The sequence below is a fragment of the Collinsella sp. TF09-1AT genome (assembly GCF_003436895.1).
Taxonomy (GTDB): domain Bacteria; phylum Actinomycetota; class Coriobacteriia; order Coriobacteriales; family Coriobacteriaceae; genus Collinsella.
This window is the reverse complement of sequence record NZ_QSRC01000007.1, coordinates 1-103,216: the sequence shown is the minus strand read 5'-3', so window position 1 is coordinate 103,216 and position 103,216 is coordinate 1. Positions and strand designations below refer to the sequence as shown.

Annotated in this window: 82 protein-coding genes, 2 tRNA genes and 1 pseudogene; 23 read left to right on the top strand and 62 right to left on the bottom strand. The window is 60.7% G+C overall.

Annotation, left to right across the window (positions count from 1 at the left end):
• The 19 genes and pseudogenes from DXC90_RS09610 to DXC90_RS07420 form a co-directional block, all read right to left on the bottom strand.
• Positions 1-1,399, bottom strand: a pseudogene (locus DXC90_RS09610) (transcription-repair coupling factor); the annotation flags it as partial.
• Positions 1,400-1,556: 157 nt separating this feature from the next.
• Positions 1,557-2,222 carry an endonuclease III gene (gene nth, locus DXC90_RS07505; RefSeq protein WP_117735431.1) on the bottom strand — a complete coding sequence of 222 codons (666 nt, stop codon included), beginning with the start codon at positions 2,220-2,222 and terminating at the stop codon, positions 1,557-1,559.
• 63 nt (positions 2,223-2,285) lie between these two features.
• Positions 2,286-4,088: an ABC transporter ATP-binding protein gene (locus DXC90_RS07500; RefSeq protein ID WP_117735430.1), complete on the bottom strand. Its 1,803-nt coding sequence runs from the start codon at positions 4,086-4,088 to the stop codon at positions 2,286-2,288.
• A gap of 124 nt (positions 4,089-4,212) precedes the next feature.
• A complete protein-coding gene (locus DXC90_RS07495; RefSeq protein WP_117735429.1) occupies positions 4,213-5,568 on the bottom strand; it encodes a DNA recombination protein RmuC in 1,356 nt (451 codons plus the stop codon).
• A gap of 124 nt (positions 5,569-5,692) precedes the next feature.
• Complete coding sequence (locus DXC90_RS07490) at positions 5,693-6,127, bottom strand: hypothetical protein (RefSeq protein ID WP_117735428.1); 435 nt, start codon at positions 6,125-6,127, stop codon at positions 5,693-5,695.
• A gap of 686 nt (positions 6,128-6,813) precedes the next feature.
• The gene (gene rbr / locus DXC90_RS07485) at positions 6,814-7,353 is read right to left on the bottom strand and encodes a rubrerythrin (protein WP_117735427.1); all 540 of its coding nucleotides are present in this window, start codon (positions 7,351-7,353) and stop codon (positions 6,814-6,816) included.
• 99 nt (positions 7,354-7,452) lie between these two features.
• A complete protein-coding gene (locus DXC90_RS07480) occupies positions 7,453-8,358 on the bottom strand; it encodes an adenine glycosylase (RefSeq protein ID WP_117735426.1) in 906 nt (301 codons plus the stop codon).
• 21 nt (positions 8,359-8,379) lie between these two features.
• Positions 8,380-8,865 (bottom strand): Rrf2 family transcriptional regulator, encoded by a 486-nt coding sequence (locus DXC90_RS07475; protein ID WP_117735425.1) that lies wholly within the window; start codon positions 8,863-8,865, stop codon positions 8,380-8,382.
• A 359-nt stretch (positions 8,866-9,224) separates the two neighbouring features.
• Positions 9,225-9,302, bottom strand: a tRNA-Asp gene (locus DXC90_RS07470).
• A 408-nt stretch (positions 9,303-9,710) separates the two neighbouring features.
• Positions 9,711-10,178, bottom strand: coding sequence for a YfcE family phosphodiesterase (locus DXC90_RS07465; RefSeq protein WP_117735424.1), 468 nt, complete (start codon positions 10,176-10,178; stop codon positions 9,711-9,713).
• A gap of 95 nt (positions 10,179-10,273) precedes the next feature.
• Entirely contained in the window at positions 10,274-10,990 is a 717-nt protein-coding gene (locus DXC90_RS07460; protein WP_006235156.1) for a LytTR family DNA-binding domain-containing protein, read from the bottom strand.
• Between the two features lie 72 nt (positions 10,991-11,062).
• Positions 11,063-12,406 (bottom strand): histidine kinase, encoded by a 1,344-nt coding sequence (locus DXC90_RS07455; RefSeq protein ID WP_117735423.1) that lies wholly within the window; start codon positions 12,404-12,406, stop codon positions 11,063-11,065.
• The gene (locus DXC90_RS07450) at positions 12,403-13,590 is read right to left on the bottom strand and encodes a glycosyltransferase (RefSeq protein WP_117735422.1); all 1,188 of its coding nucleotides are present in this window, start codon (positions 13,588-13,590) and stop codon (positions 12,403-12,405) included. The genes DXC90_RS07455 and DXC90_RS07450 overlap by 4 nt, the downstream gene beginning before the upstream one ends.
• Positions 13,591-13,782: 192 nt before the next feature.
• Positions 13,783-15,021 (bottom strand): MFS transporter, encoded by a 1,239-nt coding sequence (locus DXC90_RS07445; protein WP_117735421.1) that lies wholly within the window; start codon positions 15,019-15,021, stop codon positions 13,783-13,785.
• A 101-nt stretch (positions 15,022-15,122) separates the two neighbouring features.
• Complete coding sequence (locus DXC90_RS07440; RefSeq protein WP_117735420.1) at positions 15,123-16,067, bottom strand: zinc dependent phospholipase C family protein; 945 nt, start codon at positions 16,065-16,067, stop codon at positions 15,123-15,125.
• A 92-nt stretch (positions 16,068-16,159) separates the two neighbouring features.
• Positions 16,160-16,894, bottom strand: a complete 735-nt coding sequence (locus DXC90_RS07435; protein WP_117716143.1) for a LytTR family DNA-binding domain-containing protein — start codon at positions 16,892-16,894, stop codon at positions 16,160-16,162.
• 39 nt (positions 16,895-16,933) lie between these two features.
• On the bottom strand, positions 16,934-18,325 hold the full coding sequence (locus tag DXC90_RS07430) for a sensor histidine kinase (protein WP_233502246.1): 1,392 nt from the start codon (positions 18,323-18,325) through the stop codon (positions 16,934-16,936).
• Positions 18,326-18,437: 112 nt separating this feature from the next.
• The gene (locus tag DXC90_RS07425) at positions 18,438-19,715 is read right to left on the bottom strand and encodes an amidohydrolase family protein (RefSeq protein WP_117634436.1); all 1,278 of its coding nucleotides are present in this window, start codon (positions 19,713-19,715) and stop codon (positions 18,438-18,440) included.
• Positions 19,716-19,846: 131 nt separating this feature from the next.
• Positions 19,847-21,298 carry an APC family permease gene (locus DXC90_RS07420; protein WP_117735418.1) on the bottom strand — a complete coding sequence of 484 codons (1,452 nt, stop codon included), beginning with the start codon at positions 21,296-21,298 and terminating at the stop codon, positions 19,847-19,849.
• Positions 21,299-21,653: 355 nt separating this feature from the next.
• Between DXC90_RS07420 and DXC90_RS09765 the strand changes: the two genes are divergently transcribed.
• Positions 21,654-22,655: a C39 family peptidase gene (locus tag DXC90_RS09765; RefSeq protein ID WP_233502245.1), complete on the top strand. Its 1,002-nt coding sequence runs from the start codon at positions 21,654-21,656 to the stop codon at positions 22,653-22,655.
• Positions 22,656-23,107: 452 nt separating this feature from the next.
• On the opposite strand, the gene DXC90_RS07410 is transcribed toward DXC90_RS09765, so the two are convergent.
• The 6 genes from DXC90_RS07410 to arcC all read right to left on the bottom strand — a co-directional run bounded on the left by DXC90_RS07410 (position 23,108) and on the right by arcC (position 29,995).
• The gene (locus DXC90_RS07410) at positions 23,108-24,562 is read right to left on the bottom strand and encodes a family 1 glycosylhydrolase (RefSeq protein WP_255413371.1); all 1,455 of its coding nucleotides are present in this window, start codon (positions 24,560-24,562) and stop codon (positions 23,108-23,110) included.
• A gap of 1 nt (position 24,563) precedes the next feature.
• Positions 24,564-25,913, bottom strand: a complete 1,350-nt coding sequence (locus DXC90_RS07405; protein ID WP_117735417.1) for a PTS sugar transporter subunit IIC — start codon at positions 25,911-25,913, stop codon at positions 24,564-24,566.
• Between the two features lie 9 nt (positions 25,914-25,922).
• Positions 25,923-26,216, bottom strand: coding sequence for a PTS sugar transporter subunit IIB (locus DXC90_RS07400; RefSeq protein ID WP_117565033.1), 294 nt, complete (start codon positions 26,214-26,216; stop codon positions 25,923-25,925).
• A 46-nt stretch (positions 26,217-26,262) separates the two neighbouring features.
• On the bottom strand, positions 26,263-26,589 hold the full coding sequence (locus tag DXC90_RS07395) for a PTS lactose/cellobiose transporter subunit IIA (RefSeq protein WP_117565034.1): 327 nt from the start codon (positions 26,587-26,589) through the stop codon (positions 26,263-26,265).
• A gap of 115 nt (positions 26,590-26,704) precedes the next feature.
• Positions 26,705-28,600: a BglG family transcription antiterminator gene (locus tag DXC90_RS07390; protein ID WP_117735416.1), complete on the bottom strand. Its 1,896-nt coding sequence runs from the start codon at positions 28,598-28,600 to the stop codon at positions 26,705-26,707.
• Between the two features lie 432 nt (positions 28,601-29,032).
• Positions 29,033-29,995 carry a carbamate kinase gene (arcC, locus tag DXC90_RS07385; protein ID WP_117735415.1) on the bottom strand — a complete coding sequence of 321 codons (963 nt, stop codon included), beginning with the start codon at positions 29,993-29,995 and terminating at the stop codon, positions 29,033-29,035.
• 604 nt (positions 29,996-30,599) lie between these two features.
• On the opposite strand from arcC, the gene DXC90_RS07380 reads away from it, so the two are divergent.
• Positions 30,600-31,016, top strand: coding sequence for a DUF3830 family protein (locus DXC90_RS07380; RefSeq protein WP_117735414.1), 417 nt, complete (start codon positions 30,600-30,602; stop codon positions 31,014-31,016).
• Between the two features lie 2 nt (positions 31,017-31,018).
• Positions 31,019-31,543, top strand: a complete 525-nt coding sequence (locus DXC90_RS07375; RefSeq protein ID WP_117735413.1) for a hypothetical protein — start codon at positions 31,019-31,021, stop codon at positions 31,541-31,543.
• Positions 31,544-32,117: 574 nt separating this feature from the next.
• Here DXC90_RS07375 and nifJ read toward each other — a convergent pair.
• From nifJ to DXC90_RS07345, 6 genes are all read right to left on the bottom strand, one after another.
• Positions 32,118-35,657: a pyruvate:ferredoxin (flavodoxin) oxidoreductase gene (gene nifJ / locus DXC90_RS07370; protein ID WP_117655974.1), complete on the bottom strand. Its 3,540-nt coding sequence runs from the start codon at positions 35,655-35,657 to the stop codon at positions 32,118-32,120.
• Between the two features lie 450 nt (positions 35,658-36,107).
• Positions 36,108-37,046 carry an FHA domain-containing protein gene (locus DXC90_RS07365; protein ID WP_117735412.1) on the bottom strand — a complete coding sequence of 313 codons (939 nt, stop codon included), beginning with the start codon at positions 37,044-37,046 and terminating at the stop codon, positions 36,108-36,110.
• A gap of 3 nt (positions 37,047-37,049) precedes the next feature.
• Positions 37,050-38,894 carry a hypothetical protein gene (locus DXC90_RS07360; protein ID WP_117735411.1) on the bottom strand — a complete coding sequence of 615 codons (1,845 nt, stop codon included), beginning with the start codon at positions 38,892-38,894 and terminating at the stop codon, positions 37,050-37,052.
• Positions 38,891-39,796, bottom strand: coding sequence for a hypothetical protein (locus DXC90_RS07355; RefSeq protein WP_117735410.1), 906 nt, complete (start codon positions 39,794-39,796; stop codon positions 38,891-38,893). Before DXC90_RS07355 ends, DXC90_RS07360 begins: the two co-directional genes overlap by 4 nt.
• A gap of 245 nt (positions 39,797-40,041) precedes the next feature.
• A complete protein-coding gene (gene recR, locus DXC90_RS07350; protein WP_089573257.1) occupies positions 40,042-40,638 on the bottom strand; it encodes a recombination mediator RecR in 597 nt (198 codons plus the stop codon).
• Between the two features lie 13 nt (positions 40,639-40,651).
• The gene (locus DXC90_RS07345; protein ID WP_006235174.1) at positions 40,652-40,972 is read right to left on the bottom strand and encodes a YbaB/EbfC family nucleoid-associated protein; all 321 of its coding nucleotides are present in this window, start codon (positions 40,970-40,972) and stop codon (positions 40,652-40,654) included.
• A gap of 341 nt (positions 40,973-41,313) precedes the next feature.
• Here DXC90_RS07345 and DXC90_RS07340 point away from each other — a divergent pair, with 341 nt between their 5' ends.
• Entirely contained in the window at positions 41,314-41,787 is a 474-nt protein-coding gene (locus DXC90_RS07340) for a hypothetical protein (RefSeq protein ID WP_117735409.1), read from the top strand.
• Positions 41,788-41,808: 21 nt separating this feature from the next.
• Here DXC90_RS07340 and dnaX read toward each other — a convergent pair whose 3' ends face one another.
• Entirely contained in the window at positions 41,809-44,265 is a 2,457-nt protein-coding gene (gene dnaX / locus DXC90_RS07335; RefSeq protein ID WP_158550243.1) for a DNA polymerase III subunit gamma/tau, read from the bottom strand.
• A gap of 115 nt (positions 44,266-44,380) precedes the next feature.
• Here dnaX and DXC90_RS09545 point away from each other — a divergent pair, with 115 nt between their 5' ends.
• Positions 44,381-45,106, top strand: a complete 726-nt coding sequence (locus tag DXC90_RS09545) for a hypothetical protein (protein ID WP_158550242.1) — start codon at positions 44,381-44,383, stop codon at positions 45,104-45,106.
• A gap of 105 nt (positions 45,107-45,211) precedes the next feature.
• Here DXC90_RS09545 and DXC90_RS07325 read toward each other — a convergent pair whose 3' ends face one another.
• The 5 genes from DXC90_RS07325 to DXC90_RS07305 all read right to left on the bottom strand — a co-directional run bounded on the left by DXC90_RS07325 (position 45,212) and on the right by DXC90_RS07305 (position 50,523).
• Entirely contained in the window at positions 45,212-45,871 is a 660-nt protein-coding gene (locus DXC90_RS07325; protein WP_117735406.1) for a DUF5028 domain-containing protein, read from the bottom strand.
• 5 nt (positions 45,872-45,876) lie between these two features.
• Positions 45,877-46,521 carry an ATP-binding cassette domain-containing protein gene (locus tag DXC90_RS07320; RefSeq protein WP_117735405.1) on the bottom strand — a complete coding sequence of 215 codons (645 nt, stop codon included), beginning with the start codon at positions 46,519-46,521 and terminating at the stop codon, positions 45,877-45,879.
• A complete protein-coding gene (locus tag DXC90_RS07315; RefSeq protein WP_147326619.1) occupies positions 46,518-47,315 on the bottom strand; it encodes a hypothetical protein in 798 nt (265 codons plus the stop codon). The genes DXC90_RS07320 and DXC90_RS07315 overlap by 4 nt, the downstream gene beginning before the upstream one ends.
• Before the next feature lie 38 nt (positions 47,316-47,353).
• Positions 47,354-48,235 (bottom strand): hypothetical protein, encoded by an 882-nt coding sequence (locus DXC90_RS07310; RefSeq protein ID WP_117735403.1) that lies wholly within the window; start codon positions 48,233-48,235, stop codon positions 47,354-47,356.
• A 152-nt stretch (positions 48,236-48,387) separates the two neighbouring features.
• Positions 48,388-50,523, bottom strand: a complete 2,136-nt coding sequence (locus tag DXC90_RS07305) for a LuxR C-terminal-related transcriptional regulator (RefSeq protein WP_158550241.1) — start codon at positions 50,521-50,523, stop codon at positions 48,388-48,390.
• A 438-nt stretch (positions 50,524-50,961) separates the two neighbouring features.
• On the opposite strand from DXC90_RS07305, the gene DXC90_RS07300 reads away from it, so the two are divergent.
• The 6 genes from DXC90_RS07300 to pknB all read left to right on the top strand — a co-directional run bounded on the left by DXC90_RS07300 (position 50,962) and on the right by pknB (position 61,157).
• Positions 50,962-52,815: a serine/threonine-protein kinase gene (locus DXC90_RS07300; protein WP_117735401.1), complete on the top strand. Its 1,854-nt coding sequence runs from the start codon at positions 50,962-50,964 to the stop codon at positions 52,813-52,815.
• Positions 52,812-53,822 carry an FhaA domain-containing protein gene (locus DXC90_RS07295; RefSeq protein ID WP_117735400.1) on the top strand — a complete coding sequence of 337 codons (1,011 nt, stop codon included), beginning with the start codon at positions 52,812-52,814 and terminating at the stop codon, positions 53,820-53,822. Before DXC90_RS07300 ends, DXC90_RS07295 begins: the two co-directional genes overlap by 4 nt.
• 6 nt (positions 53,823-53,828) lie before the next feature.
• Positions 53,829-54,245: an FHA domain-containing protein gene (locus DXC90_RS07290; RefSeq protein WP_006235180.1), complete on the top strand. Its 417-nt coding sequence runs from the start codon at positions 53,829-53,831 to the stop codon at positions 54,243-54,245.
• Positions 54,242-56,176 carry a Stp1/IreP family PP2C-type Ser/Thr phosphatase gene (locus DXC90_RS07285; protein WP_117735399.1) on the top strand — a complete coding sequence of 645 codons (1,935 nt, stop codon included), beginning with the start codon at positions 54,242-54,244 and terminating at the stop codon, positions 56,174-56,176. Before DXC90_RS07290 ends, DXC90_RS07285 begins: the two co-directional genes overlap by 4 nt.
• 16 nt (positions 56,177-56,192) lie before the next feature.
• Positions 56,193-59,063, top strand: coding sequence for an FtsW/RodA/SpoVE family cell cycle protein (locus tag DXC90_RS07280; RefSeq protein ID WP_117735398.1), 2,871 nt, complete (start codon positions 56,193-56,195; stop codon positions 59,061-59,063).
• Positions 59,064-59,195: 132 nt separating this feature from the next.
• Complete coding sequence (gene pknB, locus DXC90_RS07275; RefSeq protein WP_117735397.1) at positions 59,196-61,157, top strand: Stk1 family PASTA domain-containing Ser/Thr kinase; 1,962 nt, start codon at positions 59,196-59,198, stop codon at positions 61,155-61,157.
• A gap of 279 nt (positions 61,158-61,436) precedes the next feature.
• On the opposite strand, the gene DXC90_RS07270 is transcribed toward pknB, so the two are convergent.
• From DXC90_RS07270 to DXC90_RS07240, 7 genes are all read right to left on the bottom strand, one after another.
• Positions 61,437-61,512 (bottom strand) — tRNA-Arg (locus tag DXC90_RS07270).
• Between the two features lie 114 nt (positions 61,513-61,626).
• Positions 61,627-62,025 carry a DUF956 family protein gene (locus DXC90_RS07265; RefSeq protein WP_117735463.1) on the bottom strand — a complete coding sequence of 133 codons (399 nt, stop codon included), beginning with the start codon at positions 62,023-62,025 and terminating at the stop codon, positions 61,627-61,629.
• A gap of 120 nt (positions 62,026-62,145) precedes the next feature.
• Positions 62,146-63,066: a PTS system mannose/fructose/sorbose family transporter subunit IID gene (locus DXC90_RS07260; protein ID WP_117735396.1), complete on the bottom strand. Its 921-nt coding sequence runs from the start codon at positions 63,064-63,066 to the stop codon at positions 62,146-62,148.
• A 16-nt stretch (positions 63,067-63,082) separates the two neighbouring features.
• A complete protein-coding gene (locus DXC90_RS07255) occupies positions 63,083-63,901 on the bottom strand; it encodes a PTS mannose/fructose/sorbose transporter subunit IIC (RefSeq protein ID WP_117735395.1) in 819 nt (272 codons plus the stop codon).
• 18 nt (positions 63,902-63,919) lie between these two features.
• Positions 63,920-64,909 carry a PTS sugar transporter subunit IIB gene (locus DXC90_RS07250; RefSeq protein WP_117735394.1) on the bottom strand — a complete coding sequence of 330 codons (990 nt, stop codon included), beginning with the start codon at positions 64,907-64,909 and terminating at the stop codon, positions 63,920-63,922.
• A gap of 373 nt (positions 64,910-65,282) precedes the next feature.
• Entirely contained in the window at positions 65,283-65,711 is a 429-nt protein-coding gene (locus DXC90_RS07245; RefSeq protein WP_117735393.1) for a hydrogenase maturation nickel metallochaperone HypA, read from the bottom strand.
• 89 nt (positions 65,712-65,800) lie between these two features.
• Positions 65,801-68,578: an FAD-dependent oxidoreductase gene (locus DXC90_RS07240; RefSeq protein WP_199406649.1), complete on the bottom strand. Its 2,778-nt coding sequence runs from the start codon at positions 68,576-68,578 to the stop codon at positions 65,801-65,803.
• Between the two features lie 188 nt (positions 68,579-68,766).
• Between DXC90_RS07240 and DXC90_RS07235 the strand changes: the two genes are divergently transcribed.
• From DXC90_RS07235 to DXC90_RS07225, 3 genes are all read left to right on the top strand, one after another.
• Positions 68,767-69,429: a TetR/AcrR family transcriptional regulator gene (locus DXC90_RS07235; RefSeq protein ID WP_117735392.1), complete on the top strand. Its 663-nt coding sequence runs from the start codon at positions 68,767-68,769 to the stop codon at positions 69,427-69,429.
• Positions 69,430-69,492: 63 nt separating this feature from the next.
• Positions 69,493-70,500 (top strand): DUF5692 family protein, encoded by a 1,008-nt coding sequence (locus DXC90_RS07230; RefSeq protein ID WP_117735391.1) that lies wholly within the window; start codon positions 69,493-69,495, stop codon positions 70,498-70,500.
• Positions 70,501-70,743: 243 nt separating this feature from the next.
• Entirely contained in the window at positions 70,744-72,240 is a 1,497-nt protein-coding gene (locus DXC90_RS07225) for a hypothetical protein (RefSeq protein ID WP_117735390.1), read from the top strand.
• A 73-nt stretch (positions 72,241-72,313) separates the two neighbouring features.
• Here the strand turns inward: DXC90_RS07225 and DXC90_RS07220 are convergent, their stop codons facing one another.
• The 11 genes from DXC90_RS07220 to dnaK form a co-directional block, all read right to left on the bottom strand.
• On the bottom strand, positions 72,314-73,666 hold the full coding sequence (locus DXC90_RS07220) for an ATP-binding protein (RefSeq protein ID WP_117735389.1): 1,353 nt from the start codon (positions 73,664-73,666) through the stop codon (positions 72,314-72,316).
• Positions 73,667-73,824: 158 nt separating this feature from the next.
• On the bottom strand, positions 73,825-74,019 hold the full coding sequence (locus DXC90_RS07215; RefSeq protein ID WP_233502244.1) for a hypothetical protein: 195 nt from the start codon (positions 74,017-74,019) through the stop codon (positions 73,825-73,827).
• 133 nt (positions 74,020-74,152) lie between these two features.
• Complete coding sequence (clpB, locus tag DXC90_RS07210) at positions 74,153-76,780, bottom strand: ATP-dependent chaperone ClpB (RefSeq protein WP_117735388.1); 2,628 nt, start codon at positions 76,778-76,780, stop codon at positions 74,153-74,155.
• A 442-nt stretch (positions 76,781-77,222) separates the two neighbouring features.
• Positions 77,223-79,094 carry an oleate hydratase gene (locus DXC90_RS07205; protein ID WP_117735387.1) on the bottom strand — a complete coding sequence of 624 codons (1,872 nt, stop codon included), beginning with the start codon at positions 79,092-79,094 and terminating at the stop codon, positions 77,223-77,225.
• A gap of 249 nt (positions 79,095-79,343) precedes the next feature.
• Complete coding sequence (locus DXC90_RS07200; protein ID WP_117735386.1) at positions 79,344-79,895, bottom strand: TetR/AcrR family transcriptional regulator; 552 nt, start codon at positions 79,893-79,895, stop codon at positions 79,344-79,346.
• A 103-nt stretch (positions 79,896-79,998) separates the two neighbouring features.
• Positions 79,999-80,670, bottom strand: coding sequence for a hypothetical protein (locus tag DXC90_RS07195; protein ID WP_147326618.1), 672 nt, complete (start codon positions 80,668-80,670; stop codon positions 79,999-80,001).
• 497 nt (positions 80,671-81,167) lie between these two features.
• Positions 81,168-83,468 (bottom strand): hydratase, encoded by a 2,301-nt coding sequence (locus DXC90_RS07190; RefSeq protein ID WP_117735384.1) that lies wholly within the window; start codon positions 83,466-83,468, stop codon positions 81,168-81,170.
• Between the two features lie 333 nt (positions 83,469-83,801).
• Positions 83,802-84,218: a heat shock protein transcriptional repressor HspR gene (locus DXC90_RS07185; RefSeq protein ID WP_055250809.1), complete on the bottom strand. Its 417-nt coding sequence runs from the start codon at positions 84,216-84,218 to the stop codon at positions 83,802-83,804.
• 71 nt (positions 84,219-84,289) lie between these two features.
• Positions 84,290-85,255, bottom strand: a complete 966-nt coding sequence (locus DXC90_RS07180; protein ID WP_117735383.1) for a DnaJ C-terminal domain-containing protein — start codon at positions 85,253-85,255, stop codon at positions 84,290-84,292.
• Between the two features lie 107 nt (positions 85,256-85,362).
• Entirely contained in the window at positions 85,363-86,205 is an 843-nt protein-coding gene (locus DXC90_RS07175) for a nucleotide exchange factor GrpE (protein ID WP_117735382.1), read from the bottom strand.
• Between the two features lie 2 nt (positions 86,206-86,207).
• Positions 86,208-88,097 (bottom strand): molecular chaperone DnaK, encoded by a 1,890-nt coding sequence (gene dnaK / locus DXC90_RS07170; RefSeq protein WP_117735381.1) that lies wholly within the window; start codon positions 88,095-88,097, stop codon positions 86,208-86,210.
• A gap of 657 nt (positions 88,098-88,754) precedes the next feature.
• Between dnaK and DXC90_RS07165 the strand changes: the two genes are divergently transcribed.
• Positions 88,755-88,940, top strand: coding sequence for a DUF362 domain-containing protein (locus DXC90_RS07165; RefSeq protein WP_006235216.1), 186 nt, complete (start codon positions 88,755-88,757; stop codon positions 88,938-88,940).
• A 242-nt stretch (positions 88,941-89,182) separates the two neighbouring features.
• On the opposite strand, the gene DXC90_RS07160 is transcribed toward DXC90_RS07165, so the two are convergent.
• The 5 genes from DXC90_RS07160 to DXC90_RS07140 form a co-directional block, all read right to left on the bottom strand.
• Positions 89,183-89,728, bottom strand: coding sequence for a transcription repressor NadR (locus DXC90_RS07160; RefSeq protein WP_117735380.1), 546 nt, complete (start codon positions 89,726-89,728; stop codon positions 89,183-89,185).
• Positions 89,728-90,588: a carboxylating nicotinate-nucleotide diphosphorylase gene (nadC, locus tag DXC90_RS07155; RefSeq protein WP_117735379.1), complete on the bottom strand. Its 861-nt coding sequence runs from the start codon at positions 90,586-90,588 to the stop codon at positions 89,728-89,730. The genes DXC90_RS07160 and nadC overlap by 1 nt, the downstream gene beginning before the upstream one ends.
• 3 nt (positions 90,589-90,591) lie before the next feature.
• Complete coding sequence (locus DXC90_RS07150) at positions 90,592-91,995, bottom strand: FAD-binding protein (RefSeq protein WP_199406648.1); 1,404 nt, start codon at positions 91,993-91,995, stop codon at positions 90,592-90,594.
• A 28-nt stretch (positions 91,996-92,023) separates the two neighbouring features.
• Positions 92,024-93,049 carry a quinolinate synthase NadA gene (gene nadA, locus DXC90_RS07145; protein WP_117735377.1) on the bottom strand — a complete coding sequence of 342 codons (1,026 nt, stop codon included), beginning with the start codon at positions 93,047-93,049 and terminating at the stop codon, positions 92,024-92,026.
• Positions 93,050-93,207: 158 nt separating this feature from the next.
• Positions 93,208-93,783 (bottom strand): hypothetical protein, encoded by a 576-nt coding sequence (locus DXC90_RS07140; protein ID WP_117735376.1) that lies wholly within the window; start codon positions 93,781-93,783, stop codon positions 93,208-93,210.
• Between the two features lie 136 nt (positions 93,784-93,919).
• On the opposite strand from DXC90_RS07140, the gene trxA reads away from it, so the two are divergent.
• The 8 genes from trxA (at position 93,920) to DXC90_RS07100 (ending at position 101,384) form a co-directional block, all read left to right on the top strand.
• Positions 93,920-94,240, top strand: coding sequence for a thioredoxin (trxA, locus tag DXC90_RS07135; protein ID WP_117735375.1), 321 nt, complete (start codon positions 93,920-93,922; stop codon positions 94,238-94,240).
• Between the two features lie 231 nt (positions 94,241-94,471).
• On the top strand, positions 94,472-94,720 hold the full coding sequence (locus DXC90_RS07130; RefSeq protein ID WP_117735374.1) for a hypothetical protein: 249 nt from the start codon (positions 94,472-94,474) through the stop codon (positions 94,718-94,720).
• A 1-nt stretch (position 94,721) separates the two neighbouring features.
• Positions 94,722-95,234 (top strand): nickel-responsive transcriptional regulator NikR, encoded by a 513-nt coding sequence (gene nikR, locus DXC90_RS07125; RefSeq protein ID WP_199406647.1) that lies wholly within the window; start codon positions 94,722-94,724, stop codon positions 95,232-95,234.
• Positions 95,235-95,337: 103 nt separating this feature from the next.
• Complete coding sequence (gene hypF / locus DXC90_RS07120) at positions 95,338-98,022, top strand: carbamoyltransferase HypF (RefSeq protein WP_117735373.1); 2,685 nt, start codon at positions 95,338-95,340, stop codon at positions 98,020-98,022.
• A 130-nt stretch (positions 98,023-98,152) separates the two neighbouring features.
• The gene (locus tag DXC90_RS07115) at positions 98,153-98,413 is read left to right on the top strand and encodes a HypC/HybG/HupF family hydrogenase formation chaperone (RefSeq protein ID WP_117637955.1); all 261 of its coding nucleotides are present in this window, start codon (positions 98,153-98,155) and stop codon (positions 98,411-98,413) included.
• The gene (gene hypD, locus DXC90_RS07110) at positions 98,413-99,525 is read left to right on the top strand and encodes a hydrogenase formation protein HypD (protein WP_117735372.1); all 1,113 of its coding nucleotides are present in this window, start codon (positions 98,413-98,415) and stop codon (positions 99,523-99,525) included. The genes DXC90_RS07115 and hypD overlap by 1 nt, the downstream gene beginning before the upstream one ends.
• 50 nt (positions 99,526-99,575) lie before the next feature.
• A complete protein-coding gene (gene hypE / locus DXC90_RS07105; protein WP_117735371.1) occupies positions 99,576-100,610 on the top strand; it encodes a hydrogenase expression/formation protein HypE in 1,035 nt (344 codons plus the stop codon).
• Between the two features lie 105 nt (positions 100,611-100,715).
• The gene (locus DXC90_RS07100; protein WP_117735370.1) at positions 100,716-101,384 is read left to right on the top strand and encodes an HAD family hydrolase; all 669 of its coding nucleotides are present in this window, start codon (positions 100,716-100,718) and stop codon (positions 101,382-101,384) included.
• Between the two features lie 348 nt (positions 101,385-101,732).
• Here the strand turns inward: DXC90_RS07100 and DXC90_RS07095 are convergent, their stop codons facing one another.
• Together DXC90_RS07095 and DXC90_RS07090 are read right to left on the bottom strand one after the other, a co-directional pair.
• Positions 101,733-102,290, bottom strand: a complete 558-nt coding sequence (locus tag DXC90_RS07095) for a hypothetical protein (RefSeq protein ID WP_117735369.1) — start codon at positions 102,288-102,290, stop codon at positions 101,733-101,735.
• 235 nt (positions 102,291-102,525) lie between these two features.
• A complete protein-coding gene (locus DXC90_RS07090; protein WP_117735368.1) occupies positions 102,526-103,062 on the bottom strand; it encodes a PTS glucose transporter subunit IIA in 537 nt (178 codons plus the stop codon).
• Between the last annotated feature and the right edge of the window lie 154 nt (positions 103,063-103,216).

Below are 103,216 nucleotides of genomic sequence, written 5' to 3'. Positions count from 1 at the left end.
GGGCCGCGCCCGCCTCGAGCGGGCGGGCGTTGAGCGCGTCGGCATGGCGCTCGCGAATCGAGGCATGGGCCCCCTGGCGGGCGGCGCGGTCGGCAGAATCCGCCGCCGCCACACGTACACGGTCGCCGATAACGCCGGCGTTTTCGGGGGCGGCAGTCAGCGACTCCTCAAAGGTAATGCCCGCATCGCCAAAGGTGAGCTCCATCGACTCGCGCGCACCGCGGTCGGGAATGGCAAACACGCAAGCGTAGCGCTTGCCCACAACCTCCTGAATGCGCGTCATAAATCGATTGTCCGAGCCCGCAATGGCCGGCTGCTCAATCTTGAGCTCGGCCGTAACCGCGCCGCCGGCACGAATCAGGCTCACGTAGTTCAGACGCTGCTGAGCACCAAAGTCGAGCTGCTGGGCACGCACGTACAGGCCGTCCAGACGGTCAATCCCCGCCTCGTCGGCACGGGCTTCGATATCCTCGTAGGCACGTAGGCAGTCGTCGAACAGCGAGCGCGGCTCGGACAGGACCACAAGTGCCTTGCCGCTCACGTGCGCCAACGGGCTCACGGTCTGGCCGTACATCACCGGCAAAAAGCGGTCGAGCTCGGGCGTGACGATGCGCGCGTCCACCATCTCGAGCAGCGCCGCCAGCTTGCTGTCGTCCTGGCTGGCGCGGTAGAGCGCCACATGCATGTTGTGGACGGCCTCGTCGGTGAGCGCCAGCTCGCGGCAGGGGAAGATCTCAATGCTGTCCTCGTTGCCGATGGTTTGGCCCGTGGAACTCACCATGCGACGGATGCGGTCGATCTCGTCGCCAAAGAACTCAATGCGCACGGGTGCCTTCTCCTGCGCGGGAAACACCTCGACGGTGTCGCCGTGCACGCGAAACAGACCGGGCGCATCGGCGGCACCGGCATTGGTGTAGCCCATGCCAACCAGGCGCTGCGGCACCTCGTCGAAGGGAATCTCCTCGCCCACCGTAAAAGTAGTGGACTCCCAATAGCGGCTCTCGACCGGCGGCACGCAACGCAGCAGTGCGCGGGCCGAGGCGACCATGATGCAGTTGTCCCCGCGCACGATGCGCCCGAGCGCCTCGCAGCGCTGGGCCACCACGGCGTCGTCGGGCGCCTGCTCGCGCCAAGGGTAGTCCTTGCGCTCGGGAAAGCGGCACACGTGCGCCAGGCCCACATAGGCGGCCAGACTGCGTGCAGCGCGATCGGCCGCATCCTCGCCACTCACAATGTAGACCGTGGGGCGCGGGCGACGCGCAAACTGGGCTGCCGCCATAAGCGTGCGACCCGACTGCGACACGGCCAGCGTCACGTCCTCGCCGGCATCGAGCCCGGCCTCGACGGTCTGCAGTGCCTCGGCAGTGTAGAGCTGCGCGGCTATACGGTGAATGAGCATGCTGTTCCTCCGGCATTGCAACGCCAAAAGCCCGCCGGGGCAAGCTCGGCAGGTCGTACGTCAAATACATTGTCTGTCATGGTAGCGCATGGAGAGGACTCCAGCTCAAGGGCAAACCTAGCCCCGCAAAAAACGCCAGACGAAGATGCGTTCCGCCCTACCCCGCTACGCGCACGCTGGGGCACAAATCTGCCAGCGGGCACTCGTCACACTTGGGTTTGCGGGCGTCGCAGATCTCGCGACCAAAGGTGATCCACTGATGGTTGACCGACTCCCAATACTCGTGCGGCAGAATCTTGAGCAGATCCTGCTCGGTCTTGAGCGGCTCCTTGGCATGCGTCTTGGGACTCAGCATTAGGCGATGCGCGATGCGGTTGACGTGCGTATCGACCGCAATGCCCTCGACAATGCCAAACCCCACGTTGAGCACGATGTTCGCCGTCTTGCGCCCCACGCCCGGCAGCTTAACGAGCTCTTTCATGTCGGCCGGCACCTCGCCGCCATAGTCGGCGACGATCATCTGCGCGGCCTCGACGGCATGCTTGGCTTTGCTCTTGTAGAAGCCGAGTGACTTGATGGTGTCCGCCACGTCAGCCACGCTCGCCCCGGCCATGGCCTCGGGCGTGGGCCACTGGGCAAACAGCCGCGGCGTCACCTTGTTGACCTGCATATCGGTCGTTTGCGCCGAAAGCAGCACCGCGATCAGCAGGCGGAAGGGATTCTCGTGGTCCAAAAAGCACTCGACCGGGCCATAGCGACGGTTGAGGCGCTCACACACCTCGATGGCGCGCTCGCGCTTGGCGGCATTGGTCTCGCGTGGCATAACGACTCCTCGGCTCAACGGCACAATAAACTTATGAGCACAATTGTCCCACGTATAGGATCGTTACGCTTCCAAAAATGCGCCGGTCTGGCGGCTCCACAGGCTTGCATACTCGCCGCCCGCCTCGACAAGCTGCGCATGCGTGCCGTCCTCGACGATCTCGCCGTCGGCCAGCACCACGATGCGGTCGAGCGCCGCCACGGTGGACAGGCGGTGCGCCACCACAATGGAGGTACGTCCACGCATCAGATTTTCGAGCGCCTCCTGCACCAGAGCCTCGGACTCGCTGTCGAGGGCAGAGGTCGCCTCATCGAGCACCAGAATCGGCGCGTCGGTTAGGATGGCGCGGGCGATAGCCACGCGCTGACGCTGGCCGCCCGAGAGCTTGACGCCGCGCTCGCCCACCATGGTGTCAAAGCCACGGGGCAGGCGGTCGATAAACTCCAGGGCATTGGCCAGGCGCGCCGCCTCACGAATTTGCTCGTCGGTGGCGTCGGGGCGGCCGTAGGCGATATTCTCGCGAATGGAGCGGTGGAACAGCAGCGCCTCCTGCGGAACGTAGGCAACCTGGCGGCGCAGGCTCTGCTGCGTGCAGCGCGAGACATCCTGACCGTCCACGAGTACGCGGCCGCCCTGAACATCGTCCAGGCGCAGCAGCAGCTTGGTGAGCGTCGTCTTACCCGAGCCCGATTTGCCCACCAGGCCCACGCGCTGGCCCGCCGCCACATGAAGCGTCAGGTCATCGAACACGCTCTCACCCGCCGCAGCGTCACGGTACGCAAAGCTCAGGTGCTCAAAATCAATCGCGCCCTCGGTCACTTTGAGCTCAGGGGCGTCCGGGTCGTCTGCCACCAAACGTGGCTCGTCCAGCACGCGCGTCATCTCGGCAGCGTCACCCAGCGCGCGGTTGATACGCTGCATCATGGAGCTCACGTAGTTCAGACGCATGGTGAGGTTGTACGTATAGGTAAAGATCATGACGAGCGCGCCGGCCGAGATGCCAAACCACGCGTTGCCGCCCGCCACAAACACGCTCACCACGGCCATGGTGATGACGATAAGGCCCGAGGTCGTAAAGTTGCGCTGCATCATGGCGTGCATCGATACCGTCTCAGCATCGCGCGCGGCGCGGTCGGCGGCATCGAACAGATCGTGCTCAAAGTCCTCGCGCCCGCAGGTCTTGACGGCCAGGATGTTCGTGACCGCGTCGGACAGCACGCCCGAGAGCTTGTTTTGCGCGGCGGACGTCGCGGCCGAAAGCGGCATGATGCGCTTGTACATAAGCCAGACAAACGCAATGTAGACGACCATGATGCCCACCAGGATCACAGTAAATGTGGGCACCACCGGGGCGAGTGCCGCCACCGTGCAGACGACCGAGGTGATGGTGGGAATGAGCGAATACACCGTCACGTCCACCAGTCCCGTATAGCCGCTCATAAAACGGCTCGTCTGGCTAACGAGCGATCCGCCAAAACGGCTGGTGTGAAATGTCATGGATTGGTTGGAGAGCGTGTCGAAGCACAGACGCGCCAGGTGATAGTTGCCTGCGATTTCGAGCTTGTAGACGGTGTAGTCCTGTAGCTTGGAGAGGATCTGACCCACCAGGTTAACGAGTACGAGCGCCAGGATATAGGGGCCGAAGACCTCAAACACCTGGTCACCCGCCACGGGACCGGCTTGAACGCGGTCGACAATGAGGGCCATCACATAGGTATTGGCAAACGTCAGCAAAAAGATGTAGCCCGCCGACGAGAACACCGAGAGAAAGACGATCAGCGGCTGTGTGCGCGTGACGTCCCAAAAACGCTGCAGCGTGCGACGCACGGTTGAGCGTTTGAGCGGACTGGTGCTTCTCTGAGACATGGGCTTCCTTTCGCATCTGATAGGGCGAAACACCATTGTTGCACATTAAAGTGCGCTTTAGGCAAGTGCGATGCGAGAAGCGCTGCGCCCCGCGCCTGCGCAGACGCCCCGCCGTCAGGTGCGGCTAGTCCTCGTCTTCTTGCCCTGCAAGCAGGCCCGCAGACGTGAGCCCCAAGACCTCGTCGGCCTCCTCGGCATCTTCCAGCGCGTCGATATCCTTGAGCTTGCGCTCCATAACGTTGGTGCGCGTGGTGATGATGCCCTCGACCGTCTTGCCCGCGGTCTCGATCTGCTGCTGGGCGCGGCGCAGCGCCGCCTGATAGCGCGGCAGCTCGGCCTTGACGGCGGAAAGCACACGCAGCACGTCGTCGGTGCGTTTTTGCAACTTAAACGTCTGGTAGCTCATCTGCAGGCTGTTGAGGATGGCGGCCATGGTGCTGGGACCGGCTACGTTGACGTGATAGTCGCGGCCCAGGGTCTCGATAAGCCCGGGGCGGCTGACGATCTCGGCGTACAGTCCCTCAAACGGCACGAACATGATGCCAAAGTTGGTCGTTGCCGGCACACTCAGGTACTTTTCGCAAATGTCTTTAGCCTCGCGCTTGACCATGGTGTCGAGCGTCTTGCGCGCGGCGGCGACGGCCTCCGCGTCGCCCGACTCCTGGGCATCGAGCAGATGCTCATACGCATCGCCCGGGAATTTGGAGTCGATTGGCAGCAGCACGGGGTCTCCCTCGTCCACCGGCAGCTTGACGGCAAACTCAACGCGCTCCGAGGCGCCGGGCTTGGTGGCGACGTTTTCCAGATACTGGTCGGGCGTAAGGATGTCCGACAGGATCGCGCCCAGCTGCACCTCGCCCAAAATACCGCGCGCCTTCACATTGCCCAGCACGCGTTTAAGGTCGCCCACGCCGGTGGCGATAGATTGCATATCGCCCAGGCCCTTATACACGGCCTCGAGCTGGTCGCTCACCTGCTTAAACGATGCCGACAGACGGTCGTTGAGCGTGCGGGAGAGCTTCTCGTCCACCGTCGCGCGCATCTGATCGAGCTGCACGTTGTTGTCCTTGCGGATGGCGCCCAGCTGGGCATCGACCGTCTCGCGCACCTTGTCCAGGCGCTGCTCGATGCCCTCGCGGTTGGCGCCGAGCTGTTGGGTCGTCTCGCGGCGCAGGTCATCCATACGGTCACCAGCTTGCGAGAACTCGCGTGCGATGGCCAGGTAACGTTGCTGCTCCACGGCCGCATCGGTCGTCTGCTGCTGCGCGATGGCATTGGCCGTGCGGCGGGTTTCAGCCAGCGCGACGTTCAGGGCATCGAACGCGTTGTTGGCCTGCTCGAGTGCTGCCAGCGTTTCCGCGCTACTGTCGCCACGCTCCCGCAACTCGGCACGCAGGCTCTTGAGCTGGATGGCGCAAGCCACAGCAACCCCCACCGCCACCAAGGCGATCACAACAAGCACAATATCAATAGCAGACATAAACTCCGCCCAACAAACCCAATCGAGCACCAATCAAAACCGCGATCAATCTTACCCCGCCATACACACGGATCACTCACTGCCTTGCAGACAAATTTCTCTTAGAGCCGCGGGCGCTAAAACGCTAGCTCTCCCAGCCGGCGCGGATGGTTGTTATGACGTCACCTAGGCGCTGGCCCAGTGCCGCTAGATGTTGAAGCACCTCGTTGGGCGATGCGCCGTTGAGGATGCACGTGAGGGCATACGACGCCAGAAAGATGGCCGCAAGCCCCAACGGGATGAGCACGATCATCGCCAATGTGCGCAGGCGCTGGCCCAAACGGCGGCGGCGCGCGCGGCGTTTGTCGAACGCGAGCTCCTGCGCATATGAATCTTGCTGTACGGAATAGGCCTCTGGCGCCGATTCACACCCGGGCACAGCTGCAGGTACAGCAGCGGGCACGACGTTTTGCACAGGCGCCTGGTTGGCAACCCCTTGCATTTGCATCTCCATGAGTCGTTGCTGCTGACGCAGCATGCGCTCAGCTTGTTGCTGCGGAGTCTCAAGAAACAGATCCATGTTGGCCTCCAAAATCGGGGCATTCGACGCTTACGGCCAGCATCCCGCACCGCCATGACCACGGCAACGCAATCGCCGGCAATAGCCACAAAGTTTCTTTTGCTCAAAAGCTGTCGAAAAGCTCAACAACTCCCCTACCAGCACTTTCTCTGAGCTTTTTTCGCCAGCAATCTTTTGGCCTTCCACCCTTACGCCAGCTGACCAAAATCTAACCAAAAGCTTGACGAAAATTGTGGAGACCGGGACCTCAAGTAAAACGTGACAGCCCCAAGCGAAACAGCCTGGACAGTTAGTTCAGATATGTATAAATCAGACCCCCCCCACAGAAGGGCCGACACGCTCCGTTTGCCGCATTTTAGTCCCCCATAACGGACATCAAAGACCCAAAGTCAGGCGTAACAGGCATCCAAATGACGCCCAACAGACCTCCAAGGACCCAAAAGACAGCCATCGAGCGATTGGAAAATACGAATCTGAACTAACTGTCCACCCCCACACAAAACGTGCCGCCCCATAGGGGGCGGCACACAAACTTTAATATCAGCTTTTCTGTAGCGAGCACGCGACGACCCAACGCCGGGGCGCGGGGCGGGGAGATACCTTTCCCTCGCGCGACTCTGCGAAGCCGTGAGCGAGAGGGAAAGGTATCTCCCCGCCCCGCGCCCCGCAGCAGCCAGCGCCACGCGCTAGTAGTTCACCACCTGCTCCTCAAAGTACGCCTTCGGGTGGTTGCACACCGGGCACACCTCGGGCGCCTCGGCACCAACATGCAGGTGTCCGCAGTTCAGGCACTTCCACACCTTTACGCCCTCGCGCTCAAACACCTCGCCCGACTCAATGCGCTCGACGAGCTTGTTGTAGCGCTCCTCGTGAGCCTTCTCGACAGCAGCGACGCCACGGAACTTCGCGGCAATCTCGGCAAAGCCCTCCTCCTCGGCGGTCTTGGCAAACTCGTCGTACATCTCGGTCCACTCGTAGTTCTCTCCCGCGGCGGCATCGCGCAGGTTATCCAGAGTGCTGGGAACGGCGCCATCGTGCAGGTACTTAAACCACAGCTTGGCGTGCTCGGACTCGTTGCCCGCCGTCTCGGCAAAGATATTCGAGATCTGAACGTAGCCGTCCTTTTTTGCCTTGGATGCATAGTAGCGATACTTGGTGTGCGCCTGAGACTCACCGGCAAAAGCGGTCTCGAGGTTCTTCTTGGTTTGAGAGCTCTCAAAATCCATAGGTGTACTTCCCTTCAATACATGCCGCCCATAGGCTTTGAGCGGCCTTATTTTATGGTACCCCCTGCCGAAAATCTAAACCTTAAAAATTCGAGCGGGCTACACACTCAGCCAACGATCGTCCTCGGAGCGGCAAAAGCCCTCGCGCTCCAGATCGGCCAGAATACTCGCGACCAGCTCACACTCGACCGGCGCTCGACCGGCCGCCGCCTCCATCTCGTCAACGCCTGCGACGGCCTCATCGAGCGTAATCCCCGCCGGCTGGCCATCGCGCGCTGCCAGCAACATGCGCACGATATGCGCGCGCTTTTGGCGACGCGAGCCCTCAAACTTTGATTGACGGCTATAGCCCGCCGAGCGCCTGGACGGATTGGGCAACGTCTTTTTTAGATATACGCCGTAATCTAGCAACGCGTAATACCACGCGCGCGGCGTGTCGGCATCATCGAGCGGCACGGCAAAGGGAGCGATCTCGTCGGGCGCCGCACCGGGGGCCGCCGGACAGGCCGCCTGAATCAGCGGCACCAGTTCGCGATCGGGAACGGCGGGCACATCGGGAAAGAAATGATGCAGAAAGACCGTGCGCACGTTGGTCTCCAGATACACACCCGGAAGATCAAACGCAAACGACCGGATACCCTGCGCCGTTGCCGGGCCAATACCAGGCAGAGCGACCAAGTCGCGCGTCTCACGCGGAAACTCCCCATCCCAGTCCTCTGCAACGCGCTGAGCGGCCTTGTGGAGCGCCAGAGCGCGTCGGTTGTAGCCCATGCCCTGCCAAGCATCTAAAACATCGGAAGGCGCGGCCTGAGCGAGCGCCTGGACGGTCGGAAAACGATCGAGCCACGCCGGCATGCGCGTCTCCACGCGCGGAACCTGTGTCTGCTGCAGCATGACCTCGGAGAGCCAGATGATATATGGGTCGCGCGTGCGGCGCCACGGAAGGTCGCGATAACGCAGGACCCCTTCCGAACGAATCATCGAACGAAAGGGGTCCTGAATCATGGCAATGCTCCTTATGCGGCGCTATTCCTCCCGGCAGGCGCACGCACAGGTGGCGTACTCGGGAAACGCATCGCGATCGGCGAACTTGGGATCGACAGCCGGGAACTGGCGATGGGCGACGATGTCGCCGAGCGAAACGGAATCGAGGTAGTCGCGCATCAACGCCTGGGCTCCGGCCCACAGGGGATGATAGCAGCACGTGCCCATGCGCGCACAGTCACCATCGGGCGCGGTGCAATCGTTCATAACCATAGGGCCCTGAACAGCCTCGACGACCTGGCGGATGGTGACATCGTCCGGACTGACCTTGAGACGCATTCCACCGTGGACGCCACGCAGGCTCTCCACAATACCGGCCTGGACCAAACCGTGTTGGATCGAACGGGCAAACGAATACGGGACATTGACCTCTTCGGCAGCGGTGCGAACAGAAAGCAAACGCTCCGGGTCCTCGGCAAGCATCGCCAGCATACGAAGGGCGTAATCAGTCTTCCTCGATATGTCCATTTTTCCCCTTTCAAGGAATACGAACAGCTCGAACGAGCTCCGGGGCCGAGCTTGTGTCGAGACGCTAAATGACCGCTAGGACATCCAAATGATAAATAGGATATCCACTGAGTGCCGCGCTTGGAGCGAAATGCATCAGATGCGGCCTACAGTGCAATTTAGTATAACCTAACCCCCTGTCTCGTTGAACAGGTGTTGCGCAACAAAGCTGCTGTTTAGACAGATATACTTATTGGATTTTACTTGCGTTCCCGAAGGCGCGGGGATTCTGGGCGAAGATGCGCTAGGGCGATCGTTCTATCGAAACAAAGTGCATTAAACGCAAAAAGCCACGTCCGAAGACGTGGCTTTAATTGCGTTGGCGGGAAGTACGGGGCTCGAACCCGCGACCTCCGACGTGACAGGCCGGCGCTCTAACCAAACTGAGCTAACTCCCCAGGCAGGCGTTCGCGTTTGTTTCCGCTCGCGTGCGCTGCGGGGATTAGTATACACAGAAGTCTGTCCGGCACGCAATAACTTTTTTGAAAAAATTTTTCGGTCCCTCCGGGAGGGTCTCCGGGGCTGAGGGCGGGGGTTAAGTTTGCTGCTCTACAGTCCTGCGCAAGACGGAAAGCACATTAAGTGCTTTCCTTTGCGTGCGGAACTCGCGACAAACTTAACCCCCGCCCTCAGCCCCGGAGACCCTCCCTGCCGTCACATTATTCAACCAGTTTTGCGGGCGTGCGCCGCTGCGCGGCTAGCCCGCGTGCTCCTCGGCGGGGTTGGTCTGATGGATCTTGTTGAACTTTGACCTTTGGCTCATAAAAAACGGGAGATGCGATCTGCATCCCCCGTTTTTGTTGCGGTTACTCTAGGTCAATAAACTTGGTGCTTATGATTTGGCCGTCGTTGACGAGCATTCTGGCCATGGTGGGGCCTCGGGTGCCTCTGGGGTAGCTGGCGCTGCCCGGGTTGAGGACCAAGCAACGGCCCACTTGGGCTTCTTTGGTTACGTGGGTGTGGCCGTTGATGGCTACGTCTACGGATCCCACCGGGAGGTCTTCGCGGTAGTGGGCTACAGCGAATTTGAGGCCTTCGTAGGTAAAGAGCGCCAGGCGATCCACATCGGGGCCGTAGTCGCGGTAATAATCGTTGTTGCCCAGTACGGCCCGCACAGGGGCGATGGTGCATAGATGCTCGTAGTCCATCTCCGACGTAAGGTCGCCGGCATGGATAATCAAATCCGCACCTTTAAGCTCGTCTAAGAGCGCGGGCGAAAGATAGCCGTGGGTGTCCGAGATGATGTCGATACGCTTGGCGCTTGCACTGTTCATGGGATCCCTTCCGCAAAAAACGATTTGGCAGATACATACAAAAAGGCCCCACGGCTCCGCAGACGATAGGTCCACAGGGCCGCGGGGCCAGTGCGCTAGAGACTCAGAGCCTTCTTGAGCGGCACGACGCGGCGGCGCGAAACCGGCACGCGTTCGTCGACGCCCGTAATGCCCAGCTGGATGGCGCCCGAGGGCACCGTCTCAACGTCGGTAACGCACGCCAAGTTGACGATATAGCGGCGGTGAACACGGAAGAAGCCAAAGTCGCAGAGCTTGGCCTCAAACTGCGCCAGCGAGGTCGTCGACAAAAAGCGATCATCGACGGTATAGATGCAGGAGTAATCGTCCTTGGCCATGATAAAGCGAATGTCGTCCACGGGAATGAGCACCTTGCGGCCGCCCTTTTCCACCGGGATACGCTCGATGGTCACCTTGCTGTCCGTAACCGGCTTAGCGCGTTGCATGACCTTCTCGATCGCGCGATCCAAGCGAGCTTCCTCGACCGGCTTCATCAGATAATCGACAGCATCCACGTCGAATGCCTCGACCGCATGGTCGCTATACGCAGTCACAAACACGATCGCCGGCGGATTTTTGAGCTTATGCAGCGCCTCGGCAAGCTGCAGGCCCGAGGCACCGGGCATCGAGATATCGAGAAACACGACATCCACGCGACTTTCCATAAGCATCTCGATGGCGGAGCGGACGCTCGACGCCTCCGTGATCGTGCCGATCTTGCCCGTTTGCTCGAGCAAGAAGCGAAGCTCCGAGCGAGCCGGCGCCTCATCATCCACAATCATCGCACGCAGCATAGGGATAAAACCTTTCGTCAACTAACTACGCCGGGCATCCGTCGCATGACGTTGAGCCCGTAGCCTTTTATTTTACTCTTGAATGTCAAAGATGCTCTCTGACAAATCAAGATGAAGAAGCACTTTGGTGCCCTTGCCCGGCGCCGATTCGACACGCGTATAGGAGTGTGGCCCATAAAAGCGATGGATGCGCTCCGAAATATTGTGCATGGCCACACCGGCGCCGCCGCCCTGGGGAGAGCTGGCGTCGGGACGGGCAGAGCGCTCGTCAAACAGTCTGGCGGCGGTACCCTCATCCATGCCCACGCCGTTATCAGCAACGGCAATCAAGATTGCATCCTCGCCGTCTTGGTGAACGGTCACGTCGATCCTCAGGGCGCCGTCATCGCCCATACCATGACGCACGGCGTTCTCGACAATCGGCTGAATCACGAACGCCGGCACCAGCGTATCTTCCACGTCCTCGGACACATCGAACGTTGCAAGCACGCGGTCCTCGCCAAAGCGGGCCTTCTCAAAGGTAAGGTAGCGCTTGGTCTGTGCGACCTCGCGCGAGACCGGAATAAGCGATCCCGAGTTGTCGAGCGTGGCGCGATAGAACGATGAGAACTCACGAAGCAGTTCGCGGGCCCGCAACGGGTCGGTGCGCGTAAACGATGCAATGGTGTTCAGCGTGTTGAACAGGAAGTGCGGGTTAATCTGTGCCTGCAGCGCACGCACCTCGGCGCGCGCCGTGAGTTCCTTTTGCACCTCGAGCTCGTGGATGGCGAGCTGCGTGGACAAGATCTCGGCAAAGCCCGAGGCAAGCGCGTACTGAGTACGGTCGACGGCGCGCGGGGTCTTGTAGTAGAACTTGAGCGTGCCGACGGTACGATCGCCCACCTTGATGGGAGCGATAATGCCGGCGGGGACTTGGTTGTGCGAGCCGTCCGAACCCACGACATCCACCATACGGTTGAACGACTGCACGATGCCATGTTCGATAACGTAGCGCGTTGCAAGCGTGTGGATGGGAGAATCTGGCAATAGTTTTTCTTCAAACTCGCCCGCGCAGGCAAGCACGTTTTCCTCGTCGGTGATGGCCACCGTCATGGCGCGCGTCTCGGGCAAAATGCGCTGGCACACCAAACGCGCCGACTCCTGCGTCAGACCGCCCTTAATGTCCTCGAGCATGGCCGAGGCCACCGAGAGCGTCTCTTCGGTGTACTGCGAGCGCACCGAATCGGGATTGAGCGTCAAAAAGATAAAGATGCACAGAAAGATGCACAGCAGCGCGCAGGCAATCACCGTGGCGATCGGCTCGATGCCGGTCACCAGGGCAAAAATAAAGTACATCAGCACGCAAATGGCGCAGGCAACGGCAATGATGCGAAAGATTGATAATGAACTATCGCGCTGGGCGCGGCGGTCGATCATTCGGCCCCCTCCAGGATACTGATCAGTTGTGCGTCACGCCAAAGCCCGTCCATGATCTTGGGCCAAAAGCTCTGGAAACGCAGGTAGCTTGCGGCGTTTTGGCGCGCGTAGGTCTTTGCCTCGTCAATACCGTGACGCCAAATGCGAAGGTAGCCCTCGTGCTCGCGGGTAAACATGCTGCGGACCATGGCGGTCTTGCGCACGCGGTCGTCGAGCTCGCGCGAAATCCACGGGCCCGGGTAGGGCATGAGCGATGCCGCCGTAACGGGAATGAGCTCCTTTTGATGCGCGGCAAATGTCAACTTGGCCCGTTCGTAGTACCAACGGTATACATCCTGCATAAAGCGCGGCGAGCGCTTTTCGGACTCTGGAGGCAGATGACGCACGGTCCACTCGTTATCGAACCACACGTCGTAGCCAAACATGCGCATGTTAAAGAGGTAATCCAAGTCCTCGCCGCGGGTGATAAACGGGTCAAAGGCCACACGCGTAAAGGCGCGGGCGTGCAGGGCCATCAGGCCGCCGCACACGTAGTTGGAGCGCGAGATGCGGGTGCCCGAGAGCGCCTTTTTCATCCAACGGTTGAACTCGATGCGCTTGGTCCACCAACGATGGCAGATGCCCGCCTTGTCCGTGGGAGCCAGCGGCGATCCGTCGCGATCGTAGAAATAGCCGCTCTTGACCAAGATCGGCAGGCCCTGACGCGTCTGCTGACCCAGCGCGTAGGTCGCGCGCTTCATAAAGTCAGCATCGATGACAGTCTCATCGTCATCCAAAAAGATAACCGCGTCATGCCCCAGCACAGCGGCACAGGCCAGCCCCATGTTGCGGATGGCGCCGTAGCCTCGCAGACTCACGCACTCGCCCGAACCCTTGGGCGCGATCTGAGCAACCCGGTCTGCGATGCGCGAGGCCTGGGTGTTGGTGACAACGGTGACCTTGAGCGTGGGATGCGCGTCGACAATCTCGTGCACGCGCAGCGACACATCGGCTGTGGCAGAAACGGGACAGACCACCAAAAGGATGATGCGCGGGATGTCGCGCACCTGTTCAAGCGAGGCCAGGCAGCGGTCGAGTTCGGGATTGTCGGCGTTGAGTCGTGTCGAATGGTCATAGGTGCCAGGGGCGTTTGCGCGAGCGTCATCGCCCGCCCAATACGTTGGAATCACGACCGTGGCGTTCATGCCTTACCCTCCCTGCAACACAAAAACGGGACGCCGCCAAACACAGGCGACGCCCCGCGACCTAGCTGACTCCATCATACCCACTTGGGCTAATCATTGTTCGAAAGTCAGAATGTTTATTGCGGATAGCCCCAAAAGAGTATCGCGGCGGACGCAATTACCGGCAAGTTCCTATGCGGCCTGCTCTGCCGTTTAAGACATGCGGGACAGACGGACCAGCAGCGCAAAGCCCACCACCAGCAGCACGCCGATAGACAGGACGCCCAGCGAGGGGTTGCCGGTCAGCGAGGTGACGACCGACACCAAGAAGGTGCCCATAACACTTGCATAGCGGCCAAAGATATCAAAGAAGCCGTAGTACTCGTTGGACTTTTCCTTGGGAATAATGCGGCCAAAGTAGCTGCGGCTGAGCGCCTGCACGCCGCCCTGGAACAGGCCGACCAAAATGGCAAGCACCCAAAACTCAAAGGCGGTCTTGAGGAAGAACGCGGCAAAAAGCACGATGCCCATATAGGCGGCGACTGCCACCAAGATCATGTTGAGCGTGCCCACGCGGCCGGCGAGCTTGCCGTAGATGATGGCGGACGGGAAAGCCACAAACTGCGTGACGAGCAGCGCCAGGACCAACTGGGTCGAATCGATGCCCAAGGCCGATCCGTAGCTGGTTGCCATGGAGATGACCGTGTGCACGCCATCGATATAGAAGAAGAACGCGATCATGTAGACCAGCACGGTCTTGTTGTGGGCGATCTCGCGCATGGTGTGTCCGACCTCGGAGAACACGCCGCCCACAATGTGGCCGATGGTGTCTTCGGGCTTGCGCTCGCGACCGTATTTTTGCTTATAGGTGCGGATGAGCGGCAAGGTAAAGATGAGCCACCAGGCGCCGGTGATAATAAACGACAGGCGCGTGGCCAACATGGTGGGGACGCCAAGGGCCGGACCGCCCATAATGAGCGCCAGGCAGATGATGAACGGCACGGTGGAACCGATGTAACCCCAAGCGAAGCCCGAACTCGACACGGCGTCCATGCGCTCATCGGTGGTGACATCGGGCAACATGGCGTCGTAGAACGTCATAGACGAGTTGAGGCCGATGGTGCACAGCACATAGACGGTCAAAAACGCCATGGCGGACATCGGGATAGCCTGTGCAAAGCAAAGCACGAGACCCGTCAGGAAGAAGCCCAAGAAGAACTTGATCTTGTTGCCGGCGTAATCGGCAAGCGCGCCCAGAATGGGCATGAGCATGGCAATGACCAGCGAGGCAATCGTCTGAGCGTTGCCCCAAGCGACCACCAGGTCTGCCGAGGAAGCACCGGTATTGATGGCGTTAAAGTAGATGGGCACCACCGAGGTATTGAGCAGTACGAGGGCCGAGTTTCCCACATCGTACATGACCCAGTTACGCTCGAGCTTGGTGTATTTCATGGACAGGGACCCTTCGTATTCGCCCGATATGCAGTTAGTTCATCGTACCCCAATTGTCCAGAAGCGCCGGTAAGGATTCGGCAAAGGGGCACGCACGAGCCCTACTCCTCGCGGTCGAACTCCTCGTCGGCGCCGAGCACGCGACCGCTGTAATTGACATGGTTGGTCACGGCTTCCATATCGCCGGTCTCGATAAAGCGGGCAACCGTGCACTCGTAATCGAACAGCGCGCGGTCAAAGACCTCGGGGAAGCTCTCGGTCGAGACTTCATCGGTAAAGGGGTTCTTCCATGCCAAGTGGCCCAGGTTGCCGGTACGCTCGGGCAGCCCGGTCGTCACGCGGTGCGCAAGGCCGTCGAGCAGCGAATAATCGTGCACCAAGCCCTCAACCAGCGAGATCGCGCGCGTCTTTACGGAGCCGGCCGGCTCAATCGCGCGGTAAAGTCGCTGCATATTGGCTACGGCAGCACCGTACTCCCCCACCGGGATATCGATGCCGTACACGCATCCGGCAACATAGCTCATCAGCACACCGGCAACGCGATTGATGCGATCGGTGGTAACGATCTCGCCCGCCGGCGGATAATCCTCGACCGTTGCCCCATCGCGCTTGAGCTGCAGCATCAGTACATCCAGGTCGCTCTCGATCACGGCATGGACCTGACTGCTCGAATCCTCAAGCTCTGAATCGGACTCCACGATGCCAAACTGTTGCTCATAGACAAAGGGATGGGCGTTGCGGTCGAGCACGTAATGAGACAGCAGGCCCAGCGCAAACGCACGGCCCAGGTTGGCATCGCGCGGCAGCAGGTGCGACACGCCATCGCGCAGACACGAGAACTGACGCGACATGCGCGACCGATGCATGACCTGCGCCAGCAGCGTGCAGTCGGAAACACGCGGTGTCAGAATGTGAAAGAAAAACGGGTCGGGGCCTTGGTTGCCCAAGATAAAGGCAATGCGCTCTTCATCGGACGTGATGACGCCCTGCGGAAGACGGTCGATGCTTTCCTCGCCAAACAGATGATGGGTGATAAGCGCGGGCATAATGATCCTTTCGATTTCATTCGATGCCACCCATTATGCCCACCGCGCGCCCATACCAAACCTGCGATGGTAAACGACGGCACGCAAGCCTCTTACGCAAGCCCCAGGTGCGACTTGACCTCGGCGGCACGACGACGGGACACCGGCACCGTCGAGCTCACGCGGTCGAGCCTGAGCTCCATCAACCCCGTGGAACCAATCTCAACATTGTGCACGTCTTCCAAATTGACCAGATAGCTGCGATGAACGCGAATAAAGCCCTCGGAGCCCAAGCGACGTTCGAGCGAAGAGATCGACTCATTGATCAGATATGTTCCCTCGGCGCAGACGGCGTTGCAAAAATCGGCACGCGCCTCAAAGTAGCAGACATCCGCCACGGGGATGAACACCTTTTTGCCCCCGCGATCCACCGTCAGGCGCAAGGGCTGGCGCGGAGCATGGACGACACGACGAACGCCCAGGGCGGCCTCGATCTTATCGAGCGCCTTTGACAGGCGGGCATCCTCGACCGGCTTGACGACGTAATCAATGGCATCGAGGTTATAGGCATCGGCCGCATACTCGGCAAATGCCGTCACAAACACCACGACCGGCGGCGTTTTTAGGTTCTGCAGCGTCTCGGCAAGCTCGATTCCCGAGCGGCCGGGCATCGTGATATCCAAAAACAGCACGTCGGGCTTGTTCGACAGAATCGACTCCACGGCCTCGGTGACATTGCCCGCCTCGGCAATCTGTCCCACACGTGCATCCTTTTCCAGCAGATAACGTAGCTCAGCCCTAATAGGAGGCTCGTCATCAACCACCAAGATGTTCCATCCCTCGGACATATGCGCTTCCCCTCTTTTTTCTCTCAATCCAACCGCGCGCTACACCTTCATCGGCGCCGGCTCATGCGGCTCGCCGTTCAGCTCGACGATGACCTGCGTTCCCACACCCTCCTGGGACTTCACGCGCATGCCGGAATCTTCTCCGTAAAAGAAATGGATGCGCTGAAGCACGTTGAAGAGCGCCAAGCCGCAACCTCGCTTGACGGAGCCGTCGGCGGTAATGCTCTCGGGCTCCTCTCGGCGATGCTGCTCAAACAGGTGCGCGCAGACTTCTTTGCTCATGCCGATGCCATCGTCCTCGACAATGATCTCCAAGCCGTCATCGGTCTCGAAAGCCCTAACATGAATAGAAAGCGGCTCGGTCTCGCGCTGCGCGTGCTTGATGCAGTTTTCGAGCAACGGCTGCAAGATAAACGGCGGCACCATGCAATCGCGCACCTCAAAGTCGATATCGACCGAGACGCGCAGACGGCCGTCGCCATAACGAGCCTGCATAAGATTGATATAGCGAGTGCCCTGTTCCACCTCGTGCTCGAGCGTTGTGAGGGTATCGGAATCGGACAGTGTCTGACGGTAGTAATTGGAAAAGTCGATGAGCAGCGATCTGGCCTTGTCCGGCTCGGTACGCACTAGCGACACGATGGTGCTGATGGTGTTAAACAGAAAATGAGGATCGACCTGCGATTGCAAGGCGCGCAGCTCCACGCGAGCTGTAAGCTCGTCCTGGCGCTCGAGCTCAAAGCTCGCAAGCTGCGTGGAAATGAGGTCGGCAAAGCCCGAGGCAAGCGCCGTTTGGCGCATATCGATGCTGCTCAGACGGGGATAATACAGCTCGAGCGTGCCCACGCAATGCCCGCGCACGGTGAGCGGTGCGACGATACCGGCGCGCAGGCGCGGAAAGTAGCCACCCGTCTCGGTCGAGGCATCGCGCGAAAACACGCTTTGCTCACCGCTGTTGATTACGTTGAGCGTAGTCCGCAGCACAACCGGAGTGCCCGCGGGGCATTTTGCCGAGTCCTCGCCCCAGCTCGCCAGCACCTGCTTGCCGTCGGTAAAGCAGATGGCCGAAGCAATGGTCTCGGAAAGGATGATTTTGGAGGCGCCCAGGGCCGCTTCGGGCGTAAGGCCGCGCGACGTGTAGGCGAATATTTTTGATGCGATGGCGAGCGTACGGTCGGTAGCGCTCGACGTGAGGTCGTCGGGGACCACAAAGACATATGAAAAGAAGAAGCACAGCATGACCAAGCCGGCAATGACGACAACGCCCGGGACGGGGTTGGGATTATCAGTCAAATCCCAGATAAGCAACAGGATAAGCGCCGGAACGACAAAACCGAGCAAGATGGCCTGAACCACATGCTGGGCCGTACGAAAGACCTTGGTAGAGTTGTAGCTCTTACCCAGAATCAGCCTATTGAGATCCACCGTCATCCCCTTCTTACTGACGCACCCCATAGCAATAAAGAGGGCCGCAAGCGACCCTCTCCATTGCATTATGCAATCAAATACTGTGTTTTACATCCAGCCATCGATGAACGGTAGCTTAGGCGCTGTACTTGTTTGCCTCGCCGAAGGTGCCGGCCTCGACAATCCAGCCGTCCTTCATGATGACGTCCATGTTGTCGGTGTTGAGCACGTGGATGTCGGCGGCGACGTCACCATTGACGACCAGCAGGTCGGCGCACTTGCCGGCCTCGATGGAACCGGTCTCGTCCTCGATGTGGCACATCTTGGCACCGTTGAGGGTGGCACAGGTGATGGTCTCGACCGGGGTGAAGCCGATCTTGTCGACGAACTCGTACATCTCCTCAATGGAGCAGGTGCCGTACGGGGTGACGAAGGAGAAGGAGTCGGAGCCGATCGTCATGACGACGCCGCGCTTCTTGGCCTCGCGCAGGCAGTCGTAGTTGCGCTGCAGTTCCTTCTCGACCAGGGTGCCCTCGTACTTGTCGTGCAGCTCGGGGACGTAGACGGGCGGATAGGTGGCGTACCAAGTGGGCAGGAAGGCGATCGTCGGGGTGAAGAAGGTGCCCTGCTCGGCCATGAGGTCCATGGTGCGCTCATCGATATCGAAGCCGTGGATCAGCTGCTCGCAGCCAAAGCGGACGGAATCGTAGGCAGCGGCGTGGTTGTTGTAGCAGTGGCTCCACACGGGGATGCCGACCATCTTGGCCTCTTCGACCACGGCCTGAATCTCCTCGGAGCAGTAGTGCTGGTCGCGGCCGGAGTCCCAGCGCCAGATGCCGCCACCGGTAGCCCAGATCTTGATGGCATCGGGGTTCTCGCGCAGGCGACGGCGGACGGCCTTACGCAGATCCCAAGGACCGTCGACCTGATCGCCCCAGGGGTGCGATTCCTTGTTGAGCTCCTGGCTGCAGTGGTGGGAGTCGCCGTGGCCGGCAACGCGGCAGAAGCCAAGGCCGGTTGCCAGAACGCGCGGGCCCTTGAAGACGCCCTTGTCGATGCAGTCACGGATCTGGATACCAAAGCGGCCGATCTCGCAGACGGTGGTGAGACCGTGGGTGAGGCAGTCGTAGGCCTGCTTGACGGCGACGGCCTGCTTCTCGAGGAGCGGCTGCATGACCCAGTCGGTGTCATCGTCGGTCAGGTTGCCCGAGAAGTGCAGGTGGGTGTCGATCAGGCCGGGAAGGACGGTCTTGCCGGCGGCGTCGATAACCTCAACGCCCTCGGGAAGGTCCTGCATGACACCGGCGTACTCGATCTTGCCATTGTCGTCGACGAGAACGAGGGAGTTCTCGACCGGCTCGGCACCGGTACCGTCGATGAGCTTGCCGCCAACGATTGCATACTTAGTGGACATGGTTCCTCCTTATGGATCCATATAGTGGGCGAGGCCGCGTTGGGTTAAGGCCTCACAAAACTACCCAAGTGGTGCCGGGTTCGGTGCGCGGGAGAGAAGGCCCCGCGCACCCGATCCGTCCCGGCTAGGCGTTATTTTTTGCGGGAATTGGTGAAGGCCATGAGGGCCAGGCCAACAGCCAGCCAGCCGATCACGATGCTCCACTCCACCATGTTGAGGGAGGCGGGAGAGAACGGGATCACGAGCAGGCCAATGATGGTGCCGCAGGCAACGATAGCGAGGCTGATGCCAAACTTGCCGCCGGGCACCTCGTAGGGACGAGGCAGGTCGGGCTCGGTGAAGCGCATGCGCAGGCAAGCGAGGGCGACCATGCCGCAGGAGAAGATGAAGGCGAGAGCCGACACGTTGGTCAGAGGGATGAGCATGTTCTTGCCCAGGAACGGACCGACGACGGTGATGACGCCCAGAACGACGCAGGCGAGCTTGGGAGCGCCGGACTTGGGATCGACCTCGGCGAACTTCTCGGGCAGCTGGCCCTTGCGGCCCATGGCGAGCATGATGCGGCTCGTGGCGCCGTAGAAGGAGTTCATCGGGCCCATGGGTCCAAGCGTGGCGATGACGAGCATGGCCAGGTACAGGAGCATGTTGATGCCCTTGAGGCAGGCAAGCGCGGGAACCGGGCTCTTAACAAACTCATGCCAGTCGAGGATGGTGCCGAACGAGTAGATGCAGACCATGTAGAAGCCGCCGGCGGCCAGCAGGGCCAAGGAGATGATCTTGCCGAACTTGTTCCAGTTGAGGCCCTCGGCTGCTTCCTCAGCCTGCTGAGGAATGGTGTCGAAGCCGGCGTAGAAGAACGGGGTCAGAACCAGGACCGAAACGATGCCTGCGAACAGGCTGGTGCCCTCGGTAGCGGGCTTGCCGCCGCCAGCACCGGTGACCTGGGAGAACACGGGCATGGCGTTGTCCGGCGAGCCGGTGAACAGCGAGACGCCCATGGCGAGTAGCATGCCGCAGAGCAGGGCCTTGGTCAGGAAGGCCTGCAGCTTGGCGGCCGAGCTGGCACCGCGGAAGTTGAGGAAGATGACGTAGGTTGCAAAGCCGAGCGCGATCAGCGTCGGGAACAGGTAAACGTCGGCGCCCAGGATGGTGTAGAGCTTGACGGCGCGCAGCCACTCAAGGCCGGGCAGGCTGCCGAACATCTCGGACACGAGGGTCGAGATGGCGATGGCCTCCCACGGGCACAGGATGCCGTTGCCCAGGGCCAGGAGCCAGCCGGTGATGTAGCTCATCGTACGGCCAAAGCTACGATCGACATACTCGACGATGCCGCCCGAAATGGGGATAGCAGCCGTGAGCTCACCGAAAACAGCTCCGACGGGCACGAGGAAGATTGCGCCCAAGAGGAATGCAATCATAGCGGGAACGGGACCGCCGCCCACGACCATCCAGTCGCCGACCTGCAGAACCCAACCGGTACCGATGATGGCACCGAAACCGATGGTGAAGAAGTTCCAGAGCGAAAGCGTTTTCTTCATGCCGCCGTTGTCCTCGACTGCAACTTCTGCGTTCTTGTCCGCCATTGTTCCCCTCCTTTCCTTTTTGACGCCCCCTGGCGTCACCCCTTGCGCGGCCTGTTCGACCGCGCGCTTTTATTTCGTGGCTTTAAGATACGGCCTCGGCGCCACGCTGCCGCTTATGGCTCGACCGAAGGCAGAACTGCAAAACGAGCGGCGCCGTTTTTGGGACGAACGGCGGGAGACGTCATTCGTCCTGGACGCTTTCATCTTGTCTGCTTTTGGATACCTGTTGCCGTGACGCTTGGCGCGCGGCGCGGCAACGTTCATACCATTTGTCAGGCTTTTGGCGCACATACCCATGTGTCGTGCATCTTTTTATGTAGGATAGACAAGTTACACACGAGGCAAGGTGATTCGAATGGTATACGGATACAATGACGGCGACCAACGGCCACAAAGCGTGCGCCTTGCCGGCCGCACCACGCCAACGCCCAGAAGCACCTCCGACAACGGCAACCAGCAGCGCCCCCAAGAGCAGCCCGGGGCTTCTTCTCGGCAACAAAGCCGTACCGTGCAGCAGTCAGACCGCGTGAGTACGAGCACACGCCAACGCCAGACCGACATATCGCAGCCGCGCCGCTACGATCGCCGTAAGACCGACTACTACGTTAAACGCTCCTTTTCGCGACCTCAACGCGATCGCGGCAATTCCGCCCCTCACCCCGCGTCGCATACCACAAGCCACGTGCTTCCGGCCCGCCGCCTACGCCTTGCGCTTTGCTCCATCGCCGCCTGCCTCGTCTTTGTGTTTTTGGGATCCTGTATCTCCCACGGATCAGCCGGTCTTGAGCCCACTGCCGAGGACAAGCTGCTTAAAGCTCCCGTCGCGCCCGGTTACTCCTTTGCGTTCTCGACCCCACGCTCGCAATGGCAGGCCGGTACCATGCCCCACATCTACCAAATTGACCCCGCATGGTCGGAGCTGTCCTATGCCGGTGGCACTATCCGCGAAAACGCTTGCGGTCCCACTTGCCTCGCCATGGTCTATATCTTTAAGACCGGCCACACCGATAAGACGCCGGTCGATATATGCGCGCTGGCCGAAGCCGGCAACTACGCCCCCACTGGTGCCACCGAGTGGTCGTTTATGACAGGCGGTGCGTGGCAGCTGGGACTCAACGGAACACAGCTCTATAACGATCGTGAATCGATTACCCAAGCACTTCGCTCGGGTGCGCCCGTTATCGCCGCAGTGCACCCCGGTACGTTTACCAACGTAGGCCACTACATCGTGCTCTACGGCATCGACGATGCCAATCAGATTGGCGTCTACGACCCCAACTCGGCCAGCCGCAGCGCCCGTCGCTGGGGCGTCGTAGAGGTCCTCAACGAAGTCGAAGCCATGTGGGCCTACTACTAGTCATTGGGCACTCATTGGGGACAGACTTAAACGAGTGGTCGTTGGGGACAGTCTTACGGACGCCGGCCGAGAGCAGACAAAAAGGGCCATCCCGAACTGCTTGGAACTGCCGGCACGGAAAGCGCATCCTGCTTTGGGGCCCAATAGCGGGATGCGCTTTCCGTTAGCGGCCCGTTTGGGAAACTAGGGACCGCTTTTCGACAAAAATCTGGGATGCATTTTCCGATTGAGGGCCTCAAGGGAAACCGCACCCCATGTTGGACGCTCATTCTGGGATGTGCTTTCCGCAGTTGATCGATGCGGCCTTTTAGGACTGTCCCAAGCTGCCGGCAGGAAAGGAACGTCCCCAAGTGCCGGGTTTCCGCAGTCTGCAATGCTCCTCATGAACAGCCGCCTCAATAGCAAAAGCCCCGCGGCCGAAGCGGACCGCGGGGGCAACAGACCTGCAAGAGTTAACTCAAGTCCTCGCCATTTGATGCAATGACCTTTTGGTACCAGCAGAAGCTGTCCTTTCGGTAGCGATCGAACGTGCCTTTGCCCGTATCATCGGCATCGACATAAACAAAGCCATAGCGCTTCTTCATCTGCCCCGTCGAGGCCGACACCAAATCGATACAGCCCCACGGCGTGTATCCCATCAGGTCAACACCGTCCTCGACAATTGCATCGCGCAGCGCAAGAATATGCCTGCGCAGGTAATCAATATGATACGCATCGTGGACTTTGCCGTCTTCCAGCGCATCGAGTCCGCCCACACCGTTCTCAGCGATAAAGAGCGGAAGATGGTAACGATCGTGGTAGCCGGCAAGCGTCACGCGCAAACCCAGCGCATCGATCTGCCATTTCCAGGCAGTCTCTTTATCCTTGAGGTACGGATTGCGCAGCGTCGGGAACACGTTGCCCTCCGCCTTCTCGGCGATCACCTGATCATCGGCGCACACCAAGCGCGAGCAATAGTACGAGAACGAGATGAAGTCGACCGTATGCTCTGCCAGATACTCCGTATCGCCCGGCTCAAAGGGCACGTGAACACCCTCTTTCTCGAGTGCACGCAGCTTCCAAGCAGGATAGGCGCCCGCAGCCATCACGTCTGTGTAGAAGTAGCGGCCGCGGTCCTCCTCATACGCAAGCCATACGTCCTCGGGCGCACAACGGTACGGATAGGTCGCACCGGCAGCGATCATGCAACCCACCTTGTTTGCGGGATCGATCTTGTGCAGAATCTCGACAGCGCGAGCGCTCGCCATAAACATATGGTGCGAGAACGCCGCGGTCACGGCTGCACGGTCACGCTCATCCTCGAGCGTGACACCCGCGTTGAGATAGGACAGCGCCACGCTGTTGATCTCGTTGAACGTAAGCCAATAACGCACGAGGCCCTGGTACGCGCGTCCGACGGTCTCGACGTAGTGCGCATACCGCTCGATCATCTCTCGGCTTTGCCAGCCACCATAGCGCTCGACCAGAGCCAACGGATAGTCGTAGTGCGACAGCGTCACGAGCGGCTCGATTCCGTGCTCGCGCAGCGCCTCGAATACCTGACGGTAAAACTCCAAGCCCTCACCGTTGGGCTCGGCCTCCATCCCTGTGGGAAAAATACGGCTCCAACAAATTGAAAGACGCAGGCACTTAAAGCCCATCTCGGCAAAGAGCTCGACGTCCTCGCGCCAATGATGGAAGAAGTCGTTGCCCCAACGGCATGGATACAGCCTGTCCGGATCATCCACGGGCTTTTGCCTGCCAAACATCACATCCCAGCGGTCGGGACCCTGTGGAATCAGGTCGGAGTGCGACATACCGCGGCCGCCCTCGTTCCAACCCCCTTCGGCCTGGTTGGCAGCGAGCGCGCCGCCCCACAAAAAGCCCTCGGGCATACCGGCAGCAGACGTTCTGTCAAAGTAACCCATGCTACTCAGCATCCTTGGCAGAAGCTGCCGCGGCGTTCTCCTGCTCCTGTGCCAGGAGCAGGTTGTCGTACACCTTAAAGAACGGGTACCAGACCACAGCCATGACCACGATCAAAACGATCGTAAATACCCAGATGCGCGGGTCGAGGCACTGGATAAAGCCCTGAACGAAGATGGGGAACGTGCCGCTCACCAAGATGTAGAAGTTAGAGACAAGACCCAGTGAGATTGCACCCCAATACAGCAGGGCCGAAATCATACCGCCCAGCACGAACGGAACCATGAGGATCGGGTTGAAGATGATGGGTGCGCCAAAGATCGCGGGCTCGGAGATACGGAAGAAGCTCGGCACGATCGATGCCTTGCCAAATGCCTTGAGCTGCTGCGACTTTGCCCTAAACGCGCAGAGCGCCACAAAAGAGAACGTATTGCCCGTGCCGCCGATGAGGTTGATGACCATCGACATGAATACCGGGTGGAACTCAAGCGGCTGCCCAGCAGCGTAGAGCGAGGCGTTGGCAGCAAAGGCGGCAAGCGTGACCGGGGCGGTGATGGGCATCACGATCATGTTGCCGTGGACGCCAAAGCACCAAAACAGCAGCGTCATGAAGCAGATAAGCAGTGCGCCGGGCACAGAGTCAACTGCGACGGAAAGCGGGGCAGCGAGCAGCTTCTCGATAACCGAGGGGATGGACAGCGTGGGATCGATCATCTGGATCAGCAGGTTGCCACCAAAGAAGATGAGGATGTTGGCGAGCATAGGCACGATGGCGCCAAAGGTTTCGGACAAAAACGGCGGCACGCCATCGGGCATCTTGATGGTGATGCCCTTGGTCTGGCAGAAGCGCGTGACCTCGACGGAGACCAGGGCAACGATGATGGCGGTAAACAGGCCCTGCGCACCCAGATAGGTGCAGGGGACCGCCTGGAGCACGGACTCATCAGCAAGCTGGTAGTAGGACGACGGCGCCGCGGCGATCAGGAACATCACCAGCGAGGTCATACCGGCGTTAAGCTTGGGCATCTTGTAGGTGCCCGCCAGGTTATAGGCGATTGCGAACGTCACGATCACCGACAGTATGCCCATCGTCATGTTGAACGGGATGAGCAGCGTGAGCTTATTGGCCGTGGCAAAATCGAGCCAAGGGCCAAAGACGGACCAGAACCCGCCCCGCGCCACCAGGTCGGCCGTGACCGGCGGGTTGGCGATGATCATAAAGACGGCAGAGACCAAGATGAAGCTGATCGCGCTCATAAAGCCCTTTTGCATGGAGGCAAAGTGGCGCTCGGCGCCGCAGAAATTGGCAATAGGGGTCAGTTTTTCCTGAAGCAGGGTCATGAACTTTTCCATAGTCGCCTCCTAGCCCAACAGCGACTGGGCGAGTGCCAGCACGTTGGCGGCGTTGCCCATGCCGTAGTCCTGTGCGGGGATGACCGCGGTCGGCTTACCGCTCCCCTGCTTGACGGTGTTGAGCTGGTAGGACACCTGCGGCCCCAAGAGCAGCACGTCATAATCGGCGCAGGTCTCCTGATACTCGCCGATACCCACCGCATCGATATCGAGCTCGATGCCGTTTTGCTCCGCGTATTTCTCGAGTTTCTTCATCAGAATGCTTGTAGACAGGCCAGCTGCGCAAACAAGAAGGATCTTCATAAGGGATTCCCTTCGCATTGATTGGTTGGATAGTCGCCGCACGCCGTTAGGCGTTCTTGGCTGCAGTGCGCTCATACAGGCAGATCAGCTCCTGCACGAGCTCCTGAGCAAGCATGGAGCACATGAGGTGGTCCTGAGCATGGACCAGCAACACATCCACCGACAGATGCTCGCCCGCCGCCTCGGTCGAAAGCAGCTGCGTTTGGATGTGGTGAGCTTTGATTCCCGCATCCTTTGACTGCTTCATGAGTTTGGCGGCAGCGTCAAAATCCCCCGCCTTTGCCTTTTCAAGGGCTTCGAAGGCAAGGCTGCGCGCCTCTCCCGCTGCAGCGACCAGCTGAAACGAAACCATCTCGGTTCCCTGATCGTCCATAACGGTCTCCTCTCCCGTGATGTTTGGTTTGTACTTGAATATTCGAAACGCCTATCTCCCACCCGCAATCCTCGAGGTTTATTGCAGGCAGGCAGGGTTTTCGACAAAAGAAGCCTTAAGCCGTATGCGCTTGCACAAGCGCCATCAGCTCATGCCAGGACCGGCGCTCGCGTAAGCGCTCGACCCCCTGGCGGTCCATAAAGATCTCAGCGAGCAGCGAGCTCAAGATCCGCGCCTCATCGCCGCCCGACCGGGCAAACGACACCATAAAGACGATATCGACCTCATGGCCGTATTCGTCCCAAAGAATGGGATGTTCGAGCAGGCCCACGGTAACAAAGGCCTCGGCGCTCAAGGGATGCATCCCATGGGGCATGGCTACCCCATTGCCAAACGAGGTGGCACTCGCGCTCTCGCGCTCGGCGACCTCTTGGGCAAACTGGGCATCGACACGGCCGCTCTCGACGGCGCGCTCGGAGAGATATCGGAGAACGGCCTGCTTCGACGACGCCTCAACGCGGTTGAAGAACAGGGCACGGCTAAAGAAAGAGCTCACGGAGTCCGATTGCGCAGTGTCGTCGCTCAACACCTTGCGGATAGCGTTGACATCGCTCGTCTCCAAGAAGAAATCGGCCTCGCGAACGGGCACGGGCAACTTGACGTTGAGCGGCACCGTTGTGAACACGTAGTCGATGTGCGAAAAATCGAGCGTTCCCACGCGGGCGACATCGCATGTCTCAATCGAATCGATATACATGCCAAACTGCTTGCGGTACTGGTGCTCTAGCATACGGGCGCTTCCCGCTCCCGAGGCGCACACGATCAGGATGCGTTTGCGACGCGGCTGGTCGGCTTGCTGCTCGAGGGCCAGGGCAAATGCCATGGCGATGTAGCCGAGCTCTTCATCAGAGGGCTGGCTGCCAAAATGACGCTCGAGTACCTGCGAGGTGCCAGCTGCCATCGAATAGGCCAACGGAAACCTCGTCTTGATATCGGGCAGCATGGGGTTATCCATATGCATGTGATATTCAAGGCGATAGCCCAGAGGGCCGATATGCCGAGCAAGGTTCATGCGAAGTTCAAGATCGCCGCTAAAGTCAAACCTAAACTCATCGTTGACCGCACGTACCATCTCGGAAGCAATCTCCCACATCTCATCTGAGATAACGGCAGAGCCCTTCTCGGGCACGCCCGTGCCCCTGCCGAGCAAATGGATTGCGATAAAGGCAACCTCTTCTCGGGGCATGCTCACGCCCAGGGCATCCTTGATGTTTGCGGCAATCTGGAAAGCCGCGGCGTATTCGCGCGTTCCCTCCAGTTTTTGAACGTCCGATTCTGCAGCTGGGACATAGCAGCCCTGCTCGATGCGGCCAAGAGCGATGTAAAGATGCATGATGAGATTGCGGGATGCCAGCGAGCTCACCGTGACGGGCGAGGCCGTCAGGGCATCGTCCACACATGCGGCGATGGCCCGCAGGCGCTCGGCGAGCTTTGCATCGTCGGTGTCGGGCAACACGGGCCTCACCAGCGAGGCGAGGCACAGGCGCCGTTGCGACTCCCCGCCCGCAACGCGGATTCCGTAGCGTGGGCGCTTTTCGAGCGTTAAGTCAAATTGGGCGAGTTTCTGCTCTACCAGACGCATGTCATTGGACAGAGTTCGCGCCGAAACGTAGAGTAAATCCGCATACTCCTCAATCGTCACCCACTGGGACCGCATGAGGAGGTCGTTAAGAAGGAAGGACACACGGCCGTCGCGCGTATCAGGAATGCCCGGATGAGCCAGAGCCGCACCGTCTAGCAAGCGAGCAAGCTCATCTGCACGTGCAACATCGATACGATACTGCCCCTTGCTGCCAACGATGCGTGCAACCCCTGCAAGGTTGTCGTTTGCGCGATGGATATAGTTTCTCACGGCGCGTTCGCTTACCTCGAGACGCTTGGCAAGTACCGCGACAGCGACAGGCTGAGCGTCCTCGATCATATTTACAAGCTGCTTGACGCGAGCATCCATGTCCTCCTCCTTTCCCTGCGTCTAGTCTAACGCGGTAAAGAATGACACTCCACGTCGCGCTCGTTCCGCCAACTCGGAACAGGTTGCGGGGAGTCCAGCTGAGCTATGGAGAGCCTGGGGAGAGGGCCCGAAGGCAATGCGTCGGTGTGGGATGCGCCTTCCCAGCCATTGGGCAGTCATTGGGGACAGGCTTAAATGAGTAGTCGTTGGGGACGTTCTTGTTTGACTAGTCGTTTAAGAACGTCCCCAATGACTATTAAGGACTGTCCCAAGCTGCCGGCAGGAAAGGACCGTCCCCAAGTGCCGGGTTTGTCCCCAATGACTAGGTGAATAGCAAAAGCCCCGCAGTCGGAGCGGACTGCGGGGCTCATGAAGAGAGGTAGTTTGTGGGCGCTTTGCCTGGCGCCCACGAGAGAGGCAACAGAGTAGAGACTACTCGTGGATGCGAGTACCAGAGAGGCCGGCCATGGTCTCGGCGGCCTTGTCCAGGGCGCCGATGATGCAGGTGCGGCCCTTGCGGGAACGGGCGAACTTGATGGCAGCGCGGACCTTGGGCTCCATGGAACCCTTGCCGAACTGGCCCTCGTCGGCCAGGCGCTCGGCCTCGTCGGCGGTGAGGTCCTCGAGCTCCTCCTGGTCGGGCTTGCCAAAGTTGATGGCGACATGCTCGACGGCGGTCAGCAGGAACAGGACGTCGGCGTCGCAGTCCTCGGCCAGCAGCTCGCCGCCCAGGTCCTTGTCGATGACGGCGGGAACGCCCTTGTAGCAGCCCTTGTTCTCGTAGTCGCGGACGACGGGGATGCCGCCGCCACCGCAGGCGATGACGATGAACTCGTTGTCGAGCAGGTTGAGGATGGAGTCAGCCTCGACGATCTTCTTGGGATCGGGAGAAGCGACGACGCGACGCCAGCCGCGGCCGGAATCCTCAACGAAGACCTTGGAGGGATCCTCGGCCATGAACTCCTTGGCCTGCTCCTCGGTGTAGAAGGGGCCGATCGGCTTGGTCGGGTTCTTGAACGCGGGATCATCCGGGTCGCACTCGATCTGGGTGACGACGGTAGCGGCGTGCCAACGCTTGTAGCGCTTGTGCATCTCGCGGCCGATGCCCTGCTGCAGGTGGTAGCCGATGTAGCCCTGGGACATGGCGCCGCACTCGGGCAGCGGCATCTCGGGGGTGCCGATGGCGTCGTGGGCAGCGGCGAAGGCGTTCTGGATCATGCCGACCTGCGGGCCGTTGCCGTGGGTGATGATGATCTCGTTGCCCTGCTCGATGAGACCGAGGAGAGCGTGGGCGGTGTTGCTCACGGCCTCGATCTGCTCGACGGGGTTGTTGCCGAGGGCGTTGCCGCCGAGGGCGACGACAATACGATCGGGCTTGCCAAGAGGCTTAGACATTGCTGGAATCCTTTCTGTAAAAGGCCTACAACCCATTAATAACCCGCGTCCGTGCGATACGCGAGTTTATTAAGGTTTATATTCTCTTTATCGCTCATTTTATTCATTTTGAAAATAGTGGAGCGGTGAACGGTCGTTTTTATCCGCTCAGCGTACAGAACCCCAGCTCAGACATATCTACGCCATTTACGTGCGACTTTATTTGAATACAGCAAGGATTATGTTGGATTATACAAACTATACCTCTGCTAAACACAAAACGGACAGCATAATATCTTACTCGCACTATACGAGATTCTATGCACTTATAGGACGAGTATGCATCCCTGCAAAAACATGGGGCTTTTCATCCAACAAAAAGGATAGTCGATCGTGCTTCACCCTGCGGTAAGCGACTGTGAACAAGTTGCGCTGTGCCCAAGCGTCCAAAAAAATCTAAACAGGGATATTGCTTCGGCTCCCAAGGCGTGATACTTTAGCCAAGTACAGCACGGGCTGGGGCGGCAGGCATCTGTCGTGAAGTTTGGGTTCGGCGACCCCGTGGCTGTCTTCTCCTTTATCCGCCAGCGAGCCCCTTGAGCGACGGATTGAGGAGGTCCTTACTATGACAAAAATGCTCAAGATTGCGCTGAATGGTGAGACGTTTCTCGCCGACATGCTCTGGGACAAAGCGCCCGAAGCATGCAGATTGTTCGAAGCGTCCTGTCCGGTCGAGTCGCGCATCTTCTCGGCAAAGATTTGCGATACCGAGGTGACCTATCCCGTATCGGGCCCCATCGCCAACTACGAGCACATCGAGAATCCCGTCTTTAACGAGCCGGCGGGTGCGGTGAGCTGGTACGGCGGCTGGTCTTCGGTCTGTATCTTCTTTGATGTTTGCGAGCCTTTTGGCACCTGCAACATGTTTGCCCGCATCTGCGAGGCCGACCGCGAGCGCTTTGCCACCGCTTGTCGCAACATTTGGGACAATCAGGGCATGTACATCAAAAACGAAATCGTCGAGATCGAAGCGGAGGCCTAAATATGATGAGTATCGACACCCTGCTTGTACTCGACCTTGCAGAGTACACCACTTCGCTAGAAGCCCTTGCCGACCAAATGATGCTTGAGGAGCCGCGCGATATCGACTATATGCGTCGCCGCAAGCTCGACACTGGCCGCGAGTTCGCAGTATGGAACTTTACCGTCGGCTACTGCATGAACGCTGCCGACGCCCTTTCGCTCCTGCGCGCCCAGGCAGCCGAGAACGTCAACGGTAACACCGCCGACTTGGCCACCCTCAACAACAGCGCCGCGCGCCTGTGCGACTGGTTCTCGGGCGCCTTTGACGTCACCGGCAAGATGGACGATACGACCGCCGTCCTCGCCCGCAGCCGCGACCTCTACGCCCAGGTCGAGACCCATGAGCAGTTTGCCGCCCTCACCCGCGCCACCGAGCGCTATCTGGTCCAGCTGCAATTTTGGGTCGATCGCCAGATTCCCTGGCCGGCCATCAGCGACCTGGTCCACGGCTACCGTCTGCGCACCGAAACCGGCGAGACAAGGTAAACCGGACTAGCAGCACCAACCACACCCCATCACGGGGCCCAAAGTAGTAATCAAGAGGCTGGAGACGCAAGCAACAGCGTCCCCAGCCTTTTTGCATGGTACCGCGCCGGTTCGATGGCTTTGAGACCTAAGCGAATCTTCGCTATCTGCCAATTTCTGTATGATTTGGGTCATTTCTAACTGCCAATTTTTGTACTTATAGGGGCAATCCTATCTACCAATTTTTGTCATTTAGGAGTTTTAATGCCACCCAGTAAGATCATTGATGGGCTTTTGAACTGGCAAAACAACTCCAATAAGGCGTTGCTTGTTATCAGCTCCCCCTCTATACCCAGAGAAGCGCGTGGTTTCGCGGCAATGCCGCGAAACAGCAACCGGGACAAAAGGCCCTGCCAACCACGCCCCCCGTTCAGCCCCACAATCCGAGGACGTAGTCGTAGCAGGATCTGAGGGCTGACCTTCGCGGACATTCCGCAGGACGAAAGAACCCCCGCCGCACGAAGTGCGCAGCGGGGGTTCTTTCATGTCCGAGGACGTCCGCGAAGGTCAGCCCTCAGATCCTGCGGTGAGAGACCTAGGCCTCGTTGTACACCGTCTTGAGCTTCAGCAGGTGCTGGTAGCGATCCATGGCGGCCTGCTCGTTCTCCTTGAAGAGCTCCTCGGCGCGCTCGGGGAAGGAACGCGTCAGCGAAGCGTAACGGGCCTCGTTCATCAGGAACTCCTGATAACCGCCCGCGGGCTCCTTGGAATCGAGCGAGAACTTCTTGCCGGCAGCAGCCTCGGGGTTGAAGCGGAAGAGGTTCCAGTAACCGCACTCGACAGCCTTCTTCATCTCGGCCTGGCAGTTCTGCATGCCGCCCTTCTTGATGGAGTGCATCTCGCAGGGGCTGTAGCCGATGATGAGGGACGGGCCGTCGTAGGCCTCGGCCTCATGGATGGCCTTGAGGGTCTGAGCCGGGTTGGCGCCCATGGCAACCTGTGCCACGTAGACGTAGCCGTAGCTCATGGCAATCTCGGCCAGGGACTTCTTCTTGGTCACCTTGCCGGCAGCGGCGAACTGAGCGACCTGGCCCAGGTTCGAGGCCTTGGAGGCCTGACCACCGGTGTTGGAGTAGACCTCGGTATCGAAGACGAAGACGTTGACATTGTGGCCGGAAGCCAGGACGTGGTCCAGGCCACCGAAGCCGATGTCGTAGGCCCAGCCGTCGCCGCCGAAGATCCAGAAGGACTTCTTGGTGAGGTAAGCCTTGTCGGCGAGAATCGCCTTGGAAGCGTCGCAGCCGCACTTCTCGAGCTCGGCAACGTAGGCAGCGGCAGCGGTCTTGGAGGCCTCGGCATCGTTGACGGAGTCGATCCAAGCCTGGCCAGCGGCCTTGAGCTCATCGGACGGACCATCGGCAGCGATGATGTCCTGGGTAGCGGCGATCAGTTTGTGCTGAACGGCCTCATAACCCACGGCCATGCCCAGACCGTGCTCGGCATTGTCCTCGAACAGGGAGTTGTTCCACGCCGGGCCGTGACCGTCCTTGTCCTTGCAGTAAGGAGCGGTGGCAGCGGGGTTGCCCCAAATGGAGGAGCAGCCGGTGGCGTTGGAGATGAACATGCGGTCGCCGGCGACCTGGGTCACCAGACGTGCATAGGCGGTCTCGGCGCAGCCGGCGCAGGAGCCCGAGAACTCCAGGTAGGGCTGCTTAAACTGGCTGCCCTTGACGTTGGCCGCGATGAGCTCCTTCTTCTCGGAGACGTTCTCGACCATGTAGTCCCAAACGGGCTGCTGGTCCATCTCCTGCTCGGTGGGAACCATCTCGAGGGCGCCCTTGGGGCAGACCTTGACGCAGTTGGTGCAGCCCATGCAGTCGAGCGGGGACACGGCCATGGTGAACTTCATGCCCTTGGCCTTGGGTCCCATAGCGTCGAGCGTGCGGGTAGCCTCGGGCGCGGCGGCAGCCTCGTCCTCGGTCATCGCGAACGGACGGATGGTGGCATGCGGGCACACATAGGCGCACTGGTTGCACTGGATGCACTTGGTCTCGTCCCAGTGGGGAACGACCACGGCGACGCCGCGCTTCTCGTATGCGGAGGCGCCCAGCTCAAACTGGCCGTCGGCGCAATCGACAAAGGCGGAAACGGGCAGGCTGTCGCCATCCATGCGATCGATGGGCTCGAGCAGGTTCTTGACCTGCTGAGCGATGGCGGACTTGGTCTCCTCGGAGAGCTCGACGGGAGCGGCATCCTCGGCGGTAGCCCAGTCGGCCGGAACCTCGAACTTACGGAAGGCGGTAGCGCCAGCATCGATGGCCTTATGGTTGGCGTCGACGATGGCCTGGCCCTTCTTCATGTAGGACTTGGTAGCCGCGTCCTTCATGTACTGCAGGGCGTCCTCGGCGGGCAGGACCTTGGCCAGCGCGAAGAAGGCGGACTGGAGCACCGTGTTGGTGCGCTTGCCCATACCGACCTTGGCCGCCAGGTCGATAGCGTCGATCAGGTAGACGTTGACGTTGTTGTTCGCGATGTAGCGCTTGGCCACGGCGGGCATGTGCTCGGCGAACTCCTCGTCGCTCCACTGGCAGTTGACCAGGAAGGTGCCACCCGGCTTGACGTCGCGGACCATCTTGAAGCCCTTGACGATGTAGCTGGGGTTATGGCAGGCGACAAAGTCGGCCTTGGTCACGTAGTACGGCGAACGGATCGGGGAATCACCAAAGCGCAGGTGCGAGACGGTGACGCCGCCGGTCTTCTTGGAGTCGTACTGGAAGTAGGCCTGGACGTACTTGTCGGTGTGGTCGCCGATGATCTTGATCGAGTTCTTGTTGGCGCCGACGGTACCGTCGCCACCCAGACCCCAGAACTTGCACTCGATGGTGCCGGGGGCTGCGGTGTTGGGCGCATCCTCGGCCTCAGGCAGGCTCAGGTTGGTCACGTCGTCGACAATGCCGATGGTGAACTCGCGCTTGGGCTCGTCCTTCTTGAGCTCCTCAAAGACAGCAAATGCGGACGCGGGAGGCGTGTCCTTGCTGCCCAGGCCGTAACGGCCGCCGACGACCTTGATGCCCGTCTTGCCAGCCTCGTAGAGAGCGGAGACGACGTCCTGGTAGAGCGGCTCGCCGATGGACCCCGGCTCCTTGGTGCGGTCCATGACGGCGATCTTCTGGACGGTCTCGGGGAGAACGTCGACGAAGTGCTTGATGGAGAACGGACGGAACAGGCGAACCTTGACCAGGCCAACCTTCTCGCCGTGAGCGTTGAGGTAGTCGATGACTTCCTCGAGCACGTCGCAGAAGGAGCCCATGCACACGACGACGCGGTCAGCATCGGGAGCGCCGTAGTAGTTGAACAGGCCGTAATCGGTGCCGAGCTTCTCGTTGATCTTCTTCATGTAGCCCTCGACGACGGCAGGGAGCTCGTCGTAGACCTTGTTGCAGGCCTCGCGGTTCTGGAAGAAGATATCGCCGTTCTCGTGGCTGCCGCGGGTGTGCGGGTGCTCAGGGTTGAGCGCGTGGTCGCGGAAAGCCTGGACGGCGTCCATGTCGCACATCTCGGCCAGATCCTTGTAGTCCCACATGGCGACCTTCTGGATCTCGTGGCTGGTGCGGAAGCCGTCAAAGAAGTTAAGGAACGGGGTCTTACCCTCGATGGCGGCAAGGTGAGCCACCGGCGAGAGGTCCATGACCTCCTGGACGTTGCCCTCGGCGAGCATGGCGAAACCGGTCTGACGACAGGCCATGACGTCGGAGTGATCGCCAAAAATGTTCAGGGCGTGGGAAGCGACGCAACGCGCGGAGACGTGGAAGACGCCCGGGAGCTGCTCGCCCGCGATCTTGTACATGTTCGGGATCATCAGGAGCAGACCCTGAGAAGCCGTGTAGGTGGTGGTCAGAGCACCGGCACCCAGCGAACCGTGAACGGTACCGGCTGCACCTGCCTCGGACTCCATCTCGACGACCTTGACCGGGGTGCCGAAGATGTTCTTGCGACCCTGGGCCGCCCACTGGTCGACATGGTCGGCCATCGGGCTGGACGGCGTAATGGGATAGATTCCCGCTACCTCGGTGTACGCATACGAAACATATGCGGCCGCCTCGTTGCCGTCCATAGACTTAAACTTACGCGCCATATACCCCTCTCCTCTCATATAGGTATACAGGCCCCGGCGATCGCCGGGATGTTGGCGTGATGGGATTTTCGCTGTTGCTTCCATCATCTGGCAGGCAGACTGAGCAGCAGGTACATGGCGTGGAGAGAAGGCATGCCGAGGCGAGGGGCAGCTGATGCACCCCACAGACTCGACCGCCCGTCTTGCACATGACCGAGCGCCGCAAAGGCCGCATGCCGGATGCTTCCGGGCACGCCCCGGCGATGGGAAGCGCCCGCAACGGAAATCCGCATGCGGGTTTATTGTACCCCGCCGCCAAGCTATATTTCGTCAAATATAGGCGGGCGGTAAAGGTTTACCTTGGGTGACCGCCAAGGGCCAAAATGGCCCCTCCATCCCCGGGCGACTGGCTCTGGCGCGCCAAGGAGTGTCCCCAAGTGCCGGCAGAAAAGGAGCGTCCCTATCTGCCGGCTAGAGGGCACCGAAGAGGATGGCGTAGGTAGTGGATTCGCCGAGCTTGAGCTCGTCGCCGGGATTGAGTTGGGCGGAACGACCGGGCTCGACCTGAATGCAGACACGCGTGGCCCCGTTTACCACCACGGTTCCGTTGGTGGACGACAAGTCCTCGACGTGCCAGATATTTTGAGCATCGCACCAGATATGGGCATGGCGGGCCGAGACATCGTCGCCGACGTCGGTAATATCGCCCTCACCAGTGGCCAGCGCGCCAATCTCAACACCCTGCTCACTCGGCTGAATCCAGCGCGGGGCACTCACGACAAAACTGTTTTGTATGCGCAGCAAGCCCAAAGGGTGCGCCGGGGCGGGTTCACGTTCGCCCGCGGTCATCGACATGCCAAGCGAACGCGGCGTGGATGTGCCTCCGCCACAGGTCGCGTGCGCGTAGTCGATGGCATAGTTCACCGAGGACCGCACATCCGCCGAACAACCGACGGCGACAAACAGCACCAGCACGGCCTCGGCGCGCTCGGCGGGCATGAGTTCCGCCGCCTGGGACAGGCGATCGAGCGCGTTGCGATAGAGATTCGTGTCCTGGTGGCACTCTTCGAGCGCACGTACCATCGGTTCACCTGCAGGACCGCAGACCATATTGATTACAGCCGTGGAGTCCATGGGATTGCGCTGGCGCAGGGCCAGTTGCGACATAATACGCGCAGCCGAGGTACCGTATTCGGCAAAGTAGCGCTGCTGAAGCGTGCCGACCGGCGCGCGAACGATAAAGCGGGAAACCCAAGAGCGATCGGCGGCTCGGCTCTGCGGGCTGCGGCCATCGGCGAGCGGACGGGACGAAAGCACCAAGCCACACAGCTCGATATGGCTCAGATGCGCCGCGCGCTTAAAGATATCAAACATGGCGCCGCATGGGGTGAGCTCAGCTTGAGATGCCATGACCTAGTCCTCCTTGGTCGTAGAAATAGAATCGGACGATACTTCGACAGGTCCGCCAAAAGTGCGGGCAGCTGCGGCGCCACCAGCAAGCGGAGTCGCCATCTGGGCTTTTGTGCGTCGCGGTGCCGAAACGGGAAGTTCAAAGGCAAAGCCCATCGCAAACAAAAACCACGTAAGCGTATAGGTTGCAATCAGAGCGGCAACAAGGCCGCCCATCACGGCGCGTTGAGAAAATACGCTACATGCAGCCACAGCCAATACCGGAACCTCGCAGGCAGAAAGCGCAAGCACACCCTGCAGGAACCCCGAGCGCCGATCGCGCGCAAGTGCCCCCGCGGCAACGCCGGCTATGCCTGGCAGCGCCAACGCCAGTGCGGCAATAATACCCGGTAGCGACCCAGACCACACGAGCGATCCCAAAGTCGCCGTCACGCGAGCGCCCGATGCCAGCAGCGCGGCCGAAACCACGACCACAGCCCAAACCACGCCGCAGACGACCGCCGCGCCGACCATCAGCGCGCGACGAACCGCGCGGCCGGACGCATCCATGGGGCACGGCGTGAGCGGCTCGCCACGGAGCGAACGACCGACATTTTGCGCATAGTGGTCACAAAACGCCGAGAGCGCCGCCTCGACCGCCGCCGGCTCGGGACGATCTTTTTGAGAGCTGGACAGACAGGCCATCACCACGTCGAACAGCTGAGCATCGACAAACGCCAGCGCATCGCGTAGCTCCTCGGAATCCGGCTCAAGCCCCAGCTGCTGGGCCTGCTCGGCCGCGGCGAGCGCCACATCGGGCTCACGACGAAGCAACTGAGTCAAATCGCAACCGGGCGCATGGGCACCAATGGGATAGTCGGGCTGCGTGTCCATCTTGAGACGGTAGGGGCTGGCGATGTCGCGCGTCTTTTTGCGCGAACCCGAGGCGCCCGAAGTGCTCGGCACGGCTTCGTATGGCGCGACGCCGGCAATGAGCTCGTAAACCGTGCTTGCCGCGGCATAGACGTCGATCGCCGGCGACATACGCAAAGCGCGCAGGTCGGGAATATCGTCGGTGAGCATCTCGGGCGGGGCATAGGCAACCGTCGCGCGACGCAGCGTGGCATAGCGCTCCGTAAACGACGCCTTGCCGCCGGCACCGGCAACGGCCGACGCAGGCTCAAGCGCCAGAGACGAGCCAAAGTCGATCAGGCACAGGTCAAAGGTGCCCTCGGCAAGCTGCCGGTCAAGCGGTAGACGCGCCGTACGCACCATAATATTAGCGGGCGAGATATCGCGATGGACAAAGCCCTCACCCACCAGGCTCATACGGCAGAGCAGATCGAACAGGTCGCGACCCAAACGCGCCGCCACAAGCGGCGACAGGCGTCCGGCATCGTCCACGGCGAGCCGCGAACGCAAGCGGGCGAGCGTCTCGCCCTCGACCCATTCCATGACAATTGCAGGCACACCGTCGACCTCGCCCCAGCCATAGAGGCGGGGAAAGCCCTTAAGGCCCGAAAGGGCGCGATGGCATTCGTATTCCTCGCGAAACGCCGCCTTGAACTTGGCGACCAGCGCCTCGTGAGTTGCATCGTCGTCAAACTCATCGCGCGTCGGCAAGATGAGCTGCTTGAGCGCCACGGCCTCGCCTTGGGCGTTGACGGCACGCGTCACGCGGCCGATACCGCCACGGCGCATGGTGGCATCGTCGGCAAACAGCATCGTAAAACGACGCAGATAGGCAGGCAGTTCGTCCTGACCGAGCGCAATGGCCGGCTCAAACCCGTCGACACGCGCCAGGCGCAGGCCGACCATCGGATCGCGACCGAGCGATTGTGGTGTGGTGGATGCAAGATCGGTCATCATAGGGCAAGCGCCGCCACGTTATTGTTGAAGTTACCGAGCGCGACGTCATCATCGCCGTAATGGCCGACCCATTGACATAGGTTGGTGTAACAGCCCCACAGATTGGCGTACTGCTGATACCACTTTGACCGGGGCGAGAATGTCTGACGACCGAACTCGGCTCGAATGACAAACATCTCCCCGACCAGGCTGTCGCACGGCCTGGGATCTCCCGTAGAGTTATAGGTCGAGACCACGTCATTGGCACGAGAAACATAGCCGTCGAGCATGTTGTACTTGGTCACAAGCCAACTGTGAATGCTCTCTTCCTCAGCAGCGGAAAGGCCACCGGAGTTTGCATCGTTGTCAGTGTTGCCGCCCGTCGAGCCGCCGTTTCCAGACCCTCCGGCAGAGGAACCCGATCCTGAGCCGCCGCCCGAACTCGACGAATCCGAGCCGGAGCCAGAAGTATCCGAGCTACCGGGCTTTCCGGACTGCTGGGCGTCCTGCTCCTTCTGCTGCTCGACCTTACTCACCGTTGCCGCCACGCTATTGTTGGACAACCGATCGATGATCTTGGTGTTGGTGAGCACGATGGTTTTGCCATTGGCAAGCGTGACTTCGTTGTCCGGGGCCTCGGCGCCGTCCGCATCGTCGGTGCCAAACACAATATGCGCGACCACACTTACCCAAGCATATCCAGTCGTGGTGCCCAGGTCACTTTTGACCTCATGCCCCACGCGCGGTTCGCGTGCGGCATGCGCCTGCATCATGGACGGCACGGTCATGCCATAGACAGAAACGCCAGCTATGACCAGCACCAGCGAGCAAGACAGCAGTGCGTACGCCCGCGGCGCCAAGCCCAGTCGGCGTCGCATGCGCACCGCGGCGCCGCGCTTTGTCTGAGTGCCACCGGGCCGCATGCGTTCTCCTCCAACAAAAACACGCCGCTCGGGAGCGGCGCATTCATTCGAATCCATATTTGAGTGTATCAGCGAACCCAAAAGGTTGCGAAACGAATGGGCAAATTAAGGATGCGAATGAAAGCATCCATGCGATAAGCGGATACAAAGCATCTTTGTTGCACAACAAACTTACAGTCGCACGGGGAAATTATGGCTACCCCGTGCGTCGCGAGGATAACATACGGCAGGAGCAGGCTCGCCACCTAAATCGTGCGACGGGCCTCAATGGCGCGCCCAAGCGTAAGCTCGTCGGCATACTCCAGGTCGCCGCCCACGGGAAGGCCGCTTGCCAGACGCGACACCTCGACGCCCAGCGGCTTGATAGTGCGGGCCAGGTAGCTCGCCGTGGTCTCGCCCTCAATATTGGGGTTGGTGGCGATGATGACCTCGTGGATGTCCTCGTGGCCCAAGCGTGCCAGCAGCTCACGAATGTGCAGCTGCTCGGGGCCGATCTTGTCCATGGGACTAATCACGCCGCCCAATACGTGGTAGAGACCATGGTAGCTGCCCGTGCGCTCAATCGCCTGGACATCGCGCGGCTCGCCCACCACGCAAATGCGAGTGGTATCGCGCATCGAATCCTGGCAGATGGAGCACTCGTCGGCCGTGGCGTAGTTAAAGCAGCGGCTGCAAAAATGAACCTCCTGCTTAACCTCCAGGATGGCCTCGGCCAAGCGGCGCGCCTCCTCGGCATCGGCCTCGAGCAGGTAATAGGCGATGCGCTGAGCCGACTTGGGGCCAATGCCCGGCAGGCGACCCAGCTCATCGAGCAATTTTTGCAGGCTATGGTTGGCACTCATATATATGCGCGTCTTAGAACGGCATGCCCGGGATGTTGAGACCGCCGGTGATGGCGCCCATCTGCTTGTTGGCGAGCTCGTTGACGCCGCGAACGGCCTCGTTGACGGCAGCCATGATCATATCCTGCAGCATATCGACGTCCTCGGGATCGAGGGCATCGGGATCGATGGTGAGGTTGACGAGCTCCATCTCGCCGTTAACGGTCACCTTGACCATGCCGCCACCGGCAGAGGCGTCGACGGTCTGGGACTTGAGGTTCTCCTGCGCGGCGGCAAGCTGCTCCTGCATCTTGCGAGCCTGCTTCATCATCTGCTGCATGTTCATACCGGCCATGATGGCTCCTTTACGTGCGGCCGCACGCCGAGCTGCAAGGGCAGCCGGAGCACGGCGGGACTTTCAAACTCAAAAATCGTACCACGGCGCGGGGCCAGCGAGCGGGGCGGACGTGTTCCCTCAGTCGATATACATGTCCTGGAGTGCAAGCCGCACCCAAAGATTATGCGAAGTTGAATAATTCGCATCTGCATATTATTGAAAGCTAAATCTTGTAGAGCCGGAATCCGACATTTTCTGCGTACCACTAAATGGCTAAATGCCGAACCGCTGCTCGAGGCGGCGCTCATGATGGCAGGGTATAATTTGATTGTCACAGACAGCAATTTGGAGGTGCCCCCATGAATGCCCCCGACGCGCTCCAAAACATCCGCTCAAAACACCCCGTTGCATATGTGGTTCTCTATCTCTTTGTCGGCTGGGCATTACTGGTTGTCATCACCCATGCTATAGCCTTTGGAGCAGAACTGCTGATAGCCAGCTCGGACCAGCCCGTCGTCAAATGGGAAGCGACCGATGAGTGCACCGACGGGACCCGGACCGTTTACTACAACAGCCCGTCCCTTTACCAAGAGCTCAAGGTCAAGATAAAAGATTCCAAGATTGTTGATGCCGAGCCAGGCTCTTTTTTGACAATCGGAGCAGTTGCCAACGACATGCAAGTCGAGTACACAGACAGTCGTGCGACGTATCGTGTCGACCTCAGCACCCTAGGACGACCGTCGCGTACCTGTCTGCTCGAATGCGAGATGCGCGGCACCACACTACACATGTCCGAAATACAGATGCGCCCGGGCAAGGGGTTCTCTTCTTGAGCAGTATACCCGCCTGCGCAGCTACTCCACCGGCTTGAAGATGGTGGACTGGCCGAAGACGCTGCGGATGAGGGCTTTGGCCTCGTCCTCGGTCTGCGGGATGCTCGGGGCTGCACCCTGATGGCCGAAGGGGCTGCCGGCGCCGGGGTTGGACTCCCAGGGAGCTGCAGGAGCGTCCTCCTCTTTGGGGGTAGTTGCAGCGGACTTGGGCGCGGACGCCGCACCCGGCACGTCGAACGGGGGCAGATCGTCCCCGCCCGTGTCGGCGGCAAAACCGCCAACCATGGCGTCGTCGTAGGGTACCTGTTCGGATTCCCACGGTGCAGACGGCACGGACGGCTGAGCCTTGGGAGCGGACGCGCGCTCGGGAGCGCGGGGCGCAGGCTCGGTCGGGAGCATGCCCGTGGCAGGAGCGCCGGCGGGATTGTCCGAGCGCAGCCAGGGGGCCTTGCCCAGGTCGGATGACTTGGGCGCGGGCGAGGCGGGCTTGGGCGCGGGTGTCGGAGCAGCCGGTTTGGCCGTGACGGGTTTAGGCGCCGACGGGGTCGGTGCCGCTACCGGTGCTGCTTTTGGCTGCGTTGCGCTGGCGCTCGAGGATGCAGGGGCCGCCGAGGACACGGGTTGCGGGTCCGCAGATGCCGCAGCCCGTGCAGATGGAGAATGCTCCTCATGTTGAGGAGCCGGCGTGCCACCCCCATCCAGGACATAGTCGACGGTACGACGACCGAAGACCGCGCAGACCGTCGGCAGAACCACCGACTGCGTATCGGCGCGACCGAGCATCTTAATGGCAAAAGTCGAGCCCGCGGGGAACGAGACCGTGAGCTTGGAGCCGTCGTCGGCCGTGGCGCGGGCGTTGAGCAAAAGCCCTGCGTAGGAAGCCTGACGCGCCTTGACACGCTCGACAACCTCGGCCCATTTGCGCTGCAGCTCTCCGGCATCCTCGACCGCGGGCGTCTCGGCAGCACCGGCGGCGGCAACCTGGGCGGCATTGTTGGACTGGGGCTTAGGTGCCGGAGCGGTGGCAGGCGCGGGGGCCGCAACGGGCTGAGGCGCAGGCGCTGCAGGCTTGGAGACTGACACGGACGCAGAACGGGGCGCAGGCTGGGCAGTCGGAACAGCAGCTCCGCGGTCCCAAGGCATGCCACCCTGGCGCGCGGACGTAGCAGCAGGGGCAGCGGATGCCGCCGGAGCGGCAGCACGGGCGCCCGAAATGAGCGTCGGCTGTTGGGCAGCAGCGGGTACGGATGCTGCAGGCGCGGCGGCCTGAGCAGCAGCCACGCTCGCCGGCACGGCGCCGTTGGCAACCATGGCCTCCAGACGTGCCACGCGCTCGGCCAATGCCTCAATCGTTAAATCAGCCTCGGGACGTGCCAGACGCGTGCAGGCAATCTCGAGCACCAGGCGTACGTCGCTCGCGCCCCTCATCTCCAGCGCAGCATCGTCGAGCACCGTCAGCACGCGGGCCAGGCGGTCGGCCGGATGCCCGCCAAAGGCAGCAGCCTCAGCAGCAAGCGTCTCGGCCTGCTCGGAGCCGCCCTCAAACAGCTCGGCACGAGCACCGGCAACGCATGCCACGTACACGTCGCGCACGTGCGCCACCAGGTCGCGCGTCAGCTCAAGCAGGTCATTGCCTTCCTCGACCTGCGCGCGAATAAGCCCATACAGATCGGCGACATCACGATTGGCAATGGCACGGGAAAACTCGCCCAGAATCTGGTCCGAAACCTCGCCTAAAAGCGAGCGGGCGTCGTCCGCATGCACAGAACCGTTGCCAAAGACGCTCAGCTGCTCCAGCGTGGAGAGCGCGTCGCGCATGCCGCCCTTGGCATGGCGCGCCACGATGGCGAGCGCTTCATCGTCGTAGTCGAAGCCCTCCTGCTCGCACACGTATGCCAGGCGATGCTCAATATCCTCGTTGCCGATGCGATGGAAATCGAAACGCTGGCAGCGCGAGAGGATGGTCTCCAGAATCTTTTGCGGGTCGGTAGTGCACAGCACAAAGATCACGTGTGCCGGCGGCTCCTCGAGCGTCTTGAGCAGCGCGTTGAACGCCGCCGTCGTGAGCATGTGGACCTCGTCGATGATATAGATCTTGTACTTGCCGCGCACCGGGGCAAAGTTGACGGAGTTGATGATCTCCTCGCGCACGTTGTCCACGCCGGTACGGCTTGCGGCATCGAGCTCGTAGACGTCCGGATGGTTGCCCTCGGCAATGAGCTCGCACTCCTCACAGGTGCCGTCGGGCATGCAGCCGCTTGCGCCCTCGGCGCGCGCTGCCTCGGCATTGTGGCACAGCAGTGCCTTGGCAAGAATACGCGCCATAGTGGTCTTGCCCGTGCCGCGCGGTCCGCAGAACAGGTAGGCGTGGGACAGGCGCCCCTCGGTGATGGCGTGCTCGAGCGTCGAGACGATATGCTGCTGGCCCACCACGGAGTCGAAGGTGAGCGGGCGATACTTTCGGTACAACGATTCCATGGGTGCTCCCCCGGGTATACTGAGTTTTGTTGCCGCGACGGCCATGCGGTCGCACGGCATACTGCATTCATAATAACCCGTACGGCGAGCCCGCCGCGATAGGAGTCCAAAGAGCATGGCAGATGCAGAGAGTAACCTCGTTCCCTCCGAAGCAGCCGACCAGATCGAGGTCGCGCTCGAGAAGCAGGCAGCAGCCGATGACGGCATCCTGTACCTCAACGAGTACCAGTACGAAAACGACCTCGTCACCGACTTCGCCCGTCTGGTCGCCTCGCCCAGGCGTCGCGGCTCGCTGTATGTCGCCGCGGCAATTGCCGCGCTGCTGGGCGTTGGCATGCTGGTGGCCGGCGGCAACTGGATCAAGTTTGGCGTCGTCCTGATCGTGTTCGGCGCCTTTTTGGCCTGGTGGAGCAAAAACCTGCACCACACGCTCGCCCGCGACTTTATCGATGCCGTCGAGGCCGACGAGTCCATGGGCGGCCGCTATCGCCGCGTCGCCGCCAACGAAGACGGCCTGATGGTCTGGGGCAAGAGCGGCAAGTCGCAGTTCTTCCCGTTTGAGAAGCTCGACCACGTACTCGACGGCGAGCGCATCTTTGTGGCCATGTTCGCCGACCAGGGCGTGACGATCCCCAAGGACACCTTTGTTCGCGGCGATGCCGAGCAGTTTGGCCCCTTCCTGAAGGCGCGCATCAACAAAAAGCTCCGCATCGAGACCAAGAAGAAGAAAATGAAGGCCGAGAAGGCTGCCGCCGAGGCCAAGCAGGGCGACAAGACCGACAAGCCCCAGGGCGACAAGGGCAAGCAGCGCAAGCAGAAGAAGAGCAAGAAGAGGCGCTAGGCTGGCCGACACCGAAGGTGCCTCGTCCCGCGCCCGATTCCGGGTCGGGGCGCCTGAAATCGGGCGCGCGTACTGCCGATGGACCCGTTTTGCCTAACTCTCGAGCTATTTCACTTCAAGCCTTAAGAGCCTTCGCTCCGGCAGATCGGTCATCTTCATCGTGTAAGTCCCGGGAAATGCTTTCTCAAAACGGACGGTTTCGTAATCTTCGAAATAGTCGTTGGTGTTTTGCATCATAAATGGGACGAGCAACTCGTTTTCTGCCCCAACCTCCACGGCAAACGCAGCAGAGCCGCCAAGGACCGGCATGGCTTGCGTTATCAGATCGGTATTGACTACAAAATCATAGTTTGGCGCAGACTCCGGAACCAGATGCCAAACATACGCTTTGATTCCACCGTCGATATTATCCCTATTTCTGACACGCATCTTTACGGCGATAACGCACGTGATGTCGGCATCCTTCAGTCTCGTTTTCGTATCCACGGTGCCATATTTTGAATAATCGTCATGTGCTCGTTTGAGATACTCGCGCGGCGTGAGTAGTTCTGCTCCATCTATGCAAAACGAATACCCATCAGTCACCACATCCTTCGATCCCAGAAACGCTCCATCCATCGAGAGCCATTCGCCCTCCGCGTAATATTTCTCAGGAATAACTGTCCGATTCCTGTTAACGACGCTCACCCTCATGCCCGCAAGGCCGGTAGCAGCACAGCAAAAAAGCGCGAGCGCCGATCTTCTCGTCCACAGGGTCTTCTTCATCGCGCTCACGACCTTTCCCGAACTTCCACAACGGCACCGTCGCGCATGCAGTAAACCCGATCGGCCAGCTCCTCGAGCACCTCTCCGTCATGGCTAGACAGAAGAACCTCGCGACCCGTTGATGCCGCCATCGCCACAACACGCTTGAGCATTTCCACGCCTGCTTCGTCGAGGGCATTCGTTGGTTCATCGAGAACAAGCAACTTCGGCTTTTCCATAATCGCTGCAGCTATCCCCAGACGCTGCTTCATCCCAAGCGAGTATGCTCGGAACTTCTTTTTTTCGTCTGCATCGAGCCCCACGAGCCGCAGGGCGGAGCGAATGTCTTCGTGGGTGGCAACGCCCTTGATTTGAGCTATGAGTTCCAGATTGTCGTAGCCAGACAGATATCCTAAAAAGGAAGGAGCCTCTATCAACATCCCAAGACTCGGCGGAAACGAGATATCCGCCCCAAGTCTTTGACCATCGATAACGATCTCGCCCTCGGTAGGTCTAATCAATCCGCAGACCGCTCGCATAAGCATGGTCTTGCCCGAACCGTTTATCCCCTGAAGCCCGACCACAGTCCCAGGATCAACCTCGATAGACACGTTGCGCACGACATCGTTTTTGCCCATGCGCTTCGATACGTCCCTAACGATCACACTCATATCTTGTCCCTCTTTTCGATAAGGTCGGCCCTTCGAAACCACAGTCCACCCAACGATAGGCATAACGACATAATTACGATTGAAAACAAGCCACTCGAGCCCGTCGCAATTCCTTCTTTGACGATTCCACCCCAGCGCAACAGCATCAAGGCATTTCCCAGCAGCGCCCAATGCCGCGCATATGCCGAACAGATCAGGTAGCTCATTACAACCGCAAATGAAACTGACGGCCCAAGCACAAGCCCAACCGTTGCCTGCACAAACGCAAGCGCCTCAAAAGCAAGAAAGAGACCTGCGAAAAACGGCAGTGCACCTGCTTCGCTCGCCTTGAGAAACCACGGCGCCAAATTAGCCAGCTGAAGCGACTCGCCATGGATGACCGCGCTGAACGAGACGCTCACCATCAAGCTCCAAATCACAACAGAGCAAACCACTACGAGCAGCGAAAATGCCGTTATCGCCGCCACTGAGATAAAACGCGAGACCCACCAAAGGGTTCTCTCCTGGCATCGGACAAGCGTTTGCAAACCAAACCCGTGCAACGATTCGGCGGGATAATCGAGTGTTGCATAGAGAATAAGCAGAATGAGAAATAGCCATCCTAGCGGAGGCACAAACATGACCCCGGGCCTAGGCTCAAACGGAGCAGATCCGGCAAACACGAGCGCAAGATTGTCCGCAAACCCCAAGGTATCCGTCCTGACCCCATACACAGAAGACAAACCGTAGGCGTACACCAGGTTCGCAACGGTCACTGCCGCAATCGCAATAAAGGTAATGATGTTCTTCTTCAAAACGGTCCTCAGGTCCGCGGTGACCAGCCTAAACAGCATCAGACCACCTCGCGTCTTTTCCACGCCCCAGAAAAAGCCAACGAAGCAAGGGTCAATAATATGATTTCCGCAAAACCGGCTCGAATGTCTGGCCAGTTATTCAGCGATTCCGACCTGATGCTGTTGAGGATATTGCAGTTAAACCCCACACAAGCCATTACGCCGAAGATCCAGCCATTTGCAAAATGCCACGCAACCATTAGCAGATACGGGACAATTATCGCTTTGACTCTGCTACGAAACAAAATTGAGAAGCCAGCTACAGCCATGGATAAAGTCCCGAGCGTGACAGCATCGAACAGCGTGTATGCGAGCACATGTGACAAAGGATGCGAATAAAATAGACCGGAGAAGTAGCTATGCAGGTAAAGTCCTACGTAAGTCGACTCATCGACCCGAGGAAGATACGCAGGAAAAAGCATCGAGACGATCAGGAAATTGACGAGCAGAGGAATGGCAGTCACTGTAAACGCGGAGAGGAAAGCAGACAGCATCTTTACGTTCACGTACGCCTTTCTGGAAACGCGCGTGCATATCTGCATGTCATAACCACTCAAACGCTCAAAGAGGCACGACCAAGATCCAGCCAACATTGCAAGCAGGGGCAGTGCATAGAAAAACACCGACGCAGACAGTGGCGCGTTCGCGCTCACAACAATCCAGTTACCAAAGCAACTTTCACGTGTTTGACCGAGATATGTCTGAGACTGCAGACCAATGCCGTAACCAAAAGATAACAGTTGCTTGCGCTCAGTCTCGAGCGTCCACCATGCCTCAATGGCAACCGCCATCGAAATTACAGTCGCCAAAATAAGAGCCAGCGCAAATAAAGGGTTTCCAAATATCTTGGATAACTCGTGTCGTAATAGATTTCCATTCAAGCGACATCACCCTCCTATTGGCCAGGCCGAGCAGCAGCACTCGATCTCGCCCCAATCAAAAGCGGTTAACAATGCGTCGACGCACGGCAACCTTTGCATGAATGGAGAAAGATGTCTGTAAACACTCGCTATTGAGTTGATAATCCAGGCGTTTACACGTTATCCACCTGCGATAACAATGAAATAAGCTCCGCTTTGTTCTTGATCTTCAACTGGCGATAAGATGCGGATCGCAACGCTTGCACCGTAGATGCAGCATAACCTACGTCCTCCGCAATGGTCTTTGTCGTTGCGCCCTCTGCCGTCATCAGCAAAATTTGCGACTGAACATCAGAAAGGGAGCGCGATGTAAGCAAAGCCAGCTGGCGCACGCGAGCCGTTTCGGTGAACCCATTCGCACGGTACTCCAAGACGGCCCTCTCGTTCTCAACCGAGTGGGCGAGCGCGATGTGCGTGACGAACATGGGCACAGACCAGCAGACGACCACCGTTGCCACGACGACATTGACAGCCGAACTATGCCCCAACAGCGACGCAAGGAACAGCGGCTCGAAAACCATCAGATCCTGCGCCATGTTGAGCAAGACGACCCAGACAGGAGCCGTCGCCCCAAAGCAAAGCATCCATACCCCAAACATTTTGCGCTGCGGACAGCTTCGCAGCACTACATATGTGAGCAGCATCCCCGCCAGCACCACGAACCCATGAATTCGCCCCCTACTGGCCGCATAGATTGAAGCAGCGACACCTATTGACACCAATGGCACGATAGCCCGAGCACGGGCATGCACCTTAAACGGACGCAGCCCAACAGCGAGCGAAGCTGTAGACGCCACGCCGCAAAACAGGACCGGCACAGCCATCAACGGAACGCGTATGCACCTCCATGCCGAGATATAGATAAAAGACCATTCCGCAGCAGACAGTATCGCCCACATGCACGGACCTCCGAGCTCAATCGCCTCACCTGCTCTATCCAGCGCAGCTTCACGATTCGGTTTTCCACCCGCGTAGCGTAGCGACAGAAACAGTCCGAGACCCAATGCATAGCTTGAGAGAGAAAAAGCGACAGCCCACGAAACACCGGATCCCCAATCGCTATCCGCCATTACCAACGGGCCAGCCGCAAGGAGGATAAAAAATAATGTGAGCAGGTATCGAAACAGCCGGTGCGTTCGAGCTGATGCCAACATATCGTCAGCATGCCGCTGCGGCAGCTCAGGCCCTACAGTATCACCCTCACCCGCAAACAACGCCACGAGCTCGCGTGAGCCCGCAACTGACGCCTTCCCGTATGCTCGATGAAGCGTTGTTCGCACCGTCGATGGCTTCGTATCCGTCTCCTTGGCAATTTCCGCCGGCGTTTTCCCTTTGAGCAGCAGTCGAACAAACTGCTCTTCTCTAGGCGACAGGGCAGGAGAAAACGCCTCCGCATCGAATGGGTCAGACGCGTGGGCGATATCCGAATTGTTGTCCCGTTTTCTCCTTAGTAACATGCATACGAAGGCAGCGGCGATAGCAGACCCCATCGCAAGCAATGCAATGATCGCGGCATCGCTTGCGAAGTATGCCGCCTCAACAGCCGGAACAAGGCCAATAGGGACTGCCACGAGCACAGAACGGGCAAACACGTCGCTCTGCCCCCGACCAAAGGCGCGGGAGCAGCGAAACAGCGGGGCCACAGCCAATGCGAGATAGACCAACGGAATTAAAAGCGCAAGGCCAATTGATGCGGCCGAAACAGAGGGTATCCCCCATGGCTCGGGGACAATTCTCCATGAAACTCGACAGCAAAACAGCAGGCAAGACAGGACGGCTATTGTTTCTGTAAAAATCGCGTTCTGCAGGCGACGATTCTCTCTTTCGTCGGTCGGCGTCGCCCCCTGCGTCAAAGGAGAGCCCGCCGTGTCCCAAATAACATATGAGAGGAGCAACGCCCCAGCAAAGCACGAGACGCACGAAACGCCATGCAACAGCCAGATCGGTGCAAACACGAATGGAATAGAATCTCCGCGAGCATAGAAGGCCAAGTCAACCCACTCGGGAACCGTTGCAATAACACCAAGGAAAACACCGATAGCACCGAGATGCCTCGGCCGTCTCATTCCCCCCTTGCATAGCGCAGCACCATGAACAAACGCGGCGAGGCATGCGCCCAGGATAACGAGCCAGGTCATTGCACCTGACGCCAGGCCGATTGAAGATGAAAACCGGTGATAAGGGGTGACCGCCATTACGACAAGCGCAATGGCGCAGGCAGATGTAGCAGAACGGCGGGAAAAAAGCATATGGCCTCCATAGCGTGTCATTATATCGCTCGAGCCGCTCGTTTATCTCTGTTCCCACACCAGCCAGCATCAACGATTCAGGCGAACTCCAATCCGAGCCAGATCACGGTCCAGCTTTTGTCCGCAGTCCCCGCTCCAAAATGGGATGCGGTTTCCTTTTGAGCGCCGGTTCGGAAAGTCCGTCCCGTTCCAGGCCATTATTCTGGGATGCAGCTTCCGCAAGCTGCCCCCTTTGGAAAGCGCATCCCATTATTTGGTTGAAAACCGGTCCCCCACTTTCCGAACGAGCCGAAACGACCCGAACCGATCGGGCCACCTCATCCCCGTTTCCTCGCCATCTGCCCGAGCGTGCTACACTAGCAGCATCTATGCCACCGCGAACGGCTTGGCCCCGCGCCCGCCGCTCGCAAACGAACTTTAAACGCACGAGGGTTGGCCATGCCGCTTTTCTCGCAACATACCGCCCGGTTCTCGCCGGACGTTCCTTTGGAGGGCACCAGCTCTCGCGAGCTGCTCAAGCGGTACCAGCCGCTCGAGACGCTTGCGACCGGCGGTTTTGGCTCCATCGAGATCTGCCGCGACACGCACCTGCGCCGCCGCGTCGCCATTAAGCGCATCCCCCTTATCAACGGTTCCGGCATGCCCGCCAGCGACATCATGGATGTCCTGCGCGAGGCGCACACTGCCGCTATGCTTCAACATCCCAATATCGTGCAGGTTATCGACTTTACGCACGACACCGCCTATGCCTACCTGGTTATGGAATATGTCGATGGCATGTCGCTAGCCGAGTTTTTGCATCGCGTGGACGGCCACTCACTTACCTTTGACGAGGCCGCGGCCATTGCCGATGCCCTGGGCCAGGCGCTCACCTTCGCCCATAGTAATGGCGTACTCCACCTGGACATTAAGCCCGCCAACGTGCTCATCGACCACTCGGGCAATGTAAAGCTCACCGACTTTGGCATGGCGCGGCTGTCGTCCGCCGGTGGCTTTGGCGGCTCGCGCGGCGGCACCATCGGCTACATGCCGCCCGAGCAGCTCGATATCGAGACCGGCACGGTCGACGAACGCGCTGATGTCTTTGCCCTTGCCTGCGTTATCTATGAGGGCTTGTGCGGCAGCGCTCCCTTTATGGCGGCCACGCCCGCCGACTCGCTCGACCGTATCATCGGCGGCGCCACCTATCCCAGCGAGCTGATACCACACTTCCCCCCGGGAGCCGAGAGCGCGCTCATGAGCGCGCTCTCCCCCATGCCGCAGGACCGCCCCAGCAGCATCGAGGCATTTTGCGACCAGCTCCTTGCCGGTCTGGGCAGCGTACGCGAGGGCCGTCGCAGCTTGGAGCAAATGGTTGGCGAGCTTTCGGATGACGAGCAGGAGCTCGACGATATCGAGCCGTCGTACTACGAGGACGACGCCATCGAGGTCGACCCCGCACTCGGCTGGGCGGGCACGCGCTGGAGCCATGCGCGCGACTACACCATGCGCGCTATCTCGGCGCTAGCGTGCGGCACCTTTAGCTTTTTGCTGATGCAAACGGCTGGGGTCGCGGCGCTTCCCGGCCTGGTCATTGCGGCTATCGCGATCGGAGCGGCGGCCGGCCTGGCCCCCCAGATTGGCTCGGCCATCTCGGCCGTGGGCTTTTTGGTGCTCATGGCCAACGCCACCATGCAGGCACAGGGCATCCTGTCGATGTTGCCCGTCGCGGTGATCTTTGCCGCCGCCATGTCCGGTTGGTGGATCGCCTGGGGTCGCACCGAGACTGCCGCGAGCGCCGCGCTCACCTGTGCACTCGCGCTTGGCTGTCTGACCGGCAACACCTTCCTGGCAGCTGGGGTCGCCGCCGGCGTCGCGTCATTTTGGCTCGGCCCGGCAAGCGCCGCCGCGGCAACGGGCATGGGCGCGCTTTTTGCCCGTCTGGCCACGGTCGCGCTTTCAGCCGGAGGCGTGCTGGGGCTCGGTAACGTTGCCGCAGCGCTGGGAGACCCGCTCCTTTGGGCTGCCTTTGTGCTGGTCACGGCAACTGCCGCAGCGTCATCTGCGCTGCTCAATGCCCATGCCAAGCGTGCCGATCAGGGCTCAAACCTTGCCGCAATCGCCGCTATCGCTTTCACCGGCATCGGCTGCGCAGCGGCGTCCTGTCTTGCACACCATATGGAAATTGCCAGCCTTGCAGCCGCGGTCGTCGCCAAGGCGGCGGTTGCGGGAACCCTATCCTCTATAATCGTTGGGATATGCCTATATATGCTCGGATACCAAAGAACCTATACGGAGAGTGATCTTTCGTGAACTTCCTGAACATCTTCGAGGACCACGTGGCCGGCATCTTCGGTGCCACCCGTGCCCCGTTCTCCTTTAAGAAGCTTGCCAAGCAGGCCGCTCGCGACATGGAGGATCAGACTCTGGTGATCAATGGCGTCAACACGGCGCCGGCACTCTATACCATCCTGATCGCCGCCGACGACGACCCCATGCTCGCCCCGTTCTACCCCGAGCTTTCGCGTGAGGTCCGCGAGTTCGTGAAGGCGCAGGCCGAAAAGCGCCGTTATGTCTTTGTCGGCGAGCCCCTCGTGCGCTTTATGATCGATCCGCAGCTGCGTGCCGGCAAGTTCTCGGTCTTTGCCGAGAACGTCGATGCCCCCACGCTCGGCCGCCTGTACGAAGAAGAGCGCGCCTATCAAAACGGTCTGGGCCAAAACAACTCCGCGGCAAGCCGTGCCGCCAGCGCCCCGCGCGCCGGTCAGCAGCAGTTTGCTGCCCCGCAGCAGCAGCGCCCCGCCGCCATGCCCCAGCAGCAGCCGACGCCTCGCGCCGCCGCTCCCGACCCGCTTGCCGTAGCAGATCCCTTCGCGCCTAGCGTCCCCGACCCCGCCGCTCCTATCCCGGTGCCGCAGACCGTCTCGCGCGACGCGCTTGCCGGCATGGGCGGAGCCGCCGCGACCGGTGCCGCCGTGGGCCTAGGCACCGCAGCCGGCATCGCCTCCAACATGGCGAGCACTCGCGCCCCGCAGCGCCCGCTCGCCCAGCTCGTCGACGTCGTGAGCGGCGAGAGCCATAGCATCACCTCCGCACAGGTGACTATCGGTCGCGAGCGCTCAGTTTCCGATATTGCCCTGCGCGACCCCAACGTGTCGCGCCGCCACGCCCAGCTCACCTTTACGGGCTCGGATTGGTCGATCGAGGACCTCAATTCCACCAACGGCACGCTCGTCAACAACCGCCGCATTACGCGCTGCCCGCTGCGCAACGGCGATCTGCTGACGTTTGGCCTGAGCACCTTTGAATTTAGGGGATAGTCGCTTATGAACATCGATATCGTCCTTTTTGCAGGCCGCATCGTCCTGGTCGCCCTGCTCTATATCTTCCTGTTCGCCGTCATGAAGACCGGCGTGGGACTTGTGCGCGGACAGCGCCGCGACTCGGCTATCTGGACGATCGATGTGGACAAGGGCCCGCGCGGCATCCGTGGCATCCACGTAGACATGCTCGGCCCCGTCATCGTCGGTCGCTCGCCATCTTCGGACATCTGCATCAACGAACCGTTCGTCTCGGCCTCGCATGCGCGCTTTTCGCTGCAGGGCCCGGCGCTCATCATCGAGGACCTCAACTCGCTTAACGGCACGCTCGTCAACGGCCGCCAGCTTGTGGAGCCTGCCACGCTGCGCGAGGGCGACGAAGTCCAGATTGGCGATGTGGTCATGAAGGTGAACCGTCGATGATCGACGAGGAGAACAAGTCCACAACTATGACCGAGGCACCGGCTGCCGCCACAGCTGCACCGGCCCACGCCGCTCCGGCGGGCTCCGCACCCGTGGAACCCGAGGACACCGTGTTCTCCCTGCCTCTTTCGCATGTAACGCATGATATTTCGGATCTCGCCGATAACGAGGACGAAGAGAATGCCGTAGCGGCGCCCATCGGCGCACATGCTGCGGATCAGCCCACAGCGCCAGAAGCAACCCCGACGCCAGCTCACTTTGCAGAGCCCGTCGCCGCGGCAATCAACGAGAGCGCTGCGGTGTTTGCGGCACCCGAGCCCGCCGCGCCGGCGTTTCCCATAGCCCCGTCATCCGAGGTTGCGCCCGCGTCTACGCCGGCGCCCGAGGCAGGGCCATCCCCCGAGGACGGCCCTGCGCCCAAGACCCCGCAGCCTGCGCCCGCAAGCGAGTCCGATGCCGTGGCCGAGCCCGCCGCCCAGTCGCAAAGCACGCCCGCGCCGTCGCACTTTGCGACACCCGAGCCTATAGACGTCAGCCCGCAAGACGACGAGTCGACCGCCCGCGTGTCCGAGGAGTCGGGCTCCTCGGACACCGGCGATTCCGAATCAAACGCCGAGACCGACACCGTCTCTCCCGGTGACACAGCCGAGATCGACGTAGCCGCCGTTGAAGCCAAGCTCAAAGACCCCGGCTCGACCATGAGCTTTGAGCCCCTGACCGAGGAGCGCATCGAGACCGACTCGACCTATGATGCCGGCACCACCACGCAACTCATGTGGGGTGCCCGCTCCGACGTTGGCTGTGTGCGCCCGCACAATGAGGATTCCTACCTGGTGCAGTCGCCGCTCTTTTGCGTATGCGACGGCATGGGCGGTCACGCCGCCGGCGAGGTAGCCTCTTCCATCGCCGTCGAGACTATTGCCAAGACGGCCCCGCAGTCCGCCGACGCAGCACGCCTGGCCGCAGCCGTCGAGGCAGCCAACGCCGCCGTAATCGAGGCCGCCCTGAACGGCCTAGGCAAGCCCGGCATGGGCTGCACAGCCACTTGCGCCTATATCGAAAACGACACGCTCGCCATCGCCCACGTGGGCGACTCTCGCGCCTACCTGCTCCACGAGGGCACGCTCATCCGCGTGACCCGCGACCACTCCTACGTGGAGGAGCTCGTGGACGCCGGCGAGATAACGGCAGACGAGGCTCGCGTCCACCCCAACCGTTCGGTCATCACCCGTGCGCTGGGCTCAGACCCCGCCATGTATGCCGACCACTTCACTCTGCATATCGAGGAAGGCGACCGCCTGATCCTGTGCTCTGACGGCCTTTCGAGCATGATTCCCGATAGCGATATCGAGAACATCGCCACGCAGTCCTCAACCGCGCAAATCTGCGTCGACAACCTAGTGGACGCGGCGCTTGCCGCCGGCGGCCACGACAACGTGACCGTAGTAGTCGTTGACCTGGTTGACGATGGCGTTATGCGCGAGGCGCAACGCGTGCGTCGCCGCAACGTCACCATCGGCGTCGTCTTAGGTCTCGTCTTGGTGCTGGCGGCTGCCATCTGGGCCTACACGGGTGTCACCGGCTCGTACTACCTGGGTACCTACCAGGGCAATGTCGCCGTCTGGCGCGGCCTGCCCGGCAAGCCACTCGGACTCAAGCTCCACTGGCTCGAAAGCGAAACCAGTATCAAGCTGTCCGACCTGCCCGAAGACACGCAAAACCGCCTCAAGGCGGGCATTCCGCAAACAAGTGTCGACGATGCGCAGGACACGATATCCAAGTACCGCCACCAGATCGACGAGGAGCAGACCCGCCAGGTGATCGACGCGCAAACGATTCGCGACAACACCGACCAGGGATCGACCTCCGAATCAGATTCCGAGAAAACCGCCGAACAGTCCGCCGAGGCCGAAGCCTCCGATAAGAATTAGAAAGGGAGTGCCGCTTATGAGTCGCCGCAACACCGAACTGCTCTTGCTCATCGCCTCGGCGTTCCCCGTCATCCTGCTGTATGCGATGTACGTCCTCACCGCGGGCGCTGCCATCTCCTTTGAGACGCTCGCCGTACCGATCGGCCTCTTCGCCGCCTTCGCCGCAGCACATATCGCCGTGCGCATCTTGGCGCCTGGCGCCGACCCCGCCATCCTGCCCATCGTATTTATACTTTCGGGCATCGGCATCACGTTCGTGACACGCCTCGCCCCCGCTCTCGCCATCTCACAGCTCATCATCCTGTTTGTCTCGGTGGCGCTCATGGTGGGAACGCTTGCACTGGTCAAAAACCTCGACGTGGTCATGCGCTACAAGTACACCTTTGGCATTATCGGCATCATTCTGCTGATGCTGCCCATCTTTATCGGCACCACGATCTCGGGCTCCAAGCTGTGGATTCGCATCGCGGGCTTTACCATCCAGCCCGGCGAGTTCGCCAAGGTCTTTATCGTGCTGTTCCTGGCCGGCTACTTGGCCGAGAACCGCGAGCTGCTCTCCATCTCCAACCGCAAGATCCTGGGCTTTAAGATCCCTCGCCTGCGACTGCTGCTGCCGCTGTTTGCCGTGTGGGGTGTGTGCCTGCTCGTCGTCGTCTTCGAACGCGACCTGGGTTCGGCCGTGCTGTTCTACACCATCTTCTTGCTGATGCTCTACGTTGCCACAGGGCGCTTTTCGTATGTCGTTATCGGCCTTGCGCTCTTAGCCGTTGGAGCCGTGGGCGCCTACAAGTTCCTGTCGCACGTTCAGGTGCGTTTCCAGGTTTGGGTCGATCCGTTTAAGGACGCCCAGGGCCAGGGCTACCAGATCGTCCAGTCGCTCTTCTCGCTTGCCGATGGCGGTCTGGTCGGTGTTGGCATCGGCAACGGCATGGCCAACAACATCCCCGTCGTCGAGTCCGACTTTATCTTCTCGGCTATCGGCGAGGAGATGGGCCTTTTGGGCGGCGGCGCCGTGCTCATCCTGTTTATGCTCTTTGCCGTGCGTGGCCTCACCACGGCTGCCCGCGCTAAATCCGACCTCGCAGCCTTTAGTGCCACGGGCCTTACGGCCGCCATCAGCTTCCAGGCCTTCTTGATCGTTGGCGGCGTAACCCGCCTGATCCCGCTGACCGGCGTCACCCTGCCTTTTATGAGCCAGGGCGGCTCCTCGCTGCTGGCGAGCTTTATCATCGTCGCGCTTCTGCTGCGCGCCGGTGACGAGGCAACCGGACGCGAGGCCGAGCTTACCGGCACCGGCACCATGGCCGCCATCACCGATGATCAGGTCGCATCTGCCGCCGCCCCGACGGGCACGCGCTTTGCCACCTCGTCTTCCTACGGCAGTGGCAGCCATTCCGTCGGCTCGCGCATGCGTCGTCGCCTGCTCGACACGCCTGAATCCGGTGTGCTCGGCCGCGTTGCGCTCGCCAACCGTCTAACCCGTGCGGTGCTAGCCTTTACGGCGCTGTTTGCCATCCTTATCGGCAACCTCACCTATGTCCAGGTCATCAAGGCCAAGGACTATCAGGATATGCCGACCAACAACCACACCATCGCCCGCTCCAAGTACATCCAGCGCGGCTCCATCATCACGTCCGACGGCGTGACGCTGGCCGAGTCGCTGCAGCAGGAGGACGGCACCTACGTACGCTCCTACCCCAACGGCAACCTGGCAGCGCACGTGGTTGGCTACGTGAGCCAGCAGTTTGGCACCACCGCCATCGAGAGTGTCATGAACGACACGCTCACCGGCTCCAAGGATTACTCCAGCTGGAACAACGCCATCGCGTCGCTCGCGGGCCAGACCCAGCCGGGCAACACCGCCAAGCTCACCATCGACTCGCGTATCCAGACAGCTGCCGAGCAGGCACTCAAGGGCTTTAAGGGCGCTGTAGTGGTCATCGACCCGCGTACCGGCGCGGTACTCGCATGTGCCAGCTCGCCCACCTACGACAACACCAACATCGACGCCCTGCTGCAGGCGGGCGGCGGCGAGGACGGCTCCATGTACAATCGCGCCATGGACGCGCTGTACACGCCGGGCTCCACGTTTAAGGTCGTTACGCTTTCCGCAGCACTCGAGACCGGTACCGCCAGCCTTACCAGCACCTACCAGGCGCCCGGCTCCATGGACATCGGCAACGCACCGGTCATCAACTATGCCAACGAGAGCTACGGCACCATCAGCCTGCAGCAGGCCTTTGCCGTGTCCTCCAACGTCGTCTTTGGCCAGGTGGCAAACGAAGTTGGTGCAAACACGCTCGTGCAGTTTACCAACGCCTTTGGCTACGGCCAAGAGCTCGGCCAGGACCTGACCTCCACGGCCTCCATCATGGCCGACCCGTCGCTCATGACCGAGTGGGAGACCGCCTGGGCCGGCGCCGGCCAGCCTGTCGGCATGGACCACACGCCCGGCCCGCAGACCACCGTCATGCAAAACGCCGTGATTGCCGCCGCCATCGCTAACAGTGGCGTGGTCATGGACCCGTACTTTGTAGCCCAGGTACTCGCCCCAGACGGAACCGTGGTTAAGACCACGCAGTCCCGCTCGCTGGGCCAGGCTGTCAGCTCTGCCACGGCCGACCAGGTCAAGCAGGCCATGCTCGCCGTCGTCCAGTCCGGTACCGGCGCCGATGCCCAGGTCCCCGGCGTCAAGGTTGCCGGCAAGACCGGTTCGGCAGAGATCGGCGGCACCAACGTCAACTCGATGTTCGTTGGCTTTGCACCTTACGATTCACCCACGGTCGCCATCTCGGTGGCCTTGGAGGATTACGACAAACACGACGTCAAGGCGGCCAAGATTGCCGGCATCGTCCTGACCGCGGCGCTCGCCGCACAGGGAGCGTGATGCCCATGATCGAATCGGACACCCGAGGCGCGCCGCGGCCGAAGAGTTAGCGGCAACGCGCCACACGGCCCCAGCGGCCACATCGTAGGTACTACACACATCGTTGAGCGAATAGTTATGTTAGGAGCAGGAATGGAACAGAGGGTCCTCGGGGGAAGATACCTCCTCAAGGATAAGGTGGGGACAGGCGGTATGGCGACCGTCTACCGTGCACAGGACCAGGTCCTCGACCGCACGGTAGCCGTCAAGATCATGCTGCCACAGTATGCTGGCGACGCAACCTTCGCCGCACGCTTTAAGCAGGAGGCCCAGGCAGCAGCCGGTCTCTCCTCCCCCTATATCGTTGGCGTCTACGATTGGGGCAAGGACGGCGACACCTATTACATCGTCATGGAGTACCTGCGCGGTACCGACCTTAAGAGCGGAATCAAGAGCCACGGTGCCCTCGACCCCAAGAAGGTCGCCCAGATCGGATCGCAGATCAGCTCTGCACTCTCGGTCGCCCACAAGCACGAGATCATCCACCGCGACATCAAGCCGCAGAACATCATGGTGCTGCCCGACGGCAACATCAAGGTCATGGACTTTGGCATCGCGCGCGCCAAGAACAGCCACCTCACGCAAGACAACAACGTGCTGGGAACCGCCCACTACGTCAGCCCCGAGCAGACCCGCGGTCAGGACCTCGGCCCCACCTCGGATATCTACTCGCTGGGCGTCGTGATGTATGAGTGCGCCACCGGCCGCGTTCCCTTTGACGGTGACGACGCTATCTCGGTCGCACTCAAGCAGGTCAACGAGCTGCCTATTCCGCCGAGCCAGATCAACTCCGGTGTCGATGCCGACCTTGAGCGCATCATCCTTAAGTGCATGGAGAAGGACCCGGCAAACCGCTTCCAGACCGCCGACGAGCTGCGTCAGGTGCTCAACAGCTACCTGTCCGGTCGTGCCGTCAACATCTCGGAGCCCACGCGCATCATCGGTGCCCCCGGTGAGCTGGGCGCCACCAAGACTCGCGAGCTTTCCGATCAGACGCGCGCCATGGTGCGTCCCGTCTCGGGCGTGAGCGGCCAGAATACCGCCCGTAGCTCGGTTTCGGGCTCCACCGGCTCCTACGAGGTCGAAAAGCCCAAGTCCAACAAAAACAAGATCATCGCCGCCGTGGTGGCAGCTGTTGCCGTCATCGGCATCGTGGTGGCCTTTGCCACAGGACTCTTTGGCGACGAACAGGTCACCGTGCCCGACGTGCTGGGCAAGGACCAGCAGACTGCCGTCGAGCTGATCAAGGAGGAAGGCCTTGAGGTCGGCACCATCGACCAGAGCTATAACGACGATGTCGACGAGGGCAAGGTTGCCGAGCAGACCCCCAACGGCAACACCAAGAAGCCCAAAGGCACCAAGGTGAACCTGGTGATCTCCAAGGGCCCCAAGCCCTCCGAGAAGGTTGAGGTTCCCCAGCTTGTCGGTCTAACCAAGGACCAGGCAGAGGCGGCACTGGCAAGCGTTGGCCTAAAGGGCAACGCCACCGAGGAGGCCAACGAGGCCGATGAGGGCCAGGTCTTTGAGCAGGTCACCGAAGCCGGTAAGGAAGTCGAGAAGGGCACGACCATCTCGTACAAGGTCTCGAGCGGCCCGGATACCACGTCCGTCCCCGACCTGACCGACATGACCGAGGCCCAGGCGCGAAACGCCCTCGATATGGCAGGCTTTGGCGTCGACGTGAGCTACCAGGAGAACGACTCGGTTACCGAGGGCACCGTGATCAGCTGGAACCCCAGCGGCAAGCAGAAGCCCGGTGCCACGATTACCGTCGTCATTGCCAAGAAGTCCGGCAAGGCCAGCGTTCCGGGCAACCTGTACGGCAAGAGCATCTCTGCCGCCGTCACCGCGCTCAACAACGCCGGTTTCTATAACATTGGCTTCTGTGACCAGAACGGCAATCCCGTGAGCGGTAACGAGGATGCCACCGTTACGGGCGTCTCCCCCACCGGCAAGCAGTCCACCGACAGCACGATTACGCTGACGGTTGCACTTTCTGGCTCGGGCTCGGGTTCGGGCACGAGCACGGGCGACGATTCCGGTACGACCAACTAGTCGCCACCCAACCGCTCATTACGGCTCTCGCCGCAAACATATTCGCTCACAGGCGCCCGCTTGCTCCCCCAGCAAGCGGGCGCTTCATTTTTGACATGGCATTGAACCAGAAGAGCCCGGCACCGCTGCGGTACCGGGCTCGATATTCCTCTGGTGCCCCCGGGCGGATTCGAAAACTCCCCCCGCGGGGAAATGAGTGACGCGGGTGTCGACGGTCCGAATCCTGCCTTTAGACCAGAAGAGCCCGGCACCGCTGCGGTACCGGGCTCGATATTCCTCTGGTGCCCCCGGGCGGATTCGAACCGTCGACACCCGCTTTAGGAGAGCGGTGCTCTATCCCCTGAGCTACGGAGGCATGTTGTATTAGTGTAGCAGATTTGCGCCACTACCATGCAGCGCATAGCCGCTCTTCGAGATAGTCATCTGCGACGTTCTTTAATGACTAGTCGTTTAAGAACGTCCCCAATGACTAGTTGCCTTTGTGAAAGAGGTTTTTGATGACGGAGGGGATGCTCTTGGCGCCTTTAGCGGTCACGTCGATAAAATCGGGCGAACGAACGAGCTTGTCCTCGTCAATGTACTTACGCACCGCGCGTAGCGTTTCCTTGTCATTGCGCGTCGAAAACGTAAAGTGGCCGTTCTCTTTGGTAAAGATCGCAAAACGCGTGATCTTCTTGGTGCCGCGCAAAACCTCGGCGGCGATATAGTCGATCTCGTCCCACGGGATCTGAATAAAGTCCTCGGGATTGCGCTCGTTATAGTACTCAAACGCCTTATTGCCCACCATTACGTTACCGTGACTGGTAAGACCCATCAGGCAGGTTGCCGGCGTTGCCAGATCGACCGTGCTGTTCTGAGATTGCGCCATGCGCGCCTCGCCCTCCAAATAAAACAATCGGACCGCATCCAGTGTACCTACCGGGTGCGGTCCGTTTCAATGGCTTAAAAGCCCTTGCCTAGCAACTCTCGGTCTTAAGCCGAAGCGTGCTTACATGAAGCCGCAGACGCGACCGATGATGCCGACGGCGAAGAGAGCCAGGATGATGATGATCGGGCTGACCTTCTTCTTGAGGAGCTTGCAGACAAAAAGGGTCAGGCACACGGCAGCAAGGCCAGGGATGAGCTGATCGAGGTTAGCCTGAAGCGTGGTGACCTTCACCTGATCAAGGGCGTTAGCACCGATGGAGTTATACATCGTCAGTGCTTCCTTGACACCCTCAGAACCGGAGGGCAGGTTAGCCCAGTCGATAAAGGCGCCAGCAGACTGCGTGACCTTGGAGACGACCGGGGTGAAGGAGATGGACACCCAGCGCTCGACCAGGGCACCGATGATGAACATACCTAGGATGGAAGCACCCTCGGTGACCTTGCCCATCAGACCGCCGGAGAGATCCTTGGCGATGGAAGAGCCGACCTTGTAGCCAAACTCCTGCGTGTACCACAGGAAGGCGTAACGAATGATGTTCCACGCGAAGAAGAACAGCAGCGGACCGGCGATGCTGCCGGACAGGGCCAGGGAAGCGCCCAGAGCGCCCAGAATCGGGCGAAGGGTGAACCAGAAGGCGGGGTCGCCGACGCCGGCGAGCGGGCCCATCATACCGACCTTGACGCCCTGGATGGCGACGTCGTCGATCGGAGCACCGTTGGCGCGCTCCTCCTCGAGGGCGAGGGTAACGCCAATGACGGGGGCGGAAACATAGGGGTGAGTGTTATAGAACTCCAGATGGCGCTTAAGCGCGGCAATCTGGTCGTCCTTGCTGGTGTAGAGCTTCTTGATCGCAGGGATCATCGAGTAGCACCAGCCACCGTTCTGCATACGCTCGTAGTTCCACGAACCCTGAAGGAACTGATGACGGAAGCAAACCTTCTGACGATCGGACTTAGAAAGCTGAATCTTGTTCTCTGCCATATGTATCACTCCCTTCCTACTCGTAGTCATTCAAAATGTCGCCGAGCGGGTCGCCGGAGCCACCGCCCATGCCGCCACCCTGCTTGGCCAGGTCCTTAAGGCCAAGGTAGATGAGGGCGAGGGAGATGCCGATGAGGCCCAGGGCGATCAGCGTGAGCTGAGGGATGGCAGCCAGGACGAAGCCGAGGATGAAGAACGGCCAGGTCTCCTTGGTGGCCATCATGTTGATGACCATGGCGTAACCGACGGAAGCGACCATGCCGCCGCCGACAGCCATGCCGCCGGACAGCCAGTCGGGCATAGCGTTAAGCGCGTTGGTAACGGCCTCGGCCGGGATGATGCACAAAAGCACTGCCGGGATGGCGATACGAACACCCTGCATGAGGATGCCAGCGTACTGCCAACGCTCGATACCGGCGAAGTCGCCCTTCTCAGCGCAGGCGTCCATGCCGTGGACCATAGCGGTGGCCAGGGTACGGCAGATCATGGTCAGGAACAGGCCGGCGACGGACAGAGGTACGGCGACGGCGATGGCGGCGGTAACGGCCTTGCCGGAATCAGTAACACCGCCGTTGAGGGCAAGTGTCATGATGATGGCAGATGCGACAGAAGCCAGGGCGGCGTCAGGTGCGACGGCGGCGCCGACGTTAGCCCAACCAAGGGCCATCATCTGAAGCGAACCGCCCAGGAGGATGCCCTCCTGAAGGTGACCGGTTACGAGACCGATAAGCGTGCACGCAACGAGCGGCTGATGGAACTGGAACTGATCCAGAACGCCTTCCATACCGGCAAGCAGCGCGATAATCGCGATTAGAACAATAGTAAGCGCGGACATGTATCGGACCCTCCTTTACTATGCTTGAGCGGCCAGTTCGGCCTTAGCTTTCTTCAACATGGCGTCGAGATCCTCGGAGGAATCCGAAGGAACCTTGCGGACCTCGAACTTGACGCCCTTTGCCTTGAGAGCCTCGATGGTCTTGACATCGTCATCGCCCATAGCGACAGCGTTGGTGACGACGACCTTGCCCTTGGAGTGAGCCATAGAACCGATGTTGACTTCCTTGATATCGACGCCGGCCTCGATGGCCTTGAGCAGATCCTGCGGGTTCTCAAAGAGCAGCATGGCCTTGGTGTCACCAAAGCGCGTGTCCTTGACGACCTCGGCCATCTTCTTAATGGGCACGACGTTGGCATGGACTCCCGGAGGGGCAGCCTGCTCGATCATGGTCTTTCGAAGCTCGTCGTGGGCAACGCCGTCGGAAACCACGATGATGCGGTTGGGGTTGATCTGCTTGGTCCACGTGGTGGCCACCTGACCATGAAGCAGACGGGTGTCGATACGGACGTGGGCGATCTTGATGTGCCCGTCGCCGATGACCGTTCCCGGAGGGATGGCGCCTGCAGGAGCAGCAGCGGCCGCAGCCGGCTTCTTCTCCTCGGGCTCCAGAGACTCGGGCTTGACGCGCACGCCGGCCTTAGCCTCAGTCACGAGATGTTTTGCGATCGCATGTGCAGTGTTCTTTGCGTCAAAGCGCTGCGAATATGCCTCGATGAGCATAGGCAGGTTGACACCGGTGACGATAGCCCAGGAATCGTGGCCCTCGATGAGCCCGCTGATCTGGTTGAACGGCGTGCCGCCCCACAGATCGACGAGGAAGAGCACCTGCTCCTGGTCCTCGAAGGAAGCGATTGCCTCCTCGACCTTGGCGCGGAAGTCGTCGGGGCCCATGCTCGGCTCGAGCGAGACCACGGCTACAGACGGCTGATCGCCAAAGACCATCGAGCCCGTCTGCTTGATTCCAGCCGCCAAGTCACCATGGCTAGCAAGAACAATACTTACCATCACATAACCTCCTTTTTGTCTACGTAATTCCTACACGACAAAAAAGAGTATAGCTGCAAATACAGCAGAATTATATGAAAAACTGCAAAAGCTAGCATTATTTGTTTAAACGTCTTGTTTTGTTACAAGCTGATTACATTCCAGTATTTTGACTGATTTGCTGCTGAGGATTGATAGCTGATCTATTTACATGACCGAATTGAGCACGCTGTTCATTATTGCCGGTTTTAAACAGACACAAATGTGCTCGGGTTGAGGCCATTTCGTTTAAACAGATGGTGCTTGACTAATGGTAAGAAATATGCTCTAGCAAAGTAGTCGTTGGGGACGTTCTTTAATGACTAGTCGTTTAAGAACGTCCCCAACGACTAAGTTAGGCGATGTGAAGGGGGTTGGCGGCGTCGACGGCATCGGGGGCATCGGAGAGGCCGTCGGGGGCAGCGTCTGTTGGGTCCTCGTCGGGGGTCTCGATCTGCTTGATCATGACCTCCTGGCCCTGCAGCAGATAGGTCTCGCCGCTACCGCAATGGGGGCAGGTCTTGCCGTGCTCGACCGTCGCGTAGTCGCAGCCGCACGCGTCGCAATGCGTCACGGCCTCGACGGGCTCCACGATAAGCTCCGCGCCCTGCGCGATGGGCTTTTTATCTGCCGCCCAACGCCAAGCGTCAAGCAGCAGATCGGGAACGACGCCCGAGACCTCGCCCAGGAGCAGCGTCACGCTCGAAACGCGACTCACGCCATTGGCGCGCGCCACATTCTCGACATCGCGAATGATGTGATAAACGATTCCCAATTCGTGCAAGGTAGAAACCTTTCAACAACGGTTGATGCGATGTCAACTAAACGTCAGTGAGCGACGCTCCGCGCCGCTCACTAACTTGTTAGTTTCTTTTACTTCTTCCCAAATTTAATCTTGATCGCGCGTTTCAAAGCGTACTTGCCGAGGCTGGGGAGCTTTTGCTCGTACTTGACCATCGTGGAGCACTCGGGGCGGTCGCGATCCAGATGGATGGCATCGAACGCGCACTTGGTGGTGCACAGACCACAGCCGATGCACTTATTGGGGTCGACGATCGAGGCACCGCAGCCCAGGCAGCGAGCGGTCTCGGCGCGCACCTGCTCCTCGGTAAAGGTCTCGACGTACTCGCTAAAGGGCGCAGCCTTCTCGCGCTCGCGGTCGACACGTGCCACCTCGCGGCTCGCGTTGTCATAGCTCTCAATCACAACATCGTCGCGGTCGAGCGCGGTGTAGCGGCGCTGGTTGCGGCCGATGGTGAGCGTGGAGCCCGGCTGCACAAAGCGATGGATGGACACAGCGGCCTCGTGACCGGCAGCGATGGCGTCGATGGCAAAGCTGGGGCCGGTGTAGACGTCGCCGCCCACAAAGATGTCGGGCTCAGCGGTCTGGTACGTCTGCGGATCGGCAAGAGCACCCTGGCCGCGGCCAAGCTCCACCTTGGAGCCAGCCAGCAGGTCGCCCCACACAATGGACTGGCCAATCGACATGACGACGCGGTCGGCATCGACGCGGCGCAGGTCGTTCTCGTCGTACTCGGGCGCAAACCGGCCCTCGTCGTCAAAGACGCGCGTGCAGCGCTTGAAGGTGATGCCGCACACACGACCCGCATCGTCCAGGTGAACCTCCTTGGGACCCCAGCCGCAGCTGATGTGAGCACCATCCTCGATGGCTTCGCGACGCTCCTCCTCGCTGGCGGGCATCTGAGCCTCGCTCTCCAGGCAGAACATCTCAACATGCTCGGATCCCAGACGGCAGGCGTTGCGCGCGACATCGATGGCCACGTTACCGCCGCCCACCACGATGGTGCGACCGAGCAGTGCGTCGATCTTGCCACTGTTGACCTCGCGCAAAAAGTCGACGGCCACCGTCACATCCTCGGCGTCCTCGCCCGGAATACCGGCTAGGCGGCCGCCCTGGCAGCCGATGGCCACATAAAAGGCCTTAAAGCCTTGCTCGCGCAGCTCGTCGAGCGTCACATCGCGACCGACCTCCACGCCATAGCGGAACTCGGCACCCATCAGGCGAATAACCTCGACCTCGGCCTCGATAACGTCCTTCTCCAGCTTAAAGCTGGGAATACCGTAGGTGAGCATGCCACCCGGGCGCTCGTTCTTCTCGAACACGACGGGCTTGTAGCCCTTCTCGGCCAGATAGAAGGCGCAGGACAGACCGGCCGGACCGGCACCGATGATGGCGATCTTCTGATCGAAGCCGCCGGCGCGCGTCGGCGTCACCACGGGCGGGACATAACGGGTCGCGGCATCCAAGTCGCGCTGGGCGATAAACTTCTTGACCTCGTCGATCGCCACGGCGGCATCCACGCGGCCACGGGTGCAGGCGTCCTCGCAGCGGCGGTTGCACACGCGGCCGCAGATTGCGGGCAGCGGGTTCTCGCGCTTGATGAGCGCCAGCGCCTCGTCATAGCGACCCTGCGCCGCAAGCTTCAGATAGCCCTGAACAGCGACATGCGCGGGGCAGGCCGTCTTGCAGGGCGCCGTGCCGGACTCATGCGTCTCGATGCGGTTGACGTTGCGGTAGTTGGGCGACCACTTGGTGTGGTCCCACTTGGTGGCATCGGGCAGCTCCTGGCGCGGATACTCGGGCACCTGTCCGCCAGCCTTTTTGCTGCAGAGCTTCTGGCCGAGCTTGGCGGCCCCGGCCGGGCATACCTCAACGCAGCGACCGCAGGCCACGCACTTGTCCTTCTCGACCTTGGCGACATAGGCAGAGCGCGACAGGTTGGGCGTGTTGAACAGCTGCGAGGTGCGCAGGGCGTAGCACACGTTGACGTTGCAGTTGCAGATAGCGAAGATCTTGTTCTCGCCGTCGATATTGGTAATCTGGTGCACAAAGCCGTTGTCCTCGGCCTGGCGCAGAATGTCGTAGACCTCCTCGCGCGTCACATAGTGACCGCGGTCGGTCTCGACCACATAGTCGGCCATATCGCCCACGGCAATGCACCAGTCGCGTGGATCGTCGGCGCAGCCCTCGCCCATCACGCGACGGCTCGCGCGGCAGCTGCAGGTGCTGGCGGCATACTTGCCGTCGTATTTGTCAAGCCAGTGCTCGATGTGCTCAATCGGCACCGAGGTGCTCGAGGCGTCGATGGCCTTCTCGACCGGGATCACGTGCATGCCGATGCCGGCGCCTCCGGGCGGCACCATCGGCGTAGCACGGGACAGCGGGCCCTTGGACGCCTGCTCAAAGAACTTGGCATAGACCGGATGCTCCTCGAGCTGGCTCACGCGCATGTTGAGGAACTCGGCAGAACCCGGTACCAGCATGGGCAACACCCATTGCTTGGCGCGCTCGGGGTTTTCCCAGTTGTACTCGAGCAGACCCGTGTAGCTCATGTCGTCGAGCATCTTCTCGATATCGGCTTCGGGCATGCCGGTGAGCTTGACCATCTCGGGCAGCGTGTAGGGGCGGCGCATCTTCATCTTGCAGAGCACTTCGGCCTGCTCGTCGGTTGCGGCCTCGGCAAACGACCAGTACTCGTAGCCCAGCAGCTCGTCGCGGTGCAACAGGCGGTTGGTGCAGTGCTCGCACAGTTTGACGATAGCCTCGCGCGGATGCTCCGGCAGCGGCGGCACAAACTCCGCTCCGATATCGGGCTCGGTATAGCTAATCCCCGGTCCGTTGAGAATCATAGTCGTCCCTTCTCTTGCCACAGCCCGGCGAGACCGTAGCGCCCCTCTTTGTACGGGCTCGACATGCCCCCATGCCGTTCACCCGCTATTGTTGACATTGTGTCAAAAACAGTATTGACGAACCGTCAACAATATTCAAGACTGTTAGGCGAACGGTCGGGCCCAAACGGATGAAAGGCGGCAAACATATGAGCGACAACACGGCAAACATCTCTGTCGCTGATGCCGTCCTCGCGTCCGACAGCACGGCAAAGCGCCTGACGGGTGACGAGCGCCGACGCGAGATTCTCGCCGCCGTGAGCGCCGTGAGCGCTGAGCTGGGCGTGTCTCATCTTTCGGTATCGGCCGTGACCAAGCGGGCTGGCTGCACGCGCTCACTGTTCTACCACTACTTTGCCGATATGGACGCCGCCGTCACCGCCGTTATGGACGAGGCGATCGACGGCTTTATCGCCGAGCTCGAACAGTGGAACGCCAGCCGCACGGTTGGCGACATCGAAGGCGCACTCGACACCGTCGCTCCGCTCTTTAAACGCCTGGTCGTGAGCGGCCACGAGTTGCCGAGCACCCTGACCTCCAGCAGCGGCGCGCTCTACGGCGGCTTTCTGCACAACGTGGTCCAGCGCGTGGCGCAATACATCTGCGACACCACCGTGGTGGATTTTGTCGCCCATCATGAGCTCCGCATTGACCATGTCTACGAGACGTTCTACACCCTCATCATGGGGTTGTTGATGTATATCCGCACGCACCCCGATGTGCCCGACGAGACGGTCAAGGAAATCATCGCCTCGACACTCCATATCGAGGGCTATACCGCCAAGTATCCGGAGCGCAAGCCCCAGAACTGACGACATTTGGCCAAACTGCCCGCGATCAGAAGAGGGGCCGCGGGCGTGTGAAAGGAGAGCAGCATGCTGTTCGATGTTTGGGGTAGCAATACCCTTATCCACTGGGCCGGCTGGGCCATGGTCTTTATTGGCCTCATCGTGCTCAACGAGGTCGGCCGCCGCACCAAGCTCGGCGCGGCCATCATCTTTGGCGTGGCTCCGCTGGCCATGACCATCTACTGCGTCGCCATCGCCATCGGCGTTTCGCAAGGTGCCGAGTGGGCGCTCACCAACCCCACCCATGTGTACCAGAACAGCTGGTTCCACTACGCCAAGGTGTACGCAGCGCTCGCCGGCTGCTGGGGCTTCATTGCCATTAAGTACCAGTGGGGCAAGATCGGCAAGGCGCACTGGTTCCGCGCATGGCCGTTTGTGATCGTCGCCATCAACATCATGATCGCCGTCGTGTCCGACTTTGAGAGCGCCTATCACTTCTTTGTCCTGGGCGAGTCCACCTGGGTCACCTCCGAAGGTGCCACGCAGCTGGCCGGCTGGAACAACGTGTTCAACGGCATCGCCGGCATCATCAACATCTTCTGCATGACCGGCTGGTGGAGCGTCTACGCCTCCGAGGACCAGACCGACATGCTGTGGCCCGACATGACCTGGGTCTACATCATCGCCTACGATATCTGGAACTTCTGCTACACCTACAACTGCCTGCCCACCCACTCCTGGTTCTGCGGCTTTGCGCTGCTGCTGGCGCCTACCGTCGCCGCCTTTATCTGGAACAAGGGTGGCTGGATTCAGAACCGCGCCTTTACGCTGGCTATTTGGTGCATGTTTGCCCAGGTGTTCCCCTACTTCCAGGAGGAGTCCATCTTTGTGACCCACTCCACGCTCGACGCAGGCGCCGCCACCGCGGTCTCGGTCGTCGCGCTGATCGCCAACATCGCCGCGATCATCTACATCGCCTACCGCGCCAAGAAGCTCGGCCGCAATCCCTACAAGCAGGATGTCTTTGAGGGCACCAGCGACTGGGAGAAGGCTACCGCCCGCCGCGCCAAGGTCGATTACGCGCACGCCGAGTAACGTGCCTGACGCAAACGCCGCTTGAATGTGAAGTCGCCTGGCCGACTCCGCGCAATGCAACGTATTGCATGCCCCCGGAAAGCGATTCGTCCGCTTTCCGGGGGCTTTTTGCTGCCGCGCGTGCATTCACGCACATATTCAAAACCTCTCGCACAGATAAAATCAGATTTCCGACCGCACGCCAGCTCTATCTGGCTCCAATTTTGGGTACATTGTTGTCCCGATATTGAGCTTGGGGGATATATGAAAGATGAGACGAGGAGCCAAGAGGACTCGGCCCAAGATGCAGAGGCATGTGCCGAGGCCCTGGAGAGCCTAGACCGAGTTTCGCTTGGCGAGATTGCGTTTGACGATTCGGGCGTTGACGTGCAGGATGAGCCGGAAGCCGAGGCGCAGTCCGATGATCAGGATGCAGACGATGTTGAGCCTGCCGAAGATGAGGCAGATCACGAAGACACCGAAAGCGAGGCCGGCAACCAGCCCGAATCCGACACGGGCGAGGAAACCGTCTTGCTCAACAGCTTGCCGGCCGAGGATTCGCTGACCCGTGAGCTTCCTGGCCTAGGTTCCGCACCAGCCGTGGACGAGACCATCGCCATGGGCGATATTCCCCTGCCGTCCGTTCCCTCGGCACGCGAAGCCGAGGTTCGTCATCGCAAGATGTCGCCCAAGCGCCGCAACCTAATGGTTGCCGGCGTTGTGGCCGTCGCGCTCGTCGCCGGCGGTGCAGGCTATGCTGCCTGGAACGGATATCAACAAGAGCAGGCTGCCGCTGTCGCCGCAAATGCCCACACGATGATGTCAGTGCAGATTGGCGTGCATGCCGCTGGCCTCGACTGTTCCACTGGCTCCAAGATTCCCGTACAGGTGAGTGGGCAGGATTCTGACGCCTCCTCCGTGAGCGAAACGCTCTATGTTGACGAGCACGGCCGCGGCATCAAACTGCTGCCCGGCGATTACACGCTCTCCATCGCTGCCTCCCCCATCGCGGCCGACGGCACCATCTATACCGTCCCGACCACCAAGACGCAGGTCACCGTTAAGAGCGATGGACAGGATTTAAGTGCCCAGGCTACCTTTAAGCTCAAGGTGCCTTCGGCCGACACGGTAACCGACGACCAGATCGATGCCGCCGCCAAATATGCCGAGGAGGGCGGTTGTAGCTCTGCCGCGGCCGCCAAGATACTTCAGCAGGCGGCAACCGCTCGCCGTGATGCCGCCGCCAACGCCGTGAGCGCAAGCGAGGCGCAGGCAGCCCGCGACGCCGATGCTCGGCATAAGGCAACGAACCTGTATCAGCTCGATATTCCCGTTGAGTGGTACGGCAAAGTCGCAACTTGGCAAAACGGCAGCACGCTGTGCATCTATCTTGCCGGCGACAGCAATACGCCGATTGTGACGCTCGTCGCGGTGCGCGACGGCGAGAGCTTTACGCCCGATGAGGGCGATACGGTTTTGGGCACGGCAAACCTTGGTAACGGCTACACGGTCTACGCCAGCGGCCCCGTCTATCCGTATGTGGTGCCCCAGACCATCAACGGGCGGACGCAGAATCCCGTGTCGACCTACCCCATGGACACGGCCATTGAGCTTGTCGAGCTCACGACCGGCAACCGCTACACCTACAGCCAGATTAAGAACGTGCTGGTCGGCAAAGACGGCAAGGCCGACGCTGCCACCAAGCTCGAGTGCGACTACCTCGCCCAGATTCTCCTGCCGAGCATCAAGGCCCAGGACTAGCCGGGCGCATCATGGTGCTCCCCAACCGTGATGAAGGGGCCAGGAGGTCCTGGCCCCACAGATCCGTAGATGATTAGGCAAGGAGCCACTTCCATGCGGGAACAACGTGTACCACACCGTGCTCGCATGGAATATCGGCCTGCTCATCCATGGTAACGATTGCCGACTCACCAAGATCGAACTGGGCCATCGAGGCATCAAGCGCGGCAATTTCGCGCTCGCGCGTTTTCTCACTTGCCATCTCCACACTAACCTGGATCAGGCTATAAGCCCGCATGAGAAGTGCGTCCCCAGCCACAAAGTCCACCTCATGGCTTTTGCTCTTCTCTTTGATCAGCAGGCGGCAGACCGATCCGATCCTCACCGCGGGAGTCCTTCTTCTTAGCGCGTTGAACACTGCGGTCTCGAGCCTCTGGCCCTGGTCCAATGCCGATGCGGGAGAGAATGCTCCAAACATCGCGGGATCGACAGCGTAGACCTTAGACGCAGACCGCATGTTATTTGCCAGTGAACGCGTGAACTCCGGCACGGAGAACAGCAGGTAGGCATCCTCATAATACTCAAGTAAGTCGCTGAGCGAATTACGACTGACGGGTATCTGCCTGCTCTTGAACTCGTTGTACACTTTGTTCACCGACAGCTCTCGTCCCGAAGATGCCATACACCGCGTTAGGAACAGCGATGCCAGGCGAGGGTTCTTGACGTCGTAACGCTCAACGACGTCCATAGCGACCGTTCGCGAAGCATATTCCTGTAGCAGCTGAATCGCGTCTGCGGGCGTCTGCTCAAGCGTCGCGATGAATCCCCCTCGTTCAAGATATCCGATCAGATGATGTCGAAGCAGCGCTGCATCGCTTGGGGAAAAGGTCGCATCTGGCTCGAAAACGCTCCCCGTCTTATATCGAACGTATTCCGAAAAGCTCAACGGAAAAAGCTCTCGTATAAGAGAACGACCCCTGAATTCGCTCTTAAGTTCTGAGGACAGCATCTTAGAAGAAGATCCCGTCACATAGACGGTCGCTTTCTCCGTATCGACTACACGCCGCAAAAACGCACCCCATTCGGGAATTTCCTGGATCTCGTCAAAGAAAATGTAAGCGCCCTCGGTTCGAGCAGCAGGATGCAGCGCATAGAACGTGTCGAGCACGTCCGCCAGCAGCGATGGCTCATACGGGCGCAAGCGCTCGTCCTCAAAATTAAAGTAAAGCATCCGGTCAAGCTCGACGCCCCGGCCCCGAAGCCGCAGCATCTCCTGATACAGGCGATACGTCTTTCCACAACGGCGGGCCCCCACAACCACATTTACGATGTTGTCGCGCTTTGGCTCCTGTGGGTTTCCCAGATCAAGGTCTCGCTCAAAGACCTGTGGAACCCCCTGCTGTTCAAAGTCCTTTATTTTCTGGGCGATCAAGTCGTTGAATGCCATGATTCTCCAATCTTGCTCTCTAGCTAATCAAAATTATACTGATTCTTGATTAGTAAAAGAGCAAGATTACGTGCAACTTGATTAATGGAAAATCAAGTTTTACTGTTGCCGAGCATCAAGGTCCAAGACTAGCAGCCCACGACGCCCAAATTAGCTACTTAACGCCAGGGGTCGGCCTCGAACATCGGCTCGCGCTCGGGGCGGCGATCGCTGTAGGGATCGTAGCCGTCGTCGTCCTCGTTCTCGGCACGGATGTAGGGGTCGCGCGGCTTGGGTGCCGGCTTAGGCGCAGGCTTGGGTGCGGCGGGTGCGGCATCGGTCGCCGGCGTGTTCGTCTTATTCTTGTCTATCATCTGCATATCTCCTCGCCATGTACTCATGCTCAACATCATCGATTGTCGCACGAAAAAGGGCGGCGGACCCATTGGATCCGCCGCCCTTGGCGTTTAGAGACGGCTGGTAGATTTTAAGGCATGTCCCGAAAATCTACTCGGCGTCGGGGACCTCGTAGGTGGCCGTCGGCGTGTTGTCGCACACGACGGTAAAGCCGCCGTCCTTGTCGACATCGACCGTCACCTGATCGCCCTCGCGCACCGTGCCGTCGATGATAGCGGCTGCGATCGCATCCACGACCTCGCGCTGGACCAGACGCTTGAGCGGACGGGCGCCAAAGACCGGGTCCAGGCCGCCCACGGCAAGCATCTGCTTGGCCGCCGGGGTGATGGCAAGCGTCATGCGCTCCTTGGCCAGACGTGCGCGGACATCGGCGAGCTGGATATCGACGATCTTCTCGATCTGCGCCATGCCGAGCGGATGGAACACCACGATATCGTCGATACGGTTGAGGAACTCGGGGCGGAAGGTCTGAGCCATGGCGGCGTCGACCTGATGGCGCATCTCCTCCTCGTCCTTGCCGGACAGATCGGCGATGGCCTTGGAGCCCACGTTAGACGTCATGATGATAATCGTGTTCTTGAAGGACACCTGGCGACCCTGACCATCGGTCAGACGGCCGTCGTCGAGCACCTGCAACAGCACGTTAAAGACATCCGGATGGGCCTTCTCCATCTCGTCGAGCAAGATCACGGAGTATGGACGACGGCGCACGGCCTCGGTGAGCTGGCCGCCCTCGTCGTAACCCACGTATCCCGGGGGCGCACCGATCAGACGCTGGACGCTGAACTTCTCCATGTACTCGGACATGTCGATACGCACGAGCGCGCGCTCGTCATCGAACAGGCACTCGGCCAGCGCCTTGGCGAGCTCGGTCTTGCCCACGCCGGTGGGGCCCAGGAAGAAGAAGCTGCCGATGGGCTTGTCCGGATCGGAGAGGCCCGCGCGGCTGCGGCGCACAGCTGCGGCGACGGCGGAGACGGCCTCGTCCTGGCCGATGACGCGCTTATGCAGCTCACCCTCCAAGCCCTTGAGCTTGTCGAGCTCGCCCTGCATCATCTTGGACACGGGCACGCCGGTCCAGGCGCTCACGACCTCGGCGATCTCATCGGAGGTCACCTGCTCGTTGAGGCCCTCGCCGTCCTGCTGCTTTTGCGCCTCGAGCGCGGCCTCGGAATCCTGAATCTGCTGCTGCAGACCCGGAATCACGGAGTAGCGTAGCTCGGACGCACGGCCCAGATCGCCGTTGCGCGTCGCGCGTTCCTCCTCGCTCTTGGCCTCATCGAGCTGGCCTTTGAGCTCTTGAACGTGGTCGATGGCGTTCTTTTGGTTGAGCCAGCCGGCCTTCTGCACGTTGAGCTTTTCCTGGACCTCGGCGATCTCCTGGCGCAGCGCCTCCAGACGCTCCTTGGAGGCATCGTCGGTCTCCTTCATGAGCGCTTGCTCCTCAATCTGCAACTGGGTGAGCTGGCGCGTGGTGGCGTCAATCTCGACCGGCATGCTGTCGAGCTCCATGCGCAGGCGGCTTGCGGCCTCATCGACCAGGTCGATGGCCTTGTCGGGCAGGAAGCGGTCAGCGATGTAGCGATCGGAGAGGTCGGCGGCGGCCACGAGCGCGCTATCGGTGATGTGCACGCCGTGGAAAATCTCGTACTTCTCCTTGAGGCCACGCAGGATGGAGATGGTGTCCTCGACGGTAGGCTCGCTCACCATAACGGTCTGGAAACGACGGGCGAGCGCCGCGTCCTTCTCGATGTACTTGCGGTACTCGTCGAGCGTGGTCGCGCCGATCGCGTGCAGGTCGCCACGGGCGAGCGCAGGCTTGAGGATGTTGCCGGCGTCCATGGAGCCCTCGGTGGCACCCGCGCCCACAATGGTGTGGAGCTCATCGATGAACAGGATGACCTTACCTTCCGATTTTTGCACTTCCTTGAGCACGGCCTTCAAGCGGTCCTCGAACTCGCCGCGATACTTGGCGCCAGCGACCAGCGCGCTCATGTCGAGCTCGATGAGGTCGCGGTCGCGCAGGGTGCTCGGCACGTCGCCGGCCACGATACGCTGGGCAATGCCCTCGACGATGGCCGTCTTGCCGACGCCCGGCTCGCCGATGAGCACGGGGTTGTTCTTGGTGCGGCGGGACAGAACCTGGATGGTACGGCGAATCTCGTCGGTACGACCGATGACCGGGTCGAGCTTGCCGGCACGGGCGAGGTCACAGATGTTGCGGCCGTACTGCTCCAGCGCCTCAAACTGCGTCTTGTCCTCGGCAGACGTCACGCGGTCATCGCCGCGCAGCTCCTCGTAGACCTGCTCGATACGCTCCTTGGTAACGCCGGCGTCGCGCAGCACGCGACCCGCCTCGCCCTTGTCCTCGGCAAGTGCCATCAGCAGATGCTCGGTCACCACAAAGCTGTCGCCCATCTTGGTGGCCTTCTTCTCGGCCTTTTCGATGACGCGGACGAGCTCGTTGGACAGGCCCATCTGCTGGCCTTCGCCCGAAACCTTGGGCGCGTGGTCAATGGCGTCCTGGGTGGAGCGCGCAAGCTGGGCCGGGTCGGCACCGATGCGTTCGATGATCACGGAGATATTGCGCTCGCCGGCACCGAGCAGGGCAGACAACAGGTGAATCGGCTCCACCGCGCCGGCCTGTGCGTCGGCAGCCGTGCTCATGGCGGTCTGTAACGCCTCGCGCGACGTCATTGCTAGCTTATCGATTCTCATGGAATCACCTCTCTTGGGGCGGCCGCCCTACGGGGCGGCTTCACGTTGTTCGAGAAGTATTGTTGCCAGCTTTACGCGATCTTATACATAAATCTAAGTCTCTATATATAAGATTTTCTGAGTGATTGAGAGATAGGGAGCAGGCACGCTCACCCGCTACGGCCTCGTCCCCTTACTATCTCAATCTGTAACATCTAGCGGCTGTTTATGGCTCTAGATGTTACAGATCGAGACGAAATGACCAGCGGCACCCGTTTGTCTCAATCTGTAACATCTACTCGGCAAATAGAGCTCTACCTGTTACAGATTGAGACAAACAAAAGACACCCGAATCGAAAATCTAAATCTGTAACACCAGGCCCACTTTTAGCGGCCAAGATGTTACAGATCGAGACAAACAGAAACCACCACAAAGGTTCCCCAATGTGGTGGTTCTTGTGCGCTAGATTGCGCCGTACTCCTTGAGGAGTTTGGCGATGTCGGTTCCCTCGACCTTCTTGAGCACTTCTTTGAGAGCAATCCGCTCAACCATAGGCAGCTTCATGCTGGTGATGGGCTCACCGTCGCGTAGTTTAACGCTGCTCATAAGGAGGTCACGCACGTCAAAGACCGAACCCCAGACCTCGGGTACGCCGCGGTCGACATCGCAGAGCGTGTAGACGGCTTCCATACCGGTGCGCATGGAGTACTCAGTCGTAAAGATCGTGTCACGCGGCGTCTCGGCAAACTGGCCCAGGAACGCGAAGTTCACGGCGCCATCGGGCACCACGTCGGGGCGGTCGCCTGCTTCACGCGGCATAAAGAAGGCGGTGATGTAGGGCATCATGACGGGCACGGTGTTGGCGTGATTTGCCGCCAGCTCAACAATCTTATCCTCGGGAACGCCCAGGTGATACAGCCATTCCTGGCAAATCTCCTCGCCGGTGCAGTCGCGCATGGCCTTCTTGACGTAGTTGCCGGGCTTGTCGGTAAACAGGCCATACACCCACACGCAAAGCTGGTCTTTGGGCTGATCGCGGAACTGCTGTTGGCGGTTGATCGTCCAGCTCATAAGCCAGCCCGAATCCTCGCAGGTCACAATGCCACCGGTCACGACGTGCCCGGTAAAGGGATCGCGATGGCAGATCTTTTGGATATAGGGCACAATCTCGCCGTCGAGCGTGGTGACCGTGGCGCTCATCCAGTTGCTCTTCTCGGGGTCACCGCAGAACTTATCGGGATGACCAAAGCTCGGATCTTGCGCTGCGATACGACGCCACATGTCCCAACCGCCACCGGGGCGAATCGTCGGATCCCATGCGGCGGGCTTATCCTGCGCGCCGATCGTCGAGTTTTCCACACAGCCGCCGTTGGTGATAAAGACCAGGTCATCCTCAGTGAGGTCGATGTTCGAAATCTCGCCTGCATGCGTCACGGTGATGCGACGCGCGACCTTCTTGGTGCTCGTACTGTAGGGGTTGCGCGCAAAGGCGGCCTGCTGGATGCGCTGAATCGTGTCCTGGCCGGTGCCAGTGACGGCGCGGCGCGGACCCTCGCCGCCGCCCACCTCAAACACCACGTTTTCGACCTTGGTGTCAAAGTGGAACTGCACGCCGTGCGCCTCGAGATAGCGCTGCATGGGCAGAATCATCGACTCGTACTGGTTGTAGCGGGTGAAGCGCAGGGCGCTAAAGTCGGGCAGACCCGCGATGTGGTGGATGTAGCGGCGGATATAGAGCTTCATCTCGAGCGCCGAGTGCCAGTTCTCAAAGGCGAACATGGTGCGCCAGTACATCCAGAAATTCGAGTTGAGCACCTCGTCGTCAAAGAAATCGGTGATGGGACGGTTCGCCAGCTCCTCGTCGGGCGTAAAGAACAGATCCATGATCTCGGTCGCTGCCTTGTCCGACAGGCCGAACTTGCCATCGGTGCCGCCGTCTTGGCCACGGTTCTTAGTCGAGCGGCACAGCGAGTAGTTGGGATCCTCCTTATTGAGCCAGTAGTACTCGTCGAGCACGGAGATGTCCGGATCTTCAATCGAGGGAATGGAGCGGAAAAGATCCCACATGACCTCAAAGTGGTTGTCCATCTCGCGGCCGCCGCGCATGACATAGCCCACGCCGGGGATGTCGGCACCATCGCAGGCGCCGCCCGCAACGGGGTCCTTTTCGAGGATATGGATGTGGCTTCCGGGCATTTGCGCATCGCGCACCAGATAGCAGGCTGCGGTAAGCGCGCCCAGGCCGGTGCCGATGATGTAGGCGCTCTTGTGGTCGATGCCCGCAGGCTTCTTGGGACGAGCAAAGGCTTCGTAGTTTCCACTTGAATAGTACATGGTTCCTCCTTGCTAACGAAGTTCGTTAACAAGCTTTTGCCCTGATCAACGCAGCCTAGCCGATACAAGATCGTCACCTTGTACGATTTTTAATCAACGGGGGCGGATTGTACAAATCTGCTTGGCTTTGGTCTCCCAAGGTCATGCCGGGCCGGGTTTCGGTTTGGGAAGTGGGCGTCGCTAACTTCCCAAACCGAAACCCGGCCCGGCATGACGCACTTGGTCGCTTTGCGCTCCAACGTGAAATAGTCAAAATCTCGCCAGCGCTGCGTCAATCTGGCCTTCGCATATTTTGGAAACGCGCTCGGCTACTGTGCTCGGGTCCTCGGCCATGCCTGCGGCAATCCAGTCGAGCATTACACCTATAAATGCATGTGCGAAAAAGCGGGACAGAAAGTCCTTGTCGCCTTGTGAGATGTTCTTGCCCGCGGCGTGCTCTTCGACCACGCCTTCGATCAGGTCGAATGTCACGGGCTGCAGAAAACGCTGGATGCGCTCGGCGCTCACACAGTGATAGACGTTCATGATAAAGGGCTTGTTGTCGCGCACCGCGAGCATGATGTTTTCCAGGCCCACCTGCCAGGTATCGGCCGTCTTGTTGTTGGCGAGCGCGCGGCCGGCGTCTTCCTCACATGCCCATTCAACCAGGTCGTAGATGTCCTGAAAGTGATAGTAGAACGTCATGCGGCTGACCCCGCAGTCCTCAGTGAGGTCCGCGATGGTGATCTTAGTCAGTGGCTTTTGAAGCAGTAGTCGCTTAAGAGAATCTTCCAACGCGCGCTTTGTCAGTTGTCCAGCCATTGCTCTCCCGCCATCAAAGTTGAATCATGAAATATTCCCATGGTACCCCGCATGCAATCACCATCCACGAAGGGAACAGACACCTTTGTGGTGGTCGCGCTCTCTACTCTTTCGCCGAACCCGTGCTTCCCGATTCGGCGTTCCAGGGCATCTCATCCTCGAACAGCCATGTACGGGCAGATCCACTATCGCGTGCAGTCTGCGGGTCGGGTAAGCAGGTCTGTTTATAGGCATCTTGGATACACTTGCCCATAAAATCGTTGAGCTCGGTCTGGTCGCCCTCCATGACATAGGCGACATCGCCGTCCATGATGTAGATGCTCGGACCCTCATTGCCCTCGTAGCCCGGATCGTACGAAACATCACATAACTTGGCGCCATTCGTGGTGTCCAACTCGATGGACGAGCGGTATCCGCCAACCATGTCGTTCGCCTTTGCTCGATAGGACGCATATCCATACCAACGCTTGAAGGTTTTACCCTTGAGTAGCTCGGACGCCCTATCGATCAGGCTTGTATCCGTGGTATAGCGCATGGCCCCAAGCTGAATGCGCGGATAATTGCTAATTCCCAGCGCAGCCGGTTGCTCATCAAAATCAACAGTAATGGTCTCGGGCTTGTCGTCGCCGGTCAGAAGTTCGATAGATTGAATCACAGGCTTAACCACCGGTTCCGTCACCGCAGCAGGTAGCAATGCCATGCCGACAACGCCCGCGCCAACCACGGCGATCGCAAGCGCCAAGACAATCAATCCAATACGGGTTGAACGGCTCACGGCAAAACACCTCACAATACAAACCTGCGACGTGCGCTAATGATACCGCCAGCTAACACTATCACCAAAAGAAACCGTCCACTCCCCACCACCACGAAAGGGACAGGCCCTTTTGTGGTGGTTTTCGACTCTGGCGCTCAACTGTCTCGATCCATAACATCTAGCTGCCGTTTTGGACCTCAGATGTTACAGATTGAGATGAAATGTTCAGCAGCTCCCGTTTATCTAAATCTGTAACAACTACTCGGCAAATAGAGGTCCACCTGTTACAGATTGAGATAAACCTCGGACACCACCAAGGCGCCCGTCCCCAATGCGGTGCTTCGACAAAAAGAAGCCGCCCCGATAACAGGGGCGGCATCAAGCAAGTCTATTTATTAGCGTCCCTCAAGACCCAACGAGAGCGTCGCGGTAGCCCCGGACACACCTTTCCCTCGGGCGGCCCTCGCGAAGCGCGTGAGCACGAGGGAAAGGTGTGTCCGGGGCGCACAGCAACGTTACTCGGCAGCGGCCTTGAACTTGTTGTAGTTGATCAGACAGCCGGCCTTGACGATGGCACGCTCCTCCGCCGTCATATCGGCAATGTAGAGCTCAATCTGCTCGACCGCACCGTCGGCGCGCACCACGTAGGCGGCGATGTTCTTCAGGTCGCCATCGAGCGCGGCGCGGATACCCGGCACAAAGACGTAGTCGCCCACCTCAAAGTTGGGTTCCGTCTCCATCTGGAAGGGCACCATGCCCCAGTTCATCACGTTGGAGCGATAGCGCTTGGTGGCGTACTCGTGGACGATGTTGGCCAGACCGCCGATCACGCGCTGGCAGCTCGCGGCCTGCTCGCGGGCGCTGCCGTCGCCGGGCTTCTTGGCGTAAATCATGGAACCGAACTCGGTCGCCTTGGCATCGGCCGCGACACCCGCGCCGGCCAGCGCCTCAAACACACCGGCAAGCTCGACATCGAGCACCGACAGGTCACCCGCGGACTCGCCGGCAACGCGACGCTTCTCCACAGCGTCAACCTCCTTGGAGCGGCCCACGTAGGCAGGGTCGCGGCGGCTGAGCGTAAACTCGGCCAGGCCCAGCGGGTTGGAGCGGAAGGAGCTCGTCTCGCCCGAGGGAATGAGCTCGTCGGTCGTGGTGACCGGGTCCATGATCTTGGAGCACACCTTGAGCAGAATGTCGTCGCCGAGCGGCTCCATCGCAGGCCACGGCTTGATATTGGGACCCTCAACCAGCTCATCTGCAGGCTCGGCCTTGCCAAAGCCCCAGTATACGCGCTTCTTGTAGGGAGCGTCGTCGAAGGTGTACTCGCAGGCCTCGTCCCAAGTCTCCTCGGGCAGATCGGTCGCCGGGGTGAGCACGCCGCCGTTGGCCGCGGTCGCCGCAATGGAGCGGGCGTCCATCAGGGCCACGGCACTCAGCTGGCCATTGCCCGGCTTGGAACCCTCGCGGTTGGGGAAGTTGCGCGTGGTGTGGCGGATGGACAGCCCGTTGTTGGCAGGCGTGTCGCCGGCGCCGAAGCACGGGCCGCAGAACGCCGTGCGCACAATCGCGCCGGCCTCCATGAGGTCGTAGATATAGCCACGGCGCGTAAGTTCGAGCGCCACGGGCTGGCTTGTGGGATAGACCGACAGCGAGAACTCGCCGCAGCCGGTATTGGCGCCCTTGAGTACGCGGGCAGCCTGCACCACGGAGTCGTAGTTGCCACCCGAGCAGCCGGCGATAACGCCCTGCTGCACGTGCAGTTTGCCGTCGATGATCTTGTCAAGCAGGCTAAAGTGCGTCTTGCCCTCGCCGATCTTGGCGGCCTCGAGTTCCACCTCGTGAAGGATGTCCTCGAGGTTCTCGTTGAGCTCGTCGATCTCAAAGCCGTTGGAAGGATGGAACGGCAGGGCGATCATGGGCTTGATGCTCGACAGGTCGACCTCGACGCAGCCGTCATAGTAGGCGACATCGGCGGGCTTGAGCTCGCGATAGTCGTCGCCACGGCCGTGCATGGTCAAAAACGCGTGCGTATCCTCGTCGGTTGCCCAGATGCTCGACAGGCAGGTGGTCTCGGTGGTCATGACGTCGACGCCGTTACGGTAGTCGGTCGTCATGCTCGCGATGCCGGGGCCCACGAACTCCATGACCTTGTTCTTGACGTAGCCCTTGGCAAAGACGGCGCGGATGATGGCAAGCGCCACGTCGTGCGGGCCGACGCCGGGACGCGGGGCGCCCGCGAGGTAGATGGCAACGACACCGGGATAGGCAACGTCGTAGGTGTCGCGCAGCAGCTGCTTGGCCAGCTCGCCACCGCCCTCGCCCACAGCCATGGTGCCCAGGGCGCCGTAGCGGGTGTGCGAGTCCGAACCCAGAATCATCTTGCCGCAACCGGCGAAGTTCTCGCGCATAAAGGAGTGGATGACCGCGATGTGCGGAGGGACGAAGATGCCGCCGTACTTCTTGGCCGCAGAGAGGCCAAAGACGTGATCGTCCTCGTTGATGGTGCCGCCCACAGCGCACAGCGAGTTATGGCAGTTGGTAAGCACGTAGGGCAGCGGGAACTGCTCCATGCCCGAGGCACGCGCCGTCTGGATGATGCCGACGAAGGTGATGTCGTGGCTCGCCATGGCGTCGAAGCGAATCTTGAGCGCCTCGGGGTCGCCGGACGTATTGTGTGCCTGAAGGATCGAATACGCGATGGTGCCACGCTTGGCATCCTTGGGCGTCTGCGTAATACCGCGCTCAGCAGCCTCGGCCGCAGGCACAACCTCGCTGCCACGGCGCAGGTAGATGCCGTCCTCGTACAGCTTGACCATACTGTCTCCCACTCTGCCCAAAAGATTTGGGCGCATAGCATACATTCGTTCAATATCGTGCCATAGAACGGTTGCGAGTGGGTTACGAATCTGCGCGTTCACTTTATCTCAGTAAAGCATAAGGCGAGCCGGGGGGCGGGAAGACGGGTTTGGCGCACGGAATGTCCCCAAGTGCCGGCAGAAAAGGAACGTCCCCAAGTGCCGAAATGGCGAGAGTGGATAATCTCCCACTTTGAGCCTGCACAAAGGCCAAAAACGGGAGATTATCCACTCTCATTCTGTGGGCACTCATTTAAGTACGTCCCCAATGAGTGCCCGGCGGCGCCGGCGGAACTACAGGTCGCCGCCCGTGCCCAGTAACTTGCGCATGACTTGCTCGGGGTTGACCGAGCCATCGCGCGGGGCCAGTGCGGTGATCTTCTTCTGCATCTTGTACTCGTGCAGCTCGTCCTCGAGCTGGCGCACGCGGGCGCGGAGCTTCTCGTTTTCGCGCTCGCGCTCCTCGGCACGCTCCTTCATATCGAGAATGCGCACCACGCCGGCAAGGTTGATGCCCTCATCGGTCAGCTGGTTGATGAGCTCCAGGCGCTCGATATCGGCACGCGAATACAGGCGCGTGTTGCCGCCCGAGCGCTGGGGGTTCACCAGGCCCTTGGACTCGTAGACGCGCAGAGTCTGCGGGTGCATGCCGGTCAGCTCAGCCGCCACGCTGATCATGTACAGCGGTTTGTTCCTATTGTCCTCGGCCATGCTACCTGACCCCTTTCCGTTTCGCACGTCTACATCATAAGCCCGCGGACGCGGGCGGGCACACAGGCGCCCTAGTACGTCGCCTTGTAACGGTTGACCTTCTCGCGATAGTCGCGCGTGTCGGCCTCGCGCAGTTTGGTCATCGCGTCGCGCTCGTCATCGGATAGGTTCGTGGGAACCTGCACCCTGATCTCGACGAGCAGCGCACCCGTGCGGCCGCGGTGCTTAACGTCGGGCGCGCCCATTTCCTTAAAGCGGAACTTCTTGCCCGTCTGGGTACCCGCGGGCACCTTCAGACGAACCGTCGCGCCACCGGGCGTGGGCACGTCCACCGTGCAGCCGAGTGCCGCCTCGTAGACCGAAATCGGCACCTCCATGGTCACATCGGCGCCCTTGCGCTTAAACAGCGGGTGCTCCTCCACGTGCGTGGTCACGACCAGGTCGCCGCGCTCGCCGCCGGCGACGCCGTACTCGCCGCGACGCTTGTAGCGCAGCTTGCCGCCATCCACGGCGCCCGCAGGCACCGAGACCGTGATGGTCTGCTGCTCGCCCGTCGAGGGAATGCGGTAGGTGACCTTGTGCGTCACGCCGCGAAACGCGTCCTCGGCCGTTACGTCGACAGTCAGCGACAGGTCGCCGCCCTTGCGCGCGCGACTGCGGCCCGCGCCGGCACCGGCATTACCCGCGGCCCCGGCAAAGCCCGAGCCCCAATCGCTGCCCCAGGCGCCGTTGCCGCTAAAGATGCTGTCGAAGATATCACCCCAGCCGCTGGCGCCCGCGCCGGCGCCGTAGCCACCGCTATACGCGCCGCCCGCGCCCGGCATGCCGCCGAACATGAGCATCTGGTCGTACTCTTTGCGCTTCTTCTCGTCCGAAAGCGTCTCGTAGGCCTCGCTGATCTCCTTGAACTTGGCCTCGTCGCCGCCGGCATCGGGGTGATATTTTTGCGCGAGCTTGCGAAACGCGCTCTTGATCTCTTTGTCGGAGGCGCTCTTGGATACGCCCAGGATGTCATAGAAGGTTTTGCCTGCAGCCATCGTAGCTCCTCTCCTGTTTCATCCACCGTCCAACGGGCGGCGGCTCATACTGTCATATGGCACTAGGCCAGAAAGGGCCCCGGGTGTTGCCCCGGGGCCCTTCTCAATTACTCCTCGGTGCTCTCGGCCGTGTCGGCCGCAGCATCCTCGGGCGCCGCTTCGGGCTCCGGTGCGGGGCGCTTCTCGCCACCGTAGGTCACCGTCACCATCGCGGAACGCAGGATGCGGTCCGCCATGCGGTAGCCCTTCTGGTACACGTCGTTGACGGTCTCGTCGTACTGCGACGCGTCCTCGACGCGACCCACGGCCTGGTGCTCGAGCGGATCGAACGCCTCGCCCTTGGGGTCGATGGGCTCAACGCCCTCGTGTGCAAACACATCGAGCAGCTTGGCATGCACCGCATCGACGCCGTCGACGAACTGCTTAAAGTCGTCGGCAAGCTCCTGGCTGCGGGCATGGTCGATCGCACGCTCGATATCGTCGACCACCGGCAGCAGCGCGGTGACGAGCTTCTCGGTCGCGCGCTCGCGCTCGGCGATGCGCTCGTTGGCGGTGCGACGACGGAAGTTCTCCCAGTCGGCCTGCAGACGGGCGGTGCGCTCGGTGGCGTCCTTTGCCTTGTCCTCGGCGGCCTTCTGAGCCTCTGCCGCAGCATCGAGCTCATGACGAACGTCGGCAAGCTCCTTCTGGGCCTGCTCGAACTTGAACTTAAAGTCGTTGTCGGCGGCTTCCTCACCGGCGCGGATAGCGGCTTCCACCATCTCGTCCTCGGTCATCGTCGCCTCCTTGTTGGAATCCTCTACCTGGTTCTCGGCAGCCTCGGCGGCCGGGGCCTCGTTGGCCTCGGTATCGTCTACGGCCTCTACGGGAATCTTCACGTCCTTCTCCTCAGAGTCAACGGGGGCGGCGCTGGTGGCAGCCGCCTCCGTGCGAGCTTTACAGTCGGACATGATTACTTGTCCTCGTCGTCTACAACCTCGTAGTCGGCGTCGACCACATCGTCGTCGGTCTGGGCGCCGGCGGCACCGTCGGTCTGCTGCTGAGCGTCGGCGTAGACAACCTGAGCCAGCTCGTAGGCCACGGACTGCAGGGACTCGCCAGCGGCCTTGATGGCCTCGACGTCAGAGCCCTCGAGCGCCTTCTTGGCGTCGGCGATAGCGGCCTCGGCCTTGGACTTCACATCGGCGGAAACCTTGTCGCCCAGCTCGGTGAGGGTCTGCTCGGTGGAGTAGCACAGGCTGTCGGTCTGGTTGCGGACCTCGACCTCTTCCTTCTGCTTCTTGTCCTCCTCGGCATGAGCCTCGGCGTCCTTGACCATACGATCGACTTCGTCGTCGGAAAGCGCGGTAGAGCCGGAGATGGTGATCTGCTGCTCCTTGCCGGTGCCCTTGTCCTTAGCGGAGACCTTGACGATGCCGTTGGCGTCGATGTCGAAGGTGACCTCGATCTGCGGCACGCCGCGGCGGGCGGCCGGGATACCGGTCAGCTGGAACTTACCAAGCGACTTGTTGTCGCGGGCAAGCTCGCGCTCGCCCTGGAGCACGTTGATCTCGACGCTGGTCTGGTTGTCGGCAGCGGTGGAGTAGACCTCGGTCTTGGAGGTCGGGATCGTGGTGTTGCGGTCGATCATCTTGGTCATGATGCCGCCCATGGTCTCGACACCCAACGACAGCGGGGTAACGTCGAGCAGCAGGATGCCCTCGACGTCGCCGGTGAGCACGCCACCCTGGACGGCAGCGCCGTCGGCAACGACCTCGTCGGGGTTCACGGACATGTTGGGCTGCTTGCCGGTCATGGTCTTGACGAGCTCCTGGACGGCGGGCATACGGGTGGAGCCGCCGACGAGGATGACCTCGGTCAGATCAGAGAGCTTGAGCTTAGCGTCGCGCAGGGCGTTGGTGACAGGCTGCTTGCAGCGCTCGAGCAGGTCGCGGGTGATCTTCTCGAACTCTGCGCGGGTCAGCGTGTAGTTGAGGTGCAGCGGGCCGGACTGGTTCATGGTGATGAACGGCAGGTTGATGGTGGACTGCTGGGCGGCGGAGAGCTCCTTCTTGGCGTTCTCGGCGGCCTCCTTCAGACGCTGCAGGGCCATGGGGTCCTGACGCAGGTCGACACCGTTCTCCTGCTGGAACTTGTCGGCCATCCAGTCGATGACGCGCTGATCCCAGTCGTCGCCGCCCAGGTGGTTGTCGCCCGAGGTGGACAGAACCTCAAACACGCCGTCGGCGAGGTCGAGGATGGAGACGTCGAAGGTGCCGCCGCCCAGGTCGAAGACCAGAATGCGCTGGTCGGAACCCTGCTTGTCCAGGCCATAGGCCAGAGCAGCAGCGGTCGGCTCGTTGACGATACGCTTGACGTTGAGGCCGGCGATCTTACCGGCGTCCTTGGTGGCCTGACGCTGGGCGTCGTTGAAGTAGGCCGGGACGGTGATGACGGCGTCGGTGACGGTCTCGCCCAGATACTTCTCGGCGTCGGCCTTCATCTTTGCGAGCACCATGGCGCTCACCTGCTCGGCGGTGTAATCCTTGCCCTCGATGTCGACGACGGCACGGCCGCCCTGACCCTCCTTAACCTCATACGGCACGGTCTTGAGCTCGGAGGTGCACTCGGAGTACTTACGGCCCATGAAGCGCTTGATGGAGAACACGGTGTTCTTGGGGTTGGTGACAGCCTGGTTCTTAGCGGCCTTACCCACGACGCGGTCGCCGTCGGCACGGAAGCCCACGACGGACGGGGTGGTGCGGTCGCCCTCGGCGTTCACGATGATGGTCGGAGAACCGCCCTCGAGGACGGCCATAGCGGAGTTAGTAGTACCAAGGTCGATACCAAGAATCTTGCCCATTAGAAATTCCCTCTCTCTTGTGCGTTTGCGCCGCCTCGGCGGTCTGTCGCGCGGTGCTTCGGCTTGTCTTTCAGGATGTAGTGTATCCCCTTATGGGCCGGAATATACAAAATCTAAGTCAATTCATATAAGATTTCTTATCTCCGAGAGTTTAGGTTCGCAAAATCGCAGGTAGAAGCGCTGTTTGAGTTCTCGGCAAATCTATTGAGATCTATGTAGAGATGGCTGAGGCTTGGGTCCGAAGGTGTCTGGAGCTGCCTTGCGGAAAGCTCGTCCCGGTTTGAGCGTGGATTCCGGGTCGCAGTTTCCGTCTGAAGGCTCAACCGGAAACCGTATCCCGTTTTGAGAGCTGATGCCGGCTCGCAGTTTCCGCTAGCGGGCCCAACCGGAAACTGCGACCCGGTTTTCGGCCAAATAACGGGATGCCCTTTCCGCAGGCGCGCTCAATAGGTCAATATTACAAGTCACCTATAGCTAACATTTGCGCAGCTCAACGGCCCCACCTGCGCGTTTTTTAGTAAACCTTGGCATACTCGGCGAACGGTATGAAGATGCCGGCCAGAGGGTATTGCAAACGGTCGCTCCCGTGGTATGTTTTTGCCCGAATCAAACCGACGCGCATCGCCTGTAGCGTCGGTCAACAGAGAGGAAACTACCATGGCTCATCCCGTAATTGATGCCGACGAGTGCATCGCTTGTGGCGTTTGCGTCGACTCCTGCCCCGCTGGCGTCCTGGAGCTCCAGGACGTCGCTACCGTCGCTGACGAGGACTCCTGCGTCGCCTGTGGCGCTTGCCAGGACGCTTGCCCCGCTGGCGCGATCACCGAGATCGTCGAGGAGTAACAACTCCCCCACTTGCACACCCAAAAGTACACCGTGCACAAAAAGGAGGCCTCCGCATCGCCGCGGAGGCCTCCTTATTTTGTTTGTGCGGATAACTAATTTGGCACCGCCGCAGGTTGAGCATAAGTCAGCGAAAACGCCCCTAAGCGAGCAAGGTGACGTGAAAGAGGAGGAAAGCGTACTTTGGTACGCGACCGACGATTGAACGTCAGATTGCCGCTTAGGGGCGTTTGCAGCGTCGGCTACGATAGGTCGCCCTCGTAGGGCATAAGGTCTGCGAGGTAGCCTTTCTCCTTGAGCATAGTCTCGATCTCGTCGAGGGTCTGCTCGTCTTCCGCCGCGATGCGATGGAAGTGGTAGCCGCTCGTCACCGTCAGCAGCGGGAAACTCTTGCCGCTGGCAATGCCCTCCAGATAGCGCTCGATATCGCGACGGTTGCGAATGTCCAGGTCGGCCGTGATCTTGCCATACACGCGGTGGTTGACAATCACGTTGAGCACGGCGCCGCCCGCGTCGACGATGCTCGTGAGCTCGTCACCCGCCTGCTCCACGCCATGGTGCACCTTGACCAGGCGCGTGGGCACCGCTGGGCTGCTCGGAGCCTCCTGCAGTACGTAGCCGCGATTGGTGGCAACGATGTCGTGCCCATCGGCACGCAGCAGGGCGATGTCCTGCACGACAACCTGGCGGCTCACACCCACCTCGCGAGCAAGCGCACCGCCCGAAACGGGGCCTTTGGCTCCCTCGAGCACGCCCATAATGGCACGGCGACGCTCGCGGGCATCCATTATTTACCGTCCAGCAGACGCAGGTGCTTAAGCGAGAGGTCGAGGATCGGCGCAGAGTGCGTCAGCGCTCCCGAGCTAATAAAGTCGACGCCCAGGTCGGCAAGCGCGCGAATATTGCTCGCGTCCACGTTGCCCGAGCACTCGGTCTTGGCGCGGCCGGCGATAAGCTCGATGGCGGCAGCCATGTCATCGTGGGTCATGTTGTCGAGCATGATGATATCGGCACCGGCCTCCACGGCCTCGCGCACCATGTCCAGGTTCTCGCACTCAATCTCGACCGTCATGGTAAACGACGCGTGGGCACGAGCCATCTCGATCGCGCGTGCCACGCCACCGGCGGCGTCGATATGGTTGTCCTTGAGCATGACGGCCGTCGACAGGTTGTAGCGGTGGTTGCTGCCGCCGCCGATCTCGACCGCGGCCTTCTCAAACACGCGCATGCCCGGCGTGGTCTTGCGCGTGTCGACGAGAACGGTCTTGGTGCCCTCGAGCACCGCGGCCATCTGGTGCGTATAGGTAGCGATGCCGCTCATGCGCTGCAGGTAGTTAAGCGCCACGCGCTCGCCCGAAAGCAGCACGCGCGCGTCACCGCGCACCTGACCCACATGGTCGCCGGCATGCACCTCGTCACCGTCGGCAACATCAAACAGCACCGAGCTCTGCGAATCCAGCAGTTCAAAGGTACGAGCAAACACATCCAAGCCGGCGATGATGCCGTCGGCCTTGGCGATAAGCTCAACGGTAGCGGGACGCGCTGTGGGGCACACGCTCGCCGTGCTCACGTCCTCAAACGTAATGTCCTCGCGCAGAGCCTGCAGAATCAGATCATCGACGACGAGCTTCATGGTAATGGGATTCATGGTCTACTCCTCCACGGCCTGCGTGCCGGCGGCACGGGCCAAATCATCGATTGCCAGGGTGTCGGCGCTCAGAGCGCGATGGCGGCCATCGAGCGCGGGGTCACCCGCCTGCTCCACGGCCAGCGACTCGCCGGTACGCATGTACCAGGCGGCACGGCGGCCCCAGACCAGCGCCTCGAGCAGGCTGTTTGAAGCCAGGCGATTCTTGCCGTGAACGCCGTTGCAGGCTGTCTCGCCCGCGGCATAGAGCTCGGGCATCGAGGTGCGGCCGTCCTTATCGACCCACACGCCGCCCATAAAGTAGTGCTGCGTGGGCGTAACGGGAATGGGCTCGTCCAAGATGTCGCGGCCGTCCTCCAGACAACGCGCGCGGATGTTGGCAAAGTGCCCGGTCACCACGTCGCGCTCGACGGGGGCAAAGCTCAGCCACTCGTGCTCGGTACCGTCGAGCTTCATCTGCTCGCGAATAGCGGCGGCGACCACATCGCGCGGCTGCAACTCGTCGGTAAAGCGCTCGCCGGCGGCGTTGAGCAAAATCGCGCCCTCGCCACGGCAGCTCTCGCTGATCAGGAAGGTGCGACCCGGCTGCGGCGAGAACAGCCCCGTGGGGTGGATCTGCACGTAGTCCAGGTGCTCCATCTTAATACCATGCTCCTGAGCGATATAGCAAGCATCGCCCGTGAGCTGTGGATAGTTGGTCGAGTGATCGTATACGCCGCCGATGCCGCCCGTTGCCCACAGCGTATGGCTGGCATGGATCTTAAACGGCTCGCCGGCATGCGCGCCCTCGGCGGCATTTGTCAACTCGTCGGCGGGACGAACCGAATTGTCCTCGTCCACGGGAACGGCGATGACGCCGGTGCACACCGTGGCGCCGTCACGATCGGCAGTCAGGATGTCGGTCATGGCCACGTGTTCCAGAATCTGCACGTTGTCCAGCTTGCGAACGGCCTGAAGCAGCTTGGTCGTAATCTCCTTACCGGTGATATCGGCATGGAAGGCGATGCGCGGGCGGCTGTGCGCGCCCTCGCGGGTAAAGTCGAGGCTGCCGTCGGCCTTGCGCTCAAAGTCCACGCCCACGGCCAACAGGTCGTTGATGACCGAACGGCTCGAGCGAATCATGATGTCGACGCTCTCGCGGCGGTTCTCGTAATGACCGGCGTGCATGGTGTCCTCAAAGAAGGCATCGTAGTCCGAGCCCTCGGGCAGCACGCAGATGCCGCCCTGTGCGAGCATCGAATCGCACTCGTCGACAGCGCCCTTGGAGAGCATAATCACGCGCATGCTCGTCGGCAGGTTGAGAGCCGCATACAGGCCCGCTACGCCACAGCCGGCAATAACGACGTCACACTCCATATCGGGGTATTGCTTGGTTTCCACAGGAATCCTCTCCCTTGAATGTGACATAAGGGACCGTCCCTCATGCCGCATTGTTCTAGCGCGCCGCGTACTCGAGCATGCGGTCGAGCGTGAGCTTGGCCTGATCGGCGGCCTCGTCCGACACGCCAATCTGCACCTCGCCCTCGCCCGTCTCCAGGCAGTGCACGAGCTTTTCAAGCGTGATGAGATCCATGTTGACGCAGGTGGGCTGCACCGCGGGGAAGTAAAACTTCTTGCCGGTGCCCTGGCAGCGGCGCTCGAGCTCGTAGAGCACGCCGCGGACCGTCACGATGATGAACTCGCTCGCGTCCGACTCCTCGGCATATTTGATGATGCCGGCAGTGGAGCCGATGTAGTCGGCCTCGGCCAGGACGTCGGCCTTGCACTCGGGGTGCGCCAGCACGAGCGCGTCGGGATGCGCCTCCTGCGCGTCGACGATCTGCTCGACGGTGATGATGTGATGACGCGGGCAGTAGCCGTTGTTGAGAATGACGTGCTTTTGCGGCACCTGCTCGGCTACGAAGCGGCCCAGGTTTTGATCGGGAATGAACAGGATATGCTGCTGCGGCAGCTCGGACACGATCTTAACGGCGTTGGAGCTGGTGACGCACACGTCGCTCCAGCTCTTGATCTCGACCGTCGAGTTGACGTAGCACACCACGGCCAGGTCGTCGCCGTACTCGGCGCGCGCCGCATCGACCGTCTCGCGCTTGACCATGTGCGCCATGGGACAGTCCGCGCCCGGCTCGGGCAACAGCACGGTCTTGGTGGGATTGAGCAGCTTGGCGCTCTCGCCCATAAACTCCACGCCGCACAGCACGATAGTCTGCTGCGGCAGGCTCTTGGCGAGCTTTGCCAGGTAGAAGCTGTCGCCGACGTAATCGGCTACGGCCTGCACCTCGGGCGCCACATAGTAGTGCGCCAGAATCACCGCATCACGCTGGGTTTTTAGTTGCCGAATGGCCTCGACGAGCTCTGCGGGCACCAGTGCCGCACGCTCCGTTGCCGTCGTTGCCGATGCTAGGCCTGCCGCGATATCGCGTGCAAGCTCCGATGCATCCATGTTCGCGCTCTGTGCCATCAAGGCCCCTCTCTTTTGGCGAATCTTGGGGCTTTAGTATGACACCTAGGTTTACAGCTGACAAGACAGCTGTAAACCTAGGTGTAAAGTTGAAATAATAATTCAATGATGGACGTACCCGTGTCGCCCGTAATCGGGACTATGGGCCAACTAGACCGTTACAGCGGCGCGGCCGCCGGAGTCAGCTGCTTGATGTAGGCCCACATGCGCTGCTTAGCGGCCTTGTCGGTGAGTGCCGCCTCAAAGCCGTCGAGCGCGAGCACGCGGCGGCCCTGCACATGGGCGACCAGGCCGGGCTTGAGCATGGCGGTATCGAAGTCATCGATCGCCACGAGCATATCGGCGTAGGTCTCGCGCATGGCATCAGCCGCGTTGTTGTCGAGCAGTAGCACCGCCTCGGGGTCCAAGGCCTCAAGCGCCTCGCGGAACAGCTCGCACGGCAGAGTCTCGCCCACCGCGACCGCTCCGTCACCCGCGCCGGCGACGCTTGCCAGCACGCAAAAATCCTCGGGCGCGTAGCCGATGGCCCCAAGCGCCTTGCGCAACGCCGCGCCATCCGGGCCGGCGGCAAGCTCGCCACCCAAACGTTCGGCCTCGTCCAAATCGCCTTTGACCAGTACGATCGGCGAGCACGCGTTGCCCGCGATACGCACGCCACGGATCGCAAGCGATGTGAGCTCCTGCTCAGCCGCCTGGGCGATGGCTTCTTTTTTCTGGCTTTGTGACGTGGACATGCGCTCTCCAATCGTTTGCGTGCCAACCATTATATAAAAGAGCCGCCTGCGAGTGGTTGCTTTGCGGGCGGCTGGGTATAAGCACGGTCGTACTGAGTTTTACGCGGCTGAGCCGCATCACATTATGGAGGTCACCATGGCTGACATTAAGCAGATTACCCCCGAGAATTTCGATTCCGTCGTTAACGACAGCCTGCCCGTGCTGGTCGATTTTTGGGCACCGTGGTGCGGTCCCTGCCGCTCACTCTCGCCCATCGTTGACGAGGTTGCCGACGAGCTGGCGGGTAAGCTTGCCGTTGCCAAATGCAACGTCGACGACAACCAGGACCTGGCCATGAAGTATGGCGTCATGAGCATCCCCACGCTGATTGTGTTTAAGAACGGCGAGGAGATTGACCGCTCGGTCGGCGCGCTGCCCAAGGCGAGGCTGCAGGCGCTGCTGGAGAAGCACCTGTAATACGCTTGTTACATGTTGCCGTCTGTCTGCCGTCCATGAGCGCTTTTGCACCGCTCGCCGGAGATCCGGGTGCTGCGCCCGCGACCACGGATAGTATGGTAGTCACAAACAGCCCCCAGTGAACGGGTGCGGGCCGCACAGACTCGCACCCGTTTTCTTATGCAGCTGCGCGCAGAGCGGGCGTAGTAAAATCTGAACCACTGAACTGCCCCATACAAAAGGAGATTTCCCATGCATGATGTTGGAATGAACATGAGCCAGCTTGCCATGAGCGTCAAGCAGGTCGACGACACCATCGAGCTCGCTCACGAGTGGAGCCATCAGCTGCTGCATGCGACCGAGAATTTTAACATGGAGCGCATCGGCGCCAAGCTCGAGGCCGCCATGACCGCGCTGCACGAGGCGCACGACGCACTCGAGGGCTACGAAGAGGCCATCGAGGCCGACCACAACTCCGTCGGCTCCGTGAAGCTGGTGTAAGGTGGCCGAACACGAGCACGGCTGCGGGTACGAGCACGAGCATCCGCACGGGGCGGACGGTGACGCGGGCTGCCACTGTAGTGGCTCCGGCTCCGAGCTGGTCCGTTTTTCGGTTACCGCACCCGACGACCTGCTGCGCCGTTTTGACGAGCAAATCGCACGCCGCGGCGACGTGGCCAACCGCTCCGAGGCGGTGCGCGACCTGATTCGCGCATCGATCGCCAAGGAGCAGATGCGCACGCCCAATGAGCATGTTATCGGGTCGCTCACCATGATCTACGACCATCACACCGGCGATCTGACGCGCCGTCTGGACGAGGTGCAGCACGACTACACCGACGAGATCGTATCGACCATGCACGTGCATCTGGATCACCACAACTGCTTGGAGATTCTGGCGCTTAAGGGTCGCGGCGAGCGCGTCTACGAGCTGGCCGACCGTCTGCTGGGCCTGCGCGGCGTTAAGCACGGCGAGCTCACGTGTGCCGCAACCAGGCAGAGCCTGGGGCTGTAGCGCACCTACCAAAAAGTGACAGGTTTGTTTTGGCAGATTTAGAAGTTTTACCTACCAAAATAAACCTGTCCCTTTTTGGTAGGTTTTGATGAGGGAAGGTCGCATGCGGCATGTGCATATTCATGTGACGGGCATTGTGCAGGGCGTTGGCATGCGGCCGTTTGTGTATCGCGAGGCCATGGCGCATGGCATTTGCGGATGGGTGCTCAATGCAGGCGACGGCGTGCATATCGAGGCGCACGCTCCGGTCGATGCGCTCGATGCTTTTGTTGCCGCGCTTTCTGAGCATGCGCCTGCGGCGGCTCGCGTTGAGCATGTCTATATTGCGGATTTGGAGCCTGGCGACTGGGGCGCTGCCGATGAGCAGGGCTTTCGCATTGTGGCATCGCAAGATCAAACCGCTCACACCACGCTCATTTCGCCCGATATCGCCACCTGTGACGATTGCCTGCGTGAGCTGTTCGACCCCGCCGATCGGCGCTATCACTACCCCTTTATCAACTGCACCAACTGCGGGCCGCGCTTTACCATCATCCGCTCGCTGCCCTATGACCGAGCGGCAACGTCGATGGATCACTTTCCTATGTGCCCCACCTGCGCCGCAGAGTATGCTGACCCGCTCGACCGGCGCTTTCATGCGCAGCCCGATGCCTGCTTTGAGTGCGGACCGCACATTACGTGGCGTGAGGCGGATCGCGGCGTGGTGCCAGCGGCCGTCGACGCAACGCCGGCTATCGGCTCCACGCGCGAGGCCAGCGATGCGATCATCGACCGCTGCACCGAGCTGCTGGCCGGCGGCGGCATCGTCGCCATCAAGGGCCTGGGCGGATTCCACTTGGCATGCGACGCTGCCAACGAACAAGCGGTGCGCGAACTGCGCCGTCGCAAACGCCGCAGCAACAAACCACTTGCCGTTATGGTGCGCGGTCTTGCCGACGCCGAGTGTCTGTGTCATATCGATAGTGTTGAGCGCGACCTGCTGGCTGGCAGTGTTCGTCCCATTGTGCTGTTGCACCGCCGTGCAGCCGGCAACGACTCCCATGGCTCGCCCGACGCCATCGAGCTCGCGTCATCTGTCGCGCACGACTTGCCCGAGCTTGGCGTTATGCTCCCCTACACCCCGCTTCAGCATTTGCTGCTCGCCGCAACCGCGTCGCGCGGCATGCGCGCACTTGTCATGACCAGCGGAAACCTGAGCGAAGAGCCCATCGAGACCGACGACGATCTTGCCTGGGAACACCTCGTTGCCGCCGGCATCGCCGACGCGTTGCTCGGCAACGACCGCGCGATCCTCTCGCGCTACGACGACTCCGTGGTGCGCGTGGTCGACGGCGCCATTATGCCCGTGCGCCGTGCCCGCGGATACGCTCCGCAGCCGTTACCGCTGCCGGCATGTGACGGCACTGCACCCTGCGTCCTCGCCTGCGGCCCGCAGCAAAAGACCACGATTGCGCTCACGCGTGAAGGGACGAACGGCGAGGCTACCTGTTTTGTATCGCAGCATATCGGCGATGTCGAAAACGGCAAGACCTTCGATGCCTGGAACGCCGCGCGCACGCGCCTGGAAGATCTCTTTGACTTGGCGCCCGCCGCCTTGGCCTGCGATTTACACCCCAGCTATCTATCGAGCCAGTGGGCGCGCGAGCAGGCACGAAAATGCAATCTGTCGCTCGTCGAGGTGCAGCACCATCATGCGCATATCGCAAGCGTAATGGCCGAGGCTATCGCCGCGGCCCAGCTTACAACCGACGCGCGTGTCCTTGGCATCTCCTTTGACGGCACCGGCGCCGGCACCGATGGGACCATTTGGGGCGGCGAGTTTCTTGTCGCCGGCCTTGCTGACTTTGAGCGCGCAGCGCATCTGCGCACTTGGGCCCTACCCGGTGGCGTAGCGTCCGTACGCGACGCTCGACGCAACGCCTTTGCCCTGCTCAGCGAACTTTGCCTACTCGAGCACCCAGGCACCGCTCGGCTTTTGGACAGCCTCGACGAGCAAACGCGCAGCGTGACAGCCACCATGATCGAGCGCGGTATCAACAGCCCGCGTACCAGCAGCATGGGGCGTCTCTTTGATGCCGCGGCAGCGATTCTGGGCATCTGCGACAAGGCAACCTACGAGGGCGAACCCGCCATAGAACTCGAATCCGCCGCCTGGCGCGCGCTTGACGGCGAAATCAGCCGTTTCGCTGGCAATCAGGCGGGCGTATCGGCATCCGTCTCAACGTCGCTGGACAGTTTGTTCAGATACGTATTAACTACTAACCCCCTATCTGGCATTTTTGCCTCAGATTTTGCCAAAAAAGGCTCTCCGGACACTCTATTTGCGACAAGCGCACCCGGCACAGGCCCCAAATCGACCCATTTTGAGTCCTCACAGACGACTTTTGCCACCCAGAGCCGCTCTAAAAAATACGTATCTGAACTAACTGTCCAGGCTGTCTCGGACAGCCCTTTCGTTCTGGACCCCAAGCCGCTTTTTGAGGCACTTTTGAGCAGAATCGAGACCGGAGAATCCGCCGACCGGCTCGCGCTCGGGTTCCATATCGCCATCGCGCGCTCTTCGGCACGAATCGCACGCGAAATCTGCGCGCGCGAGGGCATCGATACCGTCGCGCTCTCGGGCGGCGTGTTCATGAACCGACTTTTGCTTCAGCTTCTTACCCACGAACTCAAAGACGTCGGTCTTGCCGTTTTGGTCCCCCACGCTGTACCCGTCAACGACGGCTGCATCGCCTACGGTCAGGCCGCCATCGCTCGCGCTCGCCTCGCGCAGACGGCGTTGCGATAGGCTGTTTTGCCAGCCTGCGCGCCGCCGTCTCACAGGTGTAACGCGTTTGCTCGTGACTCCCGCGAGCGCTACCATCATCTGATGGGTATTAAGCGCCTATCCAGCGCAAAACGTATAAAAGGGGAACATTATGTGCCTTGCCGTTCCCGGTAAAGTAGTCAAACGCGACGACGACCTCAAGGCCACCGTCGACATGATGGGCATCGAGCGCCCCGTTTCGCTGCGCCTCGTGCCGACGGCACGGGTGGGCGACTATATTCTCGTACACGCCGGCTTTGGCATTCAGATTGTCGATGAGCAGGAAGCCCAAGAGACACTCGAGCTCGTCAATACCATGACCGAGCTGGCCGAAGAGGACCAGCTCGCCACCAACCCGGCCGAGGCATACTAGTGACGGCGGCGCAGCCGGTTCGCTCCGGTATCGACTTTTCGGCATTTCGCGACCCCAAGCTGGCTCGCGAGCTCATCGAGCGCATTCATGAGCTTGTCGGCGACCGCGCCATCAACCTTATGGAAGTCTGCGGCACGCATACCGTGAGCATCGGGCGCTATGGCTTTCGCTCCATTATGCCTGCCGGGCTCAAACTTCTGAGCGGTCCGGGTTGCCCCGTCTGCGTTACCGCCAACCGCAATATCGACCATGCAATCGCGCTCGCCAAGATGGACGGCGCCATCATCACCTCCTTTGGCGACATGATGCGCGTGCCCGGGTCGTCTACCTCGCTCGCCGCGCAAAAGGCGTCGGGGCGCGATATTCGCATTGTGTACTCCCCGCTCGACGCACTCGACATTGCCGAGCAAAATCCCGAACGCCCGGTCATCTTTATGGGTGTCGGCTTTGAGACCACAACGCCCACCATTGCCGCCGCTATCCTGGAGGCTGACGCGCGCGGGCTCCAGAACTTCTCGGTCTACTGTGCTCACAAGACCACGCCGCCGGCTCTGCGTGCGATCTCCAACGACCCCGAGACGACCATCGACGGCTTTATCCTGCCTGGTCACGTCGCTACCATCACAGGCCTGGCGCCCTTCGGCTTTTTGGTCGACGAGTTCAATACCCCGGGCGTGGTCACGGGATTTGAGCCGGTCGATATCCTGCAGGGCATCTACATGCTGGTCCAGATGATTGTCGAGGACAGGCCCGCGATAGACAACGCCTACCGCCGTGGCGTCAATGCCGACGGCAACCCCGTGGCGCGCCAGCTGGTCGAGCAGGTATTTGAGCCCTGCGATACCACATGGCGCGGATTGGGGTCGATTGCGGCTTCGGGACTCGCCATTCGTCCCGAGTTTTCGCACTTCGATGCCAGCATGCGCTTTGACGTGTCCATCGAGCCGACGGTCGAGCCACGCGGATGCCGCTGCGGCGACGTGCTGCGCGGAGCCATTACGCCGTGCGACTGCCCTCTGTTCGGCCACGCTTGTACACCCGAGCATCCCGTCGGCCCCTGCATGGTGAGTTCCGAGGGCAGCTGCGCGGCATACTACCGTTACCGAGTCTAGCCCGAACGCCCCCCCGCGCACTGACACCTCCCACGATTGGAGTTTTCGATATGTCCCATAGCGTTACCGATAGCACCGTCCTGTTGGGCCACGGCTCTGGCGGTCAGATGATGAAGCGCATCATCGATGAGGTCTTTCTGGATGCCTTTGGGTCGCCCGAGCTGCTCGAAGGCAACGACGCCGGCGTCGCCGCGCTGCCCGCGAGCGGGCGCATCGCCATGTCGACCGACAGCTTTGTAGTCTCGCCGCAGTTCTTCCCCGGTGGCAACATCGGCCGCCTCGCCGTGTGCGGAACCGTCAACGACGTCGCGACCTCGGGCGCCAACGTGCGCTACCTATCGTGCGGCTTTATCCTCGAAGAGGGCTATCCCATGGATAGGCTCCGCCAGATTGTGCAGACGATGGCCGAGACGGCACGCGAGGCGGGCGTGTCCATAATCACGGGCGACACCAAGGTGGTCGAGCGCGGCGGGGCCGACGGCGTCTACATCAATACCGCCGGCGTGGGCGAGGTGCCCGCGGGCGTGGCGCTCAGCGGCGCAAACTGCCAGCCCGGCGATGTCATCCTGGTATCGGGTACGCTGGGCGACCACGGCATCGCCATCATGAGCCAGCGCGAGGGCTTGGCGTTTTCGAGCACGATCGAAAGCGACGCCGCGCCGCTCAATCGCCTGATCGCCGACGTACTGGCCGCAGCACCCGACACGCGCTGCTTCCGCGACCCCACGCGCGGCGGCCTGGCATCCACGCTCAACGAGTTTGCCCAGGCCAGCAGTGCTGCCATGGAGGTCGACGAGGATGCCGTGCCCGTGCGTCCCGACGTGCAGGCAGCCTGCGAGATGCTCGGCTACGATGTGCTGCAAGTGGCAAACGAGGGCAAGATGGTTGCCGTTGTGCCGGCCGAGCAAGCCGATGCCGCGCTGGCCGCCATGCGTGCTGCCCGCTACGGCGAGAACGCCGCCATCATCGGTCGCGTGCTGCCGCTTGCCGAGGCCGCCCGTCCCGCCGTGCGCGTACGCACCGGCTGGGGCTCGACCCGTATCCTCGACATGCTCGTAGGAGAGCAGCTGCCGAGGATTTGCTAACGACAAAGGCTCAGGGCTATTAAAGATATTCAGATTCCAAACATGCCCGGCACGCATGCCCAGTATCATGGGGTGCGTTTTACAACTCAAGCGGCAGGAGCACCCATGGCAGCAGCTTTTACCCATGTGATCTTTGATCTGGACGGCACCATCCTCAACACGCTCGAGGACCTGGCAGCCGCCGGTAACCATACCTGTGAGATGCACGGCTGGCCCACGTTTGCCGTTGACGAATACCGCTATAAGGTGGGAAACGGCATGCTCAAGCTGGTTGAGCGCTTTATGCCCGCCGAGTATGCGGGCGACGGGCGTATGTTTGAGCAGACGCTTGCCGAGTTTAGGGCCTATTACGGCGAGCACAAGGAGGACCACACCGCGCCCTATGCCGGTACGATCGAAATGCTCGACCGCCTGCGCACCGCGGGCGTCACGCTCGCCGTGCTCACTAACAAGGACCACGTCTCGGCGGCACCGCTCATCGAGAAGTATTTTGGTTCCGAGCGCTTTGCGCTGGTGCAGGGCCGTGTTGATTCGTTTCCGCCCAAGCCCGAAGCACCCGTCACACTGCATGTGATGGAAGAGCTGGGCGCCGATCCGGCAACCACGCTCTATGTGGGCGATTCGAATGTCGATGTTCTGACCGGCCACAACGCCGGCCTTAAGAGCGCGGGTGTCAGCTGGGGCTTCCGCGGCCGCGCAGAGCTGGAAGCCGCCGGCGCCGACTACGTGGTGGACACCCAAGACGAGCTCACGGCGCTGATCCTGGGCGAGTAACGAAGTCGCCACCTAACGCGGCCGTAGCGACTCTGCCACGCGGAAAGCGCGCCCCACTATTCGGCCAAAAACCGGGTCGCATTTTCCCGACCACTCGATGCAACGCCGGCACAAGGAGTGTCCCCAACTGCCGGCAGAAAAGGAATGTCCCCAACTGCCACCTTCGACAGCGATGGCAACGCCGTTGTTTTGGCGTGGACAGCGAAAGCCCGCCAGAGCGAGCAAGGTGCCTTGAAACGAGGCGGCATTGACCTTCTGGTCATGCCGCCGAAGTTGAAAGGCAGATTGCCGCCCTGGCGGGCTTGCAGCGTCGAGCAGTTGCGGCGTTTGGTAAAACGCCGCAACGAACTAGTTCATCATTGCATTCATCATCTCGGTGGTTGCGGAATCGTCGGCAGACCACTCGTTATCCTCGTTGGCGGAATACTTAAAGGTGACCTTGGTGTCCTTGGGCTCGGTGGCCTTGGTCACATCGACCATAACCTGACCGGCCATCTTGTACAGCTCGTCATCGGAAGGAACCGTATCAAGCGCGGCGACCTTCTCCTGATACTGGGTGGAAAAGTCCTCGACGATCTGATTCATGGACTTGCAGGTAATGGTGACCTCGGCAGTCGCGGTACCCTTGTCCTCGTCGACCGTCACGTCGCCGATCTTGTAGTCAAAGCCCTCGAGATAGCTCTTGGCATACTCCTTGGGATCGATGCCCAGCTGCTCGAACTCGTCGCCCGAAGCCTCTTCCAGGCCGGCGAGGAAGTCGTCGCCACCGTTCTTGACCTCGTCAAACTGCGTCGTAAGATCCTCGGTAATGAGCTCCTCAACCGAAGGACCTCCGCAGCCGGAAAGCACAACCACGCACGCGACCAGAACAGCCATCAGGGGCGCAAGCAGCAGCTTCTTCTTCATGACATTCCTCCCAACAAGCGGCACCGCGCTTCCCAACACGGTGCACGTCGTAACAATAAGGCCATACTAGCCGCTAACGAACACCCCCGGCAAAGCAAAAGCGCAGTCGGCTCGATTTAACGTCCGAACGGTTTACCGGTCCGCCCAACGCGCAATAAAACGTTCCGCCGCATTGTAATAAATAAGGGCGGCCGGATCACCCGACCACCCTTGTACATCCTTATGTTGCCGCAGCTTACTTGCGGACGACCTTGACGATGGCATCACCGGCGGCGACAGCGGAGTCAGCCTCGACGGCGAGCTCGACGTCGGCGAACTCGGCGGTGTTGGACACAGCCACGACGACGCAGTCCTTGTAGCCGGCAGCGGCGATCTTGGCGCGGTCGATCTTGAGCATGGGCTGGCCAGCCTTCACGACGTCATCGGCCTTGACGAAGCCCTCGAAGCCGTCGCCGTTCATGTTGACGGTATCGACGCCAACGTGCACCAGGACCTCGATGCCATTATCGGACTGCAGACCCACGGCGTGACCCATGGTGACGGTCACCTTACCGTCGCAGGGGGCATAGACCAGATCGTCCTCGGGCCACACGGCGCAGCCCTTGCCCAGAACCTCGCCACCAAAGACGGGATCGGGCACGTCGGCCATCTTGATGACCTTGCCCTTGACGGGCGAGCACAGCACGTCGGCGCCGGCAGAAGCAGAGATGGAGGCCGGAGCAGCGGCAGCCGCGGGCTCAGCCTTCTTCTTGAACATGTCAAACAGACCCATAGGTTTTCTCCTCTTGATTAAGCGCAACGTTATGCGCATGCCTATGGTGATTATAGTGCCAAATGGTTCAAATGCTAAGGTGGGGACTCGAATCGCGAGCCCATCCCGAGGCTCCTTGATTATCAACTTTATCCGAACACCTCCCACATTCATC

Coding starts and splice junctions, on each gene's coding strand:
- nth (WP_117735431.1), bottom strand. CDS start 2,222: ATGCCACGCGAGACCAATGCCGCCAAGCGCGAGCGCGCCATCGAGGTG.
- DXC90_RS07500 (WP_117735430.1), bottom strand. CDS start 4,088: ATGTCTCAGAGAAGCACCAGTCCGCTCAAACGCTCAACCGTGCGTCGC.
- DXC90_RS07495 (WP_117735429.1), bottom strand. CDS start 5,568: ATGTCTGCTATTGATATTGTGCTTGTTGTGATCGCCTTGGTGGCGGTG.
- DXC90_RS07490 (WP_117735428.1), bottom strand. CDS start 6,127: ATGGATCTGTTTCTTGAGACTCCGCAGCAACAAGCTGAGCGCATGCTG.
- rbr (WP_117735427.1), bottom strand. CDS start 7,353: ATGGATTTTGAGAGCTCTCAAACCAAGAAGAACCTCGAGACCGCTTTT.
- DXC90_RS07480 (WP_117735426.1), bottom strand. CDS start 8,358: ATGATTCAGGACCCCTTTCGTTCGATGATTCGTTCGGAAGGGGTCCTG.
- DXC90_RS07475 (WP_117735425.1), bottom strand. CDS start 8,865: ATGGACATATCGAGGAAGACTGATTACGCCCTTCGTATGCTGGCGATG.
- DXC90_RS07465 (WP_117735424.1), bottom strand. CDS start 10,178: ATGAACAGTGCAAGCGCCAAGCGTATCGACATCATCTCGGACACCCAC.
- DXC90_RS07460 (WP_006235156.1), bottom strand. CDS start 10,990: ATGCTGCGTGCGATGATTGTGGATGATGAGGCGCCGGCTCGCTCGGAG.
- DXC90_RS07455 (WP_117735423.1), bottom strand. CDS start 12,406: ATGATCGACCGCCGCGCCCAGCGCGATAGTTCATTATCAATCTTTCGC.
- DXC90_RS07450 (WP_117735422.1), bottom strand. CDS start 13,590: ATGAACGCCACGGTCGTGATTCCAACGTATTGGGCGGGCGATGACGCT.
- DXC90_RS07445 (WP_117735421.1), bottom strand. CDS start 15,021: ATGAAATACACCAAGCTCGAGCGTAACTGGGTCATGTACGATGTGGGA.
- DXC90_RS07440 (WP_117735420.1), bottom strand. CDS start 16,067: ATGCCCGCGCTTATCACCCATCATCTGTTTGGCGAGGAAAGCATCGAC.
- DXC90_RS07435 (WP_117716143.1), bottom strand. CDS start 16,894: ATGTCCGAGGGATGGAACATCTTGGTGGTTGATGACGAGCCTCCTATT.
- DXC90_RS07430 (WP_233502246.1), bottom strand. CDS start 18,325: ATGACGGTGGATCTCAATAGGCTGATTCTGGGTAAGAGCTACAACTCT.
- DXC90_RS07425 (WP_117634436.1), bottom strand. CDS start 19,715: ATGTCCACTAAGTATGCAATCGTTGGCGGCAAGCTCATCGACGGTACC.
- DXC90_RS07420 (WP_117735418.1), bottom strand. CDS start 21,298: ATGGCGGACAAGAACGCAGAAGTTGCAGTCGAGGACAACGGCGGCATG.
- DXC90_RS09765 (WP_233502245.1), top strand. CDS start 21,654: ATGGTATACGGATACAATGACGGCGACCAACGGCCACAAAGCGTGCGC.
- DXC90_RS07410 (WP_255413371.1), bottom strand. CDS start 24,562: ATGGGTTACTTTGACAGAACGTCTGCTGCCGGTATGCCCGAGGGCTTT.
- DXC90_RS07405 (WP_117735417.1), bottom strand. CDS start 25,913: ATGGAAAAGTTCATGACCCTGCTTCAGGAAAAACTGACCCCTATTGCC.
- DXC90_RS07400 (WP_117565033.1), bottom strand. CDS start 26,216: ATGAAGATCCTTCTTGTTTGCGCAGCTGGCCTGTCTACAAGCATTCTG.
- DXC90_RS07395 (WP_117565034.1), bottom strand. CDS start 26,589: ATGGACGATCAGGGAACCGAGATGGTTTCGTTTCAGCTGGTCGCTGCA.
- DXC90_RS07390 (WP_117735416.1), bottom strand. CDS start 28,600: ATGGATGCTCGCGTCAAGCAGCTTGTAAATATGATCGAGGACGCTCAG.
- arcC (WP_117735415.1), bottom strand. CDS start 29,995: ATGTCTAAGCCTCTTGGCAAGCCCGATCGTATTGTCGTCGCCCTCGGC.
- DXC90_RS07380 (WP_117735414.1), top strand. CDS start 30,600: ATGACAAAAATGCTCAAGATTGCGCTGAATGGTGAGACGTTTCTCGCC.
- DXC90_RS07375 (WP_117735413.1), top strand. CDS start 31,019: ATGATGAGTATCGACACCCTGCTTGTACTCGACCTTGCAGAGTACACC.
- nifJ (WP_117655974.1), bottom strand. CDS start 35,657: ATGGCGCGTAAGTTTAAGTCTATGGACGGCAACGAGGCGGCCGCATAT.
- DXC90_RS07365 (WP_117735412.1), bottom strand. CDS start 37,046: ATGGCATCTCAAGCTGAGCTCACCCCATGCGGCGCCATGTTTGATATC.
- DXC90_RS07360 (WP_117735411.1), bottom strand. CDS start 38,894: ATGATGACCGATCTTGCATCCACCACACCACAATCGCTCGGTCGCGAT.
- DXC90_RS07355 (WP_117735410.1), bottom strand. CDS start 39,796: ATGCGGCCCGGTGGCACTCAGACAAAGCGCGGCGCCGCGGTGCGCATG.
- recR (WP_089573257.1), bottom strand. CDS start 40,638: ATGAGTGCCAACCATAGCCTGCAAAAATTGCTCGATGAGCTGGGTCGC.
- DXC90_RS07345 (WP_006235174.1), bottom strand. CDS start 40,972: ATGGCCGGTATGAACATGCAGCAGATGATGAAGCAGGCTCGCAAGATG.
- DXC90_RS07340 (WP_117735409.1), top strand. CDS start 41,314: ATGAATGCCCCCGACGCGCTCCAAAACATCCGCTCAAAACACCCCGTT.
- dnaX (WP_158550243.1), bottom strand. CDS start 44,265: ATGGAATCGTTGTACCGAAAGTATCGCCCGCTCACCTTCGACTCCGTG.
- DXC90_RS09545 (WP_158550242.1), top strand. CDS start 44,381: ATGGCAGATGCAGAGAGTAACCTCGTTCCCTCCGAAGCAGCCGACCAG.
- DXC90_RS07325 (WP_117735406.1), bottom strand. CDS start 45,871: ATGAAGAAGACCCTGTGGACGAGAAGATCGGCGCTCGCGCTTTTTTGC.
- DXC90_RS07320 (WP_117735405.1), bottom strand. CDS start 46,521: ATGAGTGTGATCGTTAGGGACGTATCGAAGCGCATGGGCAAAAACGAT.
- DXC90_RS07305 (WP_158550241.1), bottom strand. CDS start 50,523: ATGCTTTTTTCCCGCCGTTCTGCTACATCTGCCTGCGCCATTGCGCTT.
- DXC90_RS07300 (WP_117735401.1), top strand. CDS start 50,962: ATGCCGCTTTTCTCGCAACATACCGCCCGGTTCTCGCCGGACGTTCCT.
- DXC90_RS07290 (WP_006235180.1), top strand. CDS start 53,829: ATGAACATCGATATCGTCCTTTTTGCAGGCCGCATCGTCCTGGTCGCC.
- DXC90_RS07285 (WP_117735399.1), top strand. CDS start 54,242: ATGATCGACGAGGAGAACAAGTCCACAACTATGACCGAGGCACCGGCT.
- DXC90_RS07280 (WP_117735398.1), top strand. CDS start 56,193: ATGAGTCGCCGCAACACCGAACTGCTCTTGCTCATCGCCTCGGCGTTC.
- pknB (WP_117735397.1), top strand. CDS start 59,196: ATGGAACAGAGGGTCCTCGGGGGAAGATACCTCCTCAAGGATAAGGTG.
- DXC90_RS07265 (WP_117735463.1), bottom strand. CDS start 62,025: ATGGCGCAATCTCAGAACAGCACGGTCGATCTGGCAACGCCGGCAACC.
- DXC90_RS07260 (WP_117735396.1), bottom strand. CDS start 63,066: ATGGCAGAGAACAAGATTCAGCTTTCTAAGTCCGATCGTCAGAAGGTT.
- DXC90_RS07255 (WP_117735395.1), bottom strand. CDS start 63,901: ATGTCCGCGCTTACTATTGTTCTAATCGCGATTATCGCGCTGCTTGCC.
- DXC90_RS07250 (WP_117735394.1), bottom strand. CDS start 64,909: ATGGTAAGTATTGTTCTTGCTAGCCATGGTGACTTGGCGGCTGGAATC.
- DXC90_RS07240 (WP_199406649.1), bottom strand. CDS start 68,578: ATGATTCTCAACGGACCGGGGATTAGCTATACCGAGCCCGATATCGGA.
- DXC90_RS07235 (WP_117735392.1), top strand. CDS start 68,767: ATGAGCGACAACACGGCAAACATCTCTGTCGCTGATGCCGTCCTCGCG.
- DXC90_RS07230 (WP_117735391.1), top strand. CDS start 69,493: ATGCTGTTCGATGTTTGGGGTAGCAATACCCTTATCCACTGGGCCGGC.
- DXC90_RS07225 (WP_117735390.1), top strand. CDS start 70,744: ATGAAAGATGAGACGAGGAGCCAAGAGGACTCGGCCCAAGATGCAGAG.
- DXC90_RS07220 (WP_117735389.1), bottom strand. CDS start 73,666: ATGGCATTCAACGACTTGATCGCCCAGAAAATAAAGGACTTTGAACAG.
- DXC90_RS07215 (WP_233502244.1), bottom strand. CDS start 74,019: ATGATAGACAAGAATAAGACGAACACGCCGGCGACCGATGCCGCACCC.
- clpB (WP_117735388.1), bottom strand. CDS start 76,780: ATGAGAATCGATAAGCTAGCAATGACGTCGCGCGAGGCGTTACAGACC.
- DXC90_RS07205 (WP_117735387.1), bottom strand. CDS start 79,094: ATGTACTATTCAAGTGGAAACTACGAAGCCTTTGCTCGTCCCAAGAAG.
- DXC90_RS07200 (WP_117735386.1), bottom strand. CDS start 79,895: ATGGCTGGACAACTGACAAAGCGCGCGTTGGAAGATTCTCTTAAGCGA.
- DXC90_RS07190 (WP_117735384.1), bottom strand. CDS start 83,468: ATGGTCAAGCTGTACGAGGACGGCATCTACCTGCGCCGTGGCAGCGAG.
- DXC90_RS07185 (WP_055250809.1), bottom strand. CDS start 84,218: ATGGCCGAGGACAATAGGAACAAACCGCTGTACATGATCAGCGTGGCG.
- DXC90_RS07180 (WP_117735383.1), bottom strand. CDS start 85,255: ATGGCTGCAGGCAAAACCTTCTATGACATCCTGGGCGTATCCAAGAGC.
- DXC90_RS07175 (WP_117735382.1), bottom strand. CDS start 86,205: ATGTCCGACTGTAAAGCTCGCACGGAGGCGGCTGCCACCAGCGCCGCC.
- dnaK (WP_117735381.1), bottom strand. CDS start 88,097: ATGGGCAAGATTCTTGGTATCGACCTTGGTACTACTAACTCCGCTATG.
- DXC90_RS07165 (WP_006235216.1), top strand. CDS start 88,755: ATGGCTCATCCCGTAATTGATGCCGACGAGTGCATCGCTTGTGGCGTT.
- DXC90_RS07160 (WP_117735380.1), bottom strand. CDS start 89,728: ATGGATGCCCGCGAGCGTCGCCGTGCCATTATGGGCGTGCTCGAGGGA.
- nadC (WP_117735379.1), bottom strand. CDS start 90,588: ATGAATCCCATTACCATGAAGCTCGTCGTCGATGATCTGATTCTGCAG.
- DXC90_RS07150 (WP_199406648.1), bottom strand. CDS start 91,995: ATGTCACATTCAAGGGAGAGGATTCCTGTGGAAACCAAGCAATACCCC.
- nadA (WP_117735377.1), bottom strand. CDS start 93,049: ATGGCACAGAGCGCGAACATGGATGCATCGGAGCTTGCACGCGATATC.
- DXC90_RS07140 (WP_117735376.1), bottom strand. CDS start 93,783: ATGTCCACGTCACAAAGCCAGAAAAAAGAAGCCATCGCCCAGGCGGCT.
- trxA (WP_117735375.1), top strand. CDS start 93,920: ATGGCTGACATTAAGCAGATTACCCCCGAGAATTTCGATTCCGTCGTT.
- DXC90_RS07130 (WP_117735374.1), top strand. CDS start 94,472: ATGCATGATGTTGGAATGAACATGAGCCAGCTTGCCATGAGCGTCAAG.
- hypF (WP_117735373.1), top strand. CDS start 95,338: ATGCGGCATGTGCATATTCATGTGACGGGCATTGTGCAGGGCGTTGGC.
- DXC90_RS07115 (WP_117637955.1), top strand. CDS start 98,153: ATGTGCCTTGCCGTTCCCGGTAAAGTAGTCAAACGCGACGACGACCTC.
- hypE (WP_117735371.1), top strand. CDS start 99,576: ATGTCCCATAGCGTTACCGATAGCACCGTCCTGTTGGGCCACGGCTCT.
- DXC90_RS07100 (WP_117735370.1), top strand. CDS start 100,716: ATGGCAGCAGCTTTTACCCATGTGATCTTTGATCTGGACGGCACCATC.
- DXC90_RS07095 (WP_117735369.1), bottom strand. CDS start 102,290: ATGAAGAAGAAGCTGCTGCTTGCGCCCCTGATGGCTGTTCTGGTCGCG.
- DXC90_RS07090 (WP_117735368.1), bottom strand. CDS start 103,062: ATGGGTCTGTTTGACATGTTCAAGAAGAAGGCTGAGCCCGCGGCTGCC.